A 92,022-nucleotide genomic window follows, 5' to 3' on the forward strand; every position below is an offset into this window, starting at 1 on the left:
CCTCGTCGAGGGCCTGCTCACTCCGGCCCGTACCACGGACCTGCGCAGGCATCTGGACACGTGCGAGCTCTGCGCGGACGTCCACGCCTCTCTGCAGGAGATCCGCGGTCTGCTGGGCTCCCTGCCGGGACCCACGCCCATACCGGACGATGTCGCCCAGCGCATCGACGACGCGCTCACCGCGGAGGCCCACCGGGTCGCCGAGACTCCCCCGAACGAGCCACCCGCAGACACGACAGGCACCACGGTCCATGTTTCACGTGAAACGTCGGCACCGGACCGCCCCGCAGGCCATGCCCGCACGGCCGGCTCAGGACCAGGCCGCAAGGAGCGCAAGCGGCGCGGCCGCCGCAAGATCGCCGTCCTCGGCATCGTATTCGGCGCCGCCGCCCTCGGTCTCGGCTCCGTCCTGGTGCCCTCACTCCTGAACGACGGCAGCGACCAGACCGGTGCAGGGGGACAGCGATCCACCGCCGCGGACACCTTCTCGGCGACCACCCTGGAGCAGCAGGTCTCCGCTCTGCTCACCCAGAGCAAGGGCTCCCGCGCCCCGGACACCCTGGGCATCGAGGGCGGGGCTGCCAGCGCGTCACCCCGAGTTCTCCAGCGACCGACGGTGCCCGCCTGCGTCGAGAAGGCCATCGGCAAGCAGGACGCGCCCCTCGCCACCGAGCGCGGCGTCTACCACGGCAGGGATGTTCTGCTCGTGGTCCTGCCGGACACCTCCGACAGCACCCGGGTCACCGCCTACCTCGTGGACGCCACCTGTGTGGAGCAGCCATCGGCCCAGGCCAAGGTGCTGTTGCAGGACACCTACGTCCATCCCTGAGAATCGGACGCTCAGTCTCCCCTCCCGCCCCTCCGTGTGCCCGGACACACCGGGAATGCGCGCCCCTTAGGATCCGTTGGGTGGGGTGAGAGTTCAGAGAGGCTCCCACCGGTCGAACGATGCAGACCAGAGACGAGGAATACAGCCGTGAGCGACGTCCGTAACGTGATCATCATCGGCTCCGGGCCTGCCGGCTACACCGCGGCGCTCTACACCGCGCGCGCGTCGCTGAAGCCGCTCGTGTTCGAGGGCGCCGTCACTGCGGGCGGTGCCCTGATGAACACCACCGAAGTCGAGAACTTCCCGGGCTTCCAGGACGGCATCATGGGTCCCGAGCTCATGGACAACATGCGCGCCCAGGCCGAGCGTTTCGGCGCCGAACTCGTCCCCGACGACATCGTCTCCGTCGATCTGACCGGTGAGATCAAGACCGTCACGGACACCGCGGGCACCGTCCACAAGGCCAAGGCCGTGATCGTGGCCACCGGCTCGCAGCACCGCAAGCTCGGCCTGCCCAACGAGGACGCCCTCTCCGGCCGCGGTGTCTCGTGGTGCGCCACCTGTGACGGCTTCTTCTTCAAGGACCAGGACATCGCCGTGATCGGTGGCGGCGACACCGCGATGGAGGAGGCCACCTTCCTCTCGCGCTTCGCGAAGTCCGTGACGATCGTCCACCGCCGGGACACCCTGCGCGCCTCCAAGGCGATGCAGGAGCGCGCCTTCGCCGACCCGAAGATCAAGTTCATCTGGGACAGCGAGGTCGCCGAGGTCCAGGGCGACCAGAAGCTGTCCGGTCTGAAGCTGCGCAATGTCAAGACCGGCGAGCTGTCCGACCTGCCGGTCACCGGCCTGTTCATCGCGATCGGCCACGACCCGCGCACGGAACTCTTCAAGGGCCAGCTCGACCTGGACGAGGAGGGCTACCTGAAGGTCGCCGCTCCGTCCACGCGGACGAATGTGACCGGTGTCTTCGGCGCCGGTGACGTGGTGGACCACACCTACCGCCAGGCCATCACCGCGGCCGGCACCGGCTGCTCCGCCGCCCTCGACGCCGAGCGCTTCCTCGCCGCCCTGGCGGACACCGAGCAGCAGGCCGAGCCCGAGAAGACCTCCGTCTGACCCCCTTCCCGCCCCACGCATCAATTCATGAGGAGCCCGCTGTGGCCAACCTGAAGAACGTGACCGACGACTCCTTCGAGCAGGACGTCCTCAAGAGCGACAAGCCCGTCCTGGTGGACTTCTGGGCCGCCTGGTGCGGTCCGTGCCGCCAGATCGCTCCGTCCCTGGAGGCCATCGCCGCCGAGCACGGCGACAAGATCGAGATCGTCAAGCTGAACATCGACGAGAACCCGGGTACGGCCGCGAAGTACGGCGTCATGTCCATCCCGACCCTCAACGTCTACCAGGGCGGCGAGGTCGCCAAGACCATCGTCGGCGCCAAGCCGAAGGCCGCGATCCTGCGTGACCTCGAAGAGTTCATCGCCGAGTGACGCTCCCCGCCGTCACGGCGACGGTCGATGTTTCACGTGAAACATGAGTGGGCCAACCCCTGAAGGGTTGGCCCACTTGCTTTACAGCGGCCTCAGCACCGGTTCCTTCTGAACTGCTCCCAGCAGCCGGTCGAGCGCCATCTCCACGTCTTCCTTCCAGGAGAGGGTGGTCCGCAGTTCCAGCCGCAGTCGCGGATGCAGAGGGTGAGGGCGCACCGTCTTGAAGCCCACCGCCGTGAGATGGTCGGCCGGCAGTAGACACGCCGGTTCCTTCCAGCGGGCATCGCCGAACGCCTCGATCGCCTTGAATCCCCGGCGCAGCAGGTCCTTGGCCACCGTCTGCACCATCACCCGGCCCAGCCCTTGGCCCCGGTACCCCGGCAGGATGAACCCGGTCATCAGCTGAACCGCGTCCGGTGACACCGGGCTGGTGGGAAACGCCGTGGACCGCGGGACATAGGCGGGCGGCGCGTAGAGCACGAAGCCCACCGGGACGTCGTCTACGTAGACCACACGGCCGCAGGATCCCCAGTCCAGCAGTACGGCAGAGATCCATGCCTCCTTCTCCACAGCGGCCGTACCGGCCTGGACCGCCGCCTCGCCGCTGACGGGGTCCAGCTCCCAGAAGACGCACGAGCGGCAACGCTGGGGAAGATCCTGGAGATTGTCCAGCGTGAGCGGTACGAGCCGACGCCCCATGAAGGCTGTTCCTCGCTTCCTTCGCCCGCAGCACCGCGAGCGGCCATCAGAGCGCTCTGCCCGGTGGATACGCCATACCCTTACGCATCGTATCGACGATGCGATTCCATCGATACCGGCAGAAAGCAAAGAGCGGACCGCGTTCCGGTACACACCGGACACGGCCCGCTCAACCGGACGGCCGGGCCGAACCCCCGGCCCGGCCGACGGCTCAGGACTCCGCTTCCTCAGCGCCGCCTTCGGCAAGTCCCTTCTGCAGCACGGGTGCCTCACCGGGGGCAAGCGTGTCGAGGATCCGCTCCAGATCCTCCATCGAGGCGAACTCGACGGTGATCTTGCCCTTCTTCTGTCCCAGGTCGACCTTCACCCGTGTCTCGAAACGGTCCGAGAGGCGGGTGGCGAGGTCGGACAGCGCCGGGGAGACCCGAGCACCGGCACGCGGTCCCTTGGCCCGCTGAGCCGTCTGCGGCCGCGAGCCCATGAGTGTCACGATCTCCTCGACCGCCCGGACGGACAGCCCCTCGGCCACGATGCGATGGGCGAGGCGGTCCTGCTCCTCCGCGTCCTCGACCGAGAGGAGCGCCCGCGCATGACCAGCGGAGAGCACCCCGGCAGCGACCCGGCGCTGGACCGTCGGGGAGAGCTTCAGCAGACGCAGCGTGTTGGACACCTGCGGCCGGGACCGGCCGATGCGGTCGGCCAGCTGGTCGTGCGTGCAGTTGAAGTCCTTGAGCAACTGGTCGTAGGCGGCCGCCTCTTCCAGCGGGTTCAGCTGCGCCCGATGCAGGTTCTCCAGGAGAGCGTCCAAGAGAAGCTTCTCGTCCTCGGTGGCCCGTACGATCGCCGGGATCGCCTCCAGGCCCGCCTCACGGCAGGCCCGCCAGCGCCGCTCACCCATGATGAGCTCATAGCGGCCGGGACCCAGCTGCCGGACGACGACCGGCTGCAGAAGGCCGACCTCCTTGATGGAGGTGATGAGTTCCTGCAGAGCGTCCTCGTCGAAGACGTCACGCGGCTGACGCGGGTTGGGAGTGATGGCGTCGAGTGGAATCTCCGCGAAGTGAGCGCCGATCGGAGGCGTCGGCACATCCGACCCACCGCTCGGCTCTGTTTCACGTGAAACAGCCGGCAGCGTGGCCACCTTCGCCGCGGCCACTCCGCGGTCGCCTGTCAGGACCGGGACGGCGCCGGGGGAGGCGGAGGCCCCTCCCAGCGCGGCCGAAGCCGGCGTCCTCTCCGTCGACGCGGGTGGGATCAGCGCACCGAGACCCCGCCCCAGCCCCCTCCGTCGCTCACTCACTGGGTCCCCTCCACCATGCTCGGGTTGTTCTGTGCGCCGATATGGGCGTGGCTGGCGTCATAACTGACGCTCACACCCCTCAGCGCGATCTCTCGGGCCGCCTCAAGGTAGGACAGGGCACCGCTCGATCCGGGATCGTAGGTCAGCACCGTCTGTCCATAGCTCGGCGCCTCGGAGATACGGACCGAGCGGGGAATGCTCGTCCGCAGCACCTCGTCGCCGAAGTGGGTGCGCACCTCTTCCGCGACCTGGGACGCGAGGCGTGTCCGGCCGTCGTACATGGTGAGCAGGATGGTCGACACATGCAGGGCGGGGTTGAGGTGCCCCCGCACCAGGTCGACATTGCGCAGCAGTTGGCCCAGGCCCTCCAGCGCGTAGTACTCGCACTGAATGGGGATGAGGACCTCCTGGCCGGCCACCAACGCATTGACCGTCAGCAGACCGAGCGAGGGCGGGCAGTCGATGAGGATGTAGTCCAGCGGCTGCTCATATGCCTGGATGGCCCGCTGCAGCCGGCTCTCGCGCGCCACCAGGGACACCAGCTCGATCTCCGCACCGGCCAGATCGATGGTGGCCGGGGCACAGAAGAGGCCCTCGACATCGGGGACCGGCTGGACGACCTCGGAGAGCGGTCTGCTGTCGACCAGGACGTCATAGATGGACGGGACTTCGGCGTGGTGGTCGATCCCGAGAGCCGTGGAGGCGTTGCCCTGCGGGTCGAGGTCGATCACCAGGACGCGTCCGCCATGCAAGGCGAGCGAGGCGGCAAGGTTGACGGTCGTCGTCGTCTTGCCGACGCCACCCTTCTGGTTGGCAACCACGATGACACGCGTCTGCTCGGGCCGAGGCAGGCCCTCACCGGCGCGACCCAGAGCCTCCACCGCCAGTTGGGCAGCACGACCGATCGGGGTGTCGTCCATCGGAGGCGGTGTTTCACGTGAAACATCCTCCCCGAGCGACTCGGTACGGGGACCGGGGACCGGATCGGTCATCGGTCCCGCGATGTTGGCGTCGGACCGCAAGGATTCACTCTCCTCGACTTCAGGCTCGCAATGAACAGAGCCTCCCATGTCTTCGGGGTCGTGAACCAGTGAGGCCGGTCGTTCTGTGGAGAAATCCACCTCTGTGGACAACTGCGGTCCCTCATTGAGTGAACCGAGAGGCTTGCGGTCGCGGGGTTCGGCCGCGGCGCGGCCCCGACTGATGATGCCGTGCAGCAGTGAGCGACGTTTCACGTGAAACACGATGCACAGCGCCGACGGCCGAACTGTCGCGACACTCCGTCATGCGTAGGTTGGGCAGCTTGTGTGGAGTACGACTCAACGGCGGCGACGGGTGCGTCCCGTCCGGGCCGCCTTCGCTCGCTTGGCCGCGAACCGCACACCGCCCGGGCTCTCTCCGACCTCGACCCGTACGACCGTGGACAGCGGATCCACCACGCCCTCGCCCACATGCAGGATCGACGTCTCGACGGCACCGAGCTTGCTCAGCGCGGTCGCCGCGCTCTTCAGCTCCTCCTCCGCGGTGTCCCCCTTGAGGGCGAGCATCTCACCGTACGGCCGCAGCAGCGGGATGCCCCAGGTGGCCAGGCGGTCCAGGGGCGCCACGGCCCGCGCCGTCACCACATGGACCGGCGGCAACTGCCCCATGACCTCCTCGGCGCGACCGCGCACCACGGTCACATGGTCGAGGCCGAGCAGCTCGACGACCTCGGTGAGGAAGTTCGTCCGGCGCAGCAGCGGCTCCAGCAGAGTGATCTTGAGATCCTCCCGGACGAGCGCCAGAGGGATGCCGGGCAGGCCGGCGCCCGAGCCGACATCGCAGACCGTCACGCCCTCGGGCACGACCTCCGAGAGCACCGCGCAGTTCAGCAGATGCCGCTCCCAGAGCCGGGGAACCTCGCGCGGGCCGATGAGCCCTCGCTGCACTCCGGCCTCGGCCAGCAGCTCGGCGTACCGGACCGCATCCGCGTAGCGATCTCCGAATACCGCGCGAGCCTGCTCAGGCGCAGGGGGGAGCTCCGCTGCCTCCGTCACGGGGACCGTCCTTCCGTACCGCATCAGCGCTTCGCGCGCCGACCACCAGAACTATCAGGCTGACAAAGACCGGCCCCGTCTGCACAACAGACGGGGCCAGGGTGACGTACGTATCGATTCAGTTGGGGAGTACGACGACGAAGCGCTGCGGCTCCTCGCCCTCGGACTCACTGCGCAGACCGGCCGCCTTGACCGCGTCGTGAACGACCTTACGCTCGAACGGGGTCATCGGCTTGAGCTTGACCGGCTCACCGCTGTTCTTCGCGTCGGCGGCGGCCTTGGCACCCAGCTCGGAGAGCTCGGTGCGCTTCTTGGCGCGGTAGCCCGCGATGTCCAGCATGAGCCGGCTGCGGTCGCCGGTCTCCCGGTGCACGGCCAGGCGCGTCAGCTCCTGCAGCGCCTCCAGCACCTCGCCGTCCCGGCCGACCAGCTTCTGCAGGTCGCGGCTGCCCGTGTCGCTGATGATCGACACAGCGGCACGGTCGGCCTCGACGTCCATGTCGATGTCGCCATCGAGGTCGGCGATGTCCAGCAGACCCTCGAGGTAGTCCGCCGCGATCTCGCCCTCCTGCTCCAGGCGGGTCAGGGTGTCTGCACCCTCGGCGGCGGCGGAGGTGGTGCCTTCCGTCACGGGATGGGCTCCTTCTTACTTCTTGGACGGGGACTTGGGGCGCTGCGGGCCACCCTTGCGCTGCCCGGACTGGGCCTTGCTGCGGGTGCCGCTGCCGGGCTTGGGAGTGGCCTTCTTGGCAGCGCCGGCGGGCTTGGCGTCCTCCGGCTCATCGGTCTTGCTCAGCGACGTGGGCTCGCCGGCCGCCTTGGGACCCCCGGTCTGGCGCTGGGCCTTGGTCTGCCGCTTGGGCTGCTGGCGCCTGGCGGCGGTCGCGCTGGTGGTTGTGCCACCGTCCTCGGTCTGGGCGGCTGCCTGGGCCTCGCTCTTGACGACGGTGCCGTCGGCCTGGGCCGCGAGGCCCGCCTTGTTCAGACCGTTGATGAACTTGCGCTCGTAGTCGTTGCGGTCGCGGCCCTTGGCGACGATCGCCTTGACGATGGCCTTCTCGCCCCGGCCGCGGGTCTTGCCGTGGTGGCTGACGCGCTTGAACAGGCGCTCCAGGTAAGCGGCCTGGGCCTTGGAACCCGGGGTCGGGTTGTTGTGGATGACGTACATCTGCTGGCCCATGGTCCACACGTTGGTGGTCAGCCAGTAGACGAGGACACCGACCGGGAAGTTGATACCGAAGACGGCGAACATGACCGGGAAGATGTACATCAGCATCTTCTGCTGCTGCATGAACGGCGTCTTCACCGTGGTGTCGACGTTCTTCGTCATCAGCTGGCGCTGCGTGTAGAACTGCGACGCCGACATCAGGACGATCATGACCGCGGTGACGATGCGGACCGTGGTGATCGAGGCGTCGAGGGCCGCGGCGTCCGAGGCGCTGTCCGTGAAGGTCGCCGCCAGCGGGGCACCGAAGATGTGCGCCTTCTGCGCGCTGGCCAGCAGGCTCTCGTTGATGACACCGACGGTGTCGTTGTTCGCGATGCTGTTGAGCACGTGGTACAGCGCGAAGAAGAACGGGGACTGCGCAAGGATCGGAAGGCACGAGGAGAGCGGGTTGGTACCCGTCTCCTTGTACAGCTTCATCATTTCCTCGGACTGGCGCTGCCGGTCGTTCTTGTAGCGCTCCTGGATCTTCTTCATCTCCGGCTGGAGCGTCTGCATGGCGCGCGTCGCCTTGATCTGCTTCACGAAGAGCGGGATCAGGCAGATCCGGATGAGGATCACCAGGGACACGATGGACAGGCCCCAGGCCCACCCGGTGTCATCGCCGAAGAGGGCGCCGTACACCTTGTGGAACTGGACGATGACCCAGGAGACGGGTGTGGTGATGAAACTGAAGAGGCTGGCAATCGTGTCCACTAATCATGCTCCTTGGGCATGGGACGGGGTCTCTGCGGCCGGGCTCGAAGAAACATTCTCCTCGGTGGCCGTTTCGGCGGCGGAGGTCCCGCCCTTGCGTGCGCGCCAGGCGCCGCGCAGCATCTCGTGCCAACGCGGACGCTTACGCGGGGGCACATGGTCCACCCCGCCCAGCGACCACGGATTGCACCGCAGAATGCGCCAGGCGGTGAGCGCCGTTCCCTTGATCGCGCCGTGCCGGTCGATGGCGGTGTATCCGTAGTGAGAGCACGACGGGTAGTACTTGCACACCGGCCCGAGCAATGGACTGATCGTCCACTGGTACAGCTTGATCAGAGCCAGCAGCGGGTACTTCATCGCGCGCCCCCTCCCAGCAGCCGTTGAAGGGCGGCATCAAGGTCTTGGGCCAGCTGTGCGTGGTCGGCGTCACCCGCTCCGGGCAGCGCTCGTACGACTACCAGGCTACCGGGGGGACAGAGGGCGACCCTGTCACGCATGAGATGACGCAGTCGGCGCTTCACCTTGTTGCGCACGACGGCGCCGCCCACTGCCTTGCTCACGACGAAACCCGCACGCGTCGGGGGAGCGCTCTCCCCAGGCGCGTGCGGGTCCGTGGCACCGCTTCGAAGGTGGACGACGAGCGTCGGGCGTCCGGCCCGGCGCCCTCGTCGTACCGCGGTCGCGAAGTCCTCGCGCCGCCTCAGCCGGTTCTCGGTGGGCAGCACGACGGCATGACCTGACCGGGATCAGGCGGACAGGCGGGCGCGACCCTTGCTACGGCGGGACGCGAGAATCGCGCGGCCGGCACGGGTGCGCATACGCAGCCGGAAGCCGTGGGTCTTCGCGCGACGACGGTTGTTCGGCTGGAAGGTGCGCTTGCTCACTCGGGGGCTCCAGAAAGAAATCGGTGGTGGCGGGGTGCCGTCCTGGCTGTCACCGTGCGCCCACGAGTAGCTCGCGTTACGCCCGAGTGCACCGCTTTCCGATCACCGGACTACCCCGCGTGTGCGGGGACGTGATCTGTGCCCATCGGAGGCAGGCGGCAGCAGCCATCGACAACTCGACCTGGTTACGGTACGCGGGGCTACGCCATCCGGTCAAACCGACGACCATCGGGGGACACTGTCCACAGCCTGGGGACAACAACTTGAACCGTACCGGCCGGGCTGACTACCGTGGCTGGACTCCGATTCGTTCCCTTGTCCCCGACCCCACCCGATTTACATCCCGATCCGTCCCACGATCACACGATCGTGTGACCTGCGAGAGAGCGTGCCCTGTGGCTGACGTACCTGCCGATCTTGCCGCAGTGTGGCCACGTGTTCTGGAGCAGCTCCTCGGTGAGGGACGTGGCCAGGGTGTGGAGTCGAAGGACGAGCACTGGCTGCGGCGGACCCAGCCGCTGGCCCTGGTCGCGGACACCGCGCTGCTCGCCGTGCCGAACGAGTTCGCGAAGAACGTGCTGGAGGGCCGGCTCGCGCCGATCGTCAGCGACACACTGAGCCGCGAATGCGGCCGCCCGATCCGCATCGCGATCACCGTCGACGACTCCGCCGGCGAGCCCCCGGCACCACCGGCCCCGCCGCAGCAGCCCCGCTACGAGGAACCCGAGCTGCCGTCGTCCGGGCAGTACGACGGCGGGTACGACACACCGCCGTACGAGGGCTACGGCCGCCACCGCGGCGAGCAGCTGCCCACCGCCCGCCCGGCCTACCCCGGCGAGTACCAGCGCCCCGAACCGGGCGCCTGGCCGCGCGCCCAGCAGGACGAGTACGGCTGGCAGCAGCAGCGCCTCGGCTTCCCCGAGCGAGACCCGTACGCCTCACCGTCGCAGGACTCGTACGGCGGTCCCGGCCAGGACCCCTACGGCGCGCCGGCCCCGGACTACCACCAGGCACCGCCGGAGCGCCCGCCGTACGAGAAGCCGTACGAGCAGTACGACAAGCCGTACGAGCAGCAGCGCGGTGACTACGACCAGCGTGACGGGGGACGGCGGGAGCTGCCCGAGCCACCGGCCGGCGCGGGTCCCGCGCACCGCGGCGGGCCCGGGGTGCCGACCCTGCCCTCGGCGGGCGGTGGCACCGGGGGTCCCGGCCCGCTGGGCGCCCAGTCGGCGGCCTCGACCGGCGGGCCGGGCGAGCCGACCGCGCGGCTGAATCCGAAGTACCTCTTCGACACGTTCGTCATCGGCGCGTCCAACCGCTTCGCCCACGCGGCCGCCGTGGCCGTCGCCGAGGCCCCCGCCAAGGCGTACAACCCGCTGTTCATCTACGGCGAGTCGGGGCTCGGCAAGACGCACCTGCTGCACGCGATCGGACACTACGCGCGAAGCCTGTACCCCGGCACGCGCGTGCGGTACGTGAGCTCCGAGGAGTTCACCAACGAGTTCATCAACTCCATCCGCGACGGCAAGGGCGACAGCTTCCGCAAGCGCTACCGCGAGATGGACATCCTGCTCGTCGACGACATCCAGTTCCTGGCGGACAAGGAGTCGACGCAGGAGGAGTTCTTCCACACCTTCAACACGCTCCACAACGCCAACAAGCAGATCGTCCTCAGCAGCGACCGGCCGCCCAAGCAGCTGGTGACGCTGGAGGACCGGCTGCGGAACCGTTTCGAGTGGGGTCTGATCACCGACGTCCAGCCCCCCGAGCTGGAGACTCGGATCGCGATCCTGCGCAAGAAGGCGGTGCAGGAGCAGCTGAACGCGCCGCCGGAGGTGCTGGAGTTCATCGCCTCCCGGATCTCCCGCAACATCCGTGAGCTGGAGGGCGCGCTGATCCGGGTGACGGCGTTCGCCTCGCTCAACCGGCAGCCGGTGGATCTGGGCCTCACGGAGATCGTCCTGAAGGACCTGATCCCCGGTGGGGACGACTCGGCGCCCGAGATCACCTCCACGGCCATCATGAGCGCCACGGCGGACTACTTCGGGCTCACGGTCGAGGACCTGTGCGGCACATCGCGAGGGCGGGCGCTGGTGACCGCCCGGCAGATCGCCATGTACCTGTGCCGGGAGCTGACCGACCTGTCGCTGCCCAAGATCGGCGCGCTGTTCGGCGGCCGTGACCATACGACGGTCATGCACGCCGACCGCAAGATCCGCAACCTGATGGCCGAGCGGCGCTCCATCTACAACCAGGTCACCGAGCTGACGAACCGCATCAAGGCCGGCTGACGCCGCACCGGCGGCCCGGACCGGCCGCGCACCTTCCTCCACAGCCTGTGGGCGCCCCTGGACGAGCTCCGGAGGCGCCCTCACGCGTTCCTGGGCCATGGTCAGGGTGTGCGGCAGGGCCGCGCTGCCCGATGCCGGTTGTTCGATTAGCTGCTGAGTTACGGGCGCTCTCCACAGATTCGGTGACTTTCTTCCGTCCACATCCTGGGGACTGGGAAGTTGTCCAGATCGTGTCCACAGGGCGGCCTGTGGGGGAAACATAGGGCCAGGTCAGGGGGCTGTGGATTCGTGGACGAAGGAAATCCACAGGCTGTGGACGAAACGGTGGCCCACAGGTTGCGCGCGCGGTTGTCCACCGGCAACCCACAGGCTAGGGCCGGTTGTCCCCAGCGATCCCCAGCTTCTCCACATGTCTGTCCACTGTTCGGCAACCTGGAGTCGCCTCTGACCGTGTCGAGTGAAAGCCGTCACATCGCGTTGCCGGGTTGGGCTGTGGGAAAGACGGGCAAACCTGGGGACGGTGTTGGGGAGAAGTCGCCTCAGCCTGTGCATGGAGTGTGCAGAACTTTCTGTTCTCCACAGAAGGCCCTGGTTGTCCACCGCCTCCACCCACAGGCCCCGTGGACAAAATCTCGCCTCTGAGCTGCGGAAACGAAGTTATCCACGGTATCCACAGGCCCTACTACTACTTCCCACTAGAGAGAGCCCGGGAATCGTTTTGAAGCGGGTCCTGTGCACAACTCGCTCTTCGGCGCCCGGCTGCCCCTCATCACGACTTGACCCCGAGAGGCACCAGCTGTCAGTGCGGTGCGTCAGACTGGTCCCCGGGTGTCCTTCCCCTCACCGGGGGCGGCGACACCCAGACAGACGACGAAGGCGAAGCAGGGCGAGAAGCGCCGGCAACAGCAGGAGGCGGCTTACGGTGAAGATCCGGGTGGAACGCGACGTACTCGCGGAGGCAGTGGCCTGGGCGGCGCGCAGCCTCCCGGCCCGTCCGCCGGCGCCTGTCCTCGCCGGCCTGCTGCTGAAGGCCGAGGACGGCCAGCTGAGCCTGTCCAGCTTCGACTACGAGGTCTCCGCGCGCGTGAGCGTCGAGGCGGAGGTCGAGGAGGAGGGCACCGTCCTCGTCTCCGGCCGGCTCCTCGCCGACATCTCGCGGGCGCTCCCCAACCGGCCGGTGGAGATTTCCACAGACGGTGTACGGGCGACGGTGGTCTGCGGCTCCTCGCGATTCACCCTCCACACACTGCCTGTGGAGGAGTACCCGGCGCTGCCCCAGATGCCGAACGCGACCGGCACGGTCCCCGGCGAGGTCTTCGCCTCCGCCGTGCAGCAGGTGGCGATCGCCGCCGGCCGTGACGACACGCTGCCCGTGCTGACCGGTGTGCGCATCGAGATCGAGGGCGACACCGTCACCCTGGCCTCCACCGACCGCTACCGCTTCGCCGTCCGTGAGTTCCTGTGGAAGCCGGAGAACCCGGACGCCTCCGCCGTCGCCCTGGTGCCCGCCAAGACGCTGCTGGACACCGCGAAGGCCCTGGGCGCCGGGGACAGCGTCACGCTGGCGCTGTCGGGCTCCGGCGCGGGCGAGGGACTGATCGGTTTCGAGGGCGCGGGCCGCCGTACGACCACACGGTTGCTCGAGGGCGATCTGCCGAAGTACCGGACGCTGTTCCCGACCGAGTTCAACTCCGTCGCCGTGATCGAGACCGCGCCCTTCGTGGAGGCCGTCAAGCGTGTGGCCCTGGTGGCCGAGCGGAACACGCCGGTGCGGCTGAGCTTCGAGCAGGGTGTGCTGATCCTGGAGGCCGGGTCCAGCGATGACGCACAGGCTGTGGAGAGGGTCGACGCGCAGCTGGAGGGTGACGACATCTCGATCGCCTTCAACCCGACCTTCCTGCTGGACGGTCTGAGCGCGATCGACTCGCCGGTGGCGCAGCTGTCGTTCACGACGTCCACGAAGCCGGCGCTGCTGAGTGGGAAGCCCGCGGTGGATGCCGAGGCGGATCTGGCGTACAAGTACCTGATCATGCCGGTGCGGTTGAGCGGCTGACGGTTGTCCACAGGCTGGGCCGGGGCTGTGGCTGAGTCGGCGCACCATGGTCTACGTATGAGCGGGTATGCCCACAGTTGTGCGTGAGCGTCCGGGTTTAGGGTCGGGCGTGGCACGAAGGTGCCGGTCACGCCACAGCAACCTAAGGAACAACTGATGGAGCTCGGTCTCGTCGGCCTCGGCAAGATGGGCGGCAACATGCGCGAGCGGATTCGCCGCGCGGGCCACACCGTCGTCGGATACGACCGCAACCCGGACCTCGCGGATGTCCACAGCCTGGAAGAGCTTGTGGGCAAGCTCAGTGGTCCGCGCGTCGTATGGGTCATGGTCCCGGCCGGTGCCGCCACCCAGTCGACCATCGACGAGCTCGCCGGGCTGCTGGAGCCCGGCGACGTGGTCGTGGACGGCGGCAACTCCCGCTGGACGGACGACGAGAGGCACGCCGAGGAGCTGGCCGCCAAGGGCATCGGGTTCGTCGACTGCGGTGTCTCCGGTGGCGTCTGGGGCCTGGAGAACGGCTACGCGCTGATGTACGGCGGCGCCGCCGAGGACATAGCGAAGGTGCAGCCGGTCTTCGACGCGCTCAAGCCGGAGGGCGACTTCGGCTCGGTGCACGCCGGCAAGGTCGGCGCGGGCCACTTCGCGAAGATGGTCCACAACGGCATCGAGTACGCGATGATGCAGGCGTACGCCGAGGGCTGGGAGCTCCTGGAGAAGGTCGACTCCGTGGAGAACGTCCGCGAGGTCTTCCGGTCCTGGCAGGAGGGCACCGTCATCCGCTCCTGGCTGCTCGACCTCGCCGTGAACGCCCTGGACGAGGACGAGCACCTCGACGACCTGCGCGGTTACGCACAGGACTCCGGTGAGGGACGCTGGACTGTGGAGGCCGCCATCGACAACGCCGTGCCGCTGCCCGCGATCACGGCCTCGCTCTTCGCGCGGTTCGCCTCCCGCCAGGAGGACTCGCCGCAGATGAAGATGATCGCCGCGCTGCGCAACCAGTTCGGCGGTCACGCGGTGGCGAAGAAGTAAGCGGCGGAGAAGAAGCAAGCAGTAGGGAAGCTGGGAGGTCGGCTCCGACCATGCACGTCACGCATCTGTCGCTGGCCGACTTCCGTTCGTACGCCCGGGTCGAGGTCCCGCTGGACCCGGGCGTCACCGCCTTCGTCGGCCCGAACGGGCAGGGCAAGACGAACCTGGTCGAGGCCGTCGGCTATCTCGCCACGCTCGGCAGCCACCGCGTCTCCTCCGATGCGCCCCTGGTCCGCATGGGCGCCGAGCGCGCGGTCATCCGGGCGCAGATCCGTCAGGGCGACCGGCAGCAGCTGATCGAGCTGGAGCTGAACCCGGGCCGCGCCAACCGCGCCCGCATCAACCGGTCCTCGCAGGTCAGACCCCGGGACGTGCTGGGCATCGTACGGACCGTGCTGTTCGCGCCCGAGGACCTCGCGCTCGTCAAGGGGGATCCGGGTGAGCGGCGCCGTTTCCTCGACGAGCTGATCACCGCGCGGTCGCCGCGCATGGCGGGGGTGCGGTCCGACTACGAGCGCGTCCTCAAGCAGCGCAACACCCTGCTGAAGTCGGCGGCCCTCGCGCGGCGGCACGGTGGGCGGTCGATGGATTTGTCCACGCTCGACGTGTGGGACCAGCACCTCGCGCGCGCGGGCGGGGAGCTGCTGGCGCAGCGGCTCGATCTGATCGCCGTGCTGGAGCCGTTGGCCGACAAGGCGTACGAGCAGCTGGCGCCCGGCGGTGGTCCGGTCGCACTGGAGTACAGGCCGTCGGCGCCGCTCGGTGGTGTCCACACGCGTGAGGAGCTCTACGAGCGGCTGATGGCGGCGCTCGTGGACGCGCGCAAGCAGGAGATCGAGCGGGGTGTCACCCTCGTGGGGCCCCATCGGGACGATGTGCTGCTCAAGCTCGGCCAGCTGCCCGCCAAGGGATACGCCTCCCACGGCGAGTCCTGGTCGTACGCGCTCGCCCTGCGGCTGGCCTCCTACGATCTGCTGCGCGCCGAGGGCAATGAGCCGGTGCTGGTCCTGGACGACGTCTTCGCCGAGCTGGACGCGCGGCGCCGGGAGCGGCTCGCGGAGCTGGTGGCGCCCGGTGAGCAGGTCCTGGTGACGGCCGCGGTCGACGACGACGTACCGGATGTGCTGAGCGGCGCACGGTACGCGGTGTCCGACGGGACGGTGGAGCGGGTATGACCATGGACCAGCCGGGGAAGGGCACGCAGCCTTCGGGCGTCGACCTCGCGCGCGTGGCGCTGCGTGCTGCTCGTGAGCAGGCACGCGCGCGTGGGGACGCGGTGCAGCAGAAGAAGCAGGCGCGGCGTGGGGGCGGCCTGCGCTCCGGCGCGCGCGCGGACGGGCGCGACCCCATGGCGCTGGGCGCCGCGATCAACCGGCTGCTCACCGAGCGGGGCTGGGAGGCGCCGGCCGCGGTGGGCGGGGTGATGGGCCGCTGGCCGCAGATCGTCGGCGAGGACGTGGCCAAGCACTGTGTGCCCGAGCGGTACGACGAGGACGAGCGCGTGCTGGTGGTGCGCTGCGACTCGACGGCTTGGGCGACGAATCTGCGGCTGCTGGCGCCCACGCTGGTCGCGCGGCTGAACGAGGATCTGGGGCACGGCGCGGTGCGGCAGATCAAGGTGCAGGGGCCCGGCGGCGGCCCCCGTCGGTACGGGCCGCTGTCGGCCCCGGGCAGCAGTGGGCCCGGTGACACCTATGGGTGACGCACATCACGTAGGGGCCGGGTGCTGACGCCGGAGGGATCCGGACGGTCGGGGCGGATTCACCGATCCTCTCCGGCCGTCCGGTGTTTTGTATGTCAAATAGCCGCACTTCGGTGCGAATTCAGACCTGACTCTCCAGTAGCCAAGGGTTGACACCCAGAAGCGCTGAGTGCCTCTGTGAGCCTCTTGGAGCCCCCATCCGCATATCGGGAGTCGGCCGAGACCGGTTGAGGGCGGCACATGGGGACTCAGGTACCGGCAAACCCCCATCGCTGTCAGTGGTACCGGTAGACTGGAAGACGATCCCGCCCCAAACGTGGGGACCGTCCGGGAAAAGCTGAGCAACGCTGATCAAGGCTGACCAACGCACCATGCCGCAGCCGCTCCGGCACCCCGCCGACGAGCCTGGCTTGTGCTGTGCCAGAAAGGGCGCTTCGTGGCCGATTCCGGCAACCCCAACGAGAACATCCCGTCCACCGATGCCCCGGCCGGAGCGGCCGAGGCATCAGTCACGGCGTCGTACGACGCGAGCGCCATCACCGTCCTCGAGGGCCTGGACGCGGTCCGCAAGCGCCCCGGTATGTACATCGGCTCCACCGGTGAGCGCGGCCTGCACCACCTGGTGTACGAGGTCGTCGACAACTCCGTCGACGAGGCGCTGGCCGGTCACGCGGACACGATCGATGTGACGATCCTCGACGACGGCGGCGTGCGCGTCATCGACAACGGTCGTGGCATCCCGGTGGGCATCGTCCCCTCCGAGGGCAAGCCGGCCCTCGAGGTCGTGCTGACGGTGCTGCACGCGGGCGGCAAGTTCGGCGGCGGCGGCTACGCGGTCTCCGGCGGTCTGCACGGCGTCGGTGTGTCCGTCGTGAACGCCCTGTCGAGCAAGGTGTCCGTCGAGGTGAAGACCGACGGCCACCGCTGGACGCAGGACTACAAGATGGGCGTCCCGACGGCCCCCCTGGACCAGCACGAGGCGACCGAGGAGACCGGCACCTCGGTGACCTTCTGGGCGGACCCGGAGATCTTCGAGACCACCGAGTACTCCTTCGAGACGCTGTCGCGGCGTTTCCAGGAGATGGCGTTCCTCAACAAGGGCCTGACGATCCGGCTCACCGACGAGCGCGCCTCGGCGAAGGCCACGGCCGGCGCGGACGAGGCGGGCGCGGACGAGAAGGACGAGGCCAAGACCGTCACGTACCACTACGAGGGCGGCATCGTCGACTTCGTGAAGTACCTCAACTCCCGCAAGGGAGACGTGGTGCATCCCTCCGTGATCGACCTGGAGGCCGAGGACAAGGACAAGAGCCTGTCCCTCGAGGTCGCCATGCAGTGGAACAGCGGCTACAGCGAGGGCGTGTACTCCTTCGCCAACATCATCCACACCCATGAGGGCGGTACCCACGAAGAGGGCTTCCGGGCCGCCCTGACGTCGCTGATCAACAAGTACGCGCGCGACAAGAAGCTGCTGCGGGAGAAGGACGACAACCTCACGGGTGACGACATCCGCGAGGGTCTGACGGCGATCATCTCGGTCAAGCTGAGCGAGCCCCAGTTCGAGGGCCAGACCAAGACCAAGCTGGGCAACACCGAGGCGAAGACCTTCGTCCAGAAGGCGGTCTACGAACACCTCAACGACTGGCTGGACCGCAACCCCAACGAGGCGGCGGACATCGTCCGCAAGGGCATCCAGGCGGCCACCGCGCGCGTGGCGGCCCGCAAGGCGCGCGACCTGACCCGCCGCAAGGGCCTGCTGGAGACCGCGTCCCTGCCGGGCAAGCTCTCCGACTGCCAGTCGAACGACCCCACCAAGTGCGAGATCTTCATCGTCGAGGGTGACTCCGCCGGCGGCTCGGCCAAGTCCGGCCGCAACCCGCAGTACCAGGCGATCCTCCCGATCCGAGGCAAGATCCTCAACGTCGAGAAGGCGCGGATCGACAAGATCCTGCAGAACCAGGAGATCCAGGCGCTGATCTCGGCCTTCGGCACAGGTGTGCACGAGGACTTCGACATCGAGAAGCTCCGCTATCACAAGATCATCCTGATGGCGGACGCCGACGTCGACGGCCAGCACATCAACACCCTGCTGCTGACCTTCCTGTTCCGCTTCATGCGGCCGCTGGTCGAGGCCGGGCACGTGTTCCTGTCCCGCCCCCCGCTCTACAAGATCAAGTGGGGTCGGGAGGACGTCGAGTACGCCTACTCCGACCGTGAGCGCGACGCGCTGCTGGAGATGGGCCGCCAGCGCGGCAAGCGGGTCCGTGAGGACTCGATCCAGCGCTTCAAGGGTCTCGGTGAGATGAACGCCGAGGAGCTGCGCGTGACCACCATGGACCAGGAGCACCGGGTCCTCGGTCAGGTCACCCTCGACGACGCCGCGCAGGCCGACGAGCTGTTCTCGGTCCTCATGGGTGAGGACGTCGAGGCCCGCCGCCAGTTCATCCAGCGCAACGCCAAGGACGTCCGCTTCCTCGACATCTGAGTCGGTCTCAGCTGACCGCACCAGGAAGGACCTTCACCAGCAATGACCGACGAGACCCCCAATGTTCCCGCCGGCGCCGTGACGCCGGGCGAAGAGGCCCTGGCCCTGCGCGTCGAGCCCGTCGGGCTCGAGACGGAGATGCAGCGCTCGTACCTCGACTACGCGATGTCCGTCATCGTCTCCCGCGCGCTGCCGGACGTCCGTGACGGTCTCAAGCCCGTCCACCGCCGCGTCCTGTACGCGATGTACGACGGCGGCTACCGCCCCGAGCGCGGCTTCTACAAGTGCGCGCGCGTGGTCGGCGACGTCATGGGCAACTACCACCCCCACGGCGACTCCTCGATCTACGACGCCCTGGTCCGCCTCGCCCAGCCCTGGGCGATGCGCATGCCGCTCGTCGACTCCAACGGCAACTTCGGCTCCCCGGGCAACGACCCGGCGGCCGCCATGCGCTACACCGAGTGCAAGATGGCGCCGCTGTCGATGGAGATGGTCCGCGACATCGACGAGGAGACCGTCGACTTCACGGACAACTACGACGGCCGCTCCCAGGAGCCGACCGTCCTGCCCTCCCGCTTCCCGAACCTGCTGATCAACGGCTCGGCCGGGATCGCGGTCGGCATGGCGACCAACATCCCGCCGCACAACCTGCGTGAGGTCGCGGCCGGCGCGCAGTGGTACCTGGAGAACCCGGAGGCGTCGCACGAGGAGCTCCTTGACGCCCTCATCGAGCGCATCAAGGGCCCCGACTTCCCCACCGGCGCCCTGGTCGTCGGCCGCAAGGGCATCGAGGAGGCGTACCGCACGGGTCGCGGCTCGATCACGATGCGCGCGGTCGTCGAGGTCGAGGAGATCCAGAACCGCCAGTGCCTGGTGGTCACGGAGCTGCCGTACCAGGTCAACCCGGACAACCTGGCCCAGAAGATCGCCGACCTGGTGAAGGACGGCAGGATCGGCGGCATCGCGGACGTCCGCGACGAGACGTCGTCGCGCACCGGCCAGCGCCTGGTCATCGTGCTCAAGCGGGACGCGGTCGCCAAGGTCGTGCTGAACAATCTGTACAAGCACACCGACCTGCAGACGAACTTCGGCGCCAACATGCTGGCGCTGGTCGACGGCGTGCCGCGCACGCTCTCCCTGGACGCGTTCATCCGCCACTGGGTGACGCACCAGATCGAGGTCATCGTCCGCCGTACGCGCTTCAGGCTGCGCAAGGCCGAGGAGCGGGCACACATCCTGCGCGGCCTGCTGAAGGCCCTGGACGCCATCGACGAGGTCATCGCGCTGATCCGGCGCAGTGAGACCGTCGAGATCGCGCGTGGGGGCCTGATGGGCCTCCTGGAGATCGACGAGATCCAGGCGAACGCCATCCTGGAGATGCAGCTGCGCCGGCTGGCCGCCCTGGAGCGCCAGAAGATCGTCCAGGAGCACGACGAGCTCCAGGCGAAGATCACCGAGTACAACGAGATCCTCGCCTCGCCGGTCCGGCAGCGCGGTATCGTCAGCGAGGAGTTGGCGGCGATCGTCGAGAAGTTCGGCGAAGACCGCAAGACCATGCTGGTGCCCTACGACGGCGACATGTCCATCGAGGACCTCATCGCCGAGGAGGACATCGTCGTCACCGTCACGCGCGGCGGCTACGTCAAGCGCACCAAGACGGACGACTACCGGGCCCAGAAGCGCGGCGGCAAGGGCGTACGCGGCACGAAGCTGAAGGAAGACGACATCGTCGACCACTTCTTCGTCTCGACCACGCACCACTGGCTGCTGTTCTTCACCAACAAGGGCCGGGTGTACCGGGCCAAGGCGTACGAGCTGCCCGACGCCGGTCGGGACGCGCGCGGACAGCACGTGGCGAACCTGCTCGCCTTCCAGCCGGACGAGGCGATCGCCGAGATCCTGGCGATCCGCGACTACGAGGCCGCGCCCTATCTGGTGCTCGCCACCAAGGCCGGTCTGGTCAAGAAGACGCCGCTGAAGGATTACGATTCGCCCCGCTCCGGCGGTGTGATCGCCATCAACCTCCGGGAACGGGAGGACGGTTCGGACGACGAGCTGATCGGCGCCGAACTGGTCTCGTCCGACGACGATCTGCTGCTGATCAGCAAGAAGGCGCAGTCGATCCGGTTCACTGCCACGGACGAGTCGCTGCGCCCCATGGGCCGTGCCACCTCGGGTGTCAAGGGCATGAGTTTCCGCGAGGGCGACGAGCTGCTCTCGATGAATGTTGTTCGACCCGGTACGTTCGTGTTCACTGCGACGGACGGCGGGTACGCGAAGCGGACCGCCGTCGACGAGTACCGCGTCCAGGGTCGCGGCGGCCTCGGTATCAAGGCTGCCAAGATCGTGGAGGACCGCGGTTCGCTCGTCGGCGCGCTGGTGGTCGAGGAGACCGACGAGATCCTCGCCATCACGCTGTCCGGCGGTGTGATTCGTACGCGAGTCAACGAGGTCAGGGAGACGGGCCGTGACACCATGGGCGTCCAACTGATCAACCTGGGCAAGCGCGATGCCGTCGTGGGCATCGCTCGTAACGCCGAGGCGGGGCGCGAGGCGGAGGCAGTCGACGGCGAGGACGCCGTGGACGAGGCCGCCGAGGGTGCCGCGACCACCGGCACGGACGAGGGTGAGGCGCCCTCGACCGAGTAGCACGAGGAGTGAGTCATCGTGAGCGGAGCCACGGGCGCCGGTTCGGTCGGTACGTCGACCGAGACCTCTGCCGGTACGGAGCAGAAGGGCGGCGGCCGTGGCTCCGCCGCGCATGTGACGGATCCGCACACCACCAACCTCAAGGCGGTGAAGGTGACGGACTCCGGCTCGCCCTCTTCCGACGTGCCTGGATCCCAGGGGGGACCCGTGACCGACACCCGAGGCCCGCAGGCGACCTCCCCGCTGCCGGGGGAACGGCAGACGCAGAAGCCCTCCGGGCCGTACCACCCGCCGCAGGCGTACCCGGCGCAGGGCGGCGCGGCCCCGGCCGGCGCGGTACGCCGTCCGCGTACGGGCGCGAGCACCACGCCCCGGGTCCGCAAGGCGCGGCTGCGGGTGGCCAAGGCCGATCCCTGGTCGGTGATGAAGGTCAGCTTCCTGCTCTCCATCGCGCTGGGCATCTGCACCATCGTGGCGTCGGCGGTGCTGTGGATGGTGATGGACGCGATGGGTGTCTTCTCCTCGGTGGGCAGCACCATCTCGGAGGCGACCGGCTCCAATGAGTCGAACGGCTTTGACCTGCAGTCGTTCCTGTCGCTCCCCCACGTCCTGATGTTCGCGTCGATCATCGCCGTCATCGACGTCGTCCTCGCCACCGCCCTGGCGACCCTCGGCGCGTTCATCTACAACCTCTCCGCGGGCTTCGTCGGCGGCATCGAGCTGACGCTGGCGGAGGACGAGTGACCTGCGGCTGAGTACCCGGGGGCGGTCCCAGGAGAACCGATTTTGGGACTGCCCCGGTCGTGCGCTAACCTTCAGGAGTCAGCGCGCGGGACACACCGCAGAGCGCGGCGGGGCTATAGCTCAGTTGGTTAGAGCGCATCCCTGATAAGGATGAGGCCACAGGTTCAAATCCTGTTAGCCCCACAGCATGAAGACCCCCGGTCCAGTAGGGCCGGGGGTCTTCGGCGTTTGGGGTCTTCGGTGTTTCACGTGAAACAAAGCGCCCGGTCGCTGGCGACGGGGGATGCACCAGCGACCGGGCTGTGGCCAAGGCTAACAAGGGCGATGGGGCGGCGGGAACCGACCGAGAACTCCGAGGTGCGCTGTGATGGGTGTCACTCGTCACATGGAGGGTCGTAGGAGAGGCGGGGCAGGTACTCGTGCCACTTCACGCGGGTCAGTACGCCCCGGGTCACCGAGCAGATCCGGTGGACCGCGTCGTCGACGCTCAGGTTCCACAGCCGGAAGGTGTCGATGCCGCTGGAGACGCCGAGCATGCGGCTGTTGGGGCTGAAGGTCAGGAAGTTGCCTGTCTTGGCGTTGGGGCTCATCGAGCGGCCGATGGGAGCGGCGTCGGACGGGCGCGTCACGTTCCACAGCCGTACGGTGTTGTCGTTGCCGCCGCTGGCCAGGGTGCGGCCGTCCTGACTGAAGGTCAGAGAGGCCACCGCCTCGCTGTGACCGGTGAGCGGGCTGCCCAGCGGCCTGGCCCGGGCCGGGTCGGAGACGCTCCACAGGCGGACCGTGTCGTCGTCACTGCCGCTGGCCAGGGTGCGGCCGTCCGGGCGGTAGGCCAGCGTGTTGACGGGCCCCTGATGGCCCTTGAGGGCCTCGCCGAGCTGGGTGGTGCGGGCCGGGTCGGTGACGTCCCACAGGCGGATCGTGCGGTCCGCGCTGCCGCTGGCCAGGGTGCTGCCGTCCGGGCTGAAGGTGAGGGCGTTGATGTAGCCGCGGTGGCCGGTGAGCGGAGCGCCGTGGGGGACGACATGGGACGGGTCGGTGACGTTCCACAGCTGGAGGGTGCGGTCGGTGTAGGCGGTGGCCAGGGTGCGGCCGTCCGGGCTGTAGGCCAGCGCGTCCGGGCCCATGAAGCGGGTGCGCAGGGTGACGGGTGAGTCGTGGGCGACCGGCCGGGACGGGTCGGTGACGTCCCACAGGTACAGCGTCCGGTTGCCCGTCAGGACCGCGAGGGTGCGACCGTCGGGGGAGAACACCAGGGCACGCTGGCCGCCGTCCGCGGACAGGAACGGCCGACCGAGCTGCAGGGGCCGGTCGGGCGTCTCCACGTTCCACAGCCGGACCCGGCCGTCCCGGGCCGCCGTGGCGAGCACCTTGCCGTCCGGGCGGAACGCGCCGATGCGGCCGATCATGTCGGACGTCGGGATCGACCAGAGCCGGACCTTGCTGTCACCGGTGCCGGTGGCGAGGGTGTGGCCGTCGGGGCTGAAACCGAGGGCGTACATCTCACCGCTGCTGCCCGCGAGCGGCTCGCCGACCTGCGACGGGTTGGCCGGGTCCCGGACGTTCCACAGGCTCGCCGTGCTGTCCGCGCTGGCCGCGGCGAGCAGACCTCCGCCGGGACTGAAGGCCACGGACCAGATGGGGCCGGTGTGTCCGGTGAGCGGCGTGCCGAGCGCCGCCGCGTGCCCGGGGTCGGCCACGCTCCACAGCCGGATCGTGTCGTCCGCGCCGCCGCTGGCCAGAGTGCGTCCGTCCGGGCTGAACGCCACCGAGTGCACCAGGTCCGTGTGTCCGGTGAGCGCCGCGCCGACGGGGCGGGGGTGCCGTGGGTCCGTCGTGTTCCACAGCCGGATCGTGTCGTCATCGCCGCCCGACGCCAGCAGGCGCCCGTCGGGGCTGAACGCCACCGACCGTACGGCGGCGGTGTGGCCGCTGATCGGCGCGCCGAGCGCCGCCGCGCGCGCCGGGTCGGCCACGGTCCACAGCCGTACGGTGTTGTCCTCGCCGGCGGAGGCGAGCGTACGGCCGTCCGGGCTGAAGGCGACCAGGTAGATCGTGCCGTGGTGCCCGGTGAGTGTGGTGAGCGGCTTGGGTCCGGCGGGGTCGGTGACGTCCCACAGCCGGATCGTGCCGTCGTCGCCGGCGCTGGCCAGGGTGCGGCCGTCCGGGCTGAAGACCGCGCTGCTCACCCAGCTGGTGTGGCCGGTGAGGGCCTGGCCCAGCGGCTTCGGGCGGGTCGGGTCGTGCACGTCCCACAGGCGGACCGTGCGGTCGTAGCTGGCGGTGGCCAGGGTGCGGCCATCGGGGCTGAACGTGGTGAGGTAGACGGCGCCGGTGTGGCCGAGCAGCGGGGTGGCCAGGGGCGCGTTGACGATCGAGATCAGCCGGTTCGCCGCGCCCTCGTCGTCCGGCCGCAGCCGGTGCGCCACCAGGCTGATCTGGGCGGACAGCGACGGGTCGGTGTCCTGGACGCGGTCGGCCTCGGCGATCACCTGCTCGAACACGGCGTCGTTGCGCTCCTGCCAGGCGACCACCGCCGCGCCGGCGGCCACCACCGCCAGGACCACCACGGCACAGACCGCGGCCCGCCCGATCCACACCGTGCGCCGCCGCAGCCGCACCGAGGCGGCCAGGAACTCCACCGCGCCGCGGGTGAGGAACGTGTCCCCGGCGGCCTTCGCCCAGTTGTGGGCCTGTTCCAGCCGGGACCCCCGGTACAGCAGCGACGAGTCACGGTGGGAGTCCTCCCAGGCCCGGCCGTCCTCCTCCAGGCGCTGGCGCAGCAGATTGCCGCCCCGGTCCTCGTCGATCCAGTCGCGCAGCCGCGGCCAGGCGTGCAGCAGCGCCTCATGGGTGATCTCCACGGTGTCCGCGTCCAGCGTCACCAGCCGGGCGCGGACCAGCGCCTCCAGCGACTCCTCGGTCTTGCCGGGGTCGCTCGACTCCTGCGCCAGCTGGCGCCGCGTGCCGCGCCGGCGGGTCGCCTGGGTGTCCTCGCCGACGCGGACCAGGCGCAGCAGGAGCAGCCGGGCGGCGGCGCGGGCGGCCGGGTCGAGGCCGGACCAGGCCCGTTCGGCGGTCGCCGCCACGGCGCCCTGGATACCGCCCGCGGCCCGGTAGCCGGCCAGGGTCAGCCGACCCGCCTTGCGGCGCTGCCAGGTGGCGAGCAGGGCGTGCGACAGCAGGGGCAGCACGCCGGCGTCGTGTGCGCCGCGCGGGCCGTCGGCGCTCACCTCGCGGACGATGAGTTCCGCGAGGCCGGGTTCCAGTTCCAGGCCCACCGCCTTGGCCGGGCCGGTCACGGCCTCGCGCAGCTCGGCGGTGGTCAGCGGCCCGAGCACCATGTGGCGGTGCTGCAGGGCGTCGGCCAGCTCCGGATAGCCGAGGCACTGCTCGTAGAAGTCGGCTCGGACGCCGAGGACGACCAGCGCGGGGGCGGGGGCGTCGGGGCCGGCCGGTGAGCAGGCGGCGTGCAGGAGCTGGATGAAGGCGCGGCGGTGCGTTTCGTCGGGGCAGAGGGTGAAGGTCTCTTCGAACTGGTCGACGATGAGGACGGGGCGCTGGTCGCAGGGGGACTCGGGGGCGTATGCGGTCGGGGCGGGCCGTGGGCCTTCGGGAGTGTGCGCCCAGGCGGTCACGGCCTCCCGTACGGCCTCGGCGGGCAGTTGCGTGTCGGTGTCCCGTACGGCCCGGGCGGATCGCGGGCTCTCGGAGGTGTCGGCCCGGGCGACGACGGGGGCCAGCTCCGGTATGAGACGGGTCAGCGTGCCCAGTGGGTCGGCGCCGGGGACGAGGTGGAGGACCTGCCGGGCGGGGGCGGTGTCGTCGCCCGGGGGGTTCTTCTGCAGGGCGGGGACCAGTCCGGCGTTCAGCAGCGAGGACTTGCCCGCCCCGGAGGCGCCGACGAGCATCACCAGCCCGCCCGTCTCCTCCGCCGCGTGCAGCTGGGCCACCAGGGCCTCGGTGCTGCGCTCCCGGCCGAAGAACCAGCCGGCGTCCTGCCGCCGGTACGAGGCGAGCCCCCGGTAGGGGCAGACCCCGCCGAGGACGGCCGGGGCGGCCTCGGTCGGATCGCGCCCGGCCTCACGGGCCGGCGGCGCGGGACCGTCGCCCACGGGGTCGGCCACCGCGCGCTCCCACAGGCGCTGCCAGTGGCCGAGGTCGTACAGGCCCGGCGCGACCGGACCGGGCCGCGCGCGCCGGGCCGCGGGTATCAGGACGTGCAGCACCGCGGCGAGGGCGGCGAACTGGGCCGGTACGTTCTTGGCCCGCCGCCAGTCGCTGATCCGCTGGGCGGAGACCCGTACGGGGCGTCCCCGCTCGTCGACGCGCTGCAGTCGTACGACTGCCTCGGCGACGCTCTTGAGGGGTGGGTTGCCCGCTTCCTTGTACAGCAGCGCGAGACGTTCCGCGAAGGCTGTGCGTGCTGCCCCTGAGTCGGAACTCAAGGCATCCACCCCTCACTCCCCACGCCTGGACGTCCGGACCGGAAAACTCACCCTATACGCCTGACCTGCGATTTCGTGCTTGTCCTGACAGGGCGGCCTCCTCCGTGCGCAGTACGGCTGGCACGATCACGGCACAGTCGCCGTCCGGGCGCTGACCACCTGAGATGCGATCCGTGCCGCCGCCGAACGGCCCGGAGTGACAGCGTCCGCTTGAGTTCGGCACCGGTCCCCACGAGGGGAGGGACCGGTGCCGAGTCGCGTCCGGCTTCCTCCGCACACCCCTGGATGCCTGACGGTCCGTCAGTTATTGTCGCCTTGCCGTGCCGCTGTCGCAGGGGGTGAGCGCAAGTGGAGACACATCCGCAGAGTCCGCAGCCACCAGGGGATCCACGCTGGGTCGCGCTGTTCCGTCAGCCGGACTCCGACTCCTGGCGGATGGGCGCGCAGTCGCCCCACCGCGCGCCCGTGCTGTACGCGCTGGGCGAGATGACCCACACCGTGCGGGCCCGCGGCCAGGAGCCGGTGGTCGCGCTGTGGGGGCCGAAGGACGGGGGGTGGGGGCGGTACGAGGCCGGGACACCCGAGCCGGCGCCCCAGCAGACACCGGTCGCCGCCACTCCGGAGAAGCGCGGCAGTACCAGCCTCGCCGAACGGATGCTCGACCGGCGGCATCAGGCCCTCATGGCGGGCCTGAGCAAGGCCGGCCTCTACGACCTCACCCCGGACGACGTGACCGCCCTACGGGCCGTGGTGGACGGGCTCGACGAGACGACGGTGCGCAGAGTGGCGTACTGGCTGGCCGTGGCGGGGCGGTAGCCGCTCGGCCCGGTTCAAGCACGCGTCCGCAGGGCAGGCAGGTCGTGAAGGTCTGGCTCGTGACGGGAGTGCACATGAAGATCTCGGTGGACCCCAGCCGGTGCTATGGCTCGCACGACTGCGTGCACCGGGCGCCGTCCGTGTTCACACTGGTGAACGGGTATGTGGCCCTCATACCGGGGCGTGAGGACGCCGGCGACGAGCCGGAGGTGCGGGAGGCGGCGATGTGGTGCCCCTCCCAGGCGATCGCTCTCGGCGAGTCGGTCAGCCGGTGACCGGGTAGCGCCAGTCGAGGGACGCCAGCGACAGCGCCCGCGCCCGGGCGACCGCCATACGGGCCTCCCGCTCGGCGGAGTCGACGTGCGCCGGGGCCGCCGTCACCTGGCCGTCCCACTTGCGGTAGAGCAGCCCCGGCTCCCGAGTGAACCATCCACGGCTCACCGCGTTGAGTGCCAGCAGCAGTCCGGTGTCCTCGGAGGCGGGCAGCGCCATCCAGCCGCCGAGGGCGAGCAGCAGGTCGCGCCGGACGAAGAGGGTGGCCGGGTGGACCTGGGCGCGGTAGCCGTTCGCCGTCCAGTGCTCCAGCACCGCACCGCGCTCGACGGGCCCCTCGTCGGGGTCACCGGGGAAGTCGACGGTGGTGCCGTCGGGCAGCAGGTCGAGGGCGCGTGAGGTGGCCCAGCCGAGGTCAGGGCGGGCTTCGAGAGCGGCGAGGTCGCGGGCGAGTGCACCCGGGGTGAGCCGGTCGTCGGCGTCCAGGACCTTCACGTACGGCCCCTCGGCGTGGGCGAGGGCCAGGGTGCGGGAGACTCCTGGGCCGCCCGGGGCGCCGGGCCGACCCTGGCGGAAGGTCACGCGGGGGTCGTCGGGCACGTACGGGGCGACGGCGTCGGTCCGGCCGTCCTCCTGGATCAGCCAGTGCCACTCCCAGCGATCGGGCAGCCGCTGGTCGCACAGGGACGCGTGGGCGTCCGGCAGATGGCGGGCCGACGGGGCGTGGACCGCGGTGACGACGGTGATGCGCCGACGGGCTCCGGGACGCTGCACGGCAGCGGTCACCACCTTTCGAGGTACGTGGTGAACAGCAACTGCGTGCGGTCTCCGGGCAGCGTGACGTCGGCGATCTCCACCACGCGGCCGTCGATGTCGTACGACGTCTTGCGCAGCAGGATCACCGGGGTGCCGGACGGCAGGTCCAGTGCCTGCGCCTCTTCCGGTGTCGGGGGCCGGGCGGTGAGGCGTTCCTCGACGCGGTCGACCTCGATGCCCACGGTGTAGAGCTGGTTCTGGGTGCCGCCGGGCCAGGGCTCCCGGTGCTCGTCCAGGAGATCGGGGTTCGTGGCGATCACGGCGCGGACGAGGTAGGAGGTGACGAGGCTGAAGGGGGCGTTCTCGGTCGTACAGCGGGTCCTGTACGTGCGTTCGATGAGCGGGGTGCCTTCGGGGATGTCGAACTCGTGTGCCAGTTGCCGGGGTGCCGCTATCTCTCGGTACGTCGCCCGGAAGACGAGGTCCCGGACGTCCAGTCCGGTGTCGTGCTCCGTAGCTCCTGCTCCGGCCCGCTCGGCGCGCGGCGCGCGGACCCGGTTCTTCTCCCACTGGTGACGGCGGTTGTCCCGGACGGCGAGGGTGCGGGGGCGTCGGACGAAGGTGCCGCTTCCGTGCCGTCTGTCGATCAGACCCTCCTCGGCCAGCACGCGCAGCGCGTTCTGCACGGTCGGCACGCTGTGTCCGTAGTGCCTGGCCAGATCCGTCTCGGACGGAAGCCGGTCGCCCGGTCCGTACCTGTCCTCGCGGATCGATCGGCGGAGATCGTCCGCGATCACTTCGTACGCCTTGGACACGGGGTCCAGCCTACGACTCCTCATGAGGACCTGCGGTCTGCGGGAGGTGCCGGTGCCGGGGCTCAGGGTGTGACCGCCGAGTCGGCGTCGGGGGACGACGGGTCCGGGTGGGCCGGGGACTCGGTGTCCGCGAGGGGGTGGTGGCGGCAGCTGGGGGACGTGCCGTGGGCCTCGGCCCGGATGCGCTGCTTCATCGTGGGTGGCAGGGCCCGGGCATGGGACCACGCCCAGGCGGACGGCGTCAGCGCCGGTGCCGGCGGCGCGGTGCGGGCGGCGGCGCGGTCGCCGGTGTTGCGCGCCGGCTCGCTCTGGGCTACGGCCGTCGCGGCGGTCGTGGTGATGAGTCCGAGCGCCGTGCACAGCGCGAGGAAGGCGGTGACGAAGGCGGTCCACACCTTCATGACCTGGTTCTCAGCCATGATCCCCTCACTTTCGGGTTGGGCGATTTGCGTACTTTCCTCATGATGTGTATGGGGCTCATGAAGTGGCGGACCGACGCACACCGCGTGGCGATGTTCAGATGAACACCACCCGGATGGGTGCAAGGGGAGAGACCGGAGTGAAAAGTGAGGCGGGCGGACGGCGCCGATCCACATCTACTGCTCGGTTGGGGGCGCAAGTTGAGCGGCCGACGCAGGTCACCGATCGATATCGATCGGTGTGTATAGTCGGGCGCCAGAGGTCCCCTACGTCAACGAAAGACGAGGTCGCGCGGTGAAGAAGCTTCTCCTGGTCGCACTGGCCGCCATCGGCGGGCTCCTCGTGTACCGCCAGATCCAGGCGGATCGCGCCGAGCAGGATCTGTGGACGGAGGCGACCGACTCCGTGCCCACGGGTTCGTGAGCTCCCCCAACGGAAACGACATACGTACAGACCCCGGCCGCTCCCCGCGGCCGGGGTTTTGCACTGCGGTGACGGCGGTCGTGGCCGCGGTGGCGGCCGCCTCGGCGGGGACCGCCTGGGGCGCCCCCGCCCCCTGGAGCACCACCCACTCCTACGCCTTCGCCGCCGACGCCCGTACCGTCCCCGGCGCCCCCGGCACCTCCGACGCCGTGAGCCTGGAACCCGGCACGACGTACCGCAGCTCCCTCACGGACGGCGAGAAGACCTACTACCGTCTGGAACTCGACGCCGAGTCGAGCACCTACGTCTCCGTCACCGCGGTCCCCCGTACGGTCGGGGAGCTCGCTGTCGGCGACGGCGTCCGGGTCAGCGTGCAGAACGCCAACGGCCAGGGCTGCTCCAACGACTCGGCGACCGTCGGCGCCGCCCGCAGCCCCCGGCCGGTCACCGCGTGGGGCGCGCGTGAGATCGAGTCCGGCAGGCGGCTGTGCCAGGAGGCCGGGACGTACTACGTCGTCGTGCAGCGCGCCCACGGCAAGCAGCCCACCGGGCAGCCCTGGGACCTGGAGCTCACCACGGTCTCCGAGCCGCGGCCGCGCCAGGCCCAGCCCACACGGGCACCCGAGGTCCGCGACTCCGCGACGCCCGCGCCCCCGACCGCCGAGCCCGTGTCCCGCCGGGGCGGGGCGGGCTTCGCCTCGGCGACCGCCGTGGGGGAGGGCGCCTGGCGCGACGAGATCTCCCCCGGGCAGACCCTCTTCTACAAGATCCCGGTCGGCTGGGGCCGGCAACCCCACGCCACCGTCGAACTCGGCAGCGCCGACGAGGACTCCGGGTACCTGGCCGCCGCCCTCGACCTGACCCTCCACAACCCGGTGCGTGCCGAGGTCGGCACCGCCCGCACCGGCTACGGCGGCACCCAGAAGGCGGCCACGCTGGCCCCCGTGCCACCGGTCGACTACGCCAACCGGTACGCCGCCTCCGAGCGGGTGAGCGGCATGCGCTTCGCGGGGTCGTACTACCTCGTCGTCCATCTCGCCGCACAGGTGGGCGACCGCTTCGGGGCCGGGCCGTACGGGGTGACCCTGCGCGTCGGGGTCGACGGGGTGGCGCAGGAGGGGCCCGGGTATGCGGGCGAGCCCGTGCCACGAGGGGTCTTCGAGGCCGATGAGCAGGACCTGGACGCGGGGGGTGCGGGCGGTACGGAGGGTACGGGCCGCGCGGGGTCCGGTTCCGGTTCGGCGGGGCCGGCGGGAGACGACCGGCTCGCCCTGCGGGCGCTCGCCGCGGGCGGAATCGGCACCGGTACGGCGGTGCTGCTGGGACTCGGTGTGTGGACGGTGACCGCGCGGCGCCGGGGTGCGGCCGCTGCTCAGAGGCGGGACAGCGCCCAGAATCCCACGGCGTAGCAGGCCAGGGCGAGCAGGAGCAGGGGGACGGCGATCTTCGCAGGGGGGCCGGGTCGGCGGGTGCGGCGGTGGCCGTGAGGTGCGGGGTGGTGGGAAATCGCCGGCGCGGGAGTGGGAACCTGCGCGTCCTGGGCGGTGTATGAGGCAGTAGAGGTGTCGATGCGCGGCTCGCGGACCGGCGGGGCGTACGTGGTTGTGGGGAGATAGGGGGAGCTGTGTCGGGTCGGGTTCGGCTGCTGGGGTTGATGGTGGGGCTGCTGGTGGTGTTGGGGAGTGGGCTGCTGCTGTGGTGGTGGAAGGTGGAAGCTGCCGGTATCCGACATGGAGGGGGTCGGAGTCGGTGTGGGGGTGTGTGTGGGCGTGGGGGATGGCCTCGGCGTCGGGGGCGAGGCGGGCATGGGGGTGAGGGCGGCCGCCCCCCAGCCGGACGCCATGGAGGCGGTGCCCGCGTCGGAGGGCGCGGAGGCCACGCCGGGCCAGGTCGCCTGGGTGCCGGTGCTCGTGCCGGTGTCGGTGCCCTGAGCGGAGCCGAAGGGCCAGGACGAGGGGGTGGGCCCGTCGGACCCCGTCGGCAGTCGTACGTCGTCGGAGACCCCCGGCGAGGGCAGCAGCGGCCCCTGTGCTCCGAACCCCTTGGGCAGTGGCCCGAGTTGGTCGAAGATCTCGATCAGCTCGTCGTCGGGGCCGGGCTCGGGAAGGAGTTCCACGGCGGCCGCGAGAGCCTTGCGCGCACCGGTGGCGGTGCGGAAGCGGGCCTGCGGGTCCGGCTGGACCAGCGAGGCCAGGACCTGCCAGAGCGGCTCGGGTATGCCCTGGGGAGCGCCGGGCGTGCCGTGCTCCGCGAAGTACTGGACGAGCGCCTTGACGTCGGGCTTGGCGCCCTCCAGGAGATACAGCCCCACCAGCCCGACGGCGAACAGGTCGGCGGGGAAGTCGGGTTCGGCGCCCATCATCTGCTCGGGCGCGAGATAGCCGGGGGTGCCGACGACCAGGTTGGTCTCGGTCAGGCGGGGCTCGCCCAGGCGCATGGAGATGCCGAAGTCGGACAGGCGCAGGCGTGGACGGCCCGTGCCGGTGGCTTCGAGGAGGATGTTCGCCGGCTTGATGTCGCGGTGGACGACTCCCTCGGCGTGCACGGCGGCCAGTCCGGACAGCAGCTGGTCCAGCAGGGTGCAGACGAACGGCGGGGGCAGCGGCCCGTAGTCACCGACGAGGCGGACCAGCGATCCGCCGGCCACCAGGTCCATGGTGAAAAGGACCTTGTCGTCGTCGGCGGCCCAGCTGGCGGGGGCGAGGACGTGCGGATGGTCGATGCGCAGGGCCTGCTCGCGGACGAAGCGCAGCAGGGAGTGGGCGTCGCTCTGCTGAAGCACCTTGGCGGCGACGTAGCGACGGCGGCGGTGGTCCCAGGCGCGCCAGACGGCGCCGACGCCTCCGCGTCCGATCGGGTCGACGAGTTCGTACCGCCCGGCGAAGACCTCACCCATGACCGTGCGCCACTCCTCCCCCTGTGGGGTTGCCCCTTGCTCCCGTGCCCCCGGCTCCTTGCCTTCCTCTTGCTTCCCCAGGGCGAGCGATGCGACCCCTCTTGTGTGCCCCCGTTATGTGTCGCGTTCAGGTCCCCCGTCGGACGGCGACGCCTCTTGTGCGGTCCCCCCGTGCCGTCCACGACCCTGAGTTGCCGGTCGTCGAGTCGACGCCGGTCAGTTCTGGTGGGACTGGTAGTGCGTGACGGCGTCCGAGGTGCGGCCGGCGCCGTAGACCCGGAGGAACTCGGCGAGTTCGGGGTGGGTCGGGGCGAGGGTGTCCGCGGCGTCGATGATGTCACCGGCGGCGGCCACCGAGCGCAGCAGCGACTGGATCTCGCGGACCACCCGCTTGACCGTGGGCGCGCCCGAACTGCTCGTCGTCTGCGTGGTGTTGCTCAGTACCGATCCCCCCTGAGACCGCTTGATCTCGTCCATGCGCTCGGTGGCCTCGGCCGCGCTCACGCTGCCGTCGGCGACCTGACCGGCCAGTTCCTGCAGCAACTGCACACGCTGCACCACCGCCGGGTTGCCGATCTTCGCCCGCTGCCCGCTCATCAGCTGGGACAGCATCGGCGCGGACAGTCCCAGCACCCCCGCGAGACGGGCCTGGTTAAGACCAAGATCGTCTATGAGCTTACGGAAGAGCGCCCCCAACGGCTCCCCGTACCAGTTCCGCTGCAGTTCCCGCGCTCTCGCGGTCGCTTCCTGCTGTGCGGCGTCCATTGCGTCTCCCCATCGCTTCCCCTGAACAACCGTGGTTCGCTCTAGCGAACCACGCCGAGCATCTTACGGAGAGTGGTCGTTCGCGGGGACCCCTAATCCTTTTGCGAGATCCAGGGGGTGACCCGGTACTCTGGTCTGCGACACCCGCCGGGGCACTCCCTGCGGCGTCACTTCCCGGGGCCTTAGCTCAGTTGGTAGAGCGCTGTCTTTGCATGGCAGATGTCAGGGGTTCGACTCCCCTAGGCTCCACACAGCAAGACCCCTCTGACCTGCGGAAACGCGGTTGGAGGGGTCTTTTTTGGCGCCACCGCGGACCGGGTCGGCGCGACGCGGGTTGTCCCGGCATCGGTGTGTTTCGGCCTTTTCCGTGTTGAGGGCTCGTACACGGCGTGTGCGGCGCCCGGCGACCCTATGCTTCTACTCGCTTGTAGAGGACGATCGGGTGGGCCCGGTCGTTCCCGCGAGCGTGTCAGACCACACGCGTATGAAGGAGTGGACGCCGCGATGGTGTTCAAACGGCTGCTCGGCTCGCTCGGTGTGGGCGGGCCGACGGTGGACACGGTTCTCGACCCGGGTGCGGCCCGGCCGGGCGGCCCCCTGTCGGGGCAGGTCCATCTCAAGGGCGGCGACGCCGACTTCGACATCGAGCACATCACCCTCGAGCTGGTGGCCCGGGTGGAGGCCGAGCACGACGGCGGGGAGAGCGAGGGCGTCGTCGCCTTCGAGCGGTTCACCGTCGGCGGCGGCTTCCGGCTCGCCGCGGGACAGCAGTACAGCGTCCCGTTCACCGTGACGCTGCCGTGGGAGACGCCGATCACCGAGCTGTACGGGCAGGCGCTGGGCATCGTCCTCGGTGTGCGCACCGAGCTGGCGGTGGCCGGCGCGAAGGACAAGGGCGACCTCGACCAGCTGGCCGTCGCCCCGCTGCCCGTCCAGGAGGCGATCCTGGAGGCCCTCGGACAGCTCGGCTTCGGCTTCAGGTCGGCCGATCTGGAGTACGGCCGCATCGGCGGCACCGGCCAGCAGCTGCCCTTCTACCAGGAGATCGAGCTGACCCCGGCGCCGCAGTACGCGCACCAGGTCAACGAGATCGAGGTGACCTTCCTCGCCGGACCGGCCGGAACGGAGGTCGTCCTGGAGGCGGACAAGCGCGGCGGCCTCTTCTCCGAGGGGCACGACGCGCTGACCCGGTTCACGGTCTCCCACGGTGGGGCCGAGCACCAGGACTGGAACACGGTCGTGGACAGCTGGATGCGGCAGCTGGTGGAGCACCGGGCGTCGTACGGCACGCATGCCTCGTACGGGCACGAGGGTCACTACGGGCACCACGGCGGCCACCACCATGACGGCCACCGTTCCGGACCCGGTGTGGGGACGGCGATCGCCGCGGGTGCCGCCGGTCTCGCCGTCGGGGTCGTCGGCGGCATGGTCGCGGCCGAAGTCGTCGACGAGGTCGGTGACTTCTTCGAGGGGGACGAGGAGGACGAGGGCGGCGAGGACTGATGTCCCGCGAGGGCGGGAACTTATCCGCCGACCCATCAGTTTCTACATTGCTGTAGAGATACAGATGTAGATGCCGATGTAGATACGACTCGAACCGTCAGGAGTTCTCATGGCCCTGTGGGACCGCATCAAGGAGTCCGCATCGACGATGCAGACCCAGCTGGTGGCGAAGAAGAACGACCTCAAGAGCGGCGCCTTCCGTGACGCGAGCATGGCGATGTGCGCCCTGGTCGCGGCCGCCGACGGCACCATCGACCCGTCCGAGCGCCGGCGCGTCGCCCAGCTCATCGCCACCAACGAGGTGCTGCAGAACTTCGACGCCGACGACCTGCGCCGCCGCTTCGAGGAGAACCTGGACAAGCTGACCACCGACTTCGACTTCGGCAAGGTCAGCGTGCTCCAGGAAGTCGCCAAGGCGAAGAAGAAGCCCGCCGAGGCCCGTGCCGTCGTCCAGATCGGCATCGTCATCGGCGGCGCGGACGGGGACTTCGACAAGACCGAGCAGGCCGTCGTACGCGAGGCGTGCTACACGCTCGACCTGCCGCCGCACGAGTTCGACCTCTGAGTCAGAGCGACTGAGGGCAGAGCGACCAAGCGCCCGCGGCATCCGGCGGCGGGCGCGCCCTCAGCTCAGAGCGGCGTCGCCGCGTACAGGATGACCATCATCGTCACCGCGGAGTTGGCGGACGACATCGCCGACACGACGGCCCCGGCGGCGGCCGTCCACGCCGCGATGCCCACCGCGGTGAACACGGACGGCCAGCTGCGTGTCGCGGGGGCGGGCCGCAGCAGCGCCGCGACCCGGCGCGGGACCGGTCCAGGGGCCGGTCCCGTGGCCGCGAAGCCCGCGAGTGTGGGCACCGGCGTGCCCCGGGAGACCAGCGCGGCCTTGCCGATCGCCCGCGCCACGGTCCGGCGGTCGCCGACGACGCGAGCCGCGTCCTCGTCGGCCCACCGCTCCGTCGTGTAGGACACGGCGGTGCGCAGCGGGCGCAGAAAGGGGTTGGCGCGCGCGGCCAGCTGCGTCACCAGCAGGAACCGGTGATGGCGCTCGGCCAGGTGGGCCCGCTCGTGGGCGAACAGGGCGCGGCGTTCGGCGGGCCGCAGGCCGTCGAGCAGGGCCGTGGTCACCACGATCCGGTTCCGGGAGCGACCGGGCAGGGCGTACGCGTAGGGCGTTCCGTCGGGCAGTACGGCGACCTCCGTGTCCGGCAGGGTGGCGAGTGCCCGGTGTGCGCGGCGGCGCACCCGGCCGTGCCGCCACAGGGTCCGCGCGCACACCGCGGCCACGGCCAGCAGCGCGGGGATCGCCGCCTTCCCGGCCACCTCGTCATAGGGGACGGCCGCGCGCACCTCAGGGTCCGACCAGCCGTCCGGCAGCGGGTTGCCGGGCAGTTGGGCGGTCCCCACGACCATCAGCAGCCCGAGGCACACCGTGCTGCACGCGGCCATCACGCCGGCCACGGCGGTCAGCAGCCGGGTGGCGACGCGCGGGTGCAGATGCTGCTCGGCCAGCCGGGCGACCGGCCAGGCCGTCAGCGGCAGGACCAGTGGCAGAAAGACGAACACCCCCATGAGGACCTCAGTCTTCCCCGTCGTCCTTCGCCCGATCCAGCAGTTCTCGCAGGAGGCGCTCGTCGCCCGGTTCGAGGGAGGTGACGAAGCTGGCCAGCACGGCCTCCCGGTCGCTCTCGCCGTCCAGGAGCTTGCGCATCTTGTGCGCGGCGAGCCCGGCCTGGTCCGACACCGGGGTCCAGGCGAAGGACCGGCCGGTGCGCTCCCGGGTCACCACGCCCTTGGCCAGCAGCCGGGTCAGGATCGTGACCACCGTCGTATAGGCGAGGTCCCCGCCGAGCCGTTCCTGCACCCAGCCAGCGGTCGCCGGCCCGTCCGCCTCGCGCAGGGCCGACAGCACCTGTACCTCCAGCTCGCCCTGCCCCCGCCGCCGGGGACGCCGGTGATCCGTCACGTCCTGTCTCCCTTCCGCCGTGTCGACTTCACGGACGGTCCATCGTAGGGACACCCGGCGCTGTCGATGTCCGGATCCGAGCCCCGCTATTTCTACATTGCTGTAGATTCAACTTGGACACCACCGCACGCAGGATCTCAACCAGGAGGAGAACCATGGGAGTTTCCCTGGCCAAGGGCGGCAACGTCTCGCTCAGCAAGGAGGCGCCGGGCCTGACGGCCGTCCTGGTCGGCCTCGGCTGGGACGTCCGCACCACCACGGGCACCGACTACGACCTCGACGCCTCCGCGCTGCTCCTCGACGCCTCCGGCAAGGTGCTCTCCGACCGGCACTTCGTCTTCTACAACAACCTCACCAGCCCCGACGGCTCGGTCGAGCACACCGGCGACAACCTCACCGGTGAGGGCGAGGGAGACGACGAGGCGATCAAGGTGAACCTGGCCGCCGTACCCGCCGAGGTGGACCGGATCGTCTTCCCGGTCTCCATCCACGACGCCGAGGCGCGGGGGCAGAGCTTCGGCCAGGTCCGCAACGCGTTCATCCGGGTCGTCAACCAGGCGGGCGGCGCGGAGATCGCCCGCTACGACCTGAGCGAGGACGCGTCGACCGAAACGGCCATGGTCTTCGGCGAATTGTACCGCCACGGCACGGAGTGGAAGTTCCGCGCCGTGGGCCAGGGCTACGCCTCCGGCCTGGCCGGAATCGCCTCCGACTTCGGCGTCAACGTCTGAGTCTCAGGAACGCCCGGAGGGATCGTCCCGCTCGACGACCACTCCCGGTACGACCCGCCCCTCACCGGACGGCGCGCCGGACGAACCCTCCTCCTTCAGCGCCTTGGCCTCGCTCTTGAGGATCCGCGTGGCCTTGCCCGCCGAACGCGTCAGCTCGGGCAGCTTCTTGAAGCCCACGATCACGATGACGACGATGAGGATCAGGGCCAGTTCGCTCAAGCCGAACATCAGACTGCTCTCTCCCGGTGGCGGACGGCGACCGATACGGCGTACCGGCGACACACTGCAATCTACAGTGCTGTAGAAGCTTCTGCCGTGGAAGTCTCTCCCGAGATGCGATCGCCCAACAAGCCCGCCTTCCGGCCGCCTTGGCCGAGACGGGGCCGCCTCACCGGCCCGCTGCCGCCTGGGCCTACAGCGAGGCGGCGATGGCTCGGATGACGGGCAGTCTGTTGTACAGCTCGTCGCCGGGGCACTGGGTGTTGTAGCCGTCGCGGTGACCGTGGATGGTCCGCAGGGTCAGTTGGGCGCCGAGGGGCCAGGACTTGCCGAAGTAGTTGGTGCCGGCGGCGCCCGCCGTGAGCGTGGTGGTTCCGGCCGGGTCGATGCCGTACTGGCCGAGCTTCCAGGCGGCGAGTGCCGCCACCGAGTTCAGCACCTTCTGCGGGGGTGCGGTGGTGGTGTAGGTGCCGAGGACGGCGATGCCGGTCGTCTGGGTGTTGAAGCCATAGGCGTGGGCGCCCTGGACGGCCCGGTCCACGCCTCCCTTGCGGCCTTCGTAGAGGGTGCCGCACTTGTCGACGAGGAAGTTGTACCCGACGTCCCGCCAGCCCAGCTGTTTGACGTGGTAGGCGTAGATGGCACGGACGACCGCGGGGGCGTCGGCGCAGGTGTAGCCGTTGGAGTTGGCCGTGTGGTGGACGACCGCCGCCTTGATCTTCCCGCTCGGCACATAGAGGGGGGGCTCAGGGCTGATCGACTCGTCGGCGCCCCAGCCCGCCCGCGACACGATCGCCGGCCGTGGGGCGGACTCGACGCCCACTGCGCCCGGCAGCACCGGAGGGACCGCGGGCACCGGGCGTACGGTCGTGCGCGGACCGGGGTCGATCAGGTCCAGGCGCAGACCGTCGGGCAGGCCCGACAGCTCCTCACCGGCCGCGACGATGCGGACCTCCGCGTCGCTCGCCTCGTCCACCCACAGAGGGTCGGTGCCGCCCCGCCGTGCCATGTCGTCGCCATGGCCGTCGCCGCCGTCCAGCCGCGTCCAGTCGGACCAGGGGGCACCTCCGGAGACCCGGGTACGGACCTCCACCGAGCCGGTCAGCGGCGCCGAGGGATCGTCCCAGGTGACCCCGAGCATCCTGAACTGCCGTGAGGCAGCCGCGCGGAACACGGTGGTACGGCCGGGCGTGAGCGGCACGGCATGGACCTCGCTGCGCGCGCCACCGATCGCCATCGGTGTCCCCGACCCTTCCAGGCCGTGCGCCGGCACCGTGAAGGAGGACGGCAGGGCGAAGATTCCCACCGCCACGACCGCGACTTTGCGTACTGCTCTCCACATGCGCTTCTCCCAAGTCCGGCAGTCCCGCACCGATCATCTGCCGATCGGTGCGAAGCGGGAGCGGCACGAGGACGAACGAGCCCCCCTGCGGGGGAGGATGATGGGCCGGACGGCGTAGCCGGGGGCGTGTCACCCGGCCTGTACCGGGGTGCCCGTTCCGTCGTATGCCCGGCCGTTCCCGGCGTCCACCTGCCACAGGTCCGCCTGGCCCGGGACCAGGGGATCGACAGCCTGCGCGGGGCCGTCCATGGACACGCTCACCAGCCAGTGCGCCCGCCATGTGCCGTCCCTGTCCAGGGCCTTGAGCGTGACGGCCTTCAACTCCAGCGCGTCCGGAACGCGGCCGCCGTGCGCCTCGGCCTGCGCCCTCATCGCGTCCCGAACGGCCTTCTCGGCCTGCGCGGCATCGACCTCGGCGGGCTTGAGCCTCAGCTGCGTCGGACCGCGGGTCACATCCACCTGCGCCACCCGCCCGGCACGGTCGACCCACACGCTCAGCGCCCGCGGCATGAGAACCCCCTCCGCACGCCACCGCCAACTGGTCGTCCAGCCCTCCTGCGCGTTCTCGCCCGCCGGAGAAGTCCGATGCTCGGTCGCCCCTTGCGCCCACGGGTAGTGCCCGCGCATGTACGACAGGGCCACCCGGTACGCCTCCTCCTGTGTGGACGGCGGCCGGGCGCCGGTCACCGGGTGGGCCAGGCCGATGTTCAGGTGCTCGGCGCCCGGCCAGGAGAGGCTGCCGAAGCCGAACACTTCCGGGTGGTCCCCGTCGCCGCTGAGCACGTTGAAGACAACAGTGCGGGAGCCACACGGGGAATCCGGGCACGGCTGCTCGTAGACCTGCTCCGACCGGTAACGGTCGCCGAACGCCTCCCGCACGGCCCGCTCCACGGCCTGCCGCTGCGCGGAGTCGGCGGGCGACAGCCCCGTGCCGTCCACATGAGTGAGGGTCAGCAGCGGGCGTGCGCCGCCCGCGCCCAGGACGAGCAGAGCGAGCGAAGCGACCAGCGCGCCCTTGGCGCCGGCGCGCCAGTCGAGCACGCCGCGGACCGCCAGGAGCACCGCGGCCGCGGCGAGCCCCACAAGGCCACCGAGGATGTTCATCTCGGCGTCCGCGCTGTCGCACACCCGGCCCAGACCGTCCACCCTGGCCTGGATGAACTCGATGACCAGGGGGAGCGAGACCACACCGACCAGCGCGGGCAGCGGGCGGCGCAGAGCCAGCAGGGCGAAGAGACCGAGCGGCACCGTCAGGGCGAGATTCCACAACCCCTGTGTGGTGTGGAAGGGCTCGGCGAGGTCGTGGTTGATCACGCACCTGCCGGAGGCCGGTCCGCTGTCCATGAAGGTGACACCGAACACACCGGTGACGGTGGCGGCGAGACCTCCCCACCACAGAGCGTGAGGACCGCCCAGACGGCGGGAGACCAGCCACGCCGCCCCTGCTGCGACGAGCGCGATCAGGGTGCAGACGGCGAGGTAGCCGTAGTGGTGCTGGAAGACGGCGGCGAACACGGGCGTCCTTGGGCGTCGGGGCGTGGGAGCCTCGGGGCGAAGATCCTTTCGGGACAGACGGCGCTCCGGACACCCGCAGTTGCACGAACCGAGCGCCAGATCCTTCGGTTTCCGCTGGTCGCGACGGGGAACCCGGAGCCGGTGGTCGCGTACGGAGCGGAGCAGCGAGTGCGTGTTCCGGTTCTGCGGGCCGGATGGCTCAGGCAGGCGTTCGTCCACTGGGCCTACCGGCCGGACGAGGTCCAGACGCTGCTGCCCGGCGGGCTGGTCGTGGACGAGTACCAGGACACGGCATGGGTGAGCCTCACCGCCTTCGTCATGGCGGAGGTACGACCACCCGGGCCCGTGCCGGGGCTGCCGGCGTTCGCGGAGACCAACCTGCGGACATACGTACGGCACGGGGACGGGCGGGACGGGCTGTGGTTCCTGTCCATCGAGGTGGCCTGCCCGCTGATGCTGGCGGCCCGCGCCGTCGGCGCCCCCTACCACCAGGGCACTCTGCGGGTCTCCGGGAGCGGGGAGCAGGTCACGTACGAGGGTTCGAGGTGGGGTGGCGGGCCCTCCTACCGGCTGGTGGTGCGCCCCGGTGCGCCGATCGTGCCGACGGAACGGGACGTCTGGCTGACGTCGCGCTGGCGGGCGTACACACGACGGCTCGGCGTGCTCTGGGAGACGCCGGTCGAGCACGAGCCCTGGCCGCTGGCGGACGCCGTCGTCGACGCGCTCGACGAGACGCTGACCGCCGCGGCCGGCCTCACCGCACCCACCGCCGAACCCCTGGTGCACTACTCGGAAGGGGTTCGGCGGGTGCGGATGGGGGCGTCCCGGCCGGTGACCGGCCGGTGAGACGGGCTCAGCGGGCCCCGGACACCAGCTCCCGCCGCACGGTCCGCCCCGCCGCCCGATGCTCGGCGGCAGCCGCCGGATCCGACGCTTCGAGCAGAGTCGCGATGCCCTCGTGGGCGAGCGCCTCCGCGTGGCGGTTTCCCAGGCCCGGGGCCAGGGTCAGCGCCTGCCGGTGCAGTCGCAGCGCCTCCTCGGGCAGGCCCGCCAGGCGGCAGGTCTCGGCGTGGTCGTTCAGAAAATGGATCTTCCAGTGCTCCTCGAACAACTCGTCGAGCAGCGCGAACGCCTCCCGGTGACTGGCCAGCGCCTCCTCGTACCGGCCCATCCGCCGCAGCGCGACACCCTGGCAGTTCAGGCACCACGCCTGGTTGTGCAGATGCCCGTCCTCGCGGGCCAGCGCCAGCGCCCGACGCAAGTGCTCCGCCGCCTCCTCGGGTTCCTCCCGGGCGATGGCCACGCCCAGCGTGATCCGGGCCGTCAGCGCCGGCGGCCACACCGGGTCGGCGTGCGGTGTGCCCAGCACCTCCCGGGCCCGCCGCGCCGCCTCCTCCCGGTGGCCCAGCTGGAGCAGGGCCCAGCCCTCCGACGCGGCCGCGTGCGCCGCGCCCGTCGCACAGCCCGCCCGCTCGTACAGCTCGCCCGCCACCCGGAACAGGTCGAGCGGCTCCTCGACGTGCCCCGCGTCCCAGCTCAGAAAACCGCGGCGCAGGGCCAGTTCGGCCTGCGCGCGGGTGTCCCCCGACCCCCGCAGTTCCGCCGCCTCGTACGCGGCGGCGGCCTCCGCCATCCGGCCCGCGTTGTAGCGCGCGAAACCGAGATCGCTGTGCGCCTCCGCCAGCCGCAGCGGATCGCCGAGGCGCTCGGCGGCCGCCAGGGAGCGCTCGAAGAGGACGTTCAGGTGCGTCGTACCGCAGCGCCGCGCGAAGTACGCGCGCAAAAAGCGCGGCAGCTCGCATACGTGGGCATCGGCCCCCACGGCGGCGGCCGTCTCGAACGCGGCCATCAGATTGCCGTACTCCGCGGTGAGCCAGCCGAACGCCGCCGTCCGGTCCGGGAACCGCCGTGGCTCGGCCGGAGGCGGGACCGCGGGGTCCGGCCGGGCCGGTGACACGAACGGCATCGCGGCGTCGGCGGCAGCCGCCGCGTGCACGTAGTAGTCGAGCACCCGGCCCAGCGCCCGCTCCCGCTCGACCGCCGGATCCTGCTCGGCCGCGGCCCGGCGCGCGTGCCGGTGCACCAGGTCGTGCAGCCGGTACCGCTCGGCCGCCGGCTGCTGCACAAGGTGCGCGTCCAGCAGGTCCTCCAGCAACGCCCGAGCCTCCCGCAGCCGTACGTCCGCCAGCGCGGCCACCACATACGCGTCGAACGACTCCCCGGGCAGCAGGCCCAGCAGCCGGAACAGCCGGGCCTGGGCCCGGTTCAGCTGGCGGACCGACATGGCGAGCGCCGCTCCGAACTCGGCGTCGAACCCGCCCGCGCCGTCGGCCATCCGCTCGGCGAGGATGCCGACCGTCCAGCCCGGCCGGTGCCGCAGCCGGGCCCCGGCCAGCCGCAGGGCCAGCGGCAGCCGGCCGCACAGCCGCAGCACCTCCGCGGCGGCCCGCGGATCACGGCCCAGCCTGCTGTGGGCGCCGCCCAGGTCACCGCTGGCGCGGGCCAGCAGCTCCGCGCTCTCCCCCGGGCTCAGCACGTCCAGCGAGACCGGAGGCACCTCGTCCAGGCCGATCAGCCGGTTGCGGCTGGTGACCAGGGCGACCGAGGAGCCGGCACCGGGCAGCAGCGGACGGACCTGCTCGGCGTCGGCGGCGTTGTCGAGGACCACGACCACCCGGCGGCGGGCCAGCTCCGACCGCCAGCAGGCCGCCAGCTGCTCCAGCCCCTCCTGCGGGACCCGCTCCGACGGTACGTCGAGCGCGCCGAGCAGCATCCGCAGCGCGGAATCGGGATCGAGCGGCGGCCGGCCCTCGGTGAAACCATGCAGGTCGACATAGAGCTGCCCGTCCGGGAAGCCGGCGGCGAGGCGATGCGCCGCGTGCACCGCAAGACAGGTCTTGCCGACGCCCGCCATGCCGTCGACGGAGACCGCACGGTGGCTCTCGACCGCGGCGAACACCGCGCTCAACTCGGCCCCACGCCCGGTGAAGTCGGGCGCGTCACGCGGCAGGTCGTTGCGGGGCACCGGACGGGCCTGACGGCTGCTCCTCGGAGGCGCGGGCAGCGGGTTCGCGGACCGCTCCCACAGGGGGCGCAGCGGGCGGGGGTCGCGCTTGACGAGGCGACAAAGGGCCACCACCGCCGGCCAGGGCGGCACGGTCTGCCCATTGAGATAGCGCGACAGCGACGAGGAACTGAGCCCGGCGTCCCGTGCGAGCGCCCTTACACCGAGCCCGGACAGCTCCTGCAGCAGGCGCAGCCGCGCGGCCAGCTCCTCCTGCGGATCGCCGCTCCTCCCCGTCCGCCCCGGTACGTCCACCGTTCCCGCCCCCGTTTCCCGTCCCGCCTCGGCAGAAGTCTCCTGACTCAAGTCACCGCTGGTCAAGGCTGTTTCAGCTGTCCCACGGTGTCCCATCGCCGTGGTCGCGGCGGGCGGGCCCGGCTGTGATGGAGTCACGCCCCGGGGGAAACGGGGCGGCACCGACCGAAGAGGAGCAGATCGAGATGCAGTCCCGTATGCAGAACCCCGCCGTCGTCCTGTCCGACGCGATGCAGCCCATCCAGCAGATCATGAAGGCCGCGAACTCCGGTGGCGTGGACGGGCAGATCCTGGAGCTGGTGCATCTGCGGGTCAGCCAGATCAACGGCTGCAGCGCCTGCGTCGACGGCGGCGCCAAGACGGCCCGCAAGGCCGGCGTGAGCGACGAGCGGCTGGCCACGGTCGTCGCCTGGCGGGAGGCCCCCTACTTCAGCGAGGAGGAGCGCGCGGCCCTCGCGCTGGCCGAGGCCGCTACCCGGCTGGCCGACCGCCCCGACGCGGTGAGCGACGACATCTGGGACACGGCCGCCACCTACTTCGACGAGAAGCAGCTCGCCGCGATCGTCCTGATGATCGGCGTCACCAACCTCTTCAACCGGCTCAACGCCACGACGCGGCAGATCGCCGGCGCCTGGGGCTGACGGACCCGCAGCATGAAGACCGGGCCGCGCCGGCCCGAACGCTCGGGGAGCGCACGACGTCATAGGCGTGACCGGCCGCACCATCCCTGAAGGGATCGCCATGACCGTCGTACGCTCCCGGGCCCGGGCCCGAGCCCGGAACAGAGCCACCGCCGCCGCACTCGTCGCGGTGACGGCCTGGACGACCGCCGCCTGCGACGACGCAGGGACGGCCCCCGCGTCGAAGCCCGTGAGGACCTGGCAGGAACCCGCCTCCTACGTCTACACACTCGACGTGCGCGAGCAGGTCCTGTGGGGCAGGTTCCGCGTGACGGTCCGGGACGGGAAGGTCGCCGAGGCGTCCGGGCTCGACGCCGACAGCCGCCGGGCGCTCCAGGAGTCCCCCGCCCGGCCCGTCCCCACCATCGGCGAACTCCTGGACCGCCTGGACCGGGCCCGCGCGGACGACGCGGACACGGCGAAGGCCGACTACACCGCCGACGGACTGCCCCGGCGTATCACCCTCGACTGGGACGAGAACGCCATCGACGACGAGGCCGAGTACGTCATCAGCGGTTTCCGGGCGGAGGACCCGCCGAGCCCGCGCCCCACCCCGCCGTAGAACCCGATCAACGCGAGTCGGCCGGTCCTGTTTCATGTTTCACGTGAAACAGGACCGGCCGACCGGGGACGCGCCCATGGCTCAGGTGTAGTCGTCGCGGTTCGACGGCCCTTCTTCCTCGTCCTCCTTCGCCTGGACCTCGGGGTCCAGCGTCCCCGGATCCACGCTGCCGTCCACCGATGTCAGCCCACCCGCCGGGGGGACCTCCGTCGCCGCGGGCGGCTCGACCAGCCAGTCGGGATTGGCCTGCTTGTCCCACCACTTCCACGCGGCGAACGCGCCCCCGGCGAGGACACCCAGCGCGGCGAGCATCCTCGCGGCCTTGCCGGCCTTGGCCCGCCGCCGCTGCCTGCGCGCCAGCATCGCGATCTCCTTCGGCGACACCTGACCGCGCAGCGCCGCCAGCGCGGCCACGCTCCGCGCGGTGGCCTCGTCCCTCATGGGCCCGGCCACCGCCATCGCCTGCTCGATTTTCGGCCGCGAGTAGTCGGCGGCATGCCGGGAGTACTCGGCGGCCTGCCGGGCCGCCAGCCGGGTGCGGAGCGCCGCCTCGTGCGCGGCGGCGTCCACCTTCGTGGGCACATGCGCACGCGCCTGGTCGATACGCGGCGCGACATGGACGTCGTACTGGGCGCGGGCCTGTCCGGCGGCCTGCGACACCTTGGGCGCGAGTCGTACACGGGCCTCGTGCGCGTAGAGCGCGGCCCTTTCCTTGGCCGTGTCGGCGTAGGGCGCCACCACTTCCGCGGCGTGCAGCACGCTGTCCTTCGCCGATCCGGTCGCGGCGCGCACGCTGTCGATGCGGGTCACGAGTTCCTCCTCCTCGGTGGCGTACGGTAATTCGACTTTCCACCCTTTTGCGGATCATGCCTGTCCCGGCGCACGGAGGCATCCGGGGTCGGGCATACGGGTGCCCGGTGGATGAATACGGGGCAACAGGAGCTTGTCGTCGACAATGCCATGGATCGGCCCGGCTCGCCCCCGGTTCGGGCCGCCGGGCGACGTACGGGCCGGGGCGTGCGAGGATCGGGGGGTCACAGGAAGACAACGGAAGGCACATCGTGGCTGAGCAGCTGTACGCCACCCTGAAGACCAACCATGGCGACATCGAGGTCCGGCTCTTCCCGGACCACGCCCCCGAGACGGTGAAGAACTTCGTCGAGCTCGCCACGGGCGCACGTGAGTGGACCCACCCCGCCACCGGCGAGCGGTCCACGGCGAAGCTCTACGACGGTACGGTCTTCCACCGGGTGATCAGCGGTTTCATGATCCAGGGCGGTGACCCGCTGGGCAACGGCACCGGCGGCCCGGGCTACCAGTTCAAGGACGAGTTCCACCCCGACCTGCGCTTCGACAAGCCCTACCTGCTGGCCATGGCCAACGCCGGCCCGGGCACCAACGGCTCGCAGTTCTTCATCACGGTCGCCCCGACGGCCTGGCTGACGCGCAAGCACACCATCTTCGGTGAGGTCACCGACGCGGCGAGCCAGAAGGTCGTCGACTCGATCGCGACCACGCAGACCAACCCGCGCACCGACCGTCCGGTCAAGGACGTCGTCATCGAGTCGGTCGTCGTCGAGAAGCGCTGACCCGTCCCGGGAGCAACCGGGGAACCGGAGGGCCGGGGAACCGGAGAACCGGGAATACGGGAACCTATTGCCCCGCTCGTCCGTAAGGATGAGCGGGGCAATGTACTGCCCACAGGTGACTTAGGGGAGCTCATGGAACAGGCGCCAGGCAGCCGGCCGGACGCGCAGAGCAGCCTGCCCGGGTGCTACCGCCATCCCGACCGTGAGACCGGCATCCGCTGCACCCGCTGCGAGCGGCCCATCTGCCCGGAGTGCATGATCAGCGCGTCGGTGGGCTTCCAGTGCCCGGAGTGCGTGCGGGGCGGCTCGGGCACGGGGCACGCGCCGGGGGCGAACCAGCCGCGCACGCTCGCGGGCGGCACGATCGCGGCGGACCCGCATCTGGTCACCAAGATCCTGATCGGGATCAACCTGGCGGTGTTCATCGCCGGGATGGCGAACAGCTCGTTCCTGGACCGGCTCGTCCAGGTCGGCCAGTGGCCCCCGGCTCCCTTCACGCCCACCGAGGGGGTCGCCGAAGGCCAGTGGTATCTGCTGCTGACCTCGATGTTCGCGCACGAGGCGATCTGGCACATCGCCTTCAACATGCTGGGCCTGTGGTGGCTCGGCGGCCCTCTTGAGGCGGCCCTGGGCCGGGCACGCTTCATCGCGCTCTATCTGGTCTCCGGCCTCTCGGGCAGCGCGCTGACCTATCTGCTGGCGGACCCGAACACGGGCACGCTCGGCGCCTCCGGCGCCATCTTCGGCCTCTTCGGCGCCACAGCCGTCCTGATGCGGCGGATGCGCTACGACATGCGGCCGATCATCGCCCTGCTGGCGATCAACCTGGTCTTCACCTTCGGCTTCAGCGGCATCGCCTGGCAGGCCCACATCGGCGGCCTCGTCGCCGGTGCCGTCATCGGCTACGCCATGGTCCACGCGCCCCGAGAGCGGCGGGCGCTGGTGCAGTACGGAACCTGTGCGCTGGTGCTGGCCTCGGTCGTCGTGATCACGCTCCTGAGGACCGCCCAGCTCACTTGAGCGCCTCGTTGTCCACAGCGGGTGGCTGATCTTGTGCACACCGTGCGGGAACAACTGTGCCCCCTGTCGCTGGCCTGTGTTTGCGCAGGTCAGCCAGGGGGCGAACAGGTTTTCGAGCAAGGGTCGTGACTGATCGTTCCGTCAGACCGGCGTCAACCTCCAATGAGTTATCCACAGATCGTCTTTCTTTTTCCCCATGTGGAAAACGGCTGTGGATAACTCAGTGGATAGCCCTGGGCAGAGGTATGTTCACCGCCTGGTGGCCGTTACTTCCACTGCGTCGAGACGGCGAATCCGGCGGCGATGAAGCCGAAGCCGACCACGATGTTCCAGTTGTCCAGCTTGTCGATGGGCAGGGAACCGTCCGTCACGTAGAAGACGACGATCCAGGCCAGCCCGATCAGGAACATGGCCAGCATGACCGGGGCGACCCATGCGCGGCTGTTGAGCTTGATGGCGGCCGCCTGCTTCGCCGGCGGCGGCGTGTAGTCGGCCTTCTTGCGGATGCGTGACTTCGGCACGAGGGTCTCTCCAGCTGACAAGGGGACACTGATGGCTCCCCCGGGCGTCCGTTAGCGTAGTGCTTCTACGGCGCCGAAGGAGATAAGGGTACGTTGAGCAATTCTGCCGACTCCCCCGGTACGGGTTCAACGGGTTCCGTCCCCGGTCGTAGCCCCCGCTTCCGTCCGGTGCGGATCCTCACGGTCGGGGTGTTCGCCCTCGCGGGGCTCATTTTCTTCACCAGTTTCAACACGGCCAAGGGCACCAATATCCGCACGGACGCGTCCCTGCTGAAGCTGTCCGACCTGATCCATGAGCGCAGCCGCAAGAACGGCGAGCTGGAGGAGTCCAACGCGGCCCTGCGCGGCGACGTCGAGTCGCTGGCCGAGGCGGACACCGGCCGTACCCGCGCCGAGCTGGACGAGCTGACCGCGCTGGAGAAGCGGGCCGGCACCCGGCCGCTCAAGGGGGAGGCCATCACCGTCACCCTGGACGACGCCCCGCCGAACGCCACCGCCAAGCTTCCCGGCTACCCCGAGCCGCAGCCCGACTACCTCGTCATCCACCAGCAGGACCTCCAGGCCGTGGTGAACGCCCTCTGGCAGGGCGGGGCCCAGGGCATCAAGGTCATGGACCAGCGGCTGATCTCCACCAGCGCGGTGCGCTGCGTCGGCAACACCCTGATCCTCCAGGGGAGGGTGTACTCACCGCCGTACAGGATCCAGGCGGTGGGTGACCCCGAGAAGCTGCAGAAGGCGCTCTCGGACTCGGCCGCGATCCAGAACTACATGGTCTACGTGAATGTCTACGGCCTCGGCTGGAAAGTCACCGAGGACGGCACGGTGACTCTGCCCGGCTACTCGGGCACAGTGGACCTGCAGTACGCCGAGCCCGTGGAGTAGGAGCAGCCGCCGGGGGGCCTTGTGTCGGTGCGCCTGATCGTCCGGACCGTCAGCGAGCTGTGCATCACCGTCGGCACCGTGATCGTGCTCTTCGTCGTCTACGTGATGTTCTGGACGGGCGTGCGGGCGGAGCACGTCATGGACGACCAGGTCGAGCGGTTGGAGGAGCGGTGGGCGCGGCAGGCCGCGGTACGCCCGGCGCCCGCGGAGTCCACGCCGCCTCCACAGGCGTACAAGAAGGACGAACCCTTCGCGATCATGTACATCCCGCGGCTTGGTTTCACGTGGAACAAGCCGGTGCTGGAGGGCACGGCCACGGACACCCTCAAGAAGGGCCTCGGTCACTACGCGAACACCGCCCGGCTCGGTGAGGCGGGCAATTTCTCGGTCGCGGGACACCGGCGGACCCATGGTGACCCCTTCAAGGACTTCCCGAAGCTGCGGCGCGGCGACGCGGTGGTGCTGACCGACGGGACGACGTGGTTCACGTACCGGATCGACAAGGGGCCGTACAGGACCGTGCCCACGGACATTGAGGTGATCGACCCCGTCCCACGTAAGTCGGGGTACACGCGCCAGGGCCGCTACCTCACCCTGACGACCTGCGATCCGGAATGGGGCCACAGCCACCGCCTGATCGTCTGGGCACACCTCGACTCGACCCAGCCCGTGGACACAGGCAAACCCGCGGCCCTGCGCCGTTAGTCTGGTGCGGTGTACGGCGAGAGTCTGGTGCCGTGGTGCGACGGAAGGGACGGCATGTACGGCTGGATCTGGCGGCATCTGCCGGGAAACGCGTGGATCAAGGCGCTGATCTCGATCGTGCTGGTCCTGGCCTCGGTCTACCTCCTCTTCCAGTACGTCTTCCCGTGGGCCGAACCGCTGCTTCCCTTCAACGATGTGACGGTGGACAACCAGTGAGCGCGCGCATTCTCGTCGTGGACAACTACGACAGCTTCGTCTTCAACCTGGTCCAGTACCTGTACCAGCTGGGCGCCGAGTGCGAGGTCCTGCGCAACGACGAGGTCTCCACCGCGCACGCCCAGGACGGCTTCGACGGTGTCCTGCTGTCGCCAGGGCCCGGCACGCCCGAGGAGGCCGGGGTGTGTGTGGACATGGTCCGGCACTGTGCCGCGACCGGCGTCCCCGTCTTCGGCGTCTGCCTGGGCATGCAGTCGATGCAGGTGGCGTACGGCGGAGTCGTGGACCGTGCGCCGGAGCTGCTGCACGGCAAGACCTCGCTGGTCGAGCACGAGGGCGGGGGCGTCTTCGCGGGCCTGCCCTCGCCGTTCACCGCGACCCGCTACCACTCGCTGGCCGCCGAGCCCGCGACCGTGCCGGCCGAGCTGGAGGTCACGGCCCGCACCCAGGACGGCATCATCATGGGCCTGCGCCACCGCGCACTGCCCGTCGAGGGCGTGCAGTTCCATCCCGAGTCGGTGCTCACCGAGCACGGACACCGGATGCTGGCCAACTGGCTGGTGGAGTGCGGGGACCAGGGCGCGGTGGCGAGGTCGGCCGGGCTCGCCCCGGTGGTGGGCAGGGCCACGGCGTGACCGCGCTGCGCCCCGAGCGCGAGGACTCGTACGGCGTGGAGGCGTACGAGTCCTTCGGCGATGCGGCGTACGGAGGCCCCGCCGGGATGCGCGTCGACGAGGAGACGATGGCGCTGCGGATTCCGGAGCCGCCGGAGCCGCCGCACGGCGGAGAGCCCATATCGGCCTCTGAGGCCACAGGAGTCACTTCCGCAACTGGATCCCCGGCGGGTGGCCGTGCGGCCCGCAGAAAGGCCGCCAAGGGCCGTCGTGGGCGTGCGGCAGCCGCACCGGCGGCCGTACCCGAGGCCGCGCCGTCGGACGACCGGCCCCTGTCCCGTGTGGAGGCCCGCCGCCGGGCGCGGGCCCGCAAGCCCAGCCCGGCCGTGCTCGCCAGCCGGGCGATCGGTGAGGTGTTCATCACCACCGGGGTGCTGATGCTGCTGTTCGTCACCTACCAGCTGTGGTGGACCAACGTCCGTGCGCACGCCCAGGCGGACCAGGCGGCCAGCAGCCTCCAGGACGACTGGGCGAGCGGCAAGCGCAACCCGGGGACCTTCTCGCCCGGTCAGGGCTTCGCCATCCTGCACATCCCCAAGCTGGACGTGGTGGTGCCCATCGCGGAGGGCATCAGCAAGAAGGTGCTCGACAAGGGCATGGTCGGGCACTACGGCCAGACCGCCATGCCCGACGCGAAGACCGGCAACTTCGGGCTCGCCGGGCACCGCAACACGCACGGTGAGCCGTTCCGGTACGTCAACCGGTTGGAGGCGGGCGACGACCTCGTCGTCGAGACACAGGGCGAGTACTACGTGTACAAGGTGGCCTCCATGCTGCCGGTCACCTCGCCCAAGAACATCGCTGTCCTCGACCCCATCCCGAAGGACTCCGGGTTCACCGAGCCCGGCCGGTACATCACCCTGACGACGTGCACGCCGGAGTTCACCAGCAAGTACCGCTTGATCGTCTGGGGCAAGATGGTCGAGGAGCGGCCGCGCAGCAAGGGCAAGCCGGACGCACTCGTCAGTTAGGGCTGAGAGGGACAGTGGCAGCGACCGCAGAGGACACCGAGACCTCCCCTTCCACATCCGCGGGACGACCGCGCCGCCGCCCCGGCAAGATCGCGACGGCCGTCAGTTTCGTCGGCGAGCTGCTGATCACGGCCGGTCTGGTGCTCGGCCTGTTCGTCGTCTACTCGCTGTGGTGGACCAACGTCATCGCCGACCGGCACGCCGACGCGCAGGCGGACAAGGTGCGCGACCACTGGGCGGAGAACGGCGAGCCCGGCGCGCTGGACACCGGGAGCGGCATCGGCTTCCTGCACGTGCCGGCGATGAGCGACGACGACATCCTGGTCGAGAGGGGCACCTCCTCGAAGATCCTCAACGACGGTGTGGCCGGCTACTACACCGACCCCGTCCAGGCCGGGCTCCCCACCTCCGGCAAGGAGGGCAACTTCTCCCTCGCCGCGCACCGCGACGGCCACGGCGCGAAGTTCCACAACATCCACAAGCTGGCCAAGGGTGACCCGATCGTCTTCGAGACGAAGGACACCTGGTACGTCTACAAGGTCTACGCGATCCTCCCGGAGACCTCGAAGTACAACGTCAAGGTCCTCGCCCCGATCCCCGAGGAGTCCGGCAAGACCAAGGCCGGCCACTACATCACCCTGACGACGTGCACCCCGATCTACACCAGCCGCTACCGCTATGTCGTGTGGGGCGAGTTGGTCCGCACGGAGAAGGTGAACAGCGAACGGACTCCGCCGGAGGAGCTACGGTGACTGAACTCCTTTAAGGAGGTCAGTCGCTGGCATGACGGAGGCCCGAAGCCGCAACGACCCTTTGCGGCTTCGGGCCTCTTGCTCGTGGGGTCTATCGCAGCGCTTTGAGGCGCGCTCCGGCGCTCCACGCCTCCAGTTCGTCGCGGTTGACCGTGATGACGCCGCTCAGGTCGGCGATCGCCTGTGCTTCATGGCTGAAGTTGCTGGTGGCGACGAACAGCGCGACGTCGAAGCGGTCGACGGCTCGGGCGGCGCCGGCGAACTTCTGCATGTCGGAGCTGGGGACGGACCAGCGGCCGGCGCGATTCTTGCACTGGACGGCCACGCGGCGTCCGTCGGTGATACGGGCGGTGATGTCGATGCCCCGGTCGGTGTGGGCCTTGCGTACGGTGACGTCCGTGCAGCCGTCCCGGCGCAGCAGGTCGGCGACATGACGTTCGAACGCCTGCCAGGTCATGGCGGCGATGGAGGCCCTGACGTGGTCTGTCGGGGCTTCTCCTTCCAGGGAGCTGATCCGCTGGTGGTGCCAGCACAGCTTGCGTTCGACGTTCTCGATGTCCTGGCGGAGTTCGATGAGTTCGCGGCGGTGCTCGCCCGACGTTTCGATCAGGGCGTTGAACATGGGGACGACGGTCTTGCCGAGGATGTGGGTGATGCGCTGGTCGATGCGGTCGCCGAGGGACGCGCCGTCAGTGGGGGCCGGGTTATCCACAGGCTGTGTGCGCGCCAGGTACTCCATGTCGAGGAGGTACACACGCACCTGACGTGCGACTTCGCTGTCACGGAGCAGCATGGCGACGTTGAGGACGGCGCGGCGGGAGAAGAGAGCAAGAGCCTTGGAGCGTGACTGGATCCCACTGGCCCTCTTAAAGAGGGCCAGTCGCGTACCTGTCAGTACCTGGTAGCCACTGCCTTCCAGCTCGTCTCGGTGATCTTCCACCAGCGACTCGAGCGTCTTGACGGCAACCTCGAAGTACGCCGCCACCATCGCCGTAGTCACATGCATCCCGTCCGGCAGCAGCGACAGTGCCTTCACCCTGTCGAGCACGTCAGTTCGGTCCAGGACGCTGTTGCGCAGCGACTTCGACTCCAGCAGCGCCGATTCGTTGATCACGTTCTGCCCTTCTGTTCGAGGTGTGGCCGTATGGCCAGGGCAGGACTCTGACTCCCCACCCCACCCGATCAACGCGGAGAGACATACGAAGACACGGTCGATGTTCGTTCTGATCTGCGATAACCGGCGCGGGTACGACGAGAGCCCCGGCACCCTTCCCAGGGTGCCGGGGCTCTGTGCGTGGCGCGGTGGCTCAGCCGAAGAAGCCGCCGCCGTCGTTGTCGCCGTTGTTGTTGCCGCCTCCGCCGCCGAAGGCGGTCAGGGTGACGGTGTCGCCCTTGTTGAGGGTGGTGCCCGGCTGGGGGTTCTGGCCGAACACGGTGGCGTTGTCGTCGTCCACGCCCTGGACGGCGACGTTGAGACCGAGGTCCTGGAGCGCCTTCTTGGCGTCCTTGAGGCGCTGGTTCTGCAGCGACGGGACCTGGACCTGCTCCTGCTGGAGCTTGCCCACCTTCATCTGGACCTGGGAGCCCTTGTCGGCCTTCTCGCCGCGGCCCGGGGTGGTCTCGATGACCCGGCCGTCCTGGTTCGGGTCGGTCACCGGTACGTCGACGCAGACGCCTTGCAGGTTGCTGGCCTGCATCTGGGCCTTGGCGTCGTCGCAGGAGCGGTTGATGACGTCAGGGACGGTGGCCTTCTCCTCCTCCTTGGCGACGATCAGGGTGATGGTGGAGCCCTTCTCGACTTCGCTGCCCAGCTTCGGGTCCTGCCGGATGACCGTGCCGGCCGTCTCGGTCGACACCTCTTCCTTCTTCTCGACCGTGAACTGGTAGGCGTCGCCCTCCAGCTCCGACTTGGCGTCCTCGAAGCTCTTGCCGAGCACACTCGGCACCGCCACCTTCGGCGCGCCTGTCGAGACGACGAGGCTGACCGTCTGGCCCTTGTCGACGCTGGTGCCGGCCGCCGGGTTCTGCGAGCAGACCTTGCCGGTCTCGGTGTTCTCGCAGGGTTTTTCTTCTATCTGGAGCTTCAGATCGGAGTTGGTCGCCATCTGTTCGGCCTGCGCCTTCGTCTGGTCGACGAAGTTGGGCACCGGGACCGTGTTGCTGCCCGCGCCACCGCTGAAGGTGTACTTGCCGATGAGGATGGCGCCGACCAGGACTATGACGGCGGCGACGACGAGCATGATCGTCGATGTGTTGTTCTTCTTCTGGCGCCGTCGGCCCTGGCGGTCGTCGTAGCCGTAGCCGCCGTCGTCCGGGTTCATCGGGGGCAGCATGGTGGTCGCCGCGGCGTTCGGGTCCGTGCGCAGCGCTGTCGTCGGCTGGTCGTCGGGGTAGCCGCCGTAGCCGACCGTGCCCATTGCCGCGGTGGCCGCCACCGGCTGGCCGTCGAGGCACGCCTCGATGTCGGCGCGCATCTCGTCGGCGGACTGGTAGCGGTAGTTGGGGTCCTTGACCAGCGCGCGCAGGACGATGGCGTCCATCTCGGGCGTGATCTCGGGGTCGAAGACGCTCGGCGGCTGCGGCTCCTCCCGTACGTGCTGGTAGGCGACCGCGACCGGGGAGTCGCCCACGAAGGGCGGGCGGACGGTCAGCAGCTCGTAGAGGAGGCAGCCGGTGGAGTAGAGGTCCGATCGTGCGTCGACCTGCTCGCCCTTGGCCTGCTCCGGGGAGAGGTACTGGGCGGTGCCGATCACGGCCGCCGTCTGGGTCATCGTCATGCCGGCGTCGCCCATGGCGCGGGCGATGCCGAAGTCCATCACCTTGACCTGGCCGTTGCGTGTGAGCATCACGTTCGCCGGCTTGATGTCGCGGTGCACGATGCCGTTGCGGTGGGCGTACTCCAGGCCCTGGAGGATGCCGATGGTCATCTCCATCGCGCGCTCCGGCAGCAGCTTGCGGCCGCTGTGCAGGAGCTCACGCAGGGTGGAGCCGTCGACGTACTCCATGACGATGTACGGGATGGAGACCCCGTCGATGTAGTCCTCGCCCGTGTCGTAGACCGCCACGATCGCGGGATGGTTGAGCGAGGCGGCCGACTGGGCCTCCCGGCGGAACCGGGCCTGGAAGGACGGGTCGCGCGCCAGGTCCGCGCGCAGCGTCTTCACCGCCACCTGGCGTCCGAGCCGGGTGTCATGTGCGTGGTAAACCTCCGCCATGCCACCACGGCCGAGCACCGGGCCCAGCTCGTACCGGCCGCCGAGGCGACGCGGCTCTTCCATAGCTACCTACCAGCCCTCTCCGTCGGTCCCGACCCACCCTTGTGGGTTCGTCGGTGTGCCGTCCGGGCATACCGTACCCGGCTCGCTCTGTGGGACCTGGCCAAGCCCGTCACCCGATACAGGACCGGTATCGCAACGTGCACGGATGTGCAGGCGCTGTGGGCAGGGTCACGTCCTGTTGCCGATGACCGCCTTCATCACGGCCTTCGCGATGGGGGCGGCCAGGCCGCCACCGGAGATGTCGCCGCGGTTGGCGGCGCCGTCCTCGACGATCACCGCGACGGCCACCGGTGAGCTTCCGTCCGACAGCTTGGCGTACGAGATGAACCATGCGTACGGCTTCTCGCTGTTGTCCACGCCGTGCTGGGCGGTACCGGTCTTGCCGCCGACCTTGACGCCGTCGATCCGTGCGTTGGAGCCGGTGCCCTGTGGCTCGCTGACGACCGCCTCCATCATCGTCTGGAGCTTCTGCGCGGTCTCCGAGGAGACGGCCTGGGAGAGCGTCTTCGGCTCGGTCGTCTCGATCACGTCGAGGTTGGAGGCGCGCAGCTGGTCGACCATGTACGGCTTCATCAGCTTGCCGTCGTTGGCGATGGCGGCGGTGACCATGGCCATCTGCAGCGGGGTGGCCCGGTTGGAGCCCTGGCCGATGCCGTCGAGGGAGTTCTGTGGCCGGTTGTCCTGCGGGTAGACGCTCTCGGCGGCGCGGACCGGGGTGTCCAGTTCCTTGTCGCCGAAGCCGAACTTCTCCGCCTGCTCGATCATCTTCTCGTTGCCGACGTCGTCGGCGAGCTTTCCGAAGACGGTGTTGCAGGACACCATGAGCGCGTACTTCAGTGTGGCGTTCTCACACTCACCGTGCTGGTTGGTGAGGGGCGTCTTGGTCTGCGGCAGCGTGAACGGGTCCGGGGTGTCGGTGCGGTCGTCGATGCCGGAGACGACGCCGTTCTCCAGCGCGGCGGCCGCGGTGACGACCTTGAAGGTGGAACCCGGTGGGTAGGTCTCACGCAGCGCCCGGTTGAGCATCGGGTCGTCCGGGTTGTTCTTCTTCTGGACGGCGTTCCATTCCTTGGCGTCTTCGTCGGTGTAGCCGGCGAACTTCGACGGGTCGTACGACGGGGTCGACACCAGCGCCAGGATCTTGCCGGTGGCCGGGTCGATCGCGGCGACGGCGCCCTTCTTGTCGCCGAGGCCCTCGTAGGCGGCCTTCTGCGCGGCGGCGTTGAGGGTGGTGACGACGCTGCCGCCCTCCTTCTCCTTGCCCGTGATCATGTCGAGGGTGTTGCGGAAGAAGAGCCGGTCGTCGTTGCCGGTGAGGATGCCGTCCTCCAGCTTCTCCAGCTGGTTGGCGCCGAACGCCTGCGAGGAGTAGCCGGTGACCGGCGCCCACATGGCGCCGTCCTTCCAGGTCCGCTTGAACTTGTAGTCGCCGCTGGTCATCTCGACGGAGCCGGTGATGGCCTTGCCGTCGACGATGATGTCGCCGCGCGGGGTGGCGTAGCGGGCGATGTTGACCCGGCGGTTCTCGGTCTGGGAGGCCAGCTCGTCCGCCTTGACGTACTGCAGGTAGTTGGTGCGGACGAGCAGGGCGAGGATCAGAAGGCCGCAGAAGATCGCGATCCGGCGCAGGGGCTTGTTCATGACGGGCGGACCACCTGGGTCATCTCGGCGTCGGGGTTGGTGGCGGGGGCGGGGGCCGGGCGGCGTGCGGTGTCGCTGATCCTGATCAGGATGCCGATCAGCGCCCAGTTCGCGATCACGGACGAACCACCGAACGCCAGGAACGGCATGGTCATACCGGTGAGCGGGATGAGGCCCATCACACCGCCGGCGACGACGAAGACCTGTAGGGCGAAGGCGCCGGACAGGCCGACGGAGAGCAGTTTGCCGAACGGGTCGCGGGCGGCGAGGGCGGTGCGGATGCCGCGCTCCACGATCAGGCCGTACAGCAGGAGTACCGCCATCAGGCCGGCCAGGCCGATCTCCTCGCCGAAGGTGGCGAGGATGAAGTCGGAGTTGGCGGCGAAGCGGATCAGCTCGGAGTGGCCCTGGCCCCAGCCGGTGCCGAGGGTACCGCCGGAACCGAACGCCCACAGGGCCTGCATGGCCTGCTCGGAGTGGACGCCGGGGGCGCCGGACTGGCTGAGCTCGAACTCGCGCATCGGGTTGAGCCAGGCGTCCACACGGGTCTGGATGTGCGACTCGAAGCTCGCCACACCGACGGCGCCGGCCGCGGACATCAGCAGACCGAAGACGATCCAGCTGGTCCGCTCGGTGGCGACGTACAGCATGATGATGAACATTCCGAAGAACAGCAGCGACGTACCGAGGTCGGTCTCGAAGACCAGGATGAGGATCGACATCGCCCAGACCGCGAGGATCGGTCCGAGGTCGCGGCCGCGCGGCAGGTACAGGCCGAGGAAGCGGCGGCTGGCCAGGGCGAGCGCGTCGCGCTTGACCATCAGATAGCCGGCGAAGAACACCGCGAGCACGATCTTGGCGAACTCGCCGGGCTGGATGGAGAAACCGGCGACCGAGATCCAGATCTTCGCGCCGTAGATGTTGCGGCCGAGGCCCGGCACCAGCGGCAGCAGCAGCAGGAACAGCGCGCCGACCATGGAGATGTAGGTGTAGCGCTGCAGGACGCGGTGGTCCTTGAGGAAGATCAGCACCACGATGAACAGTGCGATGCCCATCGCCGTGTACAGCAGCTGCCGGGGCGCGGCGGTGCCCGCCTGCTCGATCCGCTGCAGCAGCTTCGACTGGTCGAGCCGCCAGATGGCGACCAGGCCGAGACCGTTGAGCAGGGTGGCCAGCGGCAGCAGCAGCGGGTCCGCGTACGGCGCGAACTTGCGTACGACGAGATGGGCGACGCCGGCCAGCAGACCGAGGCCCAGGCCGTAGCTCAGCAGCCCTGACGGCACCTCTTCGTTGATGGCCAGGCCCACGTTGGCGTAGGCGAAGACCGGGATGACGACGGCGAACACCAGCAGCGCGAGCTCGGTGTTGCGCCGGCTCGGCGTGCCGATCGAGCCGATCGTGGACGTGTGGTGCGTCGGCGTGTGCGTTGTGTTCGGACTGCTCATCGTGTGGTCGGGGCCTCTCACGGCTCGCTACTGCTTACCGCACTGCGAGACGACGTCTTTCTCTTCCTCCGACAGGGTGGGGCCGGGGTTGGGAGCGGCGGTCGCGGACGGGGACGACTGAGACGACGGGGTCGACGGGGATTCGGTCGCGGACGGGGACTCCGTGCCCGACGGGTTCGGGCTCGGTGAAGCATTGGACGGAGGTGCGGCGGGAGTGGTTCCCGTGGCGGCGTCGGCCTGCTTCTTGCACGCGGACGCCAGCACTGCCAGCTCGTCGATCTTCTTCTGCGCGCTGGACCGGCTGCTCTCGGCGATCGTGGCCTGCACCAGCTTCTGCTGGTACGGCGGCAGGTACTTGAGTTCGATGGCCGGGTAGTCCTTCTCGACCTTCGACAGCGACACCCACGCCAGGTCCTGGCTGATGCCGCGGTACAGCGCGACGTTCTCGCCGTTGGTGCCGACGTAGTACTGGGTCTGTGTCCAGCGGTAGCCGCCGTACATGCCGCCGCCGATGACCGCGAGCGCCAGCAGGGTGTAGAGGGAGATCTTCAGGCCCCTGCGGCCCTTGCGGCGGGGCTTGGCGAAGTCGTTCTCGGTGTAGTCGCCGAAGCCGCCGGTGGGAATGAAGCCGGTGATGTCGCCGGAGCCGGGCGGGCCGAACTCCCCGCCGCCGCCCTGCCGGTGCCGGCCGAGGCTGGCGGCGCGGCCGGCCGGGGTCTGCATGATGCCGTTGTCGTGCAGCTGGTGCTGGGTCTCGGCGACCGCGCCGACCACGACCGGGGTGTCGGACAGCTGCTGGGCGAGGGTGTCACCGGTGTCCAGGTCCAGGACGTCCGCGACGATCACGGTGATGTTGTCCGGGCCGCCGCCGCGCAGCGCCAGCTGGATGAGCTCCTGGACGGTCTCCTGTGGGCCCTGGTAGCTGGCGAGGGTGTCCTCCAGGGTCTGGTGGGACACCACCCCGGACAGGCCGTCGGAGCAGATGAGGTAGCGGTCGCCGGCCCGGACCTCGCGGATCGACAGGTCCGGTTCGACATGGTCGCCGCTGCCCAACGCCCGCATCAGGAGGGACCGCTGGGGATGGGTGGTGGCCTCTTCCTCGGTGATGCGGCCCTCGTCGACGAGGCGCTGCACCCAGGTGTGGTCCTGGGTGATCTGCGTGAGCACACCGTCGCGCAGGAGGTAGGCGCGGGAGTCGCCGACATGGACCAGGCCGAGGCGCTGACCGGTCCACAGCAGGGCGGTGAGCGTGGTGCCCATGCCCTCCAGCTGGGGGTCCTCCTCGACCATGGAGCGCAGCTGGTCGTTGGCCCGCTGCACGGCCGTGCCGAGGGAGGTCAGGACGTCGGAGCCGGGCACGTCCTCGTCGAGCGCGACGATCGTGGAGATCGCCTCCGAGGAGGCCACCTCACCGGCGGCGGCGCCGCCCATGCCGTCGGCGATGGCGAGCAGGCGGGGACCGGCGTAACCGGAGTCCTCGTTGCCCTCCCGGATCATGCCCTTGTGCGATCCGGCGGCGAAGCGCAGTGACAGACTCATGCCCACCTCGCCCGTCGGCCCCGCATGCAGCCGGTCGTGTCGAGCCACACTGCCCACCCTCCGGTCGGGAGCGCGCCGGGGCCCGGGGTGCCGGCCGCCGCCGCGTGCTCGCTCCGCTCGCGCTCACTCATGATGTAGCACTACTTCCGCAGCTCGATGACGGTCTTGCCGATGCGGATCGGCGCGCCCAGCGGAATCGGTGTGGGGGTCGTCAGCCGCGTTCGGTCGAGGTACGTGCCGTTGGTGGAGCCCAGGTCCTCGACGATCCAGTTGCCGTCGCGGTCCGGGTAGATCCTGGCATGGCGGCTGGAGGCGTAGTCGTCGTCCAGCACGATGGTGCTGTCGTGCGCCCGGCCCAGGGTGATCGTCTGGCCCTGGAGCGCGACGGTGGTGCCGGTGAGGGTGCCCTCGGTCACGACCAGCTTGGTGGGCGCGTTACGGCGCTGGCGGCCGCCCGCCGGCTGCTGGCGCTGCTGCGGCGGCGCCTGCCGCTGCGCCTGCTGCGCCGCCCGGCCCGCGTCGCGCCGCGAGCCGCGCTGGGTGACGCGCGTACCGAACAGGTCGCTGCGGATGACCTGCACGGCCACGATCACGAACAGCCACAGTACGGCCAGGAACCCCAGCCGCATGACCGTGAGGGTCAGCTCTGACATTGCCCCCGCTTCACCCTTCGGCTTGCCTATAGATAACGGTGGTGCTGCCCACGACGATCCGCGAGCCGTCGCGGAGCGTAGCGCGGGTGGTGTGCTGCCCGTCCACCACGATGCCGTTGGTGGACCCGAGATCCTGGATCGTCGAGGGCGAACCGGTCCGGATCTCGCAGTGCCGGCGGGAGACGCCGGGGTCGTCGATCCGCACGTCGGCGTCGGTGGAACGGCCCAGTACGAGCGTCGCGCGGGAGATCTGGTGGCGGGTGCCGTTGATCTCGATCCAGTGGCGGGTGCGCGCCCCGGGCTGCGGTGCGCCGGCGAGGCCGCCGTCGGCCGGGCGCTGGCCGGCCGGGCCCGCGGCGGGCGGGTAGCCGTAGCCGCCGGGGCGGGCGCCGGGGGCGCCGGGGGGCGGTGCGGACGGCATGGGGGGTGCGGCGGGGGCGCCGGCGGGCGGGTAGCCGTAGCCGCCGGGGGCGCCCGCGGGGGCGGCCTGGCTGCTGGAGGAGGCGAGCGTACGGCTGCGCACCCGGTACAGGCCGGTGTCGAGGTCGTCCGCCTTCTCCAGGTTCACCTTGATCGGGCCCATGAAGGTGTAGCGCTGCTGTTTGGCGTAGTCGCGGACCATGCCGGCGAGCTCGTCGCCGAGCTGGCCGGAGTACGGGCTCAGGCGCTCGTAGTCGGGGGCGCTGAGCTCCACGATGAAGTCGTTGGGGACGACGGTCCGGTCGCGGTTCCAGATCTGCGCGTTGTTGTCGCACTCGCGCTGGAGCGCGCCGGCGATCTCCACGGGCTGGACCTCGGACTTGAAGACCTTGGCGAAGGTGCCGTTGACCAGACCCTCGAGGCGCTGCTCGAACTTCTTCAGGACTCCCATGGGGCACCTCCTCCGTCGTAGCTGCTGTGCGGGGGCCTTGCCTGGTACTGCTTACTGATCGTATCCACGCGGCGGTGAATCGGCCGGTTCCCCTTTCGAAGCCGGTCGACGGTCCTGCCTTGCCCAGGATCGTAGAGGCGCCCGCAGACCAGTGTCCCGCACCTGACTGTGGAGCTTGTCCGGCGGCGGGGGGAGATGGGGCTACCGGTACGAGGTTGATACGTGAACCGGTTGGCTTTGAGACGTGTGGGCGGGGCCCGGGGCCGCGGTAAGGGATGTGAACCCACCCGGTCCAGCGTGCTAATGTTCTGCATGTCGGAAGGCGCCGCGCCGAAAGGAACGGAGCCCGAGGACACACCCAATGCGCGGGTGGCGGAATAGGCAGACGCGCTGGATTCAGGTTCCAGTGCCCGCAAGGGCGTGGGGGTTCAACTCCCCCCTCGCGCACCAGCCGGAAGCCCCCAGGTCTCAGACCTGGGGGCTTCCGCGTTGTCCGGGGGCGGGTCGACCTGACGGTGTGACGAGTCTCTCAGGGCGTCGAGGTTGCCCTGGGCGTCGTGGCGTCGGCTCGGCGCACCTCGCCGGTGGTGAGGGTGACGCAGGCGGCGCCGACGGACAGCAGGCCCAGGAACGCGCACACGGTGCGCTGGTGGTGATCGACAGCGGCCGCGTATTGATCCCGGGAGACCTCGCGGACCAGCCCCTTGTAGCGCCCTGGGGACACCTGCTGACGCTGCCCCGTGTACACGAAGTACAGGCCGTCCTCCTCCTTCGCCGGGGCAGGGCTTCCCCCTGTACCCCACGTCAGCAGCGCCAGGGCGATGCCGGAGAGGAGCAGTGCTCCCAGGACCGCCTGCACCCTGCCCGGGATGCACCGGAGGGCGAGCCATGCCGCGTGCAGGTCGGGTCGGGCCAGGGCGAGACGCAGCAGGGCGGCGAGGGCGGTCGGAACGACGAGCGCCAAGATCGTCCCCGTCGCCCAGTCCTCTTTCGGCAGCGGCAGATTCGCCGGCAGCCAGGTGAGCGCCCCCAGCAGCAGAGCCACGGCGCCGAGCCCCGCTGCCACGCATCCGTGCAGCCTGTAACTCCATCCCTGCCACGAGCCTCACACAGCCCCCGAGCCGGCTCATTGCCCTGCCCCGGCAGAGATCGTCCCGGCCCGCTGCCGGGTCGTCAGCGGGTGTGGTCGTTCAGGATCTGGGTGAGGGTGTAGCGGGCGTTGGCCGAGATGACCGGGTTGGTGTGGCGGTAGTAGGGGAGTTGGGTCACGGCCATGGAGAGGGCCCAGCCTCGGGCGCGGTGCCAGGTGGCGTCGTCGGGGGAGGCCGCTGTCCGGAAGGTGGGGCGGGTGGTGGCGGGGAGGAGGTTCCAGGCGGGGATGAGGTCGATGGCGGGGTCGCCGGTGCCGGTGGTGGAGAAGTCGAGGACCGCGGTGAGGCCCGGGCCGGTGCTGAGGAGGTTGCTGGGCATCAGGTCGGAGTGGGTCCAGCGGGGGTGCCCTGTCCAGGGCTGGGTCGCGAGGGCGGACTCCCAGGCGGCCAGGAGCGCGTCGGCGTCGAAGGGCTCGTCGGTGTGGCGCAGGGCTTCGATCGCGGTGCGGGTTTCGGTGTCGGCCGTGGTGAGGGGGGTGCCTCGGTAGGCCGGCGGGCCGTCGGGGAGGGCGATGTCGCGGAACGCGGTGATGAAGGTGGCGAGGTCGTGGGCCAGGCGGTCGGGGTGAGGGTGGGTGCCCTCGGTCAGGACCTCGCCGTCGAGCCAGCGGTGGATGGCCCAGGGGTGGGGGAACTCGGCGGTGGGTTCGCCGAGGGCCATGACCTCGGGGACGGGGAGGGGGAGGAGAGGGGCCAGGCGGGGGAGCCAGTGGGCCTCGCGGGCCAGGTCGTCCGCGCTGTCGGGGAGGAGGGGGAGGCGGACGGTGAAGGAGGAGCCCAGGCGGTAGATGGCGTTGACCGTGCCGCCGGAGGCGAGGCGGTGGAGGGGGAGGTGGGACCACTGGGGGTGCTGGGTGTGGAGGAGGCGGCGGACCAGGGCGGGGGTGGTGTCCGTTTGGCTGGCGTGCATGGGGGTTCGGTGCTGCATTTTCTGCATCTCCGGTTGTCGGGTGGGTTGGGGGGTGGCGGCGGCACCGTGTGGCCGCGTCGGGGTGGTGGTGCCGTCACCTTCGCGATACGGGGCGTCTCGTGAGGGTGGGGTGGATGGGGGGTGGTTCGAGGGTTCCGGGGGGTGTCGGGGAGGCCCGGCGGGGTGGGTTCGCGGGGGTGTGATGGCCGGCCGTGCGTTCGGCGGGCGAGGTGTGTGATGAGTGCACCTGGTTGGTCTTGCCCTTTGCGCAGCACCGTTGTGGGCGGAGGAAACCCACGGGGGAAGGGAGAGACCAGTGACGCTGATGAGGGTCGAGCGGCCGGAGGTGACCGGGCGCCGGTACGTGCCCGACTCGGTCGTGGGCGATGTGTGCGCCGAGCTGTTCGCCTCGCTGCCGCGCAGCGATCAGCGGTACAAGGGCGAGCTGTACGTGCGGGGACTGTTGCGCGCCGAGGGCAGGAAGTCGGTACGGAACATCGCGGCGTACGTCGGGGGGCGGGCCGCCGAGCAGAGTCTGCATCACTTCGTCGCCTCGTCCACCTGGGACTGGGCGCCGGTACGGGCCGCGCTCGCCCGGTACCTGGAGCGGACGCTGGAGCCGCGCGCCTGGGTGGTGCGGCCGATGGTCATCTCGAAGGCGGGTACCGAGTCGGTGGGGGTCGCCCCGCGGTTCGTGTCCGGGCTCGGGCAGGTGGTGAACAGCCAGGAGGCGTTCGGCGCCTGGGCCGTCGACGAGGAGCACGGCTGCCCGGTGAACTGGCGGCTGGCGCTGCCGCGCAAGTGGCGGGAGAGCGTGCGCTCCGGCTCGCCGCACATACCGGAGTCCGAGCTCGCCGCCGGGCCGCTGGAGTGCGCCGTACGGGCCGCACGCCAGCTGCAGGGGTGGGCCGGCCCGCCGCGCCGGCCGGTCGTGCTGGACCTCCACGACGCCGAACCGGCCGCTGTGGCACGGCGGTTCCAGGAGGTGGGCCTGCCCTTCATCTGCGCGGTGCGCGGCTCGGCCAAGGTGGAGTGCACCGACCCGGCGCTGCCCGGCGTCGAGGGGCGGTCCCTGGCCGCGCACCAGCTGCTGCTGATGGCCCGCACCCTGCGCCGCCCGGTCAGCTGGACCGACCCCGTCACCCAGGTGCCCGGCACCAGCCTGGTCGCCGGACTGCGGGTGTCCCTCGGCGAGGGCACCGAACCCGTGCTGCTGCTCGGTGAGTGGACCGACCCGCGGGGCTGGCCGCAGAACTACTGGATCAGCCGTCTCCCCCAGCTGCCTCTCGGCGCCCAGCTGCGGCTGGCCCGGCTGGCGCAGAACGTCGACGCCGACTTCGCCCGGATCTCCGTGCCGGTGGGTCTGACCGACTTCAGCGGCCGCTCGTACGAGGGATGGCACCGGCACACCACGCTGGCCTCCGTCGCGCACGCCGTACGGCTGCTCACGGGGCCCGAGGTGCGGCGCGGGGATCAGCCGACCACCTGCCCGGCCTGACCGCGCCGGCCCTGGTTCAGTGAGGCGCGGGTGCGCTGGAGCTGGAGGGCCAGCTGCACCTGCAGCGCGCGGGCCGGTTTCTGCCAGCCCTCGCCGAGGAGTTCGGTGATGCGCTCCAGGCGGCGGGAGACGGTGTTGGGGTGGACGTGCAGCACCTCGGCGGCCCGGGACGGGCTGCTGGCGGAGGCGAAGTACGCCTCCAGGGTGGGCACCAGCTCCGTGTACTGCTGGTCGTCGTAGTCGAGGACCGGGCCGATGGTGTCGCTGATGAACGCGGCGACGTCCGGCTGCTCCGACAGCAGCAGGCCGAGGAAGCCGAGGTCGTCCGGGGACGCGGTGCCGCCGGGGCCCTTCAGCCGGGTCACCGCGTCCAGGCAGCGGCGCGCCTCCTGGTGGACGGGGGCGATGTGGGCCGGGCTGCGGGCCGGTCCCGCCGAGCCGACGGTCACCGGGCCGCGCACCGCCTCGGTGAGGCCCTTGGACACCGTGCGGGCGGCCGCGCCGGGCTCGGTGCCGGGCAGCAGCAGGACCACCCGGTCGCCGTCGATGTGCTTGAGGCCCTGGTGGCGGTTGGCGTGCGAGGCGGCCCAGGCGGCGGCGCGGCCGCGCATGCCCTTCTCCACGCGGGCTATGACCACCACGTGCGGTGCCTCCAGGTCGACGTCGAGGCGCCGGGCCTGCTCGGCGACCTGCTCCGGCGGGGGCAGGGTGCCGCGCAGCAGGCTGTGGAAGAACTCGTCGCGCAGCTGCCCCTGGGTGGCGGCCACACCGTCCTGGATGAGCAGGGTGACGGCGGTGACCTGGGCGGTGAGGGAGAGCAGCTGCAGCTGGTGGTCGTCGGGTGGGTGGGAGCAGGCGAACTCCAGCGAGCCGAGCATGTCGTCGCCGGCCCGCACCGGCGCGATCCACAGCCGCCCGGGGCCGTCGCCGCAGGCCACCGGGCGGCCCTCGGCGTGCGCCTCCAGTAAGGCGGCCCGCAGTTCGTCCTCGCCGTTGGGCGGCGGCGCGTCCCCGTCGGATGCCGGGCGGGTGCCGACGGGGCCGGCCAGTACCCGGCCGGCGGAGTCGCGGACCGTCAGGCCGCCGTGCAGGGCGGCGGCGGCCTCGGTGGTCAGGGCGGCCAGGCCGCTGCCGCGCAGCACCAGGTCGAGCAGCCGGCCGTGGGTCTCGCCGAGCCGGAGCGCGGCGGTGGAGGAGTCCCGGGCACGGGAGGTGTCCTGCGCCAGTTCGACGACCTCGTGCCGGGTCTCCTCCAGCAGCCGGGCCTTCTCGATGGCGACGGCGGCGAGGTCGGCGAGCGAGCTCATCAGCGAGACCTCGTCCGGCGTGAAGTGCCGTACGCGGCGGTCGGCGACGTAGAGCACGCCGAGGCCCGCGCCCTCGTGCTGGAGCGGGATGGCCATCACGGCGTGCAGGCCCTCGGCGCGTACGACGTCGTCGATGACCTCGGAGTGCGTGAAGCTGTCGTCGGCGAGGTAGTCGGCCGTCCAGAAGGGCGCCGAGCCCTGGGTGGCGCGGCGGCCGACGCCGCCGGTCATCGGCACGGAGAAGCCGATGGTGAGCGCGGAGGCATGACCGTCGGCGGCGCGCACACGGGAGCACCTTGCCTCGACGTCGTCGAAGGTCACCCAGGACATGTCGAGGCCGAGCAGCAGCCGGGCGCGGCGGGTGATCACCTTGAGCAGCGCGTCCAGCTCGTAGGGGAGCGTGAGGTCGCGGGCGGTGTCGACCAGGGCGGCGAGGCCGGCCTCGCGCTGCTGGCGGCGGGCGAACAGCGCGTGGATGCCGAGGCTGAGGTCGACAGCCCGGTGCAGACGCGTGAGTTCGGCCTTGGACGCGCCGCCGGCCTGCGCTCTTTTGAGCAGGTCCTGCAGTGCGGAGGCGGGTGCCTCCTTCTGGAGCAGTTCGAGCAGTTCGAAAGCCTCGTCGGCCACGACGGTCCCCCCGGCACCTGTGCGGTCGTTCATTTCGCAGCGACTTGGGTCACTGCGACTCGGGTCACTGTGACTGAGCCACCATGACTGTGCCACTGCGACTTGAGGCCAAGTGGAGCTTTGACCGCCAGAAAGTATTTCCTTGGGGCATGAGCAGGTCAACAAGCTCTTGAAACACGGTGACGCTGGCGCAGTGTGACCGGGTCACCACGCCCGGCGGTCAGGGTGTCACTGGGACACCTTCTGGAGGACGGCACCGACCGGCCAGTCTGAACGACGTCCGGGCTTCCACCACGGGAGTCACCGGCATCACCCGGGCACCATTCACACCAACCCGAGGAGTCCCATGTCGTCCCTGCTCAAGAGCTACGAGCGGTCCCTGCGGCGCAGCCACCTGTCGGCGACGCGCAAGGACCGGCCGCGCGAGTTCTCGCTGTGCGGCCGTGAGTGGGATCTGCTGGACGAGGTCTTCGCCCCCGTGTACTCCCCGTCCACCGGGGTGGCCCTGGAGCTGCTCGGCCTGAACCGGCGGCCCCCGGTCGCGGGCAGCGGCGCGTTCCTGGAGGTCGGCTGCGGCACCGGCGTCATCGCGGTGATGAGCGCGCTGGCCGGCTACGAGCGGGTGGTCGCCTCCGACATCAGCCCGCGGGCCGTGGAGAACGCGGCCGTGAACGCCGAGCGCCACGGGGTGACCTCGCGGGTCAGGGCCGTGCACAGCGACCTGTTCTCCGGGCTCGACGACGACGAGCGGTTCGACGTCGTCTTCTGGAGCTCCAACTACGTGCTCGGTCCGGACACCTACGAGTACAAGGCGCTGCACGAGTGCGCCTACGTCGACCCCGGCTACCGCACCCACCGCCGCTACCTGGAGCAGGCGCCGGGGCGCACCACACCGGGCGGGCGGGCGCTGCTGCACTTCAGCGACCGGGGGGACCTGGCCGAGCTGTACCGGATCGCGGACGCGTGCGGGCGCGGTCTGCGGGTGCTGGAGAGCTGCCGGGTGCGGGAGGGCGAGTACGGCGACGACCTCGTCGAGCACATGCTGATCGAGATCACGGACACGCCCGAGGCCGGCTGAGCCGTCGTACCGCGCCGACCGCGGACGAGCTGACCGCAGACCAACAGGGGGAACAACGTGCGCACGCTTCTCGTCGACAACTACGACTCGTTCACGTACAACCTCTTCCACCACCTCACCGAGGTGAACGGGCGTGAGCCCGAGGTGATCCGCAACGACGACCCGCGCTGGCGGGAGTCGTACCTGACCGCGTTCGACAACGTGGTCGTCTCGCCCGGTCCGGGGCATCCGGGGCGCGCCGCCGACTTCGGCGTCTGTACGGGGATCGTGGCGCGGGCCACGCTGCCGGTGCTCGGCATCTGCCTCGGCCACCAGGGGATCGGGCTCCAGCACGGGGCGGCCGTCGGGCGGGCGCCCGAGCCGCGGCACGGGCGGGTGTCGCCCGTCCTGCACGACGGGACGGGGCTGTTCGCCGGTCTGCCCAGTCCGCTGGAGGTGGTGCGCTACCACTCGCTGGCGGTGACGGATCTGCCACCCGAGCTGGAGGCCACGGCCTGGACGCCGGACGGGGTGCTGATGGGGCTGCGGCACCGGACGCGGCCGATGTGGGGGGTGCAGTTCCATCCGGAGTCGATTCTCAGCAGCCATGGGAAGGCGCTGCTTGCCAATTTCGCGGACCTGACGCGGGCCTACGGTGGCGGAGGACGGTTGGTGTCCGGTGGGGCCGGGGTTGAGGGGGGCACCTCCCAGGCCCTTGAGGCGCGGGGGGAGGCACGACTGCCCGCAGCTCCGGAGGCCGGGTGCCGGTTGCGCGTCGTGACGCGGCGGTTGGTCACCCGGTGGGACGACGAGGTCGTCTACGCGCGGGTCTTCCAGGGGCGGGATCACGCCTTCTGGCTGGACAGCAGTCTGCGGGGCGGGAAGCGGGGGCGGTTCTCCGTGATGGGGGACGCCTCGGGGCCGTTGGCCCGGGTGGCGACGGCGGATGTGTGGAGCGGGACGGTGAGCGTGCGGTCCGCGGCGGGCGGGGAGGCCGTCGAGGACATCATGGCTGGAACGTTTCTGCAGTGGCTGGATCGTGATCTGCGGTCCATCGACGCCCAGCTCCCAGATCTGCCCTGCGACTTCGCCCTCGGCTGGGTCGGGTACCTCGGCTACGAGCTGAAGGCCGAGTGCGGCGGCGACCTCGCCCACCGCTCGCCCGACCCGGACGCGGCGATGGTCTTCGCCGACCAGGCCGTGGTGTTCGACCACGAGACGGGGACGACGTACCTGCTCGCGCTGGTCGAGGAGGAGGCGGTCGGAGAGGGGAGCGCGCGGCGCTGGTTCGACCGTGTCGAGCGGGTCCTCGGCTCGCTGGCCGGTGTGGTGCCGGCCGAGCCCCGGCTGCCCGACGCCGCGGGGGAGATACGGCTGCGGCACGACCGGGACGCCTACCTGCGGCTGATCGCCGAGTGCCAGGAGGAGATCGCGGCCGGGGAGACGTATGAGGTCTGCCTCACCAACATGGCCGAGGCCGAGGGGCGTATCGACCCCTGGGAGGCGTACCGGCTGCTGCGCCGCAGAAGCCCGGCGCCCTTCGCGGCGCTGCTGGAGTTCGGGGGTACGTCGGTGCTGAGCACCTCGCCCGAGCGGTTCCTGCGGGTCGGCGCGGACGGCGTCATGGAGTCCTCGCCGATCAAGGGCACCCGGCCGCGCGGCGTCACGCCCGAGCAGGACGCGGCGCTGGTCGCCGACCTGCGGGCCAACGAGAAGGACCGCTCGGAGAACCTGATGATCGTCGACCTGGTCCGCAACGACCTGGGCCGGTGCGCGGTCCCCGGGTCGGTCGAGGCCGAGGAGATCTTCCGGGTCGAGAGCTACGCCACCGTCCATCAGCTGGTCAGCACCGTACGGGCACGGCTGCGGCCCGAGCTGTCCGCGCCGGACTGTGTGCGCGCCGCCTTCCCGCCCGGCTCGATGACCGGCGCCCCCAAGATCCGCACGATGCGGATCATCGACCGCCTGGAGACTGGCCCGCGCGGCGTGTACTCCGGCGCCATCGGGTACTTCTCGCTCTCCGGCGCGGCCGACCTCAGCGTGGTCATCCGCACCGCACGGGTCACCGAGGACCGGGTGACGTACGGCGTCGGCGGCGCCGTGGTGGCCCTGTCCGACCCGGAGGAGGAGTACGAGGAGACCGCGGTCAAGTCCGCTCCCCTCCTGGCCCTGACGGGGGCCCGCTTCCCGGACCGTGATCGGGATCGGGAGCCGGTGCGGGTTCTGTCCTGAGGTGCCGGTCCCGCCGGAGGTCCGCCGGTTTCGGCGCCTCGGGTGGGATACGGAAGGGTGCGGTCAGGTCCGCTCGCCTCCTGGCCCTGACGGGGGCTCGCTTCCCGGACCGTGATCGGGATCGGGAGCCGGTGCGGGTCCTGTCCTGAGGTGCCAGTCGTGCTGGAGGCGTGTCAGCTGCCGCGTCTCCAGCACGGTCGCGACCTCGTGGGGGGTGACGCCGAGGTCCTCCAGGGTGGTCAGGGCCGCGTCGGCGCGGGTGTGTTCGCCCAGCAGGGTGTCGCCGTGGAGGCCGCCGAGGCGGGCGGCCTCCTCCACCTCGGCCGGGGTCAGGGCGTGGGCGGTGTTCCAGCCGACGAGCCGGTGCACCCCCGCCGCGCCGCCCGTGGTCCACAGCAGCCGGGGCGGCAGGGCCCCGTCCGCGCGCAGCACCCGCCACCAGCCCCCGGCCAGCCGCTGCTCCCGTAGCCGGAACATACGGCGCGCCATGGCCGGCCCGGCGGTCGCGCGGGCCGGATGGTCCGGCGGGGCGCCGAGCCGGGTCAGCCGGGCGTCGGCCTCCGCGTCGAACAGGCCCACCGGGAACGACACCACGACGGGCACGTCGCCGAGGCGCACCCCGGCGGCCAGCGCCCGCTCCATGCCCTGCACATAGGCGTCCAGCACCTGTCCGTACCGCTCACCGGTCAACACCAGGGAGGCGTGCACCCCGATGCCCAGCGACAGCAGCTCCGCCATCGCCGTGCGGCTCGCCGCGGTCATGGGCAGCCGGACCAGCGCGTTGGGCCGGCGCACCGCGGCGTGCAGCATGCGGCCCGCGTCCACCAGCGCCTCAGCGTCCCGGGCCAGCCGCGCGTCCACCGGCACGGACACCTGGCCCGAGCTGCCGTCCGCGCAGTACCCCGGCAGCAGTGCGTCACAGGCCGCGCGGACCACGCTCAGGGGAGTGCCGGGCGCGGCCAGCGCCCCCTGGAAGGAGTCCTCAAGGGTCCGCTGCCGCACCGCGAGGTCCAGCTCGTCGCCGTCAGCGGGTGCCAGCCATGGCGCCACGCCCTCGGCCACCAGTTGCTTCAGCAGCAATCCAGCTTCTTGACTCAGCACGCCGACGACCCTAGGACGGCCCCGCGCCCTTACACCACGGCAATCCGGGCACTTCGTCAAGTAGCACCGCCGGGACGCCTGTTCGGCGCGACGCGCTGACTTGATGGAACCGGCCACACCTGACGGACCCGGAAAGCTCCGATGGTTCCCGCTTTCCCCTCCTTCGCAGACTGCCAACCGCATCCGAAGTCACGGCAGTTTCTGTATTGGGAGGTGTTACGTGCAGGGTGTCGCACACTGGAAGACCCTGCCGGCGGGCCAGCAGCCCGACTGGCCCGATCAAGCCACCCTGGCTCACGCCAGGGCCGTACTCGCCGACGCCCCGGCCCTCGTACGTGCCGCGGACGTGGCGGAGCTGAAGGCTCTGCTCGCGGCCGCCGCGCGGGGCGAGGCGCAGGTGGTGCAGAGCGGCGACTGCGCCGAGGACCCCGCCGAGTGCACACCCGGCTACGTCGCCCGCAAGGCGGCGCTGCTCGATGTGCTCGCCGGGGCGATGAAGGCGCGCTCGATGAAACCGGTGATCCGGGTCGGCCGGCTGGCCGGCCAGTTCGGCAAGCCGCGCTCCAAGCCCACCGAGACCGTCGACGGCGTCGAACTCCCCGTCTACCGAGGGCACATGGTCAACAGCCCCGAGCCCGACCCCCGGCTGCGCCGCCCCGACCCGGAACGGCTCATCGCCGGCTACCGGGCCGCGGCACAGGCCATGCGGGCGCTGGGCTGGCACGGGGAGCGGCGCCGCTCGACGGCCGAGGCGCCGGTGTGGACCAGCCACGAGGCGCTGCTCCTCGACTACGAGGAACCACTGCTGCGCACCGGCCCCGACGGCTCGGTGCTGCTGACGTCCACCCACTGGCCGTGGATCGGCGAACGCACCCGGGACCCGGGCGGCGCCCATGTCGCGCTGCTCGCCCAGGTCACCAACCCGGTCGCGGTCAAGGTCGGCCCGACCACCACACCGGACGGCCTCCTCGAGCTGTGCGCCCGGCTCGACCCCGACCGGGAACCGGGCCGGCTCACCCTGATCGCCCGGATGGGACACGGCACGGTCGCCGACCGGCTGCCCGGCCTGGTCCTCGCCGCGCGCGCGGCCGGGCACCCGGTGCTCTGGCTGTGCGACCCCATGCACGGCAACACGGTCTCCACCCCGGACGGCGTGAAGACCCGTTACGTGGAGTCGATCGTGCAGGAGGTCGAGGAGTTCCAGACCGCCGTCACCGAGTACGGCGGCGTCGCGGCCGGGCTGCACCTGGAGACCACCCCCGACCGCGTCCGCGAATGCGTGGCCGACGCCTCCCGCGTCGGTGAACTCGGCGAGAAGTACGCCACGTTCTGCGATCCGCGGCTCAATCCCGGCCAGGCGTTCGACGTCGTCTCCGCCTGGCGCGGCTGACTCGAAGGAGGGCTCGCATCATGGAAGGAAGGATCGCCCTGGTCACCGGGGCGGCCGGAGGCATCGGCGAGGCGGTCGTACGGGCGCTGGCCGCGCGCGGCGTCCGTGTCGTCGCCGTGGACCGCAACGCCGAGCGGCTGCGTGAGATCGCCAAGGAGATCGACGAGACCGGCGGCCGCGCCGAGGCGTTCGTCGCCGACGTCACCTCCAGTGCGGAGGTCGAGGGGCTCGTCGCCGACGTCGAGGGGACCGTGGGGCCCATCGACTACCTGGTCAACGGGGCGGGCGTACTGCGCCTGGGCGAGGCCCGCACCCTCACCGACGAGGAGTGGGCCATCACGTTCGCCGTGAACACCAGCGGGGTGTTCTTCGTGTCGCGGGCCGTGGTCAACCGTATGGTGGCGCGCCGCCGCGGGGCGATCGTCACGATCGCCTCCAACGCGGCCGGCACCGCCCGCACCGAGATGTCCGCCTACGCCGCCTCCAAGGCGGCCGCGACCATGTTCACCAAGTGTCTGGGCCTGGAGGTCGCCAAGCACGGCATCCGCGCCAACCTGGTGGCGCCCGGCTCCACCGACACGCCGATGCTGTCGTCGATGTGGCAGGACGAGTCAAGCGCCCGCGCCTCCATCGAGGGCGTGCCCGGCGCGTACCGGGTCGGCATCCCGCTGGGCCGGCTCGCCCGTCCCGAGGACGTCGCCGAGTCCGTCGTCTTCCTGCTCTCCGACAAGGCCGCGCACATCACCATGCACGACCTGACCGTGGACGGCGGCGCCGCCCTCGGCGTGTGACCCGGCCCCCACCCACTCCTGAGCCGACCCACTTCTGAGCTGAGAGAGGACCGCATGGCAGGCATCCCTGCGATCCGCCCCTACCCCATGCCGACCCGGGCCGAGCTGCCCGAGCCGGCCGTGTCCTGGACCGTCGACCCCGACCGCGCCGTGCTGCTCGTCCACGACCTGCAGAAGTACTTCCTCGCCGCGTTCCCGGCGGGCCTGCCGCCCGTCGTGGACCTGGTGCGCAACGCGGCCCGGGTCCGCGACCGATGCGCCGAACTGGGCATACCCGTCGCCTACACCGCCCAGCCCGGCGGCATGACCCCGCACGAGCGCGGCCTGCTGAAGGACTTCTGGGGGCCGGGCATGACCCCCAGCCCCGAGCACCGCGAGGTGGTCGCGCCGCTCGCACCCGCCCCCGGCGACTGGCTGCTCACCAAATGGCGCTACAGCGCCTTCTTCCGCACCGAGCTGCTGGAGCGGATGCGGGCGGCCGGCCGCGACCAGCTGATCGTGTGCGGGGTGTACGCCCACGTCGGCGTGCTGATGACGGCCGTGGACGCGTTCACCCACGACATCCAGCCCTTCCTCCTCGCCGACGCGGTCGCCGACTTCGGCGCGGACGACCACCGGATGGCGCTGGAGTACGCGGCCGCGCGTTGCGCGTCGGTGACCACCACCGACGAGTTGCTGACCTCGCTGGCGACGCCGCATGTCGCCGTGACCGCCGGGAGGGAGCCGACATGACGGCGGATCTGTTTCTGCTGACCTCGTCGGTGACGCTCCGCGTCGCCGTGACCGCCGGAAGGGAGTCCGTATGACGGCGGACCCGTTGGACCGTGTCCTGGCCGGCGGGCCGGACGCCTTCGCTTTGATCCATCGGCCGCACACCCGTGCCGACGGCCGGGTCGACCTGCTGCTCGGGGAGTTCGCGGCGTACGGCCGGCTGGCCGACGTACCGCTGCCGGACAGTCCCGGGCGGGACGTCCTGGTGCTCGTGCCGTACCGGCAGCTCGCCGAGCGCGGCTACGACGCGCCCGACGACGGGGCGCCGCTGCTGGCGATGACCGTCACCGAGCAGTACGCGCTGCCGCTGGAGGACGTACTGGACGCCGTCCCCGACGATCCGGTACGGCTGGCCGGGCCGGGTGCCTTCGACATCGGCGACGACGCGTACGCCGACATCGTGCGCCGGGTCGTCGCCGACGAGATCGGCACCGGTGAGGGCGCCAACTTCGTGATGAAGCGGTCCTTCGTGGCCGAGGTCGCCGACTGGTCCCCGGCCACCGCGCTGCGCTTCTTCCGTCGGCTGCTGGAGCGGGAGACCGGGGCGTACTGGACGTTCGTCGTGCACACCGGGGAGCGCACCTTCGTCGGCGCCTCCCCCGAGCGGCACGTCAGCGTCGCAAACAGCCGGGCCGTGATGAACCCCATCAGCGGCACCTACCGCTTCCCCGCCTCCGGACCCGACCTCTCCGGCGTCCTCGACTTCCTCGCGGACCGCAAGGAGGCCGACGAGCTGTACATGGTCGTCGACGAGGAGCTGAAGATGATGGCCCGGGTGTGCGACTCGGGCGGCAGGGTCTCCGGGCCCCACCTCAAGGAGATGGCCCGGCTCGCGCACACGGAGTACTTCATCGAGGGGCGTACGTCCCTGGACCCGCGGGTCGTGCTGCACGAGACGCTGTTCGCGCCGACGGTGACCGGGTCGCCGCTGGAGAGCGCCGCGCGGGTGATCAGGCGGTACGAGCCGGGTGGGCGGCGCTACTACAGCGGGGTCGCAGCCTTGATCGGGCGGGACGACGACGGGGGCCGGACGCTGGACTCCGCGATCCTCATCCGTACCGCTGAGATCGATTCCGGCGGTTCGATGCGGATCGGCGTGGGTGCGACCCTCGTACGGCACTCCGATCCCGCGTCGGAGGTCGCGGAGACCCGGGCCAAGGCGGCGGGGCTGCTCGCGGTGCTGGGGGACGCCGGGGAGCGGTCGCTCGCCGGTCATCCGGCCGTACGGGACGCCCTCGCCCGGCGCAACGACACCATCTCCGGGTTCTGGCTGTCCGACGAGGACGGGCGGGCCCGGGGCGTGCCGGAGCTGGCCGGGCGGAAGGTGCTCGTCGTCGACGCGGAGGACACCTTCACGGCGATGATCGGGCACCAGTTGCGGGCGATGGGCGGGGAGGTGACGGTCAGCCGGTTCGACGAGCCGTACAGCTTCGCGCCGTACGACCTGGTCGTGCTCGGGCCCGGGCCCGGGGACCCGCGGGAGCGACGGCATCCGAAGATCGCGCATCTGCGGGCCGCGGTGGACACGCTGCTCACCGAGCGGAGGCCGTTCCTGGCCGTCTGCCTGAGCCACCAGGTGCTCAGCACCCGGCTCGGGTTCGCCCTGATGCGCAAGGAGCATCCGAACCAGGGCGTGCAGCGGGAGATCGACCTGTTCGGGCGGCGGGAGCGGGTCGGTTTCTACAACACCTTCGCCGCGCGCAGCACCGCCGATGTGGTCGAGGTGCCCGGTCTCGGCACGGTCGAGGTGTGCCGGGAGCCCGGCACCGGGGAGGTGCACGCGCTGCGCGGGCCCGGCTTCCGGTCGATGCAGTTCCACGCGGAGTCCGTGCTCACCGAGGACGGGGTCCGGATCGTCGGCGAGGCGCTCGTCGGCCTGCTCCAGGAGGCGTACGCGTGAGGGCGACCGTGGCCTGGTGGGACCTGGCCGGCACCGGGCACACCGTCGAGTCGCTGCGGGCGTATCTGCGCGACGAGGCCGTGGACCGCTTCTCCCGGATCGAGGGCCTGCGCCTGAAGTTCTGGATCGCGGACGCGGCGGCCCAGCGCTGGGGCGCGGTCCTGCTCTGGGAATCCGCCGAGGCGGCCGCCCGCCCACTCCCCCCGAGAGCGGCCGAGCTGATCGGCCGACCGCCCGTCCAGCACACCGTCTTCGACGTGGAGGCGGTGGTGGAGGGCGTGTTCGCGGAGCCCGCGCTGGCGGGGCGGGGGGCGCTGTGGGAGGTGTCCCGGGGGTGAGGGACTGAGGGACTGAGCGGCGGTCGGTCCGGGGCTTCACTGTCCCCGGGCCGACCGCCGCTCAACGCGTAGGCAGTACAGCCCCTGAGACGGCGTGTGTCTCATCTCGGGGGCAGTCTGCTGCCCGCACCTACCCGCCCCGTTGGCTTGAGGGTGCGCTGGGTACGGTCCCAGCAGCCGGATATGGAGGAGACCACCGTGGCCGAGTACCTGACTGTTCTGACCACGACCGACGCCGCCGACAAGGCACAGGCGCTGGCGAGCAGTGCCGTGGAGGCGAAGGTGGCGGCCTGCGCGCAGATCGATGGGCCGATCACCAGCGTCTACCGGTGGGAGGGGGCTGTGCAGACAGACCAGGAGTGGCGGGTGCTGTACAAGACGACCACCGAGCGGTACCCGGAGCTGGAGGCGCACATCAAGAGCGTCCACGACTACGACACCCCAGAGATCATCGCGACGCCGGTGACCCACGGGAGCGACGCCTACCTGTCGTGGGTGAAGGGGGAGACAACCAAGGGCTGAATCAGGCGGCGAGCGCGGCGCGGATGTTCTCGGTGAGATCCCGCGCCGAGCTGTACTGTGCGGGGAGCAGCTCGGCCAAGGAGGCTAGCCGCACCCGGCCCATCGTTGTGGGTGTGTTCATGGCGGCCTGGACGAACCGCTGGCCCACCTCCACGCCCTGGTCCACATCGCCGGCCACCACGTACCCGGTGGCCACGTCCGCGAGGACCGCGATCCTGACCTTTGAGTCGTCATCCCCGAGGTGAGTGAGGGCGTCCTGGGCGGTCTGCTCCAGGTCCCGATGACGCAGCCGGGCGTACGTCGAAACCATCAGCGAGTCGAGGCGAGGGCGCTGGTAGAAGCGGATCCACGCCTGTTCGGCGTCGGGGTTGGCGTAGTCGAATGCCGTCGTGGCCCGGTCCAAGGCGCGCACGGCGCCCTCCCGGTCCCCGATGGCCGCGGCTTCCTCGGCCTCGCGGGCGGCCAGCCAGGAGCGGGCGGCGGCGTATCCTGCGCCGCGTACGTGTTCCTGGGCGGAGGCGAGCATGTCCCGTGCCTTGTCCGAAGCGACGGCGTACGAGGCATAGCCCATGGCGAGCGCGACGAGCGCCGGATGTCCGGCCTCCCGGCCCGCCAGGGCGGCGGTCTTGTAGTAGTGACGGGCGGTGTCCAGGTCGCCGATGTCGTAGGCGGCCCAGCCCGCCAGTGCGGCCGTCTCCCCGGCCGCGACGGTCAGCGCCGTCCGGTGGGGTCCGGAGCGGGGAATCAGCGCGGTCAGGGTCTCCAGATGGCCGCCGAGGCGCTTGGCCAACAGTCGGGCGGGAAGGTGGTGCTCGCTGATGAACAGTTCCGCCGTGTCGGCCACCAAATCATCCGTTACTTTCTGGTCCACGGAGGGACCGGCAAGTGCCGCCACGAGCCGTCCCCATGGCTCGGTGGCGATCCCTGCGGCCAGCACCGAGACGCCGAGGAATCCACGTCGCTCCACGGGGGATACCTCCTCCTGGTCTTCCAGTAATACAGATGCTGACACCAGCCTCCGGTACCGGCGGCTGGCGGCCACCGCCCGCCGGACCACATCCACTGGGATGCCGTAGCCGCTGGCGATCACGTCATGCCAGTTCGGGATGGGGAGCCGCTTCTCCGTTTCCCACCGCTTGATGTTCTCCGGGTCGACGAACCGCCCGCTGACTTCCTCCAGGTGCTCGGCCTGTTCGCGTCTAGTGCGCGCAGCCTGTTCCCGGAGGCTACGCAGCAGGTGGCCGATGCCGTCCGGACTCATCATGCGCTGTCCCCAAGTCTCTTTGGCAGTCCCAGGTTTCATCCTGGCCCCCCAGAGCGGCCCCCGCCAGGAAACGCACCCTTTCCCGGCTCTCCCGGCCTACGGGCGTCTGGCCGTTGGCTATTCATGTGCCCGCCGCCCAGCAGTTGGACACGCTCCTGCGCTCACGACCGACGAGGTTCTGATGACTGTGGACCCTTCCGCTCCCCCCACCGGACACCTGAGCTACGCCCAGACCCTGCCGTGCGAGAAGGCCAGCGTCCTGGCCGCCCGCAGGCTCGTACGCAGGGCGTTGGCCGCATTAGACCTGGAGAATCTGACCGAGGACAGCTCTCTGATCGTGTCCGAGCTGGCGACCAATGCCGTGCAGCACGCGCGGAGTCGGCACATGCACGTCACCGTCAGCCGCCCCACGCCGGAATGGGTCCGGGTGTCCGTCACGGACAAGTCCCGCACCATGCCCGATCCCCGCGCCGCATCCGACGGCGACACGGGCGGGCGGGGTCTGGCGGTCGTTGACTCCCTCTCCGACCGGTGGGGAACCGACCGGCTGCCGTGGGGGAAACGAGTGTGGGCCGAGTGGCGCACGGACGTGAAGCGTTGAGCGGGCCGACCATGGCCGACCTGCCGTGTATCGAGCAGCTCAGCCCCCGGCAGCAGATGGCCATCGCCTGCGTCCGCTGCACCAGACACATGGGGACCAGCGGCCGTGTGTGGGCCGAGGTACGCCACCGCGGCCTGCTGTTCAGGTTGTGGGTCCGCGCGCCCGAATGTGTACCGCTCGCCGGTCCCGGTGGCACCCCTGAACCGCCGCCTTGCCTCTGGACGACCGTACGGCCCGGAGCCGGGGCGACCTTGATCCCCTCCCGTTCCCGCTTCCCCCGACGGGGACGGGAGGACCGACCCGCCCTTCGGCCCGGAGGGCGAGATGTGCGCGGATAGCAAGCCAACGAAGGAGGCGTTCGTGACCATCGACGTTCCCACCGCTCCGCCCCTGCGCGATGTGCCCACAAGGCCCAGCGTCGCGGAGGTCTTCGTGCACGCCGCCGCCCAGGCGCACCGGGCAGCCGCCGACCTGTGGCCGGACACTCCCGTGCGTCTGGAGCACCACGTGCCCAGCGTCACCAGCTACGTGCACCGCGCCCAGGTCGGCGAGCGCACGCTGTACGCGAAGGTGTCGATCCTGGGCGTCTCACTCGTGTCGCTGTTGCATGGCGCGTGCGGTAACTGGCCGAACGTCCGGGAGGCGCAACGGGAGTACGAGACGCGGGACGACGGGCTGTTGCAGCGGGAGGCCGCCCAGCTCCGGCTCATGGCCGGCCTGGAGCGTCCCCGGGTGTGCACGCTGGCCGGGATGAGCCGCGGGGTGATGTTCACCGAACCCGTACCCGGCCCGACGCTGGGCGATCTGCTGCTGAGGCGGCCCGGCGAGACGGCGGAGCTGCTGGCGCTGCCTCTTGCGGAGCTGCGTCCGCTGCACCGGGCGGACGTCGGCTGCCGCCTGGACCCCGGTGGGGTGATCGGGGAGCGTTCCATCGCGGGTACGTTCCTGCGGAAGTTCAACGGCCTGTCCGGGGCGGTGTACGTCGATCGGCTCGGCGAGGAGCGGTGCGAGGCCGAGGAACGCCGGGTGGCGGTGGATCTGCTGCGCTGTACGGTGGCGCGGCTGCACCGGCTCCGCATGGCGCTGCCTCCGGCGACGCGGACGACGCTGGTGTACGGGGATCTCAAGCCGGAGCATGTGGTGTTCCCGGACGGCCCGGAGGGGCGGCCGGTGCTGCTTGATCCTGGGCTGTTACGGGCTGAGCCCGTGGCTGACATGGCCAAGCTGCTCAGCAGGACCGTGCTGTTCCTGGCCGCACGTCAGCCTGACGCCGCGCCCCGGGTGGTTGAGGGACTCGACGAGTTCGGGCGGGAACACATGGCGCAGCTGTCCCGTCAGGCTCGGTGCGTGTGGCTGCGGGAGCTGCTGACGCTGTGGCTTATGGATACGGTCAACATCCTGACGACGTACCTGTCCGCTCCGGCGGCGCTGCCTCTGCCCGCTCAGGGTCTGGCCCTGGTGGCGCGGGCCGTGGAAATCGGCACTCTGGCGGACACGGTGAGTGCCGACCTGGCGAACGGCGCGGGCCTCGGCGGCGTGTGGGAGCGCACCCTGGAGCAGACTCTGGCGGTGGCCTCGTGACGCCGTCCACGCCCCAAGTCGGGACGGTCGGCGTGGTCGGTGCCGGGGCGGTCGGGCAGGCCGTCACGGGCGCGCTGGTGGCCTCCGGTCTGGCCGCCCGGCTCCTGGTTGTCTCCCGCACAGCGGGGCAGGCCGCCGCGCTGGCGGCCGACCTGGACGACATGCGCGCGACGATCGGCTCCCCGGTGCGCCCCTGCGCCGCGCCCGAGGCATCCCTGATGGAATGCCAGGCCGTTGTGGTCGCCGTGCGCGCCCGCTTCACGAACCACAACGCCAAGGACGTCCGCATGGCCGGCGCGCAGGCCAACGCGCCCGTCGTCCGCGCCCTCGGCGAGGCACTGCACGGCTACACGGGCACAGTGCTGATCGTCACGAACCCCGTGGACCTGATGAGCCGTCTGTTCGCGGAATCCTCCGGCTGTAGCCGGGTGTTCGGCATCGGCTCCAATCTGGACAGCGCCCGCTACCGACTCACCCTGGCCCGCCTGCTCGACGTGCCGCTCGACGCGGTGCACGGTCAGGTCGTGGGCGAGCACGGAGACGCCGCCGTGGTGTGTGCCTCGACCACGACCGTCAACGGTCGTCCCCTGCCTGTCCCCCTTCAGCAGGTGCGCGACGAGTTGATCCGGCGCCCGGCACTGATCAGTGACGGGATCGGCCGTACACGCTCCGGACCAGCCGGTTCCGTGCTGTACGCGCTGCGCCTGGCACTCGGTGTGGCCGACGGCATGACAGAGCTGTCCGCGCCGTACCGGGACGGGTGGCTGGGAATTCCGTTGCGGTTCACCGCCGGCCGTCCCCTACCGTGCCTGCCTGCCCTCGACGCCACTGAGGCCCGCCAGTTCGAGGGCGCCCACACCAAGCTCCGCGCCGCCTACCTGGCGCTGCGCGGTACCCCGTCCGATTCGCTTCCGACAGTGAGGACCACCCCGTGACCACTTACGCCACCCGTCTCGACGCCGCCGACGCGGCCGTGACCGTCGTCTCCTCCCTCCGGACCGTCACCGACTGGTCCCGCCACTACTTCGGGCCGTGGTGGAACGCCGCCGAGGTACCGCCGGGGGATGTCTGCATGGCTGGGCCGCTGATCGTCGCGGAGGTGGATCCCCGGCGGTACGAGGAGATGGCCCTGGGGGTGACGCGGTCCCCGCACACGAGCACCGCGTACGCCAAGGCCCGCACCCTGGTGGCCCGCGACGACGACCAGGGCGTCATCACGGCCGTCTCGCCGGAGGAGGGGCTGGCCTACCGGTCCGAGACCGTCACCGGCCGGTTGACCATCTACGGGTGCGAGGGCGGTGCGGTGGCCACCGCCGCCGCCCGCCTCGCGCGGGAGGCCGTGCGCGGGGTGCTGCTGCGCTCCGGCTGGTCCGTGCTGCACGCCTCCGCCGTCGCGCTGGACGGGCGGGTGGTCCTCGCGTTCGGCGGCAAGGGCGTGGGCAAGACCACCTCCGCCGTGGCGCTGGCCGCACGCCATGGGTGGGAGCTGCTGGCCAACGACCGGGTGTTCGTCCGCACCAACCCCGCCGGGGGCGTGGACGTGCTGCCGTGGCCCTCGGCCGCCGCTCTCGGACTGGGGCTGCTGGATGCGCTCGGCTGGTTCGACGTGGCCCGGGAGCGGCTGGAGGCGGGCGAGGCGCTGCATCCCACGCAGGATCGGCGGGTGACGGAGGCGCTGCTGGCCGGGCGGAGGGAGCCGCTGTGGGAGGGCGGGCGTGAGTTGAAGGCGCAGGTCTTTCCCGACCAGTTCCCCGGGTGGTTCGGGGTGGACCTGTCCACCGGCGGGCAGGCCGCCGTACTGCTGTTCCCCCGTATCGTGGCCGGCGCCGTCCCGGCGCTGCGGCAGGACGGCCGGGGGCTGAGTGAGGGCGACTTCATGAGCGGGAAGACCGAGGACCGGTACCCGGACGTGTTCGGGCTGGTTCGCGTCGACGGCGGCGGCAGCGCGGAGGCCCGGGGCGCGGTGGCCCGGGCACTGGGCGAACTGCCCCGCCAGTCCGTGGTCCTGGGCCATGACGTCACCGCGAATGCCGACTTCCTGGTGAAGGTCGCCGCCGGGGTTTGAGAGGTGCGGCTTCCGGGGGTGCCGGGGCCTTGTCCGCGAGGGGCCGGTGGGCCGCTGGCCTCCCCAAAGAACCGGGGGAAAGAACTACCCGCCCACCCGCCCTCCCCGGCCGCTAAGCCCGCGTCACCCGTCCGGGTGACCGGCTTGCAGGCGCGGGACACGGGCGGTTACGTTCGCGGCGACAACCGCACACAGACGACGGCCCCCGGCCGGGACTGGCATCCCGAACGAGGGCCTGACCGATCAGGAAGAGTACTGCTTCCCGATGGCTGACCCGCAGTCTAACGCCCCCCTGCGCGCCGACGCCGGAGCACCGACCTCCGGCGTGATCCACGTCCGCACCCGGCTGACGGCCGACTTCACCGTGATCTCCAACGCCCTCGCCCAGCGGCGCGGCAGCGCGGTCACCGTCGGCGTCGCGGCCTACATCCTCTCCCTGCCCGACGGCACCCCCGTCAGCATCACCGCCCTGTGCGAGCACTTCACCGAGGGCGAGATTCTGATTTCGCGGGCGCTGAGGGAGCTGGAAGCGGACGGTTACCTGGAACGCCGCCGCGAGCGCCTGTCCACCGGGCAGATCCGTACCCGGACGTACTTCTACGACCTCCCCGGCGGCGATCCCGATCCCGATCCCGGCCCTGATCCGGACGGCCCACCCGAGCCGCCCAAACCACGTCGGCCGCGGAAGGCGCCTGCCGCTGCGCCGGTCGTTTCCGCGTCTGCGGCAGTGCAGGAAAAGGTGCAGGTGCCCGTACCTGCGGAAGCTGAGACACCGCTCCCGCTCGCCGACGCCGACCCCAAGGCCATCGCCGTACTCGCCGCACTGCGCCGGGTCGACCCCCGCCTCGTGCTGACGGAGCGGGAAGCCGCCCGCCTGGCCCCGGGCGTCACCCGGTGGCTCGCGGCGGGGCTTCTGCCCACCCAGATCACGGACCACCTCACCGCAGGACTCCCGGACCACCTCCTGACCCGCCCGGCCGGCATCCTCGCCTACCGGCTCAGGGAGACGCCCCTGTCCGCACCGGCGAGAAGCGCGGAACCCCCAGCACATCCGGCCGTCGTGCCCCTGCAGAACTGCGACGGTTGCGACCGGGGATTCCGCTCGGCCGAACACGGCCGCTGCCGGGACTGCCGACAGCGCGAACAGCGCCTGCGCCATGCCGCCTGAGCCGACGGCGGGGTGTGCGGTCCACCCGCAGGTGGGAGGCTTGGACACCTGAGAGGGCGGTTCGTGGGTCAAGGGCGGACCGGCCGCCAGTGGGCCTGCCTCCCGCACGACCTGCTAGATCCACCCATGGTCGCGGGCCAGCAGGGCCGCCTGGAAGCGGTTCGTGGCGCCCAGGCGCTGCATCAGGTCCGCCACGTACTTGCGGTACGTGCGGACCGAGATGCCCACCTCCCGGGCGCCGATCTCGTCCTTCTCCGCCCGGTACATGCTGGCCAGCACCTTGCGCTCGATCTCGCCCAGCTCGTCCTCCGGGCCCCGCCGGGCCGCGACCGCCTCCTCGAGCGGGACGGAGTCCGACCACATCCGCTCGAACAACGACACGAGGTTGGCCACCAGCCCCGTCTCGCGGATCACCAGGGCGCCCAGGCGCGGGTTCTGCGGGTCGATCGGGGTCAGCGCGGCCGCCCGGTCGAAGACCAGCATCCGTTCCAGCGGCTTGTCCGATATCCGGATGTCCGCGCCCATCGCCGAGATCTCCTGGAGGTAGGCCAGCGTCGGGGCGTCCTCCACCGCCGCCGGGCGCATGATCGTGCGCATCTTGATGCCCCGCCGCAGGATCCGGGCGTCCAGCGGCCGCGACGCCTCGATGCTGGCCGCGCTGAGTGCCCCGTGCGGCTGCGTGGTCAGCCCCTCCTCCCGGGTGAAGAAGGTCAGCTCGTCGATCACCGCCCGGACGTTGGGTGTCCCTTCCACCCGCTCGATGGGCGGCCGCTCCGACGTGTCGCGCGCGACCGGGCGTACCGCGTCCCGCTCCGCCAGCAGCGACTCGACGAGCCGCTGCTCGGCCGCCACCCGCCGCAGCTCCTCCTGCAACTCCCGCAGCCGCGCGTCGATCAGCCGCTGCACGGCGATCGCGGGCGGGGCCGGCCGGAGGTTTCCGTTGTCGGCCAGGGAGGTCAGCTCCATCGACTCCAGCCGCGCCAGCCGGACCTCGACCTCCGGCACCGGCACCCCCAGGTGGTCGGCCAGTACGGCGGGTGTGCTCTCCGTGAGGCGGAGCAGACATCTGTACAGGTCTTCGTCCTCGGCGGCCATTCCCAGGTGTACGAGGCTCTCGGCGCGCAATGGGTCCCCCTTGTGGTGGTGCTCCGTGTGGTCAGCACGGTGGGCCGATCATACGGACGCGACGTCCCGCCCTGAAGATCAGCGTGTCCGCTACCCAGGGGGAGGCCCCCGCAGGCGTCCCTGGTTCCGCCGTCCGCAGCTTGCTGCACACGCCCACGCAGGAAGCTGCGTCCGGAACCGCTCGAACGCGAGCGTTCGAAACGGCAGTCTTCTCTGTGTCGGAACAACGACGATCCACTCGGGGGAAACAACGATGAAGAAGTCCAAGCTCGGCGGATACACGCGCTTCGCGCCGGTCGTCGCGGGATTCGGGGTCGCGGCCACACTCGCTTTCTCCGGGTCTTTCACGCATTCGACGGCCCAGGACACGCCCACCGCGTCCGGTCGGACGGCGGACAACGCCCCTTGCTTCCTCTCGGCGGTGGAACTCCGCATCGCCGCCGACGACATCAGGAAGTGCGTGGGAACGGTGACAGCGCCCTTCGACCGGCGCGAAACCTTCGACTGGATCTAGCGGGCAGCGGGACAGCAGCGACAGAACGAGGAAGGAAAAGGGGAGCGCGACACCATGACCGCATACTCGGTACTCATACCGTTCCTGCCGCGCCGACCGGAACAGGTCCTCCCCTATGCCGGCCTCGTCCACTGGACCCACGCCCAGCGGCTCTGGCAGGGACAGTCCCTGCTGGTCGAACCCCACCACGGGTTCGTCCACGCCGCGGGAGCCGGCTTCCGGGTCCCGACCGGGCTGGGCGTGACGCTCATGCCGCTGCGCCACCCCTACGAGGCCGCGCTCCAGGCGCGTTCGCTGGCCCTGGCCACCGGGCAGCCGGTGATTGCCGGCTTCGGGCCCGGGGCGCCCTCCCTCCAGCAGGCCCTGCGCGGGGCCCCGTACCGCAGTCCCCTGACCGCGGCCCGCGAGTACCTGACCGCCGTGCGCGCGCTGCTGGCAGGGGAGAACGTGCAGATGGCGGGCGAGTACGTCACCTGCGCCGCGCAGCTCGCGGCCTTCCCCTCCGCTCCGGTGGAGCTCGGCCTCGGCGTGCTGCGGCCCGCCATGGCCCGGCTCGCCGGAGAGGTCGCCGACGTGGCGATCACCTGGCTGACCCCGGCCGCCTATCTGCGCGACACCGTGCTGCCGGCGCTGCGCGAAGGCGCGGCGAAGGCCGGCCGGCCGGTGCCCAGGCTGACGGCGATCGTGCCGCTGGCGCTCGCCCGGAACGACCGGGCACCCGGCGAGATCGCGCTGGCCAGCAACTCCGCGCACCTGGGACTTCCGCACTACACCGACATGCTGCGCAAGGCCGGGATCCACGTCACCGGCACGGACCGGGAGCTGGACGCACGTGCCCTTGTCGAAGGGCGCGGATTTCTCAGCGGCGACATCACGGAACTCGTCGCGCAGCTCAAGGAGTACGAGGACGCGGGCGTCGACGAAGTCGTCCTGAACGTCACCGGCGTGGCCAATTGCTACGGCCCGCAGGCGTCCACCGAAGAACTCAGGACGATTCTGGCCGCACTGGTCTGATTCCGGAGGCCCGATACCGGCCCGCTCCGAAAGGGCGCGGGTCAGCCCGACGCGTTCACCGCTTCACCGCTTCACCGCGTTCACCGCATCGCTTCAAATCGCTTCTCATTGCTTCGAATTGCTCCGCATTCCTTGAAGGGGGAGTCATGGCGGGAATCAAACGGCATCTGATGCTCTGGGGTACCGGAAAGCAGGGTGCCGAGCTTTCCGCGACGGGCGCGGCGACGGTCGTCCTGGAGGATCCGGCCCACCTTGCCGCGCTGCTCGGCTCCGACCTCGTCGGCCCGCACTCCGTGGTGTTCGCACCCGGCCACGCCGAGGAAGCGGAGCGGAGCGAAGGCCCCCTGGTCGTCGGCTACGAGGGTTCGCTGAGCGAGCCCGGCGCCGAATGCTCCCTCGGCTCGGACTTCTACCTCCAGATCCAGAACTACGGCATCAGCGCCTACATGTCGGTGGTCGGCCCGACCCTGATCCGTGTCGCCGACGACACGGACCTCGACGCCTACCTCGCCGACGCCGACCAGGCCCGGCAGACCGGAGTCTTCCCCGACTTCCTCACCAACCCCGTCATCCAGCTCGCCGATCTGCCCGCCCTCGGCGCGGGCCCGGCCGGTGACGGCCCCCGCCACCGCCTGTACGCCGACCGGCACGGCTCCCTGTCCACGACCCCCGGCGGTGCCCGGCTCGGTGTCCTCGGCGAGGACACCCTGGAGCAGCTGGAAGCCCAGTGGCTGCTGCTCGACGGTGCCGCCGGACGGGCACCGGTCGAGGAACGCCCCTGGCTGGGGCGCTACCTCGCGGCGGTCGGTGCTGTCCGCGACCTGCGGGCCCGCGGCGTGGTCGACGTGCGGGTCTCCGGATTCGGCGGGCGGCTGGGCGCCGCCGCGGCCTCGATCCCGTCCGCGGCCGCGGCGGACACCACGGACGCGCTGCTGCCGCTGCTGCTGTGGTCGGGCGAGAACGCCTTCGTGCACGACCCGGCGAGCGGGCGCACCTTCGGCCTCGCCCCCGCCACCGCCGACTTCGCGGAGGTGCTGCTGGTCGCCGGTTCGGTGGAGGCGGGCGCGTCCTACGCCGCCCGGGCGGGCCTGGAGCAGGTCGCGTCCTCCTTCGAGGACGCGGGGATCACCCTGTGCGCGGACGCCGGCGACCCGGCGGCACTCCTCGGCGTACGTGCCGACGAGCTCGTGACGGCGGGGCGCTGAGCGACGTGAACACGATGACGACGGACCCGATGACGGTGACGCCGACGGCCCCGACGCCGACGGTCCCGACGCCGACGACCGCGACCGCGACCCGGATGACGGACGCGGGCCACCGCGTCCCCGACCTTGCCGACGTCCCCGGGCGCGCCGGCGAGCTGCTGGCCTCCCTCGGCGAGCGGGCCGTGCTGTGCGACCTGTACGACGGGGTCGGCGCCTCCGTCTACCACGACCTCGCCGGCACCGGCACCCACGAGGTGCGCGAGCTGCTCGCCCTGGTGCGCCGTGTCCCGGGCCCCGTGCTCGACCTGGCGGCCGGCTCCGGACGCCTGACGCTGCCCCTGCTGTCGCTGGGCCGCGAGGTCACGGCGCTCGAACTGTCCTCGTGCATGCTGGAGTTGCTCGACGAGCGGCTCGCCGCGGTCCCGCCCGCGGTGCGCGAGCGCTGCCTGCCCGTACGGGCCGACATGAGCGGCTTCGACCTCGGCCGGCGTTTCGGCGCGATCGTGCTGGGGACCACCACCGTCTCCCTGCTCGACACCGAGGGACGCGTGGGCCTGTACCGGGCGGTGCGCGAACACCTGGAGCCCGGCGGCCGGTTCCTGCTCTCGACGGTCGACATGACCGCCACCGAGGCCGGCCCCGCCGAGGTCGACATGGAGATCGTGACCGGCAGCGGCCGCGCCTACCGCCTCTTCGAACACTGGCCCCCGGGCTCCGGCAGCCGCACCGTCACGCTCTTCCCCGCCGTCATCGGCGACGAGGGCCCCGTGGAGGTGTGCACCACCACCATCGGCGTACTGCCCGTCGAACTGCTGGAGGCCGAACTGGCCGCCGCCGGGTTCTCGGTCCTGTCCCGGCACCCGCTGCCCGCCGTCGGCGAGCGCCACCACGACGTACTGCTGGAAACGGAGGTGACCCTGTGAACGAGACGACGACGCCCCCCGGCGACCCGGCATCCCCCGGCCGGCACCCGCTGTGGCCGTCCCTGACCGCACCGCAGGACCAGGGACACGACGACATCTGCGCGGTCTCCGCGCACGGCGTACGGGTCCGCTTCGCCGACGGACGCGAACTGCTCGACGGCTCCAGCGGCCTGTGGAACACCAACCTCGGCTACGGCAACGAGGAGATCGCCCGCGCCGCCGCCCAAGCCCTGCGCGACGCCTCGTACCTCTCCGTCTTCCGCTACGAGAACGGCTACGCCCGGCGCGCCGCCGAAGCCCTCGTCGAAGCGGCCGGCCCCGGACACTACGGACGGGTGCTGTTCTCCACCTCCGGCGGCGCCGCCAACGACCTCGTCATGAAGGTCGCCCGTCACTACCACGCACTGCGCGAACAGCCGCAGCGCAAGGTGGTCGTCGGCCTGCGCGGCAGTTACCACGGTCTGACCTTCGGCGGTTTCGCGCTGACCGGCGACGACCTCGGACAGCGGCTGTACGGCGTCGACCAGCGGCTCGTCCGCCACGTCACCCCCAACGACCCGGCCGAGCTGGGCACGCTCATGGCCCGCCAGGGCGGGCAGATCGCCGCCGTCGTCGTCGAGCCGGTCCTGGGCACCGGCGCCGTACCGCTCAGTGCGGAGTACCTCGCCGAACTGCTGCGGCTGCGCCGCGAGCACGGGTTCCTGCTGGTCGCCGACGAGGTCGCCACCGGCTTCGGCCGCACCGGCAGCCTCTTCGCCTCCCAGCGGTGGGCCGAACAGCCCGATCTGCTCGTCTCCTCCAAGGGACTCACCAACGGCACCAGCGCGGCCGCCGTCGTGATCGCCGCCCGCCGGGTGGCGGACGCCTTCACCGACGCCGGCGCCATGCTCACCCACGGCGAGACCCAGGCCGGCACTCCGGTCACCTGCGCCGCCATCACCGCCACCCTCGACGAGATCCGCCGCCTCGACGCGGTCGCCCTCGGACAGCGGCTGTCGGCCCGCCTCGACACCGAACTGGCCGCGCTCGTAGCCACCCACCCCCGGGTGGCCGCCACCACCGGCCTGGGCTGCTTCCGCTCCGTCCGGCTGTGCGACCCGGACGGGACCCCCTTCCCGCAGGACCAGGTGCACGCCCTGGTCCGGGCGATCAGGGAGGCCGGCGCCATCGTCCATCCCGGGGTGAACGGGGTGCAGCTCTTCCCCGCCCTCACCTACACCGACGCCGAGCTCACCGAGCTGCTCGACTGCGTCACCGCGGGACTGGACATCCACCTGGCGCGGACCGCCGCCCCGGCGGCGAAGGCCCTGGCGTGAGCGCCGGCTGGCACGCCCCGGCCCAGCAGCTGATCGGCTGCGACAGCCTGGGCGCCTGGTTCACCGACCGGCCTGAGCGGCGGATCACCGTCCTCGTGGACGAAGCGGTCGCCGCCGCCCCGGTCACGGCCCGGGTCCATGCCCTGCTCGCCGGGGACCGGTACCGGACGACGGTGCTGGAGCTGTCCGGCCCCGGCGACCTGGAATCGGTGGCCGCTCTCGCCGGCCGGCTGGCGGAGGCCGAGCTGGTCGTCGGGATCGGCGGCGGCTCCCTCCTCGACCAGGCAAAGCTGGCCGCCCTCCTGCGGACCAACCCCGACGCGTACGCCCGCCTCACGGTGCCGCAGCGCAGCGGGCTGCTGGTCCTCGGACACCCCACCCGCCGCGGGCTGCCGCTGGTCGCCGTACCCACCACGGTCGGCACCGGCACCGAGTCCAGCGCGGTCGCCTGCCTCGCCTACCCAGGGCAGGGCAAACGGCTGGTGATGGGCACCGCGCTGCGGCCCAGGGCGGCCGTCCTGGACCCGGTCGCCACCGCCACCCTCGACGACGAACTCATCGCCGAGGGAGTCCTGGAGGCGCTGCACCGCGTGGTCAGCCCGTACGTGGGCGACCACCGGGACCTGCCCACCGAGGACGCGTTGGTGGAGACCATCGCCGAACGGCTGGTGCTGCTGGGCCACCAGGTGCGCGCCGCGCGCCGCGCCGGCCGGCCCACCGGCGACCGGCTGCGGCTGGAGATCGCCAAGCTCAGCGGTCTCAGCCACGCCGAATGGGCCCACCTGGGCCGCGACCTGTACGCGGTCAAGAGCTGGCTCATCGCCAACGAGCTGTCCTCCGCCCTGGGAGTGCGCAAGATGACCGCGGTCGCGGCGATCCTGCCGCACCTGTGGCGGGCCGTCTCCGCCGGCGAGACCCGGCTCGGCTCGGCCGTCAGGCTCCAGCGCCTGTGGTCCCGGCTGCGGGCCACCGACCCGGACACCCTTCCCGAGGACCCGGCGGCGGGCATCGAAGCCCTCGTCGACTCCTGGGGCATCGACCGCGGCATCAGCGCCGGCCCCGACCGGCTCGCCGAGATCGCGGGCCGCACGGTCCGCGCCTGGGGCGCCGGGCTGCCGATGCTCGGCGGCCTGCGCACCGACGACGTGTACGGCCTGCTGGCCGAGGCCGCCGCGGCCTGACACGGCGGGCGCGGGCCGCAGGGCCCGCCCGGACAGCACCACCCACAAGCTTCCGCACCCGAGCGCACAGCCGCGAGGTGCTGGAGGAAACAGCACATCCCGAGCACGACACACGGAACAGACACACGGAACAGGAGTACGTCTCA

85 protein-coding genes and 3 tRNA genes (1 of these 88 running past the window's edge) are annotated in these 92,022 nt (G+C 70.8%); 52 read left to right on the plus strand and 36 right to left on the minus strand.

Features of this window, described 5'->3' with window-relative positions:
- From ACH5AC_RS05515 to trxA, 3 genes are all read left to right on the plus strand, one after another.
- Window positions 1-829, plus strand: partial view of an anti-sigma factor family protein gene (locus ACH5AC_RS05515; protein WP_398860329.1) — the 3' portion only. It extends 53 nt beyond the left edge of the window; only the last 829 of its 882 coding nucleotides appear in the window; the start codon falls outside the window, past its left edge; its stop codon occupies window positions 827-829.
- Between the two features lie 147 nt (window positions 830-976).
- Window positions 977-1,948, plus strand: a complete 972-nt coding sequence (gene trxB, locus ACH5AC_RS05520) for a thioredoxin-disulfide reductase (protein WP_398860330.1) — start codon at window positions 977-979, stop codon at window positions 1,946-1,948.
- A gap of 41 nt (window positions 1,949-1,989) precedes the next feature.
- Complete coding sequence (gene trxA / locus ACH5AC_RS05525; RefSeq protein ID WP_398860331.1) at window positions 1,990-2,319, plus strand: thioredoxin; 330 nt, start codon at window positions 1,990-1,992, stop codon at window positions 2,317-2,319.
- Between the two features lie 81 nt (window positions 2,320-2,400).
- Here trxA and ACH5AC_RS05530 read toward each other — a convergent pair whose 3' ends face one another.
- From ACH5AC_RS05530 to rpmH, 9 genes are all read right to left on the minus strand, one after another.
- Window positions 2,401-3,018 carry a GNAT family N-acetyltransferase gene (locus tag ACH5AC_RS05530; protein WP_398860332.1) on the minus strand — a complete coding sequence of 206 codons (618 nt, stop codon included), beginning with the start codon at window positions 3,016-3,018 and terminating at the stop codon, window positions 2,401-2,403.
- A 211-nt stretch (window positions 3,019-3,229) separates the two neighbouring features.
- Window positions 3,230-4,318 carry a ParB/RepB/Spo0J family partition protein gene (locus tag ACH5AC_RS05535; RefSeq protein WP_398860334.1) on the minus strand — a complete coding sequence of 363 codons (1,089 nt, stop codon included), beginning with the start codon at window positions 4,316-4,318 and terminating at the stop codon, window positions 3,230-3,232.
- Window positions 4,315-5,388, minus strand: a complete 1,074-nt coding sequence (locus tag ACH5AC_RS05540) for an AAA family ATPase (RefSeq protein ID WP_398860909.1) — start codon at window positions 5,386-5,388, stop codon at window positions 4,315-4,317. The genes ACH5AC_RS05535 and ACH5AC_RS05540 overlap by 4 nt, the downstream gene beginning before the upstream one ends.
- Window positions 5,389-5,637: 249 nt before the next feature.
- Window positions 5,638-6,354, minus strand: a complete 717-nt coding sequence (rsmG, locus tag ACH5AC_RS05545) for a 16S rRNA (guanine(527)-N(7))-methyltransferase RsmG (RefSeq protein WP_398860335.1) — start codon at window positions 6,352-6,354, stop codon at window positions 5,638-5,640.
- 118 nt (window positions 6,355-6,472) lie between these two features.
- On the minus strand, window positions 6,473-6,985 hold the full coding sequence (locus ACH5AC_RS05550; RefSeq protein ID WP_398860337.1) for a protein jag: 513 nt from the start codon (window positions 6,983-6,985) through the stop codon (window positions 6,473-6,475).
- A gap of 15 nt (window positions 6,986-7,000) precedes the next feature.
- Window positions 7,001-8,275 (minus strand): membrane protein insertase YidC, encoded by a 1,275-nt coding sequence (yidC, locus tag ACH5AC_RS05555; protein WP_398860338.1) that lies wholly within the window; start codon window positions 8,273-8,275, stop codon window positions 7,001-7,003.
- A gap of 3 nt (window positions 8,276-8,278) precedes the next feature.
- Window positions 8,279-8,632, minus strand: a complete 354-nt coding sequence (gene yidD, locus ACH5AC_RS05560; protein ID WP_398860339.1) for a membrane protein insertion efficiency factor YidD — start codon at window positions 8,630-8,632, stop codon at window positions 8,279-8,281.
- Window positions 8,629-9,000: a ribonuclease P protein component gene (rnpA, locus tag ACH5AC_RS05565; protein WP_398860340.1), complete on the minus strand. Its 372-nt coding sequence runs from the start codon at window positions 8,998-9,000 to the stop codon at window positions 8,629-8,631. Before rnpA ends, yidD begins: the two co-directional genes overlap by 4 nt.
- Before the next feature lie 21 nt (window positions 9,001-9,021).
- Window positions 9,022-9,159: a 50S ribosomal protein L34 gene (rpmH, locus tag ACH5AC_RS05570; protein ID WP_003956500.1), complete on the minus strand. Its 138-nt coding sequence runs from the start codon at window positions 9,157-9,159 to the stop codon at window positions 9,022-9,024.
- Window positions 9,160-9,554: 395 nt separating this feature from the next.
- Between rpmH and dnaA the strand changes: the two genes are divergently transcribed.
- The 9 genes from dnaA (at window position 9,555) to ACH5AC_RS05615 (ending at window position 22,298) form a co-directional block, all read left to right on the plus strand.
- A complete protein-coding gene (dnaA, locus tag ACH5AC_RS05575; protein ID WP_398860342.1) occupies window positions 9,555-11,450 on the plus strand; it encodes a chromosomal replication initiator protein DnaA in 1,896 nt (631 codons plus the stop codon).
- 922 nt (window positions 11,451-12,372) lie between these two features.
- Window positions 12,373-13,503, plus strand: a complete 1,131-nt coding sequence (gene dnaN, locus ACH5AC_RS05580) for a DNA polymerase III subunit beta (protein ID WP_398860343.1) — start codon at window positions 12,373-12,375, stop codon at window positions 13,501-13,503.
- Between the two features lie 156 nt (window positions 13,504-13,659).
- A complete protein-coding gene (gnd, locus tag ACH5AC_RS05585) occupies window positions 13,660-14,535 on the plus strand; it encodes a phosphogluconate dehydrogenase (NAD(+)-dependent, decarboxylating) (RefSeq protein WP_398860344.1) in 876 nt (291 codons plus the stop codon).
- Window positions 14,536-14,585: 50 nt separating this feature from the next.
- A complete protein-coding gene (gene recF, locus ACH5AC_RS05590) occupies window positions 14,586-15,710 on the plus strand; it encodes a DNA replication/repair protein RecF (protein WP_398860345.1) in 1,125 nt (374 codons plus the stop codon).
- Entirely contained in the window at window positions 15,707-16,237 is a 531-nt protein-coding gene (locus ACH5AC_RS05595; RefSeq protein ID WP_398860346.1) for a DUF721 domain-containing protein, read from the plus strand. The genes recF and ACH5AC_RS05595 overlap by 4 nt, the downstream gene beginning before the upstream one ends.
- Before the next feature lie 412 nt (window positions 16,238-16,649).
- Window positions 16,650-18,722 (plus strand): DNA topoisomerase (ATP-hydrolyzing) subunit B, encoded by a 2,073-nt coding sequence (gene gyrB / locus ACH5AC_RS05600; protein ID WP_398860347.1) that lies wholly within the window; start codon window positions 16,650-16,652, stop codon window positions 18,720-18,722.
- 42 nt (window positions 18,723-18,764) lie between these two features.
- The gene (gene gyrA, locus ACH5AC_RS05605; protein ID WP_398860349.1) at window positions 18,765-21,371 is read left to right on the plus strand and encodes a DNA gyrase subunit A; all 2,607 of its coding nucleotides are present in this window, start codon (window positions 18,765-18,767) and stop codon (window positions 21,369-21,371) included.
- Window positions 21,372-21,389: 18 nt separating this feature from the next.
- Window positions 21,390-22,115 carry a DUF3566 domain-containing protein gene (locus ACH5AC_RS05610; protein ID WP_398860350.1) on the plus strand — a complete coding sequence of 242 codons (726 nt, stop codon included), beginning with the start codon at window positions 21,390-21,392 and terminating at the stop codon, window positions 22,113-22,115.
- 109 nt (window positions 22,116-22,224) lie between these two features.
- Window positions 22,225-22,298, plus strand: a tRNA-Ile gene (locus ACH5AC_RS05615).
- A gap of 191 nt (window positions 22,299-22,489) precedes the next feature.
- Here ACH5AC_RS05615 and ACH5AC_RS05620 read toward each other — a convergent pair.
- Window positions 22,490-26,572, minus strand: a complete 4,083-nt coding sequence (locus tag ACH5AC_RS05620) for a hypothetical protein (protein ID WP_398860352.1) — start codon at window positions 26,570-26,572, stop codon at window positions 22,490-22,492.
- A 339-nt stretch (window positions 26,573-26,911) separates the two neighbouring features.
- Between ACH5AC_RS05620 and ACH5AC_RS05625 the strand changes: the two genes are divergently transcribed.
- Window positions 26,912-27,379: a hypothetical protein gene (locus ACH5AC_RS05625; protein ID WP_398860353.1), complete on the plus strand. Its 468-nt coding sequence runs from the start codon at window positions 26,912-26,914 to the stop codon at window positions 27,377-27,379.
- 74 nt (window positions 27,380-27,453) lie between these two features.
- Window positions 27,454-27,654 (plus strand): ferredoxin, encoded by a 201-nt coding sequence (locus tag ACH5AC_RS05630; RefSeq protein WP_398860910.1) that lies wholly within the window; start codon window positions 27,454-27,456, stop codon window positions 27,652-27,654.
- Here ACH5AC_RS05630 and ACH5AC_RS05635 read toward each other — a convergent pair.
- The 3 genes from ACH5AC_RS05635 to ACH5AC_RS05645 form a co-directional block, all read right to left on the minus strand.
- Window positions 27,644-28,426 (minus strand): glycosyltransferase family 2 protein, encoded by a 783-nt coding sequence (locus ACH5AC_RS05635; protein ID WP_398860354.1) that lies wholly within the window; start codon window positions 28,424-28,426, stop codon window positions 27,644-27,646. The two genes, ACH5AC_RS05630 and ACH5AC_RS05635, sit on opposite strands and share 11 nt — an antisense overlap.
- An 8-nt stretch (window positions 28,427-28,434) precedes the next feature.
- The gene (locus tag ACH5AC_RS05640; RefSeq protein WP_398860355.1) at window positions 28,435-29,223 is read right to left on the minus strand and encodes a GntR family transcriptional regulator; all 789 of its coding nucleotides are present in this window, start codon (window positions 29,221-29,223) and stop codon (window positions 28,435-28,437) included.
- A gap of 62 nt (window positions 29,224-29,285) precedes the next feature.
- Window positions 29,286-29,642, minus strand: a complete 357-nt coding sequence (locus ACH5AC_RS05645) for a DUF6344 domain-containing protein (protein ID WP_398860356.1) — start codon at window positions 29,640-29,642, stop codon at window positions 29,286-29,288.
- A gap of 295 nt (window positions 29,643-29,937) precedes the next feature.
- Here ACH5AC_RS05645 and ACH5AC_RS05650 point away from each other — a divergent pair, with 295 nt between their 5' ends.
- Together ACH5AC_RS05650 and ACH5AC_RS05655 are read left to right on the plus strand one after the other, a co-directional pair.
- Window positions 29,938-30,066, plus strand: a complete 129-nt coding sequence (locus tag ACH5AC_RS05650) for a DLW-39 family protein (protein ID WP_003999697.1) — start codon at window positions 29,938-29,940, stop codon at window positions 30,064-30,066.
- Between the two features lie 68 nt (window positions 30,067-30,134).
- Window positions 30,135-31,475 carry a hypothetical protein gene (locus tag ACH5AC_RS05655; RefSeq protein WP_398860358.1) on the plus strand — a complete coding sequence of 447 codons (1,341 nt, stop codon included), beginning with the start codon at window positions 30,135-30,137 and terminating at the stop codon, window positions 31,473-31,475.
- On the opposite strand, the gene ACH5AC_RS05660 is transcribed toward ACH5AC_RS05655, so the two are convergent.
- Together ACH5AC_RS05660 and ACH5AC_RS05665 are read right to left on the minus strand one after the other, a co-directional pair.
- On the minus strand, window positions 31,439-32,962 hold the full coding sequence (locus ACH5AC_RS05660) for a serine/threonine-protein kinase (RefSeq protein ID WP_398860360.1): 1,524 nt from the start codon (window positions 32,960-32,962) through the stop codon (window positions 31,439-31,441). The genes ACH5AC_RS05655 and ACH5AC_RS05660 overlap by 37 nt on opposite strands.
- A 216-nt stretch (window positions 32,963-33,178) precedes the next feature.
- Complete coding sequence (locus tag ACH5AC_RS05665) at window positions 33,179-33,727, minus strand: helix-turn-helix domain-containing protein (RefSeq protein WP_398860361.1); 549 nt, start codon at window positions 33,725-33,727, stop codon at window positions 33,179-33,181.
- A 176-nt stretch (window positions 33,728-33,903) separates the two neighbouring features.
- On the opposite strand from ACH5AC_RS05665, the gene ACH5AC_RS05670 reads away from it, so the two are divergent.
- From ACH5AC_RS05670 to ACH5AC_RS05680, 3 genes are all read left to right on the plus strand, one after another.
- Window positions 33,904-33,976, plus strand: a tRNA-Ala gene (locus ACH5AC_RS05670).
- A 255-nt stretch (window positions 33,977-34,231) separates the two neighbouring features.
- Entirely contained in the window at window positions 34,232-35,230 is a 999-nt protein-coding gene (locus ACH5AC_RS05675) for a sporulation protein (RefSeq protein WP_398860362.1), read from the plus strand.
- A 109-nt stretch (window positions 35,231-35,339) separates the two neighbouring features.
- Window positions 35,340-35,795, plus strand: a complete 456-nt coding sequence (locus tag ACH5AC_RS05680; RefSeq protein ID WP_398860363.1) for a tellurite resistance TerB family protein — start codon at window positions 35,340-35,342, stop codon at window positions 35,793-35,795.
- A 65-nt stretch (window positions 35,796-35,860) separates the two neighbouring features.
- Here the strand turns inward: ACH5AC_RS05680 and ACH5AC_RS05685 are convergent, their stop codons facing one another.
- Window positions 35,861-36,805: a M56 family metallopeptidase gene (locus tag ACH5AC_RS05685; protein WP_398860364.1), complete on the minus strand. Its 945-nt coding sequence runs from the start codon at window positions 36,803-36,805 to the stop codon at window positions 35,861-35,863.
- A gap of 7 nt (window positions 36,806-36,812) precedes the next feature.
- Window positions 36,813-37,199, minus strand: coding sequence for a BlaI/MecI/CopY family transcriptional regulator (locus tag ACH5AC_RS05690; RefSeq protein WP_398860365.1), 387 nt, complete (start codon window positions 37,197-37,199; stop codon window positions 36,813-36,815).
- Between the two features lie 155 nt (window positions 37,200-37,354).
- On the opposite strand from ACH5AC_RS05690, the gene ACH5AC_RS05695 reads away from it, so the two are divergent.
- Window positions 37,355-37,930 (plus strand): TerD family protein, encoded by a 576-nt coding sequence (locus ACH5AC_RS05695; protein ID WP_398860366.1) that lies wholly within the window; start codon window positions 37,355-37,357, stop codon window positions 37,928-37,930.
- 3 nt (window positions 37,931-37,933) lie between these two features.
- Here the strand turns inward: ACH5AC_RS05695 and ACH5AC_RS05700 are convergent, their stop codons facing one another.
- The 3 genes from ACH5AC_RS05700 to ACH5AC_RS05710 form a co-directional block, all read right to left on the minus strand.
- Window positions 37,934-38,158 (minus strand): twin-arginine translocase TatA/TatE family subunit, encoded by a 225-nt coding sequence (locus tag ACH5AC_RS05700; protein WP_398860367.1) that lies wholly within the window; start codon window positions 38,156-38,158, stop codon window positions 37,934-37,936.
- 184 nt (window positions 38,159-38,342) lie between these two features.
- Window positions 38,343-39,461, minus strand: coding sequence for a peptidoglycan recognition protein (locus ACH5AC_RS05705; protein ID WP_398860369.1), 1,119 nt, complete (start codon window positions 39,459-39,461; stop codon window positions 38,343-38,345).
- Window positions 39,462-39,620: 159 nt separating this feature from the next.
- A complete protein-coding gene (locus ACH5AC_RS05710; RefSeq protein ID WP_398860370.1) occupies window positions 39,621-41,006 on the minus strand; it encodes a VanZ family protein in 1,386 nt (461 codons plus the stop codon).
- A 168-nt stretch (window positions 41,007-41,174) separates the two neighbouring features.
- On the opposite strand from ACH5AC_RS05710, the gene ACH5AC_RS05715 reads away from it, so the two are divergent.
- The gene (locus ACH5AC_RS05715) at window positions 41,175-41,852 is read left to right on the plus strand and encodes a YqjF family protein (protein WP_398860371.1); all 678 of its coding nucleotides are present in this window, start codon (window positions 41,175-41,177) and stop codon (window positions 41,850-41,852) included.
- A 7-nt stretch (window positions 41,853-41,859) separates the two neighbouring features.
- Here ACH5AC_RS05715 and ACH5AC_RS05720 read toward each other — a convergent pair whose 3' ends face one another.
- Window positions 41,860-44,325: an ATP-binding protein gene (locus ACH5AC_RS05720; protein ID WP_398860372.1), complete on the minus strand. Its 2,466-nt coding sequence runs from the start codon at window positions 44,323-44,325 to the stop codon at window positions 41,860-41,862.
- A 185-nt stretch (window positions 44,326-44,510) separates the two neighbouring features.
- Here ACH5AC_RS05720 and ACH5AC_RS05725 point away from each other — a divergent pair, with 185 nt between their 5' ends.
- The gene (locus ACH5AC_RS05725; protein ID WP_398860373.1) at window positions 44,511-44,966 is read left to right on the plus strand and encodes a carboxymuconolactone decarboxylase family protein; all 456 of its coding nucleotides are present in this window, start codon (window positions 44,511-44,513) and stop codon (window positions 44,964-44,966) included.
- Window positions 44,967-45,066: 100 nt separating this feature from the next.
- Window positions 45,067-45,567: a DUF6174 domain-containing protein gene (locus tag ACH5AC_RS05730; protein WP_398860374.1), complete on the plus strand. Its 501-nt coding sequence runs from the start codon at window positions 45,067-45,069 to the stop codon at window positions 45,565-45,567.
- An 81-nt stretch (window positions 45,568-45,648) separates the two neighbouring features.
- On the opposite strand, the gene ACH5AC_RS05735 is transcribed toward ACH5AC_RS05730, so the two are convergent.
- Window positions 45,649-46,377 carry a DUF5324 family protein gene (locus ACH5AC_RS05735; RefSeq protein WP_398860375.1) on the minus strand — a complete coding sequence of 243 codons (729 nt, stop codon included), beginning with the start codon at window positions 46,375-46,377 and terminating at the stop codon, window positions 45,649-45,651.
- A 251-nt stretch (window positions 46,378-46,628) separates the two neighbouring features.
- Between ACH5AC_RS05735 and ACH5AC_RS05740 the strand changes: the two genes are divergently transcribed.
- Window positions 46,629-47,156, plus strand: a complete 528-nt coding sequence (locus tag ACH5AC_RS05740) for a peptidylprolyl isomerase (RefSeq protein ID WP_398860376.1) — start codon at window positions 46,629-46,631, stop codon at window positions 47,154-47,156.
- Window positions 47,157-47,288: 132 nt separating this feature from the next.
- Window positions 47,289-48,176 (plus strand): rhomboid family intramembrane serine protease, encoded by an 888-nt coding sequence (locus tag ACH5AC_RS05745; RefSeq protein ID WP_398860377.1) that lies wholly within the window; start codon window positions 47,289-47,291, stop codon window positions 48,174-48,176.
- Between the two features lie 266 nt (window positions 48,177-48,442).
- On the opposite strand, the gene crgA is transcribed toward ACH5AC_RS05745, so the two are convergent.
- Window positions 48,443-48,697, minus strand: coding sequence for a cell division protein CrgA (gene crgA, locus ACH5AC_RS05750; protein WP_398860378.1), 255 nt, complete (start codon window positions 48,695-48,697; stop codon window positions 48,443-48,445).
- 93 nt (window positions 48,698-48,790) lie between these two features.
- Here crgA and ACH5AC_RS05755 point away from each other — a divergent pair, with 93 nt between their 5' ends.
- From ACH5AC_RS05755 to ACH5AC_RS05780, 6 genes are read left to right on the plus strand one after another with little or no spacing between them, the layout of a single operon-like run.
- A complete protein-coding gene (locus tag ACH5AC_RS05755; RefSeq protein ID WP_398860379.1) occupies window positions 48,791-49,579 on the plus strand; it encodes a DUF881 domain-containing protein in 789 nt (262 codons plus the stop codon).
- Between the two features lie 27 nt (window positions 49,580-49,606).
- The gene (locus ACH5AC_RS05760) at window positions 49,607-50,284 is read left to right on the plus strand and encodes a class E sortase (RefSeq protein WP_398860380.1); all 678 of its coding nucleotides are present in this window, start codon (window positions 49,607-49,609) and stop codon (window positions 50,282-50,284) included.
- A gap of 9 nt (window positions 50,285-50,293) precedes the next feature.
- Complete coding sequence (locus tag ACH5AC_RS05765) at window positions 50,294-50,500, plus strand: hypothetical protein (RefSeq protein ID WP_398860928.1); 207 nt, start codon at window positions 50,294-50,296, stop codon at window positions 50,498-50,500.
- On the plus strand, window positions 50,497-51,135 hold the full coding sequence (locus ACH5AC_RS05770; RefSeq protein WP_398860381.1) for an aminodeoxychorismate/anthranilate synthase component II: 639 nt from the start codon (window positions 50,497-50,499) through the stop codon (window positions 51,133-51,135). The genes ACH5AC_RS05765 and ACH5AC_RS05770 overlap by 4 nt, the downstream gene beginning before the upstream one ends.
- Window positions 51,132-52,145 carry a class E sortase gene (locus ACH5AC_RS05775; protein WP_398860382.1) on the plus strand — a complete coding sequence of 338 codons (1,014 nt, stop codon included), beginning with the start codon at window positions 51,132-51,134 and terminating at the stop codon, window positions 52,143-52,145. The genes ACH5AC_RS05770 and ACH5AC_RS05775 overlap by 4 nt, the downstream gene beginning before the upstream one ends.
- Before the next feature lie 14 nt (window positions 52,146-52,159).
- Window positions 52,160-52,897 carry a class E sortase gene (locus ACH5AC_RS05780; RefSeq protein WP_398860383.1) on the plus strand — a complete coding sequence of 246 codons (738 nt, stop codon included), beginning with the start codon at window positions 52,160-52,162 and terminating at the stop codon, window positions 52,895-52,897.
- A gap of 91 nt (window positions 52,898-52,988) precedes the next feature.
- On the opposite strand, the gene ACH5AC_RS05785 is transcribed toward ACH5AC_RS05780, so the two are convergent.
- The 7 genes from ACH5AC_RS05785 to ACH5AC_RS05815 form a co-directional block, all read right to left on the minus strand.
- The gene (locus tag ACH5AC_RS05785; protein WP_398860384.1) at window positions 52,989-54,011 is read right to left on the minus strand and encodes a restriction endonuclease; all 1,023 of its coding nucleotides are present in this window, start codon (window positions 54,009-54,011) and stop codon (window positions 52,989-52,991) included.
- A 193-nt stretch (window positions 54,012-54,204) separates the two neighbouring features.
- Window positions 54,205-56,175 carry a Stk1 family PASTA domain-containing Ser/Thr kinase gene (gene pknB, locus ACH5AC_RS05790; protein ID WP_398860385.1) on the minus strand — a complete coding sequence of 657 codons (1,971 nt, stop codon included), beginning with the start codon at window positions 56,173-56,175 and terminating at the stop codon, window positions 54,205-54,207.
- A gap of 168 nt (window positions 56,176-56,343) precedes the next feature.
- Window positions 56,344-57,816: a peptidoglycan D,D-transpeptidase FtsI family protein gene (locus ACH5AC_RS05795; protein WP_398860386.1), complete on the minus strand. Its 1,473-nt coding sequence runs from the start codon at window positions 57,814-57,816 to the stop codon at window positions 56,344-56,346.
- Window positions 57,813-59,261 (minus strand): FtsW/RodA/SpoVE family cell cycle protein, encoded by a 1,449-nt coding sequence (locus ACH5AC_RS05800; RefSeq protein ID WP_398860387.1) that lies wholly within the window; start codon window positions 59,259-59,261, stop codon window positions 57,813-57,815. Before ACH5AC_RS05800 ends, ACH5AC_RS05795 begins: the two co-directional genes overlap by 4 nt.
- A 27-nt stretch (window positions 59,262-59,288) precedes the next feature.
- Window positions 59,289-60,800, minus strand: a complete 1,512-nt coding sequence (locus tag ACH5AC_RS05805) for a Stp1/IreP family PP2C-type Ser/Thr phosphatase (protein ID WP_398860388.1) — start codon at window positions 60,798-60,800, stop codon at window positions 59,289-59,291.
- Window positions 60,801-60,940: 140 nt separating this feature from the next.
- Entirely contained in the window at window positions 60,941-61,453 is a 513-nt protein-coding gene (locus tag ACH5AC_RS05810) for an FHA domain-containing protein (protein WP_398860390.1), read from the minus strand.
- A 10-nt stretch (window positions 61,454-61,463) separates the two neighbouring features.
- A complete protein-coding gene (locus ACH5AC_RS05815) occupies window positions 61,464-62,324 on the minus strand; it encodes an FhaA domain-containing protein (protein ID WP_398860391.1) in 861 nt (286 codons plus the stop codon).
- 363 nt (window positions 62,325-62,687) lie between these two features.
- On the opposite strand from ACH5AC_RS05815, the gene ACH5AC_RS05820 reads away from it, so the two are divergent.
- Window positions 62,688-62,774: transfer RNA gene (locus ACH5AC_RS05820), tRNA-Leu, on the plus strand.
- A gap of 79 nt (window positions 62,775-62,853) precedes the next feature.
- Here the strand turns inward: ACH5AC_RS05820 and ACH5AC_RS05825 are convergent.
- Entirely contained in the window at window positions 62,854-63,390 is a 537-nt protein-coding gene (locus tag ACH5AC_RS05825) for a hypothetical protein (RefSeq protein WP_398860392.1), read from the minus strand.
- 107 nt (window positions 63,391-63,497) lie between these two features.
- The gene (locus ACH5AC_RS05830; protein WP_398860393.1) at window positions 63,498-64,385 is read right to left on the minus strand and encodes an aminoglycoside phosphotransferase family protein; all 888 of its coding nucleotides are present in this window, start codon (window positions 64,383-64,385) and stop codon (window positions 63,498-63,500) included.
- Between the two features lie 325 nt (window positions 64,386-64,710).
- Here ACH5AC_RS05830 and ACH5AC_RS05835 point away from each other — a divergent pair, with 325 nt between their 5' ends.
- A complete protein-coding gene (locus ACH5AC_RS05835) occupies window positions 64,711-65,883 on the plus strand; it encodes an IS701 family transposase (RefSeq protein WP_398860911.1) in 1,173 nt (390 codons plus the stop codon).
- Here ACH5AC_RS05835 and ACH5AC_RS05840 read toward each other — a convergent pair.
- Window positions 65,859-67,817, minus strand: coding sequence for a helix-turn-helix domain-containing protein (locus ACH5AC_RS05840; protein WP_398860394.1), 1,959 nt, complete (start codon window positions 67,815-67,817; stop codon window positions 65,859-65,861). The genes ACH5AC_RS05835 and ACH5AC_RS05840 overlap by 25 nt on opposite strands.
- A 346-nt stretch (window positions 67,818-68,163) precedes the next feature.
- On the opposite strand from ACH5AC_RS05840, the gene ACH5AC_RS05845 reads away from it, so the two are divergent.
- Window positions 68,164-68,895: a methyltransferase domain-containing protein gene (locus ACH5AC_RS05845; protein WP_398860395.1), complete on the plus strand. Its 732-nt coding sequence runs from the start codon at window positions 68,164-68,166 to the stop codon at window positions 68,893-68,895.
- Between the two features lie 57 nt (window positions 68,896-68,952).
- Window positions 68,953-71,106, plus strand: a complete 2,154-nt coding sequence (gene pabB, locus ACH5AC_RS05850; protein ID WP_398860397.1) for an aminodeoxychorismate synthase component I — start codon at window positions 68,953-68,955, stop codon at window positions 71,104-71,106.
- Between the two features lie 63 nt (window positions 71,107-71,169).
- Here the strand turns inward: pabB and ACH5AC_RS05855 are convergent, their stop codons facing one another.
- The gene (locus ACH5AC_RS05855) at window positions 71,170-72,207 is read right to left on the minus strand and encodes a transaldolase family protein (protein ID WP_398860398.1); all 1,038 of its coding nucleotides are present in this window, start codon (window positions 72,205-72,207) and stop codon (window positions 71,170-71,172) included.
- A gap of 220 nt (window positions 72,208-72,427) precedes the next feature.
- Here ACH5AC_RS05855 and ACH5AC_RS05860 point away from each other — a divergent pair, with 220 nt between their 5' ends.
- The 6 genes from ACH5AC_RS05860 (at window position 72,428) to cutA (ending at window position 77,919) form a co-directional block, all read left to right on the plus strand.
- The gene (locus tag ACH5AC_RS05860; RefSeq protein ID WP_398860399.1) at window positions 72,428-73,597 is read left to right on the plus strand and encodes a 3-deoxy-7-phosphoheptulonate synthase; all 1,170 of its coding nucleotides are present in this window, start codon (window positions 72,428-72,430) and stop codon (window positions 73,595-73,597) included.
- A 20-nt stretch (window positions 73,598-73,617) separates the two neighbouring features.
- Window positions 73,618-74,388 carry a 2,3-dihydro-2,3-dihydroxybenzoate dehydrogenase gene (locus ACH5AC_RS05865; RefSeq protein ID WP_398860400.1) on the plus strand — a complete coding sequence of 257 codons (771 nt, stop codon included), beginning with the start codon at window positions 73,618-73,620 and terminating at the stop codon, window positions 74,386-74,388.
- Window positions 74,389-74,442: 54 nt separating this feature from the next.
- Window positions 74,443-75,120, plus strand: a complete 678-nt coding sequence (locus ACH5AC_RS05870; protein WP_398860401.1) for an isochorismatase family protein — start codon at window positions 74,443-74,445, stop codon at window positions 75,118-75,120.
- A 70-nt stretch (window positions 75,121-75,190) separates the two neighbouring features.
- On the plus strand, window positions 75,191-77,059 hold the full coding sequence (locus ACH5AC_RS05875) for an anthranilate synthase family protein (RefSeq protein WP_398860402.1): 1,869 nt from the start codon (window positions 75,191-75,193) through the stop codon (window positions 77,057-77,059).
- Entirely contained in the window at window positions 77,056-77,397 is a 342-nt protein-coding gene (locus tag ACH5AC_RS05880) for a hypothetical protein (protein ID WP_398860403.1), read from the plus strand. The genes ACH5AC_RS05875 and ACH5AC_RS05880 overlap by 4 nt, the downstream gene beginning before the upstream one ends.
- A gap of 183 nt (window positions 77,398-77,580) precedes the next feature.
- Window positions 77,581-77,919, plus strand: coding sequence for a divalent-cation tolerance protein CutA (gene cutA / locus ACH5AC_RS05885; RefSeq protein WP_398860404.1), 339 nt, complete (start codon window positions 77,581-77,583; stop codon window positions 77,917-77,919).
- Window position 77,920: 1 nt separating this feature from the next.
- On the opposite strand, the gene ACH5AC_RS05890 is transcribed toward cutA, so the two are convergent.
- Window positions 77,921-79,183, minus strand: coding sequence for a transcriptional regulator (locus tag ACH5AC_RS05890; protein ID WP_398860405.1), 1,263 nt, complete (start codon window positions 79,181-79,183; stop codon window positions 77,921-77,923).
- Window positions 79,184-79,364: 181 nt separating this feature from the next.
- Between ACH5AC_RS05890 and ACH5AC_RS05895 the strand changes: the two genes are divergently transcribed.
- The 5 genes from ACH5AC_RS05895 to ACH5AC_RS05915 all read left to right on the plus strand — a co-directional run bounded on the left by ACH5AC_RS05895 (window position 79,365) and on the right by ACH5AC_RS05915 (window position 84,598).
- Window positions 79,365-79,784 carry an ATP-binding protein gene (locus tag ACH5AC_RS05895; RefSeq protein ID WP_398860406.1) on the plus strand — a complete coding sequence of 140 codons (420 nt, stop codon included), beginning with the start codon at window positions 79,365-79,367 and terminating at the stop codon, window positions 79,782-79,784.
- Between the two features lie 360 nt (window positions 79,785-80,144).
- Window positions 80,145-81,365 carry a hypothetical protein gene (locus ACH5AC_RS05900; RefSeq protein WP_398860407.1) on the plus strand — a complete coding sequence of 407 codons (1,221 nt, stop codon included), beginning with the start codon at window positions 80,145-80,147 and terminating at the stop codon, window positions 81,363-81,365.
- Complete coding sequence (locus tag ACH5AC_RS05905; protein WP_398860408.1) at window positions 81,362-82,300, plus strand: NAD(P)-binding domain-containing protein; 939 nt, start codon at window positions 81,362-81,364, stop codon at window positions 82,298-82,300. The genes ACH5AC_RS05900 and ACH5AC_RS05905 overlap by 4 nt, the downstream gene beginning before the upstream one ends.
- Window positions 82,297-83,430: a hypothetical protein gene (locus ACH5AC_RS05910; RefSeq protein WP_398860409.1), complete on the plus strand. Its 1,134-nt coding sequence runs from the start codon at window positions 82,297-82,299 to the stop codon at window positions 83,428-83,430. Before ACH5AC_RS05905 ends, ACH5AC_RS05910 begins: the two co-directional genes overlap by 4 nt.
- 265 nt (window positions 83,431-83,695) lie before the next feature.
- A complete protein-coding gene (locus ACH5AC_RS05915) occupies window positions 83,696-84,598 on the plus strand; it encodes a hypothetical protein (RefSeq protein WP_398860410.1) in 903 nt (300 codons plus the stop codon).
- Between the two features lie 114 nt (window positions 84,599-84,712).
- Here ACH5AC_RS05915 and ACH5AC_RS05920 read toward each other — a convergent pair whose 3' ends face one another.
- The gene (locus ACH5AC_RS05920; protein ID WP_398860411.1) at window positions 84,713-85,723 is read right to left on the minus strand and encodes a helix-turn-helix transcriptional regulator; all 1,011 of its coding nucleotides are present in this window, start codon (window positions 85,721-85,723) and stop codon (window positions 84,713-84,715) included.
- Between the two features lie 253 nt (window positions 85,724-85,976).
- Between ACH5AC_RS05920 and ACH5AC_RS05925 the strand changes: the two genes are divergently transcribed.
- The 6 genes from ACH5AC_RS05925 (at window position 85,977) to mpaC (ending at window position 91,876) form a co-directional block, all read left to right on the plus strand.
- On the plus strand, window positions 85,977-86,237 hold the full coding sequence (locus ACH5AC_RS05925) for a hypothetical protein (protein WP_398860412.1): 261 nt from the start codon (window positions 85,977-85,979) through the stop codon (window positions 86,235-86,237).
- Between the two features lie 54 nt (window positions 86,238-86,291).
- Window positions 86,292-87,251, plus strand: a complete 960-nt coding sequence (locus ACH5AC_RS05930) for an LLM class flavin-dependent oxidoreductase (protein WP_398860413.1) — start codon at window positions 86,292-86,294, stop codon at window positions 87,249-87,251.
- A 146-nt stretch (window positions 87,252-87,397) separates the two neighbouring features.
- Window positions 87,398-88,456 carry a daptide biosynthesis RiPP recognition protein gene (gene mpaB / locus ACH5AC_RS05935; RefSeq protein WP_398860414.1) on the plus strand — a complete coding sequence of 353 codons (1,059 nt, stop codon included), beginning with the start codon at window positions 87,398-87,400 and terminating at the stop codon, window positions 88,454-88,456.
- A gap of 14 nt (window positions 88,457-88,470) precedes the next feature.
- Window positions 88,471-89,379, plus strand: coding sequence for a daptide-type RiPP biosynthesis methyltransferase (gene mpaM, locus ACH5AC_RS05940; protein ID WP_398860912.1), 909 nt, complete (start codon window positions 88,471-88,473; stop codon window positions 89,377-89,379).
- The gene (mpaD, locus tag ACH5AC_RS05945) at window positions 89,376-90,695 is read left to right on the plus strand and encodes a daptide-type RiPP biosynthesis aminotransferase (RefSeq protein WP_398860416.1); all 1,320 of its coding nucleotides are present in this window, start codon (window positions 89,376-89,378) and stop codon (window positions 90,693-90,695) included. Before mpaM ends, mpaD begins: the two co-directional genes overlap by 4 nt.
- The gene (gene mpaC / locus ACH5AC_RS05950; protein ID WP_398860417.1) at window positions 90,692-91,876 is read left to right on the plus strand and encodes a daptide-type RiPP biosynthesis dehydogenase; all 1,185 of its coding nucleotides are present in this window, start codon (window positions 90,692-90,694) and stop codon (window positions 91,874-91,876) included. Before mpaD ends, mpaC begins: the two co-directional genes overlap by 4 nt.
- Window positions 91,877-92,022 lie beyond the last annotated feature (146 nt).

Source organism: Streptomyces sp. NPDC018693, from assembly GCF_044391385.1.
Taxonomy (GTDB): Bacteria; Actinomycetota; Actinomycetes; order Streptomycetales; family Streptomycetaceae; genus Streptomyces.

Bases quoted from the DNA above. Each gene is read 5' to 3' on its own strand.
- ACH5AC_RS05530 (WP_398860332.1), bottom strand. From the start codon at position 3,018: ATGGGGCGTCGGCTCGTACCGCTCACGCTGGACAATCTCCAGGATCTT.
- ACH5AC_RS05540 (WP_398860909.1), bottom strand. From the start codon at position 5,388: ATGGGAGGCTCTGTTCATTGCGAGCCTGAAGTCGAGGAGAGTGAATCC.
- yidD (WP_398860339.1), bottom strand. From the start codon at position 8,632: ATGAAGTACCCGCTGCTGGCTCTGATCAAGCTGTACCAGTGGACGATC.
- gnd (WP_398860344.1), top strand. From the start codon at position 13,660: ATGGAGCTCGGTCTCGTCGGCCTCGGCAAGATGGGCGGCAACATGCGC.
- recF (WP_398860345.1), top strand. From the start codon at position 14,586: ATGCACGTCACGCATCTGTCGCTGGCCGACTTCCGTTCGTACGCCCGG.
- ACH5AC_RS05595 (WP_398860346.1), top strand. From the start codon at position 15,707: ATGACCATGGACCAGCCGGGGAAGGGCACGCAGCCTTCGGGCGTCGAC.
- gyrA (WP_398860349.1), top strand. From the start codon at position 18,765: ATGACCGACGAGACCCCCAATGTTCCCGCCGGCGCCGTGACGCCGGGC.
- ACH5AC_RS05630 (WP_398860910.1), top strand. From the start codon at position 27,454: ATGAAGATCTCGGTGGACCCCAGCCGGTGCTATGGCTCGCACGACTGC.
- ACH5AC_RS05645 (WP_398860356.1), bottom strand. From the start codon at position 29,642: ATGGCTGAGAACCAGGTCATGAAGGTGTGGACCGCCTTCGTCACCGCC.
- ACH5AC_RS05660 (WP_398860360.1), bottom strand. From the start codon at position 32,962: ATGGGTGAGGTCTTCGCCGGGCGGTACGAACTCGTCGACCCGATCGGA.
- ACH5AC_RS05665 (WP_398860361.1), bottom strand. From the start codon at position 33,727: ATGGACGCCGCACAGCAGGAAGCGACCGCGAGAGCGCGGGAACTGCAG.
- ACH5AC_RS05675 (WP_398860362.1), top strand. From the start codon at position 34,232: ATGGTGTTCAAACGGCTGCTCGGCTCGCTCGGTGTGGGCGGGCCGACG.
- ACH5AC_RS05680 (WP_398860363.1), top strand. From the start codon at position 35,340: ATGGCCCTGTGGGACCGCATCAAGGAGTCCGCATCGACGATGCAGACC.
- ACH5AC_RS05685 (WP_398860364.1), bottom strand. From the start codon at position 36,805: ATGGGGGTGTTCGTCTTTCTGCCACTGGTCCTGCCGCTGACGGCCTGG.
- ACH5AC_RS05695 (WP_398860366.1), top strand. From the start codon at position 37,355: ATGGGAGTTTCCCTGGCCAAGGGCGGCAACGTCTCGCTCAGCAAGGAG.
- ACH5AC_RS05700 (WP_398860367.1), bottom strand. From the start codon at position 38,158: ATGTTCGGCTTGAGCGAACTGGCCCTGATCCTCATCGTCGTCATCGTG.
- ACH5AC_RS05725 (WP_398860373.1), top strand. From the start codon at position 44,511: ATGCAGTCCCGTATGCAGAACCCCGCCGTCGTCCTGTCCGACGCGATG.
- ACH5AC_RS05730 (WP_398860374.1), top strand. From the start codon at position 45,067: ATGACCGTCGTACGCTCCCGGGCCCGGGCCCGAGCCCGGAACAGAGCC.
- ACH5AC_RS05745 (WP_398860377.1), top strand. From the start codon at position 47,289: ATGGAACAGGCGCCAGGCAGCCGGCCGGACGCGCAGAGCAGCCTGCCC.
- pknB (WP_398860385.1), bottom strand. From the start codon at position 56,175: ATGGAAGAGCCGCGTCGCCTCGGCGGCCGGTACGAGCTGGGCCCGGTG.
- ACH5AC_RS05795 (WP_398860386.1), bottom strand. From the start codon at position 57,816: ATGAACAAGCCCCTGCGCCGGATCGCGATCTTCTGCGGCCTTCTGATC.
- ACH5AC_RS05800 (WP_398860387.1), bottom strand. From the start codon at position 59,261: ATGAGCAGTCCGAACACAACGCACACGCCGACGCACCACACGTCCACG.
- ACH5AC_RS05805 (WP_398860388.1), bottom strand. From the start codon at position 60,800: ATGAGTCTGTCACTGCGCTTCGCCGCCGGATCGCACAAGGGCATGATC.
- ACH5AC_RS05810 (WP_398860390.1), bottom strand. From the start codon at position 61,453: ATGTCAGAGCTGACCCTCACGGTCATGCGGCTGGGGTTCCTGGCCGTA.
- ACH5AC_RS05815 (WP_398860391.1), bottom strand. From the start codon at position 62,324: ATGGGAGTCCTGAAGAAGTTCGAGCAGCGCCTCGAGGGTCTGGTCAAC.
- ACH5AC_RS05830 (WP_398860393.1), bottom strand. From the start codon at position 64,385: ATGCACGCCAGCCAAACGGACACCACCCCCGCCCTGGTCCGCCGCCTC.
- ACH5AC_RS05835 (WP_398860911.1), top strand. From the start codon at position 64,711: ATGAGGGTCGAGCGGCCGGAGGTGACCGGGCGCCGGTACGTGCCCGAC.
- ACH5AC_RS05845 (WP_398860395.1), top strand. From the start codon at position 68,164: ATGTCGTCCCTGCTCAAGAGCTACGAGCGGTCCCTGCGGCGCAGCCAC.
- ACH5AC_RS05865 (WP_398860400.1), top strand. From the start codon at position 73,618: ATGGAAGGAAGGATCGCCCTGGTCACCGGGGCGGCCGGAGGCATCGGC.
- ACH5AC_RS05870 (WP_398860401.1), top strand. From the start codon at position 74,443: ATGGCAGGCATCCCTGCGATCCGCCCCTACCCCATGCCGACCCGGGCC.
- ACH5AC_RS05875 (WP_398860402.1), top strand. From the start codon at position 75,191: ATGACGGCGGACCCGTTGGACCGTGTCCTGGCCGGCGGGCCGGACGCC.
- cutA (WP_398860404.1), top strand. From the start codon at position 77,581: ATGGAGGAGACCACCGTGGCCGAGTACCTGACTGTTCTGACCACGACC.
- ACH5AC_RS05890 (WP_398860405.1), bottom strand. From the start codon at position 79,183: ATGATGAGTCCGGACGGCATCGGCCACCTGCTGCGTAGCCTCCGGGAA.
- ACH5AC_RS05895 (WP_398860406.1), top strand. From the start codon at position 79,365: ATGACTGTGGACCCTTCCGCTCCCCCCACCGGACACCTGAGCTACGCC.
- ACH5AC_RS05915 (WP_398860410.1), top strand. From the start codon at position 83,696: ATGGCTGACCCGCAGTCTAACGCCCCCCTGCGCGCCGACGCCGGAGCA.
- ACH5AC_RS05925 (WP_398860412.1), top strand. From the start codon at position 85,977: ATGAAGAAGTCCAAGCTCGGCGGATACACGCGCTTCGCGCCGGTCGTC.
- ACH5AC_RS05930 (WP_398860413.1), top strand. From the start codon at position 86,292: ATGACCGCATACTCGGTACTCATACCGTTCCTGCCGCGCCGACCGGAA.
- mpaB (WP_398860414.1), top strand. From the start codon at position 87,398: ATGGCGGGAATCAAACGGCATCTGATGCTCTGGGGTACCGGAAAGCAG.
- mpaM (WP_398860912.1), top strand. From the start codon at position 88,471: ATGACGACGGACCCGATGACGGTGACGCCGACGGCCCCGACGCCGACG.